This is a genomic window from Mesorhizobium sp. LEGMi-168a (assembly GCF_058312955.1).
In genome coordinates this window covers 1-107,319 of the sequence record NZ_JBZEGV010000021.1, presented here as the reverse complement: position 1 = coordinate 107,319, position 107,319 = coordinate 1, and the positions used below count along the sequence as shown (strand labels likewise).

Here is a 107,319-nt window from a genome sequence, read left to right as displayed (position 1 = left end):
AGAGCTGCAGCGGATGCTTGCCGACCGGCAATTCCTTCTCATGCGTCGGCCCGGCGACCGGGCGGTTGATCGAGGCGAAGGCGCCGCCATTCGGCTTGTTCCAGGTCCAGACTTTCGGGGGGGTATACTGGTTCATCTCGGGGGCCTTGTTCCTGCGGGGCGGATTCGGGTTAGTTGGCGATAGACTTAGGTACGGTTCCACGTCCGTCAAAGAAAAAAGTTCAACTTTCGTTGAACTAATGACTGGACCAGCGCGGCGCCTCTCCTTCTCCCATATGGGAGAAGGGAAGATGCCCTTGCACCGCGCCCCTTTGGCCATACCTATACAAAAAGACCCGCAATGCAGGATCGACCGATGACAATCGAAAAAATCTCGCGCTCCGTCGTGGGCGTGCGCGCCACGGTTCCGGACGACGCCTTCACCGCCAACGCGCTGGGCACACGCCGCGAAGGCAGCGGCGTGGTGATCCGCGACAACGGGCTGGTGCTCACCATCGGCTATCTCATCACCGAGGCCGAGGAAGTGTGGCTGACCGACCAGAACGGCCGCGTGGTGGCCGCGCATGCGCTGGCCTACGACCAGGAGACCGGCTTCGGCCTGGTGCAGGCGCTGTCGCCGCTCGGCCTGCCGGCGGTCAAGTTCGGCAATGCCAGGAAGGCCAATATCGGCGACGCCGTGACGCTCGCCGACGGCATCGGCCAGCAGGTCGACGCCCACATCGTCACCAAGCAGGAATTCGCCGGCTATTGGGAATATCTCATCGACGAGGCGATCTTCACCGCGCCGGCGCACCCGTCGTGGGGCGGCGCTGCGCTGTTCGACGGCGACGGCAAGCTGCTCGGCGTCGGCTCGCTGCGTCTGCAGATGAGTCGCGCCGGCGAGGTCGCCGACATCAACATGATCGTGCCGATCGACCTTCTGACGCCGATCCTCGACGACCTTGTGAAGCGCGGCCAGGTGGCCAAGCCCGCGCGTCCGTGGCTCGGCGCCTTTTCGGCCGAGTCTAACGGCATGGTGGTGGTGATGAGCGTCGCCGAGGGCGGCCCGGCCGCCAAGGCGGGTCTCCGCCAGGGTGACATCATCTCCGATGTGCGCGACGGCGAGGTCGACGGTCTCGCCGACTTCTATCGCAAGCTCTGGCAGAATCCGGCCGGCGCGGAGATCCCGCTACGCGTGGTGCGCGACGGCCGCGAGACCTGGCTCAGGGTAAAATCCGCCGACCGCAACTCCTTCCTCAAGAAGCCGCAGCTGCAGTAACGCCGCCCGATGCATCCAAGGCTGCTGAAGACGTTTCTCGCGGTGGCGCGCACGCGCAACGTCACGCGCGCGGCGACCGAAGTGCATCTCGCGCAGTCGAGCGTCAGCGACCAGATCCAGGCGCTGGAAGCCGAGTTTGGCGCCAGCCTCTTCACACGCTCGCGGCAGGGGCTGGAACTGACGCCGGCCGGCGAGGCGTTGAAACCCTATGCGGAGCAATTGCTGGCGCTCGCCGACGACGCGCGCGCTGCTGTCAACGCCATCGAGAACGAGACGGCCGGCCGGCTTGCGATCGGCGCGCTGGAGACGATCGCTTCCATAAAACTTCCCGGCTGGCTCGCCGATTTCCAAGCCGCCCACCCCGACATCGACATCAAGCTGAAGATCGCCGGCAGCGGCGAATTGCTGCGCAGGCTGGGCGACGGCGAGATCGACGTCGCCTTCTGCTTCGACAGGGTCGGCGACAGCGAGCGGGACGAACGCTTTGCCAGACGCGTCGTCGCGGCGGAGCCGCTGGTGCTGATTGCGCCGCCCGGCGAGAACCGGACGCAGATCGATCTGGCGGAGCTTGCCGAAAAACGCTTCGTCGCCACCGAAACCGGATGCGTCTACCGCGCCATGGTCGACAATGCTTTCGCCAAGGCCGGCCTCGGCGGGCCGAAGCTGGCAGCCGAAGCCGGCAGCATCGACGCCATCGCCGGCCTGGTGGCGGCCGGCGCCGGCCTCGGCATCGTGCCGCGCCTGGCGGTCGCGGCCGCGCTCGACCGCGGCGAGGTCGCCGAGATCGCATGGCCGGGGCCGGTCCGGTCAGCGGACTTGGTGATGATCTGGCGGCGCCGCCGCGTCCAGCCGTCGCTGAAGGCACTGCTCGCTGCTGCGGGCGAGGGCTTTTCATCGGTCATACCAGCCGATGCCCGCCCTCGACATGCAGTGTCGTTCCCGTCGTGAAGCCGTTGTCCATCAGGAAGCGGATTGCGTCGGCAATGTCTTCCGGCCGGCCGACCCGCCCCACAGGCAGCCGTTCGGCCATCGCGGCGAGCGTCTCATTCTTTGCATCGCCGGCGACGAACTGCCAGATCGGCGTGTCGACCCAGCCAGGCGAGACGGCATTGACGCGGATCGGCGCCAGCTCGACGGCCAGGGCGCGCACCAGCCCCTCGAGCGCGGCGTTGACGGCGGCGACGACCGAGCCGCGCGCCGCCGGCCGGTAGGCGGCGATGCCGGAGACGAAGGTGAGCGAGCCGTTGGGCGGAAGCTTCGGCGCGCCATGCTTGGCCAAGAGCAGCGGCCCGTAGAACTTGCACTCCACCACCTTTTGCGCGGCTGAAAGCTCGACCTCGGGCAGCAGCCGGTAGGCGCCTTCGATGTCGGCCGCGGTGCTGACGATATGGTCGAGCCGGCCGATGCGCTCGAAAAGTGCGGCGACCGCATCCTCGCGGCTGATGTCGACCACCGCTGTCTCGATCGCGTCCAGGCGGCCGAGTTCATCCCGCGCGGTGCCCAGCTTCGCTTCGCTGCGCCCGGCAATGACGACACGCGCGCCCTCGTCGAGGCAGCGCCTGGCGAGCGCCAACCCCATGCCCGAGCTGCCGCCGACGATAAGAATTCTTGTCTTGTCCATGTCCATGCCTTTCCTTTGCGTGGACAGTGATGTGGCAGGCGGATGTTCACAGCGGAAACGGAAGAATCCGATAGCATCATCGGAGAGTCCGATGACAGATGGGTGGTGTCGATGACGCAGCCAATCTCCCCCCTTGTGGGGGAGATGCCCGGCAGGGCAGAGGGGGGCGCGAAGGAACGCGGCCTTTCCGTCTGATCTCCATCAACTATAAGCAGAGGCTGCGTCGCTACCCCGACAGGCTGGCGGGACAGCGCCCCCCTCTGGCCTGCCGGCCATCTCCCCCACAAGGGGGGAGATCGGTAGCTTTGGCGCCGCGCTAGAAGGAACAACGATGCCCCCGATAAAAGTCGATCCGGACAAGGTTCGCGAATTCCCCAATGCCGAGAGCTTCTACGCCTGGCTGGGCGAAAACCACGCCGGCGAAAGCGAGGTCTGGATCAAGATCCACAAGGTCGGCTCGGGTCTCGCCTCGATCACCCCGAAGGAAGCGATCGACGCCGTGCTCTGCTTTGGCTGGATTGACGCCGTGCGCAAGTCGCTCGACGAGAAAAGCTTCCTGCAGCGCTATACGCGGCGCGGCAAAAAGAGCATCTGGAGCAGGATCAACATCGACAATGTCGCCCGCCTGATCGACGAGGGCCGCATGACCAAGCACGGCCTCAGGCAGGTCGAGGCGGCGAAGGCCGACGGCCGCTGGGACCGCGCCTATGGCGGGTCGAAGGAGATGACGATCCCGCCCGACCTGCAGGCGGCGATCGATGCCGAGCCGAAGGCGAGGGAGATGCTGGCAAAGCTTTCCGCCCAGAACCGCTTCGCGCTCGCCTTCCGCACCCACAACATGAAGACCGAGGCGGGGCGCAAGAAGAAGATCGAGAGCTTCGTCGAGATGCTGAAGCGCGGCGAGACCATCTACCCCCAGAAGAAGTGACCTGGTATCTCCCCCCTTGAGGGGGAGATGTCGCCGAAGACGACAGAGGAGGTCGCCGCGCGTGGAGCACTAGCCTCTTCTTCGCGTCCGCAGGGCGCCGACGCTCGATGTGAGACGACCCCCTCTGGCCTCCCGGCCATCTCCCCCTCAAGGGGGGAGATTCCCCGTCGCGCCGGCTTTCGTCATTCACCGGCGTGGCAGGAATGAGTGATGGGCTGGACCGCCAATCCCCGCATTACGGTCCCTTGCGGGGGAGAGGTCCGGTAAGACAGGAGGGGTAGGAGGAAACTCAGCTTTTCAGAACCGGGGAGCAAGTCATGAACACCAGAACAATTCACTCCGGCAAGGTCGCCCTCGTCACCGGCGGCAATCGCGGCATCGGCCTCGAGACCGGCCGCCAATTGGCGGCGCTTGGCTTCACCGTGCTGCTCGGCGTGCATGATCTTGCCAAAGGCGAGGCGGCTACGAGGCGACTGGATGGCGATGTGCACGCCATCGCCCTCGACGTCACGTCCGAGGACGCGGCAGCCCACGCCGCGGCCGAGATCGAGCGCCGCTTCGGCCGGCTGGACGTCTTGGTCAACAACGCCGCCATCCATTACGACCCGTCGGCGCGGGCGCTGCGGCCCGACTGGACAACGATCCGCGATGCTTTCGAGACCAACGTCTTCGGCGCCTGGCGCGTCGCGATTGCCTTCGCGCCGCTGCTCAGCGCCTCAGGTCACGGCCGACTGGTCAATGTCTCGTCCGAAGGCGGCTCGCTCGCTTCGATGGGCGCCGGCGCGCCGGCCTATTCGACCAGCAAGGCGACGCTCAACGCGCTGACCCGCATCCTGGCCGCCGAGCTCCGCGGCGCCGGCGTCCTGGTCAACTCGATCTGCCCCGGCTGGGTCGCGACCGACATGGGCGGTCCCGGCGGACGTCCCGTCGCGCAAGGCGCCGCCGGCATCGTCTGGGCCGCGACCTTGCCGGACGACGGCCCGACCGGCGGCTTTTTCCGCCATGGCAAGAAACTGCCGTGGTGAGGCGGCGCCGCGCTGGCGTGCCCCATCCTCCATGCTACGAAAATAGCATACTCGACCCGCGAAATGTGATGCTAGGCTCGCCTCCGTGCACCCAAGGCACGCGACACGATCTCGCAAGAGGAGGAGTTGCAGGCGGGATCGAGGCTCCAATCCAAAATCAGGACGAAACTGTTGAACCATTGCGAGGCCCGCCGCGTTTCGGGTGGTTGGCCACAAGGGAGGAACCACCAGTGAAAGCATCCTATCTCGTCTCGGCCGCGCTCATCGCGGCATCCGCAATGCCGGCGGCGGCTGGCGAAATTTCCGACGGCAAGGTCAAGATCGGCATCCTCAACGACCAGTCCGGCGTCTATGCCGATTTCGGCGGCAAGTGGTCGGTCGAGGCCGCTAAGATGGCGGTCGAGGATTTCGGCGGCAAGGTGCAGGGCGCGCCGATCGAGATCGTCAGCGCCGACCACCAGAACAAGCCGGACATCGCCTCCAACATCGCGCGCCAGTGGTACGACACCGAGCAGGTCGACGCGATCATGGAGCTCACGACGTCTTCGGTAGCACTCGCCGTCCAAGGGCTTTCCAAGGAAAAGAAGAAGATCGACATCGTCACCGGCGCGGCCTCCACCGACCTCACCGGCAAGCAGTGCTCGCCCTATGGTTTCCACTGGGCCTATGACACGCACTCCCAAGCGGTCGGCACCGGCGGCGAGCTCGTGAAGCAGGGCGGCGACAGCTGGTACTTCATCACCGTCGACTACGCCTTCGGCTATTCGCTGAAGGACCAGACCGCCAAGCTGGTCGAGGCCAGCGGCGGCAAGGTGGATGGCGAAGTGCGCTATCCGCTGGGCTCCACCGACTATTCCTCCTTCCTGCTTCAAGCACAGTCTTCCGGTGCCAAGATCGTCGGCCTTGCCAATGCCGGCCTCGACACGTCCAACTCGATCAAGCAGGCGGCCGAGTTCGGCATCGTCGCCGGCGGCCAGCGGCTGGCCGCACTTCTTTTCACGCTCGCCGAAGTGCACGGCCTCGGCCTGCAGGCGGCGCAGGGCGTGGTGCTGACCGAAGGCTATTACTGGGACCGCGACGACGAGAGCCGGAAATTCGCCGATCGCTTCTTCAAGCGCACCAACCGCATGCCGAACATGATTCAGGCCGGCACCTATTCGGCGGTGACGCAATATCTGAAGGCCATCGACAAGGCCGGCACCGACGAGACCGAGGCGGTGGCCAAGCAACTGCATGAGATGCCGGTCAACGACGTCTTCACCGCCAACGGCAAGGTGCAGGCCGACGGCTCGATGGTGCACGACATGTATCTCTACCAGGTCAAGAAGCCGGAAGAGAGCAAGAAGGACTGGGACTACTACACCTATCTGGCAACCATACCCGGCGACAAGGCCTTCATGAAGGCCGAGGACAGCGGCTGCCCGCTCGTCACCAAGTGACGGCCGACACCGCTACCGCCGTCCGACGGGACGGCAAGGAACAGACGCCGCGGGTGGTGCTTTCCGCCCGCGGCTTGCGGCGCGACTTCGCCGGTTTCGTCGCGGTGAAGGATGTTGATCTCGACGTCCATCACGCCAGGATCCATGCCTTGATCGGCCCGAACGGCGCCGGCAAGACCACCATTTTCAACCTGTTGACCAAATTCCTGCAGCCGAGCAGCGGCACGATCGAATTGCTCGGCACCGACATCACCAGCACGCCGCCGGCGAAAGTGGCGCGCATGGGCCTGGTCCGCTCCTTCCAGATCTCGGCGATCTTTCCCCATCTCAGCGTCCTCGACAATGTGCGCGTGGCGCTGCAGCGTCCCGGCGGGCTGGGCTACCAGTTCTGGCGCCCGGTCTCGGCGCTGGACCAGCTCACGCCAAGGGCGCGCGAGCTGCTCGCCGTCGTCGGCCTTGACGATGCGGCGCATCGGCTCGCCGGCGATCTCTCCTATGGCAGGAAGCGCGTGCTGGAGATCGCCACCACGCTGGCGCTGGACCCCAAGGTGCTTTTGCTCGACGAGCCGATGGCCGGCATGGGGCATGAGGATGTCGGCATGATCTCCGGCATCATCCGCTCGCTCGCCCGGGATCGCGCGGTGCTGATGGTCGAGCACAATCTCACCGTCGTTGCCGACCTCTGCGACTGGATCACCGTCATGCAGCGCGGCCAGGTGCTGGCGGCCGGCGACTATGCGACGGTCAGCCAGGACGAGCGCGTGCGCGTCGCTTACATGGGAACCGAGCATGAGTGAGCCGCTGCTGGCTGTCCGCGATCTTCACGCCTGGTACGGCGAGGGCCACGCGCTGCATGGCGTCAATCTCGAAGTCTCGCGCGGCGAGACGGTGACGCTGCTTGGCCGCAACGGCGTTGGCAAGACGACGACGCTGCGCGCCATCATGGGGCTGATCCGCAAGCGAACGGGCAGCGTCACCTTCAACGGCAAGGACCTGATCCGCCTGCCGCTGCACCGCGTCGCGCATCAGGGCATCGGCTTCGTGCCGGAGGAGCGCGGCATCTTCGCGACCCTCACCGTCGACGAGAACCTGATCCTGCCGCCGGTGGTGGCCAAGGGCGGCATGAGCGTGGAGGAGATTTTCGAGCTCTTCCCCAACCTCAAGGAGCGCCGCAACAGCCAGGGCACGAAACTTTCCGGCGGCGAGCAACAGATGCTGGCGATCGCCCGCATCCTGCGGACCGGCGTCGAGATGCTTTTGCTCGACGAGCCGACGGAAGGGTTGGCGCCCGTCATCGTCCAGCGCATCGGCGAATTGCTGGCGACGCTGAAGGAGCGCGGCATGACTATCCTGCTGGTCGAGCAGAATTTCCGCTTCGCCGCCCGCATCGCCGACCGCTTCTATTTGATGGATCACGGCAAGGTGGTGGAGGGTTTTGCCGTGGGGCAGCTTTCCGCGCATACCGAGAAGCTGCACGAGGTGCTGGGGGTATGATGGCCAAATGACCATGATCTTCGGCATCCCCATCCAGGCCTTGCTCGGGCAGCTTTTGGTCGGCCTCATCAACGGCTCCTTCTACGCGATGCTGAGCCTCGGGCTGGCCGTCATCTTCGGGCTGTTGCGCATCATCAATTTCGCCCATGGCGCGCTCTATATGCTCGGCGCCTTCATCGGTTATCTGCTGCTGGTCCATCTCGGCATCGGCTACTGGCCGGCGCTGGTCATCGTGCCTTTGGCCGTCGGCCTGTTCGGCATGGCGGTGGAGCGCGTGGCGCTGTCGCGTCTCTACCGCCTCGACCCGCTCTACGGTCTGCTCTTCACCTTCGGCCTGGCGCTCGTGATCGAAGGCGTCTTTCGCTTCTACTACGGCGTCTCCGGCGACCCATACGCCGTGCCGGCGCTGCTCGCCGGTGGCACCAATCTCGGCTTCATGTTCTTGCCCAACTATCGCGGCTGGGTGGTGGTGGCCTCGCTCATCGTCTGCATCGGCACCTGGCTGCTGATCGAAAAAACCAGGCTCGGCTCGTATCTCCGCGCCGCGACCGAGAACCCGGAGCTGGTCCAGGCCTTCGGCGTCAACGTGCCGTTGCTGTTGACACTCACCTATGGGCTGGGGGCGGCGCTTGCAGGACTCGCCGGCATCCTTGCCGCGCCCGTCTACCAGGTCAGCCCGCTGATGGGCTCGGACTTGATCATCGTCGTCTTCGCCGTCGTCGTGGTCGGCGGCATGGGGTCGATCCTCGGCGCTATCGTCACCGGCTACATGCTCGGCCTCGCCGAGGGCCTGACCAAGGTCTTTTATCCCGAGGCCTCGAACCTCGTCGTCTTCGTCATCATGGCGATCGTGCTTCTGCTGCGCCCGGCCGGCCTGTTCGGAAGGGATGCCTGAGATGAGCGAGGCGACCCTTCACGAAGAACGCGCTGCCGCCTCCGTTCGGCTGGAACGGGCGCTTGTGGCGCTGGGCATACTGGCTCTCGTCGCAGCACCTTTCATCATCTATCCGATCTTCGTGATGAAGATGCTGTGCTTCGCGCTCTTCGCCTGCGCCTTCAACCTGCTGCTCGGCTACACCGGCCTGCTCTCCTTCGGCCACGCCGCCTTCTTCGGCGGCGCCGCCTATTTCTGCGCCTATGCCGTGAAGGCCTGGGGCTGGCCACCCGAGGCCGGCATCCTGCTCGGCACCGTGGGCGCCGCGGCAATGGGCCTTGTGGTGGGCTTCCTCGCCATTCGCCGGCAAGGCATCTATTTCGCCATGATCACGCTGGCGATGGCGCAGATGTTCTATTTCTTCTGCGTGCAGGCGCCCTTCACCGAGGGCGAGGACGGCATCCAGGGCGTTGCGCGCGGGCATCTCTTCGGCATCCTCGACCTCAACGTGCCGATGAACATGTACTTCTTCGTGCTTGCCGTTTTCCTGATCGGCGTCTTCGCCATCTGGCGCATCGTCAACTCGCCCTTCGGCATGATCCTCCGCTCAATAAGGGAGAACGAGAACCGCGCCATTTCGCTCGGATACTCAGTTGGCCGCTACAAGCTCGCCGCCTTCGTCATGTCGGCCGCCCTTGCAGGTCTTGCCGGCGCGGTCAAGGCGATCGTCTTCCAGTTCGCGACGCTGACGGACGTTACCTGGCAGATGTCGGGCGAGGTGATCCTGATGACGCTCCTCGGCGGCATCGGCACCATGGTCGGCCCGGTGGTCGGCGCAGGGCTGGTCGTCGGGCTGGAGAATACGCTGGCGACCTCCGGCTTCCCGGTGACGATTGCCACCGGGCTGATCTTCATGGTCTGCGTGCTGATCTTCCGGCGTGGCATCGTCGGCGAGATTTATGCTCGGTGGTTCGGGCGGAAGGGCTGAGCGCAGCGCTCTTCTCCCCCTTGAGGGGGAGATGGCCGCGGAGCGGCCAGAGGGGGTCATCGCGCGTGGAGCGCCATCCTCAATCTGCTGAAGGAGGCCGAGTCCAGTCGAACCGACCCCCTCTGTCGCCTTCGGCGACATCTCCCCCTCAAGGGGGGAGATCGGCAGCTCACCCCACCGGCACCTCCAGCCCCACCTTCACCCGGTCCATGGCAACGAAAGTGCGAAATCTCTTTACGTTGTTGTTTTCGAAGAACAGCCGCCTAGTCAGCGCCTCGTAGTCGGCCATCGTAGCCACGGTGACGACGAGGATGAAGTCGGCTTCGCCAGTGACGTAATAGCATTGCTGCACTTCCGGTACCGCGGCGAAGCCGCGCTTGGCGGCGTCGATCAGCTCGGCCCGCTCGCTCTCTACTTCCACCTCGACGAAGATGGTGATCGGGTGGCCGACCTTGGCCGGGTCGACCAGCGCCACATTGGCGCGGATGACACCATGCTCCTCCATGCGCCTGATGCGCCGCTGAACGGCCGGTGCCGAGAGATTGACCGCTTCGCCGATCGCGCGCTGCGGCGTCGCGTTGTCCTTCTGCAGGATGGCGAGGATGGCGCGGTCGAAGGCGTCGAGATTAGGCAAAGCTGGCATTTGGCGGCATCCGGATGAAACAAACTTGCAATCAGATGGCTGAGACAGAGCGCAATTCTCGCTCGCTCCGCAATAGAGTTCAGCACCCCAGAGTTCAGTGCCTCGGAGAAAAAACGCCATGATGCTGCTCAACCAACGTCCTGAACACAACCAGCCGCTGGTGACTGCCGATGCCGTCGCCCTCGGCATAGCCGGCGCCGACCAGGCCGAGCATTATCTCGACGCCCGCGACAACCACGCCGAGACGCCGCTGCATGCCTTGCCGACACTGGCCGGCGAGCTCGGCATCGCCGCGCTGCACATCAAGGATGAGGGCAAGCGCCTCGGCCTCGGCAGCTTCAAGGCGCTGGGCGGCGCCTACGCCGTCATGCGGCTGGTGCTGGAAGAGGCCGGCAAGCGGCTCGGCCGCGCTGTCGATGTCGGTGAGATCAGCGATGCCAAGGTACGCGCGATCGCGGCGCAGATGACCTTCTGCTGCGCCACCGACGGCAATCACGGCCGCTCGGTGGCGCAGGGCGCCGGCCTCGTCGGCGCGCGCTCGGTGGTCTTCGTCCATGCCGGCGTAAGCCGCGAGCGCGTCGCGGCGATCGCCCGCTTCGGCGCCGAGATGGTGCGCGTCGAGGGTGGCTACGATCATTCGGTGCGCGAAGCCGCCCGTGTCGCCGCCGAGCGCGGCTGGACGGTCGTCTCCGACACCTCCTGGCCGGGCTATGAGCGCATCCCGGGCCTGGTCATGCAGGGCTACACAGTGATCGCGCGCGAGGCGTTGAAGCGCTTGCCCGAACAGCCCACCCATGTCTTCCTGCAGGCCGGCGTCGGCGGCTTCGCCGCAGCGATCGCCGGCCATCTGGCGATCCTGCTCGGCGAGCGCCGGCCGAAGGTCGTGGTGGTGGAGCCCGCCCGCGCGGCGTGTGTCTACGCCACCGCCGAGGCCGGGCGTCCGGTAAAAATCCCGCATGAGCAGCCGACCGTCATGGCCATGCTCGAATGCCACGAGCCGTCGCTGGTCGCCTGGCGCGTGCTGGCGCGCCTCGGCGATGCTTTCATGACCGTGGACGAGGAGGATGCGGTCGCGGTGATGAATCGGTTGGCGCGCCCTGCCGGCAACGATCCGGCGATCGTCTCCGGCGAGAGCGGCGGCGCAGGGCTTGCCGGCTTGATCCGCGCCGCCGGAGACAAGGACATGCGGGCAGCCCTCGGCCTTGATGCTCGCTCCCGCATACTCATCATCAACTCCGAAGGCGCCACTGACCCGGGCCGCTATGCCGAACTGGTCGGGGTGGCGCCGGAGGAAGTTGCGCTGGCGCGGCAGCCGGCATGAGCAATCTGACGATCAACGCCGACCGTCTCGCCGGCCGCATCGAGGAGCTCGGCCGCCTTGGCCGCGATGAGCAGGGCCGCCTGGTCCGTGTCGCGGCTTCGGACATGGATCGGCTCGGCCGCGACCGTCTCGTCGGCTGGCTGCGGGAAGCGGGGCTCGAGGTCGCCGTCGACCGCATCGGCAACATCTTCGGCATCTGGCAGGACGACGCCAATGCCGGCCAGGCGCCGGTCATGCTCGGCTCGCATATCGACACGGTGATCGATGCCGGCATCTATGACGGCTGCTATGGCGTGCTCGCAGGTCTCGAAGCGATCGAGAGCCTGAAAGAGGCCGGCTTCGTGCCGGCGCGTCCGATCGTGGTCGCGGCCTTCACCAATGAGGAGGGCGTGCGCTATGCGCCCGACATGATGGGCTCGCTGGTCTATGCCGGCGGGCTCAGCGTCGAGGAAGCGCTTGCCACGGTCGGTACCGATGGCTCGGTGCTGGGCAAGGAACTGGAGCGCATCGGCTATGCCGGTTCTCACGAGCCGGGCTTCATCGAGCCGCATGCCTATGTCGAATTGCATGTCGAGCAGGGGCCGGTGCTCGAACGCGAGGGCATCGCCATCGGTGCGGTCGAGAACCTGCAGGGCATTTCCTGGCAGCGCATAACGATCGACGGCGTCGCCAACCATGCCGGCACCACGCCGATGGCGATGCGCAGCGATGCCGGCGTCGCCGCCGCTCGCGCCATTGCCTTCGTCGCGGAGCGGGCCGCCGTCTCGCCGACGCCGACGGTCGCGACCGTGGGCACCATCGCCTTCGAGCCGAACGCCATCAATGTCATCCCGTCGCGGGCGACCTTCACCGTCGACCTGCGCGATCCCGACGAGGCGCGCTTGGGAGAAGAGGAGGCGGCGCTCGCTGCTTTCCTCGGCGGGCTCGCCACCAGCGCGAACGTCTCGATTCGGACCGAACGCCTGGTGCGCTTCGCGCCGGTGACCTTCGATGCCCGCATCGTTTCGCTGATCGAGGATTGCGCCCTGGCCAACGGCTTCTCCTGCCGGCGCATGACCTCGGGCGCCGGGCATGATGCGCAGATGATTGCGCGCATCGCGCCGTCCGCGATGATCTTCGTGCCGAGCCGGGGCGGCATCAGCCACAACCCGGCCGAGTTCACCGCCGCCGGCCACCTCGCCGCCGGCGCCAACATCCTGCTCGGCGTCGCCGCCAGGCTGGCGGCCGACTGATCGGAAAAGGGGGAATGCAGATGACCGACCTCGAGGAGCTTCACCGCGAGATGACGGCGTGGCGGCATGACCTCCACGCTCATCCCGAATTCGGCTTCGAGGAAAAGCGCACCGCCGCTTTCGTCGCGCAAAAACTGCGCGCGTTCGGGCTGGAGGTGGCGGAGGGCGTCGGCGGCACCGGCGTCGTCGGCACGCTGAAGAAAGGCAGCGGCAACCGCGCGGTCGCGCTGCGCGCCGACATGGATGCGCTGCGCATCGCCGAGCAGGGAACGGCCGCCTATCGCTCGCAAACGCCAGGCACCATGCATGCCTGCGGCCATGACGGCCACACCACCATGCTGCTTGGCGCGGCCAAGCTGCTTGCCGATGAGGGCGGCTTCGACGGCACGGTGCGCTTCATCTTCCAGCCGGCCGAGGAATGGGGCGGGGGCGCGCTGGCGATGCTGGAGGATGGCCTCATCGAGCGCTTTCCCTTCGAGGAAATTTTTGGGCTGCACAACATGCCGGGCCTGCCGATCGGCCATTTCGAGACCCGGAGCGGTCCGGTCATGTCGGCCGAGGACAATTTCGAGATCGTGCTGAAAGGCCTTGGCGGCCACGCGGCGCGGCCGCACGCCGGGCGGGAGACGCTGGTTGCCGCCTGCGCGCTGGTCCTCAACCTGCAGACCATCGTCTCGCGGCGCTTGAGCCCGGCCGATATCGGCGTCGTGTCGGTCACCGAGCTCATCACTGACGGCACCCGCAACGCGCTGCCCGGGCTCGCCCGTATCCTCGGCGACTGCCGCAGCTTCCGGCCTGAGGTGAGCGCGGCGATCGAGAAGGAGATGCGCCGCATCGCCGAGGGTACGGCGCAGGCCTATAACGTTGCGGCGCAAGTCACTTACACGCGCGAGTTCGTGCCCTTGATCAACGACGCTGCGCTTGTTGACGAAGCGCTTGCGGCGGCTAGGACGGTGCTGGCCGACGACGCCATTGGCGTCGCGGCTGAGCCGATGACGGCCTCGGAGGATTTCGCCCGCTTCCTGAACGAGGTGCCCGGCTGCTTCGTCTTCATGGGCAACGGCAACTCCGCGCCGCTGCACAACCCGTCCTATGACTTCAACGACGAAGGCCTGCTCCACGGCGCGCGCTTCCATGCGGCGGTGGTGAGACGGCGGCTGCCTGTTGTGTGAAGCGTCGGCGATTGGCGAAAACCGCGGAGCGCTAGTCTCCCCCCAAGTGGGGGAGATGCCCGGCAGGGCAGAGGGGGGCGCTGTCCCGCCAGCGTCTCGGCTCTTTGCAGCCATACCCAAGCCGGCTAGCGGCGTATCCGACATCGATCAGCGCCTCATTCCTTCGCGCCCCCCTCTGTCCTGCCGGACATCTCCCCCACAAGGGGGGAGATTAGCAGCTCCGCCCCGGTAACCCTTTCTTCTTTCGTTTCATGCAGTATTGCCCGGACGGGAGTGGGCAAACACAAGGCATGGCCGACGACAATAAACGCAACGGCGACTTCTGGGCGCTGGCGCTCGATCGCGCCCAACTCGGCCTTTGGGACTGGAACCTCGCGACCGGCGATTGCTATTACTCGCCGCCCTGGTCGAGGATGCTGGGCTATGCCGAGGGCGAGCTCGCCAACACCTCCGATCTCTGGCTGAAGCTCACCCATCCCGACGACCGCGAAAGGGCGCAGCAAAGCGGCGACCGCCACATCGCCGGCCTGACCCCATCCATCGAGACGGAGCTGCGCCTGAAGCACAAGGACGGCCACTGGGTCTGGGTGCTCGACCGCGGCGGCATCGTCGAGCGCGACGCCGAGGGCAGGCCGCTGCGCCTGATGGGCGTGCAGACCGACATCACCAAGCGGAAAGAGGCCGAGGCCGCGCTGGATGAGGTCAATGTCCGCTTCCGCCTCGCGCTCGCCGCCAGCGGCACCGGCATCTGGCACTACGACATAGCTACCAACAAAAGCTTTTGGGATGCGCGCACCCGGGAAATCTTCGGTCTGGTCAGCGACACCGACGAGGTGACAGCCGACCTCTGGCACACCTATCTCCACCCGGACGACAAGGAGGCCACAGAGAAGGCGCACCTGCCGCCGCCGGGCTCACAGGCGGTTACCGCATCGCAATACCGCATCGTCCGGCGCGACGGCGTGGTCCGCCATGTCGAGTCGCTGGTGCGCTTCATCGCCGCCGGCTCGGCCGGCCAGATCCTCGGTACCGTGCGCGACATCACCGACGAGAAGAAGCGCGCCGAGGAGCTCGCCCACGCCGCCCACCACGATGCCTTGACCAGACTGTTGAACCGCTCGGCCTTCGACCGGCTGCTGGCCGAAAACATCGGCGCGGCCGGGCGGCTGCCGCTTGCCGTGTTCTATGTCGACCTCGACTACTTCAAGGCGCTGAACGACTATGCCGGCCACGCCGCGGGCGACGTCGCGCTGAAGAGCGTCGCCGCGGGCATTCGCGCCAGCCTGCCGCCTTCGGCGCATGCGGCGCGCCTCGGCGGCGACGAGTTCGCGCTGCTGGTGCCCAATTGCGACGACGCCTGCGCCGAACGGCTCGCGCGCGCCGTGCTCGCCGCCGTGCGCGACGCCGATCTTGGTCCCGCCGTGACCACCCGCAGGTTGGCGGCCAGCATCGGCATCGCCTTCGTGCGCGATCCCGGGATGACTGTGGCCGACGCGCTGGCCTGCGCCGACGATGCCTGCTACGCGGCCAAGGCCGGCGGGCGCGACCGCTTCGCAGTGTTCTCGCCAGAGACGGCTTCCGGCTCCGGCGGCCTCAACGCCGCACGGCTCGCCGCCAAGCTGGTCGACGCGATGGAGGACAGCCGGCTGAAGCTGTTCGGCCAGGAGATCCATCGCCTGGGCAGGCCTTGGGAAGAGAGCCGCCATGTCGAGGTGCTGGCGAGGCTCGAAGGCCGCAACGGCAAGCTGATCCCCCCGGGTGAGTTCATGCCGGTGGCCGAACGTTTCGGCCTTGCCGCCCGGCTCGACCGCTGGATCATCCGCACGGCGCTCATCCGCCATGGCAAGGCGATGCGCTCCGGCGCCATCTCGCTCGACTTCAACCTGTCGGCGCAGACGCTCTCCGATCCGCAGCTCTGGGATTTCGTCGACGCGGCAATCGCCGAGAGCGGCGCGCCGCCCTCGGCAGTCGGCTTCGAGATCACCGAAACCGCCGCCGTCACCAATTTCGACGGGGCGGAAGAATTCGTGCGCAAGGCCAGGCTGCGCCATTGCCGCGTCAGCCTTGACGATTTCGGCGCCGGCATGAGCTCCTTCGAATATCTCAGGCGCTTCCCCATCGACGCCATCAAGATCGACGGCTCCTTCGTCGAGCACATCGCCGACAGCCGCTTCGACCGCGAGATCGTCTCGGCGATCGCCGGCATCGCCCGCTCGATGGGCTGCGCGGTCGTCGCCGAGAAGATCGAGGAAAAGAGCGCGCTGGAAATACTCATTGGCATGGGCGTCGCCTATGGCCAGGGTTATTTCCTGCACCGGCCCGAGCCACTCGAGGCGATCGTGGCGAGAGCGACCGGTCGGCCGGCGCCGCTTGACAGACCTGAGTTCCGGCTGAGCGGAACAAAATAAGCAACTGCTAAAATTGAGTCCGCTGATTTAAGGGCACCGTAATCCGGCAGGGCAATGATCGCCATCGACGACAAGATCGGAGCGACCATGAAGAAACTTCCTTTGCTGGCGGCAACGGCGATCGGCTTGCTCGGCATCCTCGCAACCGGGCAATCCTTCGCCGGCTCGGATCATGGCGGTCAGGTGACGGCGGCCCTGCCGGACGACAATGACGACCAGGGCGCCACCGCCGGCAATGACGGCGACCACGACGTCGCCGAGAATGACGAGGGCGATCACAAGGGCGACGGCGTCGAGTCCGGCTCGCATGATGGCGATCAGGGCGACGATGAGGGCGACGACGACTCGGATCACCAGGGCGCCGATCACGATGGCGATGGCGGCGGCCATGATGGTGGCGGCGACAGCGCTGGTCATGATGGCGGCGACGGCGGCAGCGGCGGCGACGGCGGCGACGACTGAATGGCGGCGCTGTAGCCGCCCGCCGGTCGCGCGCAGGTTGAGCAGCCTAGGGGATTCTTAAGATATAAGCGGCTATCACTTTGCCGAACCGATTTCGTTCTGCTCGAGACATGATGTCTTGGCTCGACTATCCGGCACCCGTTCCATGACGGACTGGTACCGTTGGGGCCGAGAATGTCTTCGATTTCCGCGCTGAACAACGCCGTCCTGATCCTGCTGCCGCAGCGCCCGACGTCGGCGGCCGTTGGAGACAGGCTTGTCGCGAGCATCAATGGCGCCTCCGCCGGTACCGGCGCGGGCTCGCCGCTGACGCAGGCGCAGGCCAGGATCACCGAGTCCATGTTCAGCGTGAACAACCTCGACGCCACGCAAATGAAGGCTCGGCTGTTCGAGCGCGTCGGCAAGGAATTCGGCATCGATCGGGACGATTACGATTCCCTGTTCTCCTACGGCTCGGCCATCAAGACCGCGCTCGACGACCTGAAGCAGAAATCTCCCTCCAGCATTGCCGAGATCGAAAAGAAGCTGGGGCTGGATGAGCTCGGCATTTCGCTCGATACGCTGGTCAATGCGATCGTCGATCCAAATGGCAGCGACGGCGACAGGCTGGATGCCGCGCTCGAGAAGAAAGCCGGCGACCACGGCAGGGGCGAGGGGAAAGCCGCTTCGCATACCCCGACGCAGCCGGGCGAGATCGGTCTTTACGGCGGCTGAGCGAGACCGGCGATGTCTTCACCTCCCGTGCTGAACAACACCGCTTTGCTGATCCTGCAGCAGCAGCGCCCGCCGGCGACGGCCAGATCGGTCGCGGACAGCCTCGCCGGATCCGGCGCCGGCTCGCCCCCGGTGCAGGCCGGGAATTCTCAATCCATCTTCAGCGTGAGCAACCTCAACGTCACGGCAACGAAAGTCCGGTTGATGGAGCGCGCGGGCAAGGAGTTCGGCATCGACCAGGCCGACTATGAATCCGTGTTTTCCTACGGTTCGGCGGTCAAGAACGCGGTCGAGGCGTTGAAACGGCAATCTCCGTCGGCGATTGCCGAGATCGAAAAGCAGCTCGGCTTGGACCAGCTCGGCATTTCGCTCGATACGCTGGTCAACGCGATCGTCGATCCGACTAGCGGCGATGGCGACAGGCTGGACGCCGCGCTGGAAAAGCACCTGGGCGAGATCGCTAGGGACGAGGCCGCCACGGTCCAGCCGGACGAGATTGGGCTTTACGGCGACTGAGCGGCTCGAGTGATCTCCCCCCTTGAGGGGGAGATGTCGCCGAAGGCGACAGAAGGGGTCGCCTCACGTAGAGCGCGACGCCTTGCTAAGCGAAAAGAGGTTGGCGCCCTGTGCGTGGCGACCCCCTCTGGCCTGCCGGCCATCTCCCCCGCAAGGGGGGAGATTAGCAACTTCGGCGCTTCGCTCTTCCTGCAACGCTGGCGATTGGCGCCTCTCCTTGGCGGTTGACGGCGGACGCGCCGCCGCGCTTTTCAGATGCGGCTATGCCGCCGGGGCCGCTCACCCTTCCGCCTTCATGGTTCGCGCGATCTTCATCAGCTTGTCGCGATCGTGCCCGTGCTCGCGGATCAGCTCGCGCGCCTGCTTCGGCGAGAGGTCGGTATTCTCCGCCAGGAAGCGTACGTCCGGATCCTCGCCGCCCCTGGTCGGCAAGGTGTCCGAAGGCGGTGCATGGGCGGCACCCGGGCGGTGCGGGATTTTGCTGTTCATCTCAGGTCTCCTTTGGTGAACCGCCGCTAGCCCGTCGTCTCCGACTGCCTGCGGCGTGCCGCCTTCTTGCGGCGCAGCACCTCATCGGTTCCGACGATGCTCTTCGAGCCACCGGTGATCGCGGTCGAAACGACCGCCGGCGGATCGCTCGCCGGGAAACTGTCTTCAAGGCCGGACCGCAACTGCTCTTCCAGCGTCTCCGGAATCTCCGAGCGCCCTGCCGTGCGGCGGTCGTCGATCTCTTCCAGGTCGTGCTTGGCATTGGGATGTTCGCGCACATTGCGCAGCGTCGATACGAAGAGCTCGACCGCGAACTCCTTCATCGCCTCGCCATCCGGCGCGGCGACGACGGTTTCCTCGACGAGGCGCAGGAGCGACGTCTCGAGCTTGTCCAACTCCCTAATGCCCTGGCAGCGCGCCAGCCTTTGGGCCAGCGAATGGATCAGCAGCGGAGCGAAGATCGAATAGGCATGCATGCGTACCTTATCGACGCGCTCGGGGGGAAGTGTGTGCACGGACATTGGCGCCTCCGTTGAAACGTCCTGGCGGCGGCGGCGAGCCCACCGCGTGTTTCTGAGGAACCGGGAGGAAGGGAAGAAGTTCCAATCGCTTTCGAGCGTCGGCCCGAACCGCTCCGGCGCTTCATGCGCGGGGGCCACGGTCCGAACGGCCCGTACGACTGAAGTCCGAGCGGCCCGCGCATTGGGCCGGCGGTGGCAACCAAAGCAGATGCTTCGAGTTGGTGGGCGGTCGCCGGTGGAACCCCCCTCTGTCGTCGACATTTTGGGTGCCCGCTATTTCCGCGCAAAAGGCGGGCACCCAATACCGTCGGAACCCAAAAACCATCCGAATAGGAAGCCGCGTTGCCGGTTTCGGAAGCGAGACGACGTTTTGACCTTTATTTCCGCCAAGTCCAAATCGCGAGAAACTGAAAGCCATCCCGCAAACGACAACCATCTCTCCGCTCTGGCCGATATCTCGATCCTCGAATTCATCATTGACGATGGCGACGTCGCCGACATTGCCAGGCGCGCCGAGCGCCTGGGCAATGTCGTGGTGATCGTGATGGCGCTCTGCCTGATCGTCGCGCCGGCGATCTATCTCACCCTGGCCTACGGGTTTTAGCGGCCGGTCGCCCGTTCAGGCACCGCAACTATTTCCCCTGGAAAAAAGCGCGCAGCGCCGCTGCCGTCTCGACGGGGAAGAAATGCCCGCCCGGCATCGCTCCGCCGCTGACGTTGTCGGCCCACTCCTGCCACGGCGCCAGCCCGAACGAGGCCAACCTTTTCCATCGGCATGCGTTGTCTCTCGAGAAGGAGATGACGATGCCGACCAGCACCCGATCGAAAACCGAGACCGCGAAGCCGGTGCGCAGGCAGCGCGGCGTGCAGCGCAAGGTCGATGCCAGCGATCGCCCGATGCAGGCCGGCGCCGGGGTTGTCGAACTCATGAGGAGGATCCCATGCAGAAAATTCTTCTCACAGCGGCCGTCGTCCTGATGTCGGCGCTGCCGGCGGTGGCACAGACGGCCGATCAGCCGATGGACCAGCAGCTCATCCCCGACCTGCAACAACCAGGGGACTGCCAGGCTAAGCCCGACACCAAGGACCCGCAGCTGAAGCAGCTGGCCGACGCGAACAATCTGTCGGAAACGCTGGGCAACTGCGGCGGCGTGCTGAAGCCGCCGCCCACCGGCGACAAGAACACCACCGTTCCGCCGTCCGGCATCAGCCAGATGCCGGTGATCAAGCCCGGCGAGTTGCCACCGCAGACGCCGAAATAGACGCTGCCGGCCGGATTTCGCCGGCAGCGGTTCGACAGGCGAGTTCACCCGGGAAGCCGATTATCCCTTCCGCTTCTCGCCGGACGGCTTTGCGCTTGCAGAGCCTTGCGCTTCGCGCATCAGCCGCAGCGCTTCTTCGGGGGTCAGGCCGCACTTGCGGGCAAAGTAGGCCGCCTCATAGGCTTCCGCGGGAGAGGTCGCCGTGACAACGGTCGGGACGGGTGCGTTCTTCTTCTTGGCCATCGGCTCACCGTGCCATGAATCACTTAGTCAGCTAATGTAGGAACTTTGTTTGACAATGCAAAATCCGACTATTGTGCCACGGCTCGTGCGACCGTTGGAAATCGTTCCGGGGATGATCGGGACATACACGGCCGTTGCCTTGATCCGTATCTGCGCTAACTAAGAACGCGGTGAAATGCGGGGGCAGGAAATCGGTGAAATCAGGGGGCAGGAAAGCAACAGATACCAATGCCGATGCGCGGCTGGCGGCCATCGTCGATTCTTCCTTCGACGCGATCATCGGCAAGGATTTGGACAGCAACATCACCGACTGGAACCACGCGGCCGAACGCATGTTCGGCTACAGTGCCGAGGAGGCCATCGGCCAGTCGATCCTGATGCTGGTGCCCGAGCACCTGCACGATGAGGAGAACGACATCATCGGCCGCATCCGCAGGGGCGAGGGCATTGCGAGCTTCGAGACGCTGCGCAGGCGCAAGGACAGCTCACTGATTGCTGTTTCGGTCACGGTCTCACCGATCAGGAGCCTTTCCGGCGAGATAGTCGGCGCGTCCACGATCTCCCGCGACATCACCGCCGCCAAGGAGAGCGAGCGCCGCATCCGGCTCCTGATGCGCGAGGTCAACCACCGCGTGAAGAACCAGTTCGCGGTGATCCTGTCGATGGTGAGGGAAACCAACAAGCGCTCCGCCAACCCTAGCGAGTTCGAGGACATGATCCGCGCGCGCATCATGGCGCTGTCGCGCTCGCACGATCTTCTGGTCACCTCGGAGTGGGCGGGGGCGAGCCTCTTCGACCTCATCCAGGAACATCTGAAACCGTTCGGCCATGAAGAGCGCATCTCGCTCTCGGGTCCCTTGCTGACGCTGCAGTCGAACGCCGTGCAGAATCTCGGCATGGCCTTCCACGAGCTCGGCACCAACTCGTCAAAATATGGCGCGCTGGCGGGCGAGGGCGGCCGCGTCGAGATCACCTGGACGGTCGAGACCGGTTCGCAGGCGCAGCGCCGGTTTCACCTGGTCTGGCAGGAGACGTCGAATGGCGATGCCGGCAATGGCGAGCCGGATGAGACCGCGCGCAAGGGCTTCGGCACGGTGGTGCTCGAGCGGGTGGCGCCGCAATCGCTCAGCGGCTCCTCCAGCCTCGAACGCTCGCCCGGTGCGTTGAAATGGTCGCTGACGGCGCCGCTCGAGGCCATCGTCATGCCGCAGCTCGGAGTGGACACCGAAAGCGATTTCAGCGTCTGAAGGCCATTTCAGCCCTCGCGGGATTTTCAGCCAGGGAATGGCGCCTAGCCGCCGCCTCCTTGCAGGTCCGTAAAAGAGTATTACATCAATTAATTAAGCGTGCGGTGTTCACGCTTGTACAGTTGCTTCGGTCAAGCTCCATGGAGGTTGTCATGCCAAGCAAACTGATGGAAGGAAGAAAGAGCCAGGACTGGGTCAATCTGGTCCTCGCGATCTGCCTGTTCATCTCACCCTGGGTCATCGGATTCACTGCGGCAATGGTGCCCGCGTGGAACGCCTGGATTGTCGGCGTTGCGCTCGGCGCGCTGGCGCTCGCGACGCTTTCGGTGTTCGCCGAATGGGAAGAATGGGTAAATGTGGTCCTCGGGCTCTGGCTGATCGCGTCGCCTTGGCTGCTGGGATTTGCAGCCGAGAGGAACGTGATGCTCACGCACGTCGTCCTCGGCGTGCTGGTGGTCGCGGCATCGGCCTGGGCCGTCTGGGACTTCCGTCACCCCCACGCGCATGCGTGAGCGGTGATTGAACGGGAGCCCGCCGCGCAAGCGGCGAGCTCCTGGAACTGAGCGAAGACATATCGGGGCATGGGGCTGAACGGCGGTTGCGGTTTCACGCAATTGCTGCAAGCGGACAGCTTTTCGTGCATTCTTGGGAATGGCCTCGATGCTTCACCCCGACACCCCCGCCAAATGCTGCTCCTATTGCGGCGGCCGCGACCATGATTTCGAGGAGTGCCCGAAGCGCAAGGCCGATGCCGAGAAGGAAGAGGCGGCGCAGGAGCCCAAGCCGGCTGCTCGTGTAGAGCCTGGCCTGAACTGACCTCCGAATACCGGCCGCAGCGTTCCTTAGCGCCTCCCTTCTGTTTTGGCCCGTCCTCCGCGACAGCTGCGGGAACCCAGGCATCTCCCTCACAGGCGCGGCGTCGAGCCCTGACTTTTTCTGGGATGGTCGAAGAACGGGCATTGAACCTGTCTATAGTCGGGACGGGGGTACGCGGGTGGCGGATATCGTCTCAGCCAGGATCAGTGCGGAGCCTGCCGGACGGGTGTCGGCGGGGCGCTTACGGTTTTTCGCATTCATGGCGATCGCCGCGTTCATGATCGCCGGTCCGGCCGCGGAGCAGGTCTTCGGGGTGCAAACGGCGCTGCTGCGCTCCTGGACCATGTTCAGCGCGATTGGGCTCAACGTGATCGACGCTTCGTTCGAAATCCGCCAGCCCGACGGCGCGCTTTTCCCGCTCGACCGGTTCGAGATGCTCGGCGCTCCTCGCGACGGCAGGCTGAAGCGGATCGAAAGCCGCGACGAGCTGGCTTCCGTCATCAAGCGCCTCTGCACGGTCGCCGGGCAGGGCGCCGACATCCGTGTCCGGGCGCGGCAGGCCACGCGCGATGGCTGGCAGACCGTCCATACCGATGCCGAAAATGCCTGTGCCGACTGACGCCATCGCTGACTGGCCCGGCTGGCGTCCGATGCGCGCCATGGCGGCACGGTTCGTCGACTGGGCGGTCGGCACGGAGGGCTCGTCGCGTTCGTCCGCGTTGGTCCGTATCGGCCTGGCAATGCTGTTCTGGTCGCGTTGGGCGGGCGAGTTGCTGCTCTATAGGGACCAATCGCCGGTCGGCCTGTTTCTGGCAGTCAACTTCTTCGTCGCCACAATGCTGCTCTTCGTCGGCTATCACAGCCGCTTCGCCGCCGTCTGGACTGGCGCGGTCGGGCTGGCGATGTACTACTATTTCGGCCACCAGCTCGGTCGCGAGCCCTGGACCCACCATCATACCTATTTGCTTGCCATCGCCGCGCTGCTGATCGCGCTCACCCCCTGCGGCCGCTCCTATTCGCTGGACCGCTATCTGGCGGTGACGCGCGCCGAGCGCACGGGCCTTCCGCCGCCGGCGGAGCGCGGCAATCTGTGGGGGCTGCGGCTGATCGTGGTGCAGCTCTCGGTGCTCTATTTCTTCGCCGCCTTCGACAAGACGAACTACGCCTTTCTGAGCGGCGCGCGGATCGAGCAGATATTCCTTTGGTACTACGCGGGTTCTGACTATCCGGCCGGCCTTGCCTGGCTTGCCACGATCGTATCCCTCGCTGTGGTCACGCTCGAATATTGCCTTGCCTTCGGCCTGCCGTTTCGTCGGACAAGGCGCTATCTGGTCCTGCCGGGCCTGGCCTTTCACGCCATCATCTATGTGACGCTGCCGGTCTATACGTTCAGCGCCACCATGGCGTTGCTCTATCTTGCCTATTTCGACGCGGATGCCGTCGACAAGGTCATCGCGCGACTCCACGGGATCGGATTCGCCCAGACTACCAAAGAGGGAATTTCGTGAAGCGCGGTTTGTTCTTTTCGGGCGCCCTCGTCGCCGCGCCGGCAATCGGTTTGGCCCTGTTCTGCGGCGCGGCGAGTGCCGGCAGTGCGAAGGACTATTATCCCAAGCGCGCATGGGGCTCCTTCAACGGCGGCCGGATGAACACCTCGATCCTCGTGTTCCGCGACCTCAACCGGAATGGGGTCTACGACCTCGGCGACCGGCCGATGCCGCATGTGGCGGTCGAACTCGCCAAGCCGAATGGCGACACCGTGATGCAGTGGACCAATTCCGGCGGCTTCGCCAATTTCCGGATGTCGATTACCGCGCGCGATCTCGAGGTTGTCGATCCCGGACATTACTCGTTCCGGGTCGTGCCTCCGCCAGGCTGGTCCATCACCACCGGGAACGCGTCGCAGGAAAGCGATTATGTCGTTTCACCTGGCTCGCCAGGCGACATGATCGCACAGCGTACGACGCACCCGGTCGGCCTTGCGGCGGATCTGACGATCAGCGGCGCGGTCGCCGCCGGGTCGCGCATTTCCCTCACCGGGCCGGACGGGATAACCGCCGCTGCCAAGGTCGAGCCGGATGGACGGTTCAGCGCACCCGCGACGCCAGGCGAATGGCTGGTCGAGGTTTCGGCCTACGGCGCGACGCAGCGGCGCAAAATTGTGGTCGGCGCGGCGCCGGTCGTGCTCTCCGCGTTTTCGGGCAAGGGCGGACCCGCCGAGGAGCCGCTGCCCGAACAGCATGTCGTCGGCTTCGACGACCTGCTGACGACGTCGGGCGTGTTCGAAATTCCATCCGGCTATGGCGGGCTCGACTGGTACAATCTCGTTGCCATGCACCAGCGCTTCACCGACGGTCCGGGCTACGTCAACACGACCATGTCGGGCGAATTCATCGCCTACAACAGCTCGGGACACCCTGCGCAGGCGTTCAGCGACAAGCCGTTCGATTTCGCGGGCGCCTATTTCGGCGCCGGCTGGAACGACGCGGAGGGCGAGACGCTTGTTCTCAAAGCCTGGCGGGGCGACCAGCCTGCGTATGAGGATCAGCTTGTGCTGTCGGCGAGCGGTCCGGTCTACTTCGCGGCCGACTACATGCGCATCACGCGGCTCGAGATCCGGACACAGCATTACTGGCAGGCCGCGATCGACGATTTCGCTTACCGCACCGGTCCGTAGCGCAGCCCACGCAGCAGGCCTTGGAGCGCGTCAGCTGAATTCGCTTCGGCGCGACGCGCTTAAGGTCAAGCCGCGTCAGCAAGACGATCTCGGGGAGGTTCCGCAGGAGCTGGGGCCGCCGTCCGAATGGCCGCCGGTGGTGTCGTGATGGCTCGGGCCGGCGCCATTGCCGCCGGAGCTGCCGTTCCCGCCTGAGCCTCCGTTCCCGCCGTCCCCGCCGTTGCCACCGGAGCCACCGTTCCCACCGGAGCCACCGTTCCCGCCATTTCCACCGGCACCGCCGTTGCCGCCATTGCCTCCGTTGCCGCCGCCGTTCCCGCCATTTCCACCGGCGCCGCCGTTGCCGCCGTTTCCACCGGCGCCACCATTGCCACCGTTGCCGCCAGCGTCGCCGCCATTGCCGCCGTTGCCGCCAGCGTCGCCGCCATTGCCCCCATTGCCGCCGTTCCCGCCGGCACCGCCGTTGCCGCCGTTCCCACCGGCACCGCCGTTGCCGCCGTTCCCACCGGCACCGCCATTACCGCCGTTTCCACCGGCGCCACCATTGCCGCCGTTGCCGCCAGCGTCGCCGCCATTTCCGCCGGCGCCACCATTGCCGCCATTGCCACCGTTGCCGCCGGCATCGCCACCATTGCCGCCGTTTCCACCATTGCCGCCGTTTCCACCGGCGCCGCCGTTCCCTCCGTTGCCGCCGCCTGCGGCCTGGACCAGAAGAACGCGCTTGCCCTTTTGCATTTGGGCTATGGGATCTATCGACCGGTCGAACCCGTCTCGCCGCTCCGGCAAGACCGACGCCGCGCGAGTTGCGGTGGCCGTCGGCACCAGCATGGTCGACGCGAGCAGCGCCGCCGCCAGAATACTGCCGAGCTGTGGCAGGGAACGGCGCGCGATAGTGGCATTCGCCATCAATGCGAAAAACCGCAGGTGTCCTGCCGACCCGGCAGGCTCCGCACTGATCCTGGTTGAGACGATATCTGCCACCCGCGTACCCCCGTCGCGAATATAACCCGTTTGACGCCCGTTCTTCGACCGTCCCAGAAAAAGTCAGGGCCCCGCGCCTGTGCGGCCGGCCTCCACGGTTAGATCGGGGGGAGATCGGGCCTCCTGCTGCTCCGCCAACGCCTAACATCGTTTGGGGTGTGCGCCTCATCCCCTCAACGCATGCGCCGCCGCCTCGGCAAACGAGATCTCGCCCTTGATCTCGCGCATCGCCATCGAGGTGACGGTGCGGCGCACGCCGGGCAGCCGGCTGAGCTCCTCGCGCAGCATCCTGTCCAGCGCCCGCATATCGACGGTGACGATCTGCAGCAGATAGTCGGCCTCGCCGGTCGTGGCGTAGCAGCGGCGGATCAGCGGGTGCTTCTTCACCGCCGCCTCGAAAGCGTCCGAAACCTCGAAGTCGATCGACACCTGGATGAAGGCCTCGATGCCGAAGCCGATCGCGGCAGGATCGATGCGAGTAGAATAGCCGCGGATGACGCCGGCGTCCTCCAGCGCCTTGACCCGTTTCCAGCACGGCGTCTTGCTCAGGCCCACCTCTTCGGCGAGCTCGCCGAAGGAGGTGCGCGCGTCGCGTTCGAGGGCGGCAACAATTCTGCGGTCAACGCCATCCAACATTTTCTGTTCTCCAAAATTCCTGGAAGGATGATAGTTTGTGCTCCAGTTTCGGCAAATTGGATAACAGAAAGGAACAATGTTCAAGCCGGAAGCGCTATCCTTAGCCAGATCGAACCATGCCCGTGCGAGGAGATGAGCCATGGACAAATCGGATTATCATGCCCGCATCGAGGCGCCCGAGATGCGCGACTATGGCGTTTACCTGAAGGTCGACCAGTTGCTTGCCTGCCAGAAGCCGCTCGCCGAGATGGTCAATGCCGACGAGCTGCAGTTCCAGATCGTGCATCAGGTCGAGGAGCTGTGGATGAAGCTCATCGCCTACACGCTGGTCGACGTGCTCGACTATCTGGAGAGAGAGGACACCCACCGCGTCGTCACCCTGGTGGGCCGGGTGCACCGGCTGGTGCGCATGATGACGGCGCAGCTCGACCTCTTGGAGACCATGTCGCCCAAGGAGTACCAGCAGATCCGCCTCGAGCTCGGCAACGGCAGCGGCCAGGAATCGCCTGGCTTCAAGTTTTTGCTGCGCCTGCCGCCGGACCTCTGGCGGGCCTTCAAGCACGCCTATCTCGACGGCCGCGGGCTGACAGTCGAGGACATCTACGATGCCCACTACGACCATGGCGACGCCTATGTCGTGGCCGAGGCGCTGATCGAGTTCGACGAGCTGTTCCAGAAATTCCGCGCCAACCACCTCTATCTCATCCATCGCTCGATCGGGCTCGGCGCGAAGTCGCTGAAGGGCCGGCCGGTGGAGATCCTCGAAGGCGGCGCCCGCCACCGCTTCTTCCCCGAGCTCTGGGACATACGCTGCGACATGACCGACCGCTGGGGCGCCGCCTACGGCACCGTGCGGGATTCGATCAGCCATCCGCCGCAGGCGAAGGCGGGGTAGGGGCAGGGTTAAACGCCAGGCAACCGCAAGGTCGAGTTCCTTCGCGCCCCCCTCTGGCCTGCCGGCCATCTCCCCCACTTGGGGGGAGATCAGATGTCACGCGACCTTTCGCCAATCTCCAACGTCGCAGGAAAAGCGCCTACGCCGGAACTGCCAATCTCCCCCCTTGTGGGGGAGATGTCCGGCAGGACAGAGGGGGGCGCTGTCCCGCCAGCATATGGTCCTTGTAAACTATTTTAGCGACCCTGTCGGAACCATCGCCCTTCGTCCGTCCTTGGAGCACATCAACCGCTTCAACCCGGAGGGACAAACGTGGAAACGCAATCGACCTGGCAGACCGCCGCCATTCTCATCGCTCGCCTGATCTTCGCTGCCGTCTTCGCGATGGCCGTGACCTTCAAGTTCATGGATATGGGCGCGACCGCCGGTTACATCGCCGCGGCCGGTTTCCCGTTCCCGCTGTTCCTCGCCTGGTGCGCGGCGGTTCTCGAAGCGTTGCTGGTCATCGCCTTCCTCACCGGCGCCTTGTTCACGCCGGCGGCGCTGATCGCCGCCCTCTATGTCATCTTCCTCGGCTTCTCATTCCACGGCCCCTCGCATTGGGCCGGCAACCAGGCCGAGTTCGGCTTCTTCGTCGACCATTTCACTTTCCTCGCCGGCCTGTTCTTCGCCGCCGTGCACGGACCGGGCAACGTGCTTGCCGTCCGGCCGGGCTGGCCGGACAAGGCGTGAGCTTTTCCTTCTCCCCGATCACGGGGAGAAGGGCGGATAAGGGGCAGTGCCGGGATCACGAGGTAAGACACCCCTCCCAACACGCCTCACATCTGATCGTTGTACGGCTCCTTCATCTGGCCGACCATGCGCGCCAGCTTGGAGAAGGACGGCATGTCCACCTCGGGCTGGCACTGGTTGGCGAGCTCGAGCAGCCGGATCGGGAAGTTGACGGCGTCGCGGCTCGACGCCGACATGCCCTCGGACCGGTCTTCCCCGGTCTCGACGGCCTCGGCCTTGCGCAGCGCGATGTCGATCTCCTCGACCGTCAGCACGCCCTTGCGCACCAGCACATGGTTGATTGCCGCGACGGCCATCAGCAGGCCCTCGAGTTGCAGATTGGCGACGTTCATGGCGCTTCCTCCCATCGACTAGATTTGAAAAACGCGCGAGCGGCGTTTCCGATCCGGGGAGCCGCTATTGCAGCCTTTCCAGCCTGAGGGCCGCTTGCGTGGCAAGGGCTTTGTCGATCAGCCACTCATCCGAGGGCGCGGTCCAACCGCGGGCCGACGACAGCCGTTGATGGATGCGATCACTGAGCAGCCATCGCCTAACCAGGTGAATCGTCGGTGTATCGACATAACTCCAATAGGCGCGCTCGATCGGGTCGGCCTCGAACAAGCAACTCCTCATTAGGAACGCTAGTTGCAGCGTTGCATTCATTGACGGCGCTGCAAGCCATGCATCGAGCATTGCCGACAAATGGAGATCGAGGATGGCGATGCCGCAAAGCCAGTCCTCTGCATCATCCCTGTCGTCGGGATGCCCCTCGATGGCTTGCGACAAGGCCCCGGCAAACAACGCTCGGATCGCTCCACGTTCGGAGGCCGGCCAATCCAGCCACTGGGCCATCTTCAGGCGGTCGGCAATAATCGGCGGATCGGTGCCCGTCCAAAGCGACTCGCGGACAGCCTGTTCCAGGATGCGCGGCAGGAAATGCTTGTAGTCAGCGACATCGCCGACCGTTGTCATTGCCCAACCGGCGTAAGGCCCAATCTGCTCTCCTGTCAGTTCGCGCAGCGGCGCCGAGGTCAGCGTCTCCAGGATCGCCACCGGATCGCGGAGCGGCGAGGCATGGAGGCTACGCGGCGGCGGGTAGGGCGCAAACGCATCGTAGCAATCGTCGATCAGGCGCTGGAGTTCCGGCTGCATGGCGGCCTTATACATGCGCCTACGGAAGTCGGATATGCCTGAAGCTTGCCCTACGCCTCCATCAGGCGCTCGCCATATTCAGTCCAGAGCTGCTTGGCCTCGCGGCTGCCGAGCGGCGGCGTCGAGCGGTCGCCGTAGGAGATGGCGACGGCGCTCAAGTCGTACTGGCCGTCGGCCTCGGCGATGAAGCGGATGGCTTCGCCGAGCGGCCTCGAGTGGAAAACTGGATCGGCCTGGCCCCGGCCCAGGCTGCGAACGCCCGAAATGCTTGCTGGCACATGCCGCATCCGAAAGACGGATGCCATGGCAGGTTTGTCCATGCCCGCTCTCCGCGATTTCCCCCATTCTGCGCGATTCCGACAACGAATGATTCCATAAGGTCCGGCTAATGACCAGCCTGTGCAAAAGGCCGGTGCGTGAGCCCGGCCTTTCATGTCGGCGACGAGACGGCAAAGCCGCTCGCGCGTCAGCGGTGGAACCAGTCGCGGTCCGGCTGCGAGCCTCTGCCGACGGCGAGGCCAATCAGCACGCCGAACAGCCCGCCGATCGCGACCGCGGTGGAAATGGTGCCGGGGTTCTCTTGCACCGTTTCGGAAACGCTATGCGCCTGGCTGCGCAACTGCCTGGCTGCGCGCGAGGCGCGGTCGGTCGCGCCGCTGTACAAGTCGGAGGCGCGGTCGGCCGCGCTTTGATACCAGCCATGAGCCGTTTCCTCGGCCTGGTCGGAAAGCATCCGGTTGAGCCGGCTCACCTCGCGCTTCAGCTCCGCTATCTGCCTCTTCATCGCCGCCTCGGAAGCGCCCGAAGATTGCGCGCTGCGGCGTGAAGCGCCTCTGTTGCGCGCAGCACTCATCGTGCCCTTGCCGTTGCCACTTACCGGAGTGGTGCCGGTGTTGTTGTCTGCCATCGGGTTTCTCCTTTTCTCTTTGCAACGGTCACGATGGGTCATGGTTCCCGCAAGTGCGCCGTGGCCGCGAAAGCAAGGGCCGTGGAGCGAACTCCACGACCCTTGCGACGAAACTCTCAACGATACCGCGCCTTACTTGCCGCAGTTCTTGTCGTTGACGGTCGGTGCGGTGGTTCCGGGCGACAGGTTGCTGGCATCGGGCTGAGCGCCCTGCGGACTCGGCGCGCAATTGCGGTCGGCATTCGAGTTCATGCCGTCGCCATAGGTCGGGCCGCCATAAATGCTGCCGGTCGTGCCCGGATCGACATTGTCGGCATTGGGGATGACCGTCTGGCCGCTGCCGCCGGTCGTGTCATTTGTCGTGCCCGAACCCATATGGCCGGATGTGTCGCCCGTGCCCATATGGCCGGCACTCTGGGCCATCGCCGCCGTGGCAAGACCGATCGTGAGCGCCGAGGCCGCAAGGATGGTTTTCAACATGATTTTCTCCTTTTCTTGGCGAAAGGTCGTCGCGTCGCGACTGGGGGCGGAACCACTCGGGCGGCGCATGGTTCCGACAAAAATGTCCATCTGCGGCGACCTGTCCCGGTTGGGCTGTTTTTCGGCGGCCAGCGTTTGGGGTGGGATTCAAAAAATAGGAAAATTTGCCTAGATGGCATTGCCTGGTGAAGGCAGCGGTGCTATGATTTTATCCATGGTGCTGATTTGCGCCAACGACCCGCCCTCCGGCGGGTTTTGTTTTTCTGGCGCCGCCTCTTCACATCTCCATACCGGCGTCGTCGGCGGGACAGCGCCCCCCTCTGCCCTGCCGGGCATCTCCCCCACTTGGGGGGAGATTGGCAGTTTCGCCGGCGGCGCCTTCTCCCTGCAGCGTTGGCGATTGACGAAGCCAGCGCGAAATCTGATCTCCCCCCAAGTTGGGGAGATGGCCGGCGGGCCAGAGGGGGGCGCGAAGGAACGCGGCGCTTCCGATTTGCCATCAGCTCCGAGGTCCCATGCCACGCTATGCCACCATCATCACCGCCGACGACGGTGCCGAGATCGTCAGCGCCATCGGCGAGTTCGAATCCTGCGGCCTGCCGCGCGACTCCGGCCGCGTCGAGGAAGTCGCGCCGGGCGTGCGCATCGGCATGGTGCGCGGCGGCCCGGTCGAGGCAGTCGCAGGCTTCGGCTTCCCGCGCCAGGGTTTTGGCCCGTCGGACGTCGGCGCCGCCACCGCGAAGCTGAAGGCGATTGCCGCGCCGGCCGCTGCCATCTCGCCGCAAAAGGCAGTCCGCGCCAAGCCGCGCAAGAAGCCGGCCCGCAAGGTCCGCAAGGCAAGGGCGGCAGGAAAAGCGGCGCCAACCGATGTGCCGGTTCATGGCTGACGAGAACAAGGCAGTACGCCGCAAAGCCGCCCGCGCGAAGCCGGCAAGATCACTCCGCAAGCGGGCAGCCGCTCAAGTCGGGACCACTGCTCCAGTCACCCGCCCGAAGCGCTCCAAAAAGACGCTGGGCGACGATTTCACCGCAGCACTGCGCGCCGACTTTCGCGCCCATGGCGCCGGCGTCATCGCCGCGGTGCGGGCCGAGAAGCCCGACCAGTATCTGAAGGTCGTGCTGACGGTGCTGCCCAGGGATTTTTCGCAAAACCTCGATGCCGACAAAAACAATCTCGACCGGATGAGCGATGAGGAGATCCGCAACCGCATCCGCAGCCTCGAAGCGAGCCTCCGGCCGTTCCTCGATGCAGACCTATCTGGCGCTGCTCGAGGAACTGGATCGCCGACATCGCCGTAGCCTATTGGCCCTCTACCGGCCCTACGACCGCCAAGCCGAATTCCACGCGGCAGGGGCGAAAAACCGCGAGCGCCTGTTCATGGCCGGCAACCAGCTCGGCAAGACCAGGGCAGGGGGCGCCGAATGGGCCATGCACCTCACCGGCCGCTATCCCGACTGGTGGGTGGGCAAGGTGTTCGACGCGCCGGTCCGGCTCTGGGCGGCCGGCGTCACCGGCGAAGGCACGCGCGACAACCCGCAGCGCGTGCTGGTCGGCCCGCCGCAACAGCAGGCCGAACGGGGCACCGGCATGATCCCGGCCGATGCGATCGCCGAGACGGTGATGGGCCGCAATGTTCCCGGTGCAATTGACAGCGTCATCGTGCGCTGGGGCGGTGGCGGCGACGTGCAGGCGGGCGAAAGCGTGCTCTCCTTCAAGAGCTACGAAAAAGGCCGTGAGAAATGGCAGGGCGAGACGCTGCACGGCGTCTGGTTCGACGAGGAGCCGCCGCTCGACATCTATTCGGAAGGGCTTACCCGCACCAACGCGACCGATGGCATTACGATCGTGACGTTCACGCCGCTGCTGGGGATGTCGGATGTGGTGCTGCGGTTTTTGAGCGCGGCGGAGGTGGAGAGGATGGGGAATCGCTGACTCCCCCTTCTCCCCTTGTGGGAGAAGGTGTCGCCGGAGGCGACGGATGAGGGGTGTTCCAGGGAACACCAGCGTCTCACTCCGCTGGAACACCCCTCATCCGTCTCGGCGCTGCGCGCCGATCCACCTTCTCCCACAAGGGGAGAAGGGGACGCGCATGCCGCGCCATCTATCGCCGCTCACGCGAGGGCGAGGAACCCGGAGCTAAAAAGACAGATAGAGCCGGATCAGGGGTATTTGCTGCCCGCAAGCTGCCTGGCGCGAGCTTTAGGATCGGTTGCTTTCCGGGTGAGCGGTTGGCACCATATTCTTTCGTCGCCTGTAATCTGATTGAACCAGACATTGCATACTTTGCTCGGTGTGTCCGGGGCGCAGACTTTGTGTTGGTGCCCATTAAGATCGTACATCCTGCAGGTCTGCTTACTCGTATCATAAGGCACGTTCGACTGGCATGCCGATGCACCGGCTGCTACGGCCACGACAATTGCTATGCGGATCATGTATTCCCCCCCAACCCGCCAGCAGATTTGCACTGATGAACAGTATTATCAATGGTATTAGATCGTTACGATAATTAATTACGGCAAGCTAATATGTCCCGACACGTCACCTTCATGACCATCGACGATGCCGGGCACTATTCGCCCGAGCAGCGCGCCGCGATCGTCGCCGCCTATCCCGAGCATGAGCGCGAAGCACGCGCGCGGGGCATTCCGGTGCTGGGCTCCGGCCGCATCTTCCCGGTGCCGGAGGAGATGATAGCCTGCGAGCCGTTCAAGCTGCCGCGCTGGTGGCCGCGTATCGGCGCGCTCGATTTCGGCTGGGACCATCCGTCGGCCGCGGTCGAGCTTGCCTGGGACACCGAAGCCGATGTCGTCTACGTGACGAACGCGAACCCGTGCGCCTGGCGACGATCGCGAACATCACCCTTTACGGCCTGCAGACCATCGACGGCGTGGCAGCTGCGGTCGGCGATCGCGTGCTGGTCAAGAACCAGGCCGATCCGACGCAAAACGGCATCTACACCGCGAGCGAAGGCCAGTGGTTCCGCGCCGCCGATGCCCGCACCGCGCGCACGATGCAGAAGGGCACGACCGCGCATGTGCAGGGGGGAGCCACCAACACCGGCAAGACATTCGTCTTCCAGAGCATCAACCCACGGATCGGCACCGACGGGATCGCGGTCGCCTTCTACCAGTCCGACGACACGATCAGCGAGGTGAACGCGGCTGTCGTGGCCGGCATCGCGTCCGTCGAAGCGGCTTCCGAAGACATAATCGCCGAGGCGAAAGCGGCCAGGGATGCAGCCATTGCCGCGGCGGCTGGTGTAAACCTGCCGCCGGTCACCGCGAATACCATGTTAGTCGACAATGCGGCCGGCACGGCGCGTGAGGCGAAGACATTCGCAGCTGTGCGCACGAAACTGCAGTCGATCCCTTATTCCGAACTGCCCTATGTCGAGGCATGGAACAACGGTGTTCCTGGCGACGGCTCCGACCAGACGGCGGCGCTCCAAGCTCTCATCAACGGGTTCTCGTCGGCTGGTGGCAACATCTTGCTGAAGGGCGAGGTGCGCTTTTCGACGCTGAACCTGCAGGCCAAGCGTCATATCCGCATTGCAGGCCTAGGCGGCCTGACTGCCGGTTCTACCCAGCAGACGTATTTGCGCGGGACAGCTGGTGCGGGAGCGGGTCGGCTGATTGATGCGAGAGACTCGTTTAGGGTGTCGTTCGAGCACCTGTTTATGGAGGCGACCAATACCGCCAACTTTGATGGCATCCTGCTTGACTATGGTCTTGTTTCGACTGGCTCGGCATACATGCAGCTTTCGGACTGCACCATTCGAGCAGACTGTACCCCGTCTCAGCATCGCGGTGTGAACCTCTACGGAGCGTTGGAAGGAAACTATCATTGCGTTTCTTTCCAGGGCCGAGCCATCAATGGGTTGGTCAGCATGCAGAAGGTCAACGGCGTCGGCTTCTGCAACGTTCACAATTTCCAGTCGTGCTTTTTTAAAAACCTTGTCAGCAACTATCCGGTGCAGGGTTCCGGTGAGGGTATCACGTTTCAGGGATGCAACACGCAAGCCTGCTCCGATGGTCTTGGTCGGTTTTGGCAAACCGGTCTTCATCAGGATTTTCGGGGTGCTAATATTCTTGGCTGCACCTTCTACGATGTGATGCTAAATGGCGGCGAGTGGATCGAGGCATACCGCGGCAACGCCCTAAATGTCATGGGCTGTCGCTTCGGTGGCAGGGCGGATTTGGGTTACAGCGCTGGCATCGTGCTTGGTGGTGCAGCCACTGGTGAGGGTAACACTGGCGTCCACGGCGTCACAATCTTCGGCAATAACTTCGAACAGTGTGCACCGGCCGTCGCCTTCGGCGGCGTCATCGCCGACAACACGCATGCCAAAGAAATTATCGTCGGTGGCAATCACTTTACAGCAGCGAATAACAGCTTCTTCGGGTCTCTGGTCCTCGCTGAGCGGGCCACAATCCTACCGAACAACATCAATGGGGCTACCGGTATCAATGCGAATGGTGGGCGCCTCGCATTTCCGGGCCTGCCCACAGCTGTAACCGGTCTCCCATCCGGAGCTCTGTGGAACAATACCGGCGTGCTGAACATCGCGCCGTAGCAGTCACCGAAACGAAGCGACATGCATCAGCCGTGGATGCTGCCCTTATTGCATAAGGCATATGCCCAATCTTGGAGCCGCCTAGCACTCCCGAAGGCTTCAATGATGTCCGCATACGAAGCGAAATTCGAGCGTCTAAATGGGGCACCGCCATTCATGCTGCCGGCAACGGGTACGTTACTTGCTGCGCTCGGCGTACTCCTTCAGCGTCTAAGCGTGACGCCTAGCGAGCCTTCGATCATAGCGTCGCGAGCCCCTGGCGCGGCTGCCCCACCCGTCCCCTCGCATTTCGCGCACCGCACGCTCACCCCAGGACACCTATGCTGGTGTGTCCCCGCCGGGCAGCAATGGCCGTTGGAACTGCGCCATCTCGGGCATTCGAACATCGTGCCGGTGCCGCCGCAGCCCTGGCACTCGCCTGTTTGCGATAACAACAAACTCATTTTGCCCAACCCTTCGGCGTCGTAACGCCGCTACCCCATACCGGCGGACCCCAACCGCCATCTCCTGACATTAGCATACGGCAATTAAGGTCTTTCTAAAACGCTAAATTCGCGCGAAAGCAATTCGCCGGCAAAACTTTTCCCCTGCAAGCCAACTCCAAGGAGTCTCCCATGGACCGCAATTTTGCGCGGGCGCTTGCGCTCGTGCTCGAATCCGAAGGCGGCTGGTCGGACAAGAAAGCCGATCCCGGCGGCGCCACCATGAAGGGCGTCACACTCGCCAATTTCCGCCGCTACGTGAAGGCAGACGCCGGCAAGGCCGACCTGAAGAAGATCACGGATAGCCAAGTCGCCACCGTCTACCGGCGTTTCTATTGGGACGCCGTGCTCGGCGCGGAACTCCCCGACGGCATCGACTACGCCGTCTTCGATTTCGCCGTGAACAGCGGGCCGGGCAGGGCGGCGAAATACCTGCAGGCGGCGCTCGGCGTGGCCCAAGACGGCCGCATTGGCCAGGCCACGCTTGCCGCGGCCCGGGCTAAGCCCCCCGGCGTCGTCATCGACAGGCTTTGCGATGCGCGGCTCGCCTTCCTCCAACGGCTGCCGACCTGGCCGACCTTCGGCAAGGGCTGGAGCGCGCGCGTCGCTTCGGTGCGTGCCGAGGCGCTGCTCATCTCGGCACCGTCTGAGCCGCTCCTGCAGCCTTCGCCGCGGCCACCCGAACCTGACACGGCGCAGCCAGCCGTCGGCGCTTCCGGTGATGATGCCGGCCAAGCGGCCGCCCTGCCGGCGCCGGCATCGCCCGGCAAGATGGCCGGCATCCTCGTCTTGATCGCGCTGGCGCTCGGCTCGGCCGCCGCCTGGATCGCGCATCTTCCCTGCAATCTCTTCGGAGTGTTTTGCCAATGATTGCCGTCATCATCCGCATCGCGCTGCGCTACGGCGCCGGCGTCCTCGTCGCGCGCGGCCTGCTTGGCGCGGGCGACGCCGCGGCGTTTTCGGCCGATCCCGACATCCAGATCGCGCTCGAAACCGGCATCGGCCTGGCGCTCAGCCTCGCCACCGAGGCCTGGTACGCGCTCGCCCGCAAATTCCACTGGTCGAAATGAGGTAGCAAAATGGTAGAGGTCTTCACCGAGCTCATCCGCCAGGCCTTGCCCTGGGTCATCGGCGCGCTGCTTCTCATCGCCGCGCTTGTCGTGTGGTGGCTGGCATGACGGCGCTCCTGTCCTTCCTCTCCGGCAATCCGGCGATCCTGGGCGTGCTGGCATCCTTCATTGCCGCGCTCGGCTGGGGTTTTCATCAAAGGCTCGCCGGCGCCAAGGCCGAGCGCGACCGGCAGACCAAAGCCGAGGCCGCGGCCCGCGACATCGCCGACCAGGTCGACAACGATATCGGCGCGCTGCCCGCCGATGCGGTCAAGAAGGAGCTGAAGTCATGGGCAAGGGACTGATCGCTGCCGTCCTCCTCGTTGCGCTCAGCAGCTGCACGACGGCCAAGGGCGGCTTCTGCGCGGTCTCCTCGCCGCTGCGCCTCTCCGCCAAGGCAGTCGAGACGCTGTCGGATGAGGAGGCAAAGGCGCTTCTTGCCCACAACCGCAAGGGCGAGAAACTCTGCGGCTGGAGGCCTTAATGCACGACATCTTCGATCTGCTCGGCATCAAGGGCCAGGTGGTGGCCGCCGGTCTCGCCGGCGGGGTGTTGAGAGCGCTGTCGCGCCATCGCTACAAGTTGCGCGAGATGGTGGCCTCGCCGATCTGTGGCGCTTTGGCCGCCGCCTATCTGACACTGCCAGTGGTCGCCTGGGTTCAGGCGAGTGGCCTGCAAGTGCCAGATGCTGCCGACGACACCACCACGCTCGCCGCCGCCTTCCTCATCGGCGTGTCGGCCATGTGGATCTCGGACATTGTGTTCGAGGTGGTGGTGAGGCGGTTCAAGCCCGATCCGGATGAATGAGGGCAGCCCGGCATGGGCGCCGCCGATTCCAGAGCCCAGTCGTGGGATATCGAACCGTCGGCAAGAGTTTCTGAAAACTTCATGAACCAATCGGCCCCGCCACGCGACGCATCGGTGCAAATGAACACCATGCACCATGGAGATTTTCCAATGACTGCAATCCTGCGCAATGCACTTCTTGCCGCCGTCGCCGTATCAGCTTTGGGCGGCTCCGCGATGGCTGGCCAGCAGATCTACGAATGCAACAACACTCTGACCAACAAGCTCTGGGCCGGCCGTTGCTGCGGCGTCGGTGACGCCAACTGCCTCGGTGGCGAAAGCCACCACCAGGGCAGGGGTGATCACGGCCGGGGCGACAAGGGCGGGAGCAACAACGGCCGAGGTGACAAGGGGCCCAAGTGAGGCTGACCAGGCAACCGATGCTCGCCGGTTTGCCCAACCGGCGAGCATCGGTGCAGACCAGGCGCCCCGCGCTCTGTAACCTCACCTTATCCGGCGCTTGAGCGGCTGGACGAAGCAAGCCACAATCCCCACCTATGGAGAAATCCAAAGGAGGTTTGACATGGCTTCTTCCGAACGCGCAGTCCTTGCCGGCGGCTGCTTCTGGGGCATGCAGGATCTGATCCGCCGTTTCCCCGGCGTGATCTCCACCCGCGTTGGCTACAGCGGCGGCGACGTGCCGAACGCGACCTATCGCAATCACGGCACCCATGCCGAGGCGATCGAGATCGTCTTCGATCCGACCAAAACCAGTTTCCGCACGCTGCTCGAATTCTTCTTCCAGATCCATGATCCGACGACCAGGAACCGCCAGGGCAACGATGTCGGCTTGAGCTACCGTTCGGCGATCTTCTACACCAGCGACGAGCAGAAGCGGGTGGCCGAGGATACCATCGCCGACGTCGACGCTTCGGGTCTGTGGCCCGGCAAGGTCGTCACCGAACTCGCTCCGGCCGGCCCCTTCTGGGAGGCCGAGCCCGAGCATCAGGATTATCTGGAGCACTATCCAAACGGCTATACCTGCCATTTCGTCCGGCCGGGCTGGAAGCTTCCCGTCCGCGAAAAGGCCGCCGCATCGTAAAAAATAGCGGCTATGCAGTAGCCTCTTGTCCATGATCATGCCCGCCGTGCCGAAAGGCATGGCGGGCTTTTTTGCGTTTCGGGCTCCTGGCCGCCATGCCGAAAGGCATTGTGGCCTTTTGTTTCGGATCGAAGCCTGCCGGCGATAACGCCGGCGGTCAGCCCTTGGCCCGGCGGTTCTCGTTCTCGTGGCTGCCGATCCAATGGGCGCGGATACGGTCGCTGGCCTCGAGATAGGCCATGTCGATGAGATAGGTCAGAAGCTTTTCGCCATCGGCCTCAGCTTTCTGGCGAAGCTCCCGCAAGATCCCCTGCGCAAATTGCAGGTTTTCCATTTTGCTAGGCTGGTCCATCGGTGCCCCCAATGTCTGCATGGGAAGTTTGGCTCACTATACTTGTACGAAGGTTGTGGTCTGACTCACGGCTAGGCTGTACCCGGTTGCACCCGCGCTCGATCAACGAAGCTGTTGGACATTGCGCGGAAATGTCGATATTTTACGCCCCCAATCGGACAGCGACCATGCACGAAGACGAGGGCAGCACTCCTGACAAGTTGCAAGCCATGCTTGACGTGATTGCCAGGAGCGAGCCCTCCAGCGGGAGCGGTGAGGCCGATGTCGGCAGGCTGAAGGCCGACGCCACCAAGGCGGCCAATGTGCTGATCGAATTCTACGGCGACGCCGCCCTCGAACGCGCCAGGCTTATCGAGCGCCGCTCGCCCCAGTCGCATTTCGCGCGCTTGGTGACGGCCGAAGTCGGCAAGCGCGGCAGGCTCCCGCCTAGAAGCTAGTCCGGAAACCGGCGAAAAAGCTGGTCCAGAGACTGGCCTAGAAACCGGCAAAGATCGCCTCAAGAGGATTTGCGCCTCCTCGATTTCTCGCCAAGCCTCTGCTGTATCTCTTCCTGGATATTGTCCAGGAGGTAGGACAGCATGTCGTGCCCGATCGACTGCGCGATTTCCTTGGCCTGCTCGACATGGTTGTGGATCTCGCGGAGCGAGTGCTCCTCGCATGCGGCATCCTGGGTCAGGTCGACGAACCAGCCGGGATAGAGCGCCGCCTCGCCCATGCCGTCGACATAGCATTGACCAACGGCCAGGATCTTGCGCAGCCCCATCTTTTCCGAACGGACCTTGTAGACTTCGCGGAAGCCTGACCTGCGCTCTATGGCCTTGCGGATCGCCAGCCGAACCCTCGGCTGGTCCTCCCGCTCGATGCTTTGCATCCACCTTTCCAGCGGCGCGCCATGCGAGAATTCCTCGAGCGTCAGATCGAAATAGGCGGACAGATTGGCGTCGCCATAGACGCGATCGCGCTTGATATCCCAGGTCCAAAACCCGTCGATCGGTGGATACCGCATATGCACGTTGCGGCTGTGTTCAGGCGCCGACGTCATGAAAACCGCCCCGTCCGGTTTCAAGATTCGCCAATACTATGTCGCAAAATTCCAAAGAAACAAAGGTGGCCTTTTGTACAAGGCTGGCAATCATAGGGCCTGCTGCTTGCTGAGATAGCTTGACGGCATAGTTGGTATACCAGAAATACGAATGATGAGAAAGTTTCTCTCGCCGAAACAATTTTCACTTCGCTGCCCCAAGGGAAGCCTGGTATTTCACGCGATAAGCAGAAATCTTTGAATTTGAAACAACCTCAAAGGTTGTATTCGCCTGGATGTGCCGCCAGGGCTGGACATTCTGTCGATTTTGCAAGGCCGGCGCGGCAATGCTGGTGTGTTGCCTGAGCCGCGCCGGCCGAAGCGGCCTCCAAAAGGTTTCGCCGCGCCGGGGATGCTAACGGCCGTTGCCGCGCCGGCAAACCGACCGCTGGTTGAAAATGGGCGAACTTCAAAGAAGAAGACAGGGCGTTGCGGCCTATGGCCCGGCGATTTGCGGGCATATCGCCGGCTCATTGGGACCGAAGCTTTTTTGGTCTAGGACTTAAGCCTTGCCGCCGCCAAGCACTTAGGCTGACTTCCGGTGCGGCTCCGGCCCTGCTTCCGGTTCGCCGTCATCGGTCGCCGAATCGTCGACGGCTCTGTCATGCTCGAACTGGCGCGCTTCGGGCAGCGGATGCAACCAATGCTCGCGTCGGCCGACCCACAGTTCGTAGCTGGGTTCCAGACCTTCGGTCGGCGCGACGTCCAGGCTGCCGATCATCACCTCGACCTCATCCTCGCCGACCGATGGCAAGCGGCTGCCGCAGGTCGGACAGAAGCTTCGCTCGGCATAGGTGCTGGTGATTCCCTCGCTTTCGAATCCCTGGCGCGGCCATATGGCAAAGGCCTGATAGGCCGATCCGCTGGTCTTGCGGCAGTCCTTGCAATGGCACAGGCCGACCCTCAGCGGCTCGCCGGTCACCCGGAACTGGACGCCGCCGCACAGGCAGCTGCCGCTGCGTATGATATCGTTGGACATGGCTGTTCCTCCTCGTCCGGCGACGCAGACCAAATCCCGCGCGATGCGAGCCGATATCGGGAAACGTCTTGATATCGGGAAACGTCTTGGCGTCGACCGGGCCGCTCCGGCTATAATCCGCGCGGAGCCGAGACGGTTCCCAATGCGCCTGCAAAGGCGAAGCGATTCTCAGTTTGGGAAACTGAAGACCGGCTCCTCGCAGCGATAGACGCGGCACGGGCCGTCGCGGGTCGGAACGGCGACTGACATCGGGACTTCGGGCCAGTCGCACTCATTGCCATACTGGCGCACGAAACGATCGTAGGTGTTGGGCCCGGTGGTCAACACCGCGGCATGCCGGTTCTGGATCAGCGCCTGCGTCTCGGCGCAGGTCATGGCCCGGGTGTCGGGCCGCGCATCGGCGGCGCCCATGGTGCACAATATCGCGCCGGCAAAAACGGCGATCGACAGGTTTTTCATGGGAACACCGGCTTCCAGTCATGGCTTTTGCGGTGACGAATAATGGATCCTGCTAGAAAACCGCAAGGTATCTGAGCAGCGAGATAATGCCGATGATGATGACGACAATCTGGGCGATCTGTCTCGTGCGGCCGTCAAGCGGCAGGCGCTGGATGAGATAAAGCACTAGGATCACCACCAGGAAGGTGATCAGGATACCGATGAGAACCGATGCAGCCATTTGCCTGTCTCCATGCCGCCTCGGGTAGGGCTGCCCCTAAGCGCGTCGCGATCTTTCAGATTCGCTCCGTGCGCTTTAGGTTTTTGATTTTACGCATATCTTTGTCCCGAAACCGGTCCCACTTTCGGGGAACATGCCTTAACGTTGCGGGCGCTGGAATGGTTCCAGATCGAAGGAGGCGCGTGCGACTGCGGCGAGGTGAGCGGCGGGCTCCTCGAAACGCGAGCCGTCAGGCGCTCTGGCTTCCGCGTCCGCCGCATTCCAGGCAGATCATGCTGTGTCCCGGGCAGCTCAGCCGGTGCGTCCCTTCCGGGCAGCAATGGCCGTTGGAGCTGACCCAGCGGGCGCAAACGAAGACTTTCCTGGCGCCATGGCAGCGCCGGCATTCCGTCGAGGGCATCAGATTCTCCTTAGGCGAGACGCGATGCCCCCCCTTCAACGACCGTGTTCATCCGTTTAGTCCCCACGACTGGGTTGTCGGCCCGGTTTTTCAGAGACATTACATTAGCTATCTGGAATATAAAGCCGCGCGGACCGATGACGAAAGTTTCAACGGTCCGCGCTTTCCCTTTGCCACGCCCTTGCTAAAGGTGGGGCGGGCAGATTCTGCAGGGCAGGGCGAACGGGAACCTCTGGCAATGACATGGACGGGCGCAGGCGCGCTTTTCATCCTCGTACTTACCTATGCGGGTGTCGCCGTCGGGCGCATTCCGGGCCTCAGGCTCGACCGCGCCGGCATTGCGCTGCTCGGGGGTGCTGCCATGATCGCCATCGGCGCGATCAGCATCGAGGACGCCTACCGCGCCATCAATTTCGACACCATCACGCTCTTGCTTGGCATGATGATCGTGGTGGCGCATCTGAAAGTATCCGGCGCCTTCCGGGCGCTTGGCGGCTTCGCCATCGAGCATGCGCATGCGCCCTTCATGCTCCTGATCATGGTAACGCTTTTGACTGGCGTGCTCTCGGCCTTCCTGGTCAATGACGCGATCTGCCTGGTGATGGCGCCGATCGTCGTCCACGTCACCCGCGTCATCAGGCGAAACCCGGTTCCCTATCTCATCGCCACCTGCACCGCCTCCAACTGCGGCAGTGTCGCCACCATCACCGGCAATCCACAGAACATGGTGATCGGCGCGCTGTCCGGCATTTCCTATCCGGCCTTCGCGGCGGCCTTGGCCCCGGTGGCGCTGTTTGGCCTCGTCGCCGTCATCGTCATCGTACGCATCGTCTATCGTGCCGAGTTTTCGCGCCCTGCCGAACTCAGCCCCGAGGTCTATCGCGGTCGCATGCTGCCCGGACAGGTGCTGAAGGCGACGATTGTCTGCGTGGCGTTGGCAATAGCCTTCTTCGCCGGCGTGCCCGTCGCCAAGGCGGCACTGATTGCCGGCGCTTTCCTGCTCGTCACCCGCGCGATCAAGCCGCACCGCATTTACCGCGAGGTCGACGGGCCGCTGCTGTTCATGTTCGCCGGCCTCTTCGTGGTGGTGGCGGGAGCCGAGCGCACGCTGCTCACACCTGACATGATCGCCTGGGCGAAGACTATCGGCCTCGACGATATCTGGCGGCTTTCCGGCTTTACCGCGGTGCTTTCCAACATCATGAGCAACGTGCCGGCGGTGCTGGCGCTCAGGCCCTTCATCCCTGGCCTGGAAAATCCCGAGCGCGCTTGGCTTGTCGTGGCGATGAGCTCGACGCTCGCCGGCAATTTCACGCTGCTCGGCTCCGTCGCCAACCTCATCGTCGCCGAGCAGGCGAAAGCGGCCGGCAAGGAGCTGTCCTTCATGGCTTTCTTCAAGGTCGGCCTGCCGCTGACCTTGCTGACGCTCCTCGCCGGCACGGCCTGGCTGGCTTTCACCTCCTGATTTCGCGCTTTTGCGGCCCTCGACAAAATTCTACCCGCGCATTCATCGAATCGATTGCGCAAACGTTTCGATGGCTCTATGGTTTTGCCAGATCCGCCGCAGAGCGGACGGGAAACGCAATCCAGGGGAGGAGCGCTTGCGGGCTCTCCGTTCGCATGCCGACAATGGCTGAGGTCGCGCGCCGCGCCGGCGTCTCGGTTTCGACCGTCTCGCATGTCGTCAACCGCACGCGTTTCGTCTCGCCCGAGAAGGCGCAGCTCATCAACGACGCCATTGCCGCCATGGGCTACCAGCCCAACGAGCTGGCGCGCTCGCTGAAAGTGGCCTCGACCAACAGCGTCGGGCTCGCAATCTCGGCGATCTCCAACCCTTATTTCACCGACATCATCTGCGCGGTCGAGGCCGAATGCGCGCGGCTCGGCCTGATGGTGTTCCTGTCGGACACACAGGAAGACCCCGACCGCGAGTTGTCTGTGGTGCGCGCCTTCCACCAGCGCCGCGTCGACGGCGTCATTCTGGCGCCGTCCGGCTCGCCCGAACGCGCGATCGCCTATCTCGCCGAAAAGAAGCTGCCTTGCGTGCTGATCGACCGTTTTGCCGACGACCGTTTCGACCAGATCGGCGTCGAGAACGAGACGGCGATGCGCTCGCTGATCGACCATGTCGCCTCCTTCGGCCATAGGCGCATCGGCTACATCGCCGGCCAGCCGGGGCTCACCACCACGCGCGAGCGCGTCGACGCGTTTCGCGCCTCGCTCGCGGCCAATGGACTTGAATGCCTGCCGCACTATGTCTCGCCGGAGAATGTCGACACGGCGAGCGCCACGGCATCGACGCATGCGATCCTGTCGCTGCCAGCGCCGCCTACCGCATTGGTCACCGGCAACAACATGACGACGATCGGGGCAGTCCGTGCCATCCGCGAGAAGGGTTTTTCGATCCCGCGCGACCTCTCGCTGGTCGGTTTCGACGATTTCGAGTGGGCCGATTGCTTCGAGCCCAGGCTGACGCTGGTCGAGCAGCCCTGCACCGAGATCGGCAGGCAGGCGGCGGCGTTGCTCAGCGAGCGCATCGCCTCCAGCGGCGCCGCGCCGCGCGCCGTGCGTCTGCCGGCAAAACTGCAGGCGCGAGAATCCTGCGCGAGGCCAGCATGAGCGCGCCGCTGCTTTCCGTCACCGGCGCCGTCAAACGCTTCGGCGGCGTACAGGCGCTGCGCGGCGTCGATTTCGATTTGAAGGCTGGCGAGATCCACGCGCTGCTCGGCGAGAACGGCGCCGGCAAGTCGACGCTGATGAACCTTCTGTCGGGCGTCTATACGCCGGACGAGGGCGAGATACGCATCGACGGCAAGCCGGTCACCTTCAGCAACCCGCGCGAGGCGCAAGCCGCCGGCATCGCCACCATCTTCCAGGAACTCGACCTCGTGCCTTCGCTCGATGTTGCGGCGAACCTCTTCCTCGGCCGCGAGCTGATGCGGTCGGGCGGCATGCTCGACGTGCCGGCGATGCGCCGCGAGGCGAAGCGGCGGCTGGAGGCGATCGAGCTCGCCATCGACCCGGCTCGGCTCGTCGCCGATCTTTCGATCGGCCAGCGCCAGGTGGTGGCGATCGTCAAGGCGCTGTCCTACGCCTCGCGCGTGCTGATCATGGACGAGCCCACGGCCGCGCTCACCGTCGGCGAGGTCGAGCGCCTGTTCGGCATCATGAGGAAGCTCGCCGCAACCGGCGTCGGCATCGTCTACATCTCGCACCGGCTGGAAGAAGTGCCCGATATCGCCGACCGTGTGACGGTGATGCGCGACGGCCGCGTCGCCGGCATCACCGAGCCGCACGCGCCGCAGGCCGAGCTGGTGCGCCTGCTGGTCGGGCGGCCACTGGATGAGCTTTACCCCGAGCGCGCGAAAGCCACAGGTAAGACGCTGCTGTGCCTCAAGGATGCCAGCTTCAGGCTCGCCCGGGACAGCGCCGGCTGGCAGCCGCCAAGCGGCATCTCGCTCGAGGTCAGGGAAGGCGAGATCGTAGGCCTTGCCGGCATCATGGGGGCAGGGCGCACCGAGTTGCTGTCTGCGCTCTATGGCACCGGCCTTGCCGGCCGCTGGCAAGGCGAGGTCGCGGTCGACGGCCGGCCGGTAAAACTCGAATCCATCAACGCTGCGCGCAAGGCCGGCATCGCCTTCGTCACCGACGACCGGCGCGGCGGCGGCCTGATGCTGAGGATGGCGGTCGGCCTCAATCTGGTGATGTCGGTCATTCGCCGCATCTCGCCGGCAGGCCTGATGTCGCCGCGCCGGCAGGCAGAGGCGGTGCGGCAGTCCTTCGGCCAGTTCGACATCCGCCCGAAGAACCCGGACATCGCCGTCGGCGCGCTTTCGGGCGGCAACCAGCAGAAGGTGGTTCTGGCCAAGGAAATCCTTGGCAATCCGCGCCTTCTCCTGCTCGACGAGCCGACGCGCGGTGTCGATGTCGGCGCCAAGGGCGAGATCTACGCGCGGCTGCGGGCGCTCGCGGCCCAGGGGCTGGGTATCCTCGTCGCCTCCAGCGAGATGCCGGAGCTGATCGGGCTCTGCGACCGGATCGTGGTGCTGCGCCAGGGGCGCAATGTGGCGGAATTCAACGGCGGCGTCGACGAGCACACCGTGCTTGCCGCGGCAAACGGCAGGGAGGCCTGATGTCGGGAGAGAAGATTTCGGTGGCGGCGAGCCCGCCCGTGGCTCCTGCGAAGCACCGCGTCGACCCGCTGGCCATCATCGTGCGCTTCCAGAGCCTGATCGGCCTGGTGCTGGTGGCGATCGGCGGCATCATCTTCTCGCCGCGGCGCCATGGCGAGATCCTGTTCCTCAACCCCGACAACATCGCCAACATCGTACGCGCCGTGTCGGAGACCGGCATCATCGCCATCGGCATGACCTTCGTCATCATCACCGCCGGCATCGATCTGTCGGTCGGCGCGGTGCTCGGCCTGTCCGCCGTCGTCACAGCCACCATGATGATCTCCGGCGGCTTCGGCCTCATCGCCACCATCCTGGCCGTGCTCGTCATGGGCACCGTCTTCGGTATCGTCCAGGGCACGATTTCCACCCGCTTCCGGCTGGAGCCCTTCATCGTCACGCTCGCCGGCCTGCAGGCGGCGCGCGGGCTGGCGCTGGTCGTTTCCGGCAACCAGTACATCAACATCTCCTATGGCGACGGGCCTGGCCTGGCGCCGCCTGTATTCGCGGTGCTGGGCGAGCGGCTGTTCGACAACACCGTGCCGGTGGCGACCATCGTCTTCATCATCTTCGCGGCCATCGCCACGCTGGTGCTCAACACCACGCGCTTCGGCCGCTACGTCTACGCCGTCGGCGGCAACGAGCGCGCCGCGCGCATTTCCGGCGTGCCGGTGTCGATGGTGAAGATCTCGGTCTACGCCATCACCGGCTTTGCCTCGGCGCTTGCCGGCATCGTCCATGCCGGCCAGTTCAACTTCGGCAGCGCCAATGACGGCATGGGCTATGAGCTCACCGCGATCGCCGCCGTCGTCATCGGCGGCACCAGCCTGTTCGGCGGCGCGGGCTCGATGGTCGGCACCGTGGCCGGCACCATCATGCTCGGCGCCTTGGCCAACATCCTTCAGCTCAACAACATCACCCCCGCCATGCAGCTACTCGCGACCGCTGCGATCATCGTCCTGGCGGCAGTGCTTCAATCCCTCGTTCGCCGCCGCGAGGGATTGGGACGATAGGAGGCCGGCGGCAGCATTCTGAAAGAGCAACCCCAAGAACTGCAACGAAGGTCTGGCACCCCGAGCCAGGCGAGGAGGAGACTGAGCATGAGAAGCATAGAGAGAGGATTGAGCCGCGCGCTGAAAGCCGCGCTTCTGGCAGGCGCCGGCCTGTGCATCGCGGGCGCCGCTGAAGCCGCCGACCCGATGGTGAAGGCCTGCGCCAAGGACGGCCAGTTCGTCATCGGTTTTTCGCAGGCCAACAACGCCGAGCCCTATCGCCAGCATGTCAATGACGAGCTGACGGCGGCGGCCAAGGAAGTGCCGGGCTTCACGCTGCAGATCGCCGACGGCGCCGGCAACGTCAACACGCAGACCTCGCAGGTCGACAACTTCATCACCCAGAAGGTCGATATCCTGTTGATCTCGCCCTTCGAGGCCGCGCCCCTGACGCCCGCCGTGAAGCGCGCCATGGATGCCGGCATTCCGGTGATCGAGCTCGATCGCAAGACGGTGGGCGACCCCGGCAAGGACTACACGGCCTTCATCGGCGGCGACAATTTCAAGATCGCCCAGGAAGCCGGCAAGTTCACGGCAACGAAACTGCTGCCCGATGGCGGCGAGGCGGCGGTGCTGGAAGGCCTGCCGAGCTCGACGCCGGCGGTGGAGCGGCTCAACGGCTTCAAGGAAGGCGTGAAGGCCAATGCCAAGATCCAGATCGTCGCCGAGCAGGCCGCCGACTGGGTTCCGGATAAAGCCCAAACCGCCTTTGCCGCCATGCTGCAGGCGCATCCGGACATCAAGGTGCTCTATGCCTCGAACGACATGATGGCGGCGGGCGCGCTGCTGGCCGCCAAGGGCGCCGGCAAGGACGTCAAGATCATCGGCACCGACGGCTTGCCGGGTCCGGCCGGCGGTATCGAGGCGGTGGCCAAGGGCGACTGGGCGGCGACCTTCACCTATCCGACCGGCGCCAAGGAAGCGATCGAGATGTCGAAGAAGATCCTGCTCGACTGCGCGACTTCCGTTGAGCCGACGGTGACGGTGGACACCACCGCAATCACGCCGGAAAACGCCAAGCAGCTGGCCGAAAAATAGGGCAGGGCTCTACAATCGAAGGCATTGCGACAAGGCCCCGGCGACGGGGCCTTGTTTTTGGGGCAGCGGACCCCGTATCTGGCAGGAATTGGAAGGAACAGTGCTCTTCTGGCCGAACGGATCGCCCGCCAGGGTGGTGACAAGGCGCGCGGCGCGTGCATTGTTGCGCTGGAACCTGCACCGATCGTGGGAGGAAACCTTGACCGAATTCGCAACCATCCTGTCCATCCTTGGCGTTTTCCTGCTCGGCGCGATGAGCCCCGGGCCGAGCTTCGTCGTCGTCTCGCGCATCGCCGTTGCCGGCGAGCGCACCGACGGCCTGGCAGCGGCGATCGGCATGGGCATCGGCGGCTTCATCTTCGCCACCATTGCGGTCGCGGGCCTGACGGCGCTGCTCGTCCAGGTCGCCTGGCTGGACATTTTCCTGCGTGTCGCCGGTGGCGCCTACCTGTTGTGGATCGGCATCAAGATCTGGCGCGGCGCTCATGAGCCGATCGAGATCGCCAGCGACGCATCGGCGCGCGCTGGCTCGTTCTGGCGGGCGCTGCGCCGCGCGCTTCTGGTGCAGCTCGCCAACCCGAAGACCGCGATCTTCTACGCCTCGATGTTCGCGGCCATGCTGCCGGCCTCGCCGCCGCTCTGGATGCTCTTCGTCCTGCCGCCGCTGCTCTTCCTGAACGAATTCGTCTGGTACGCGGTCGTCGCCTTCGCCTTTTCCGCCAGCCGCCCGCGCTCGGCCTATCTCAGCACCAAGCACTGGATCGACCGCGCCGCCGGCGCCGTCGTCGGCGCGCTCGGCCTGAAGCTGATGTGGGAAGGCATGGCCGCCGCGCGCCGCGGTTTCAGCGGATGAGGTGAGGTCGGGGACGGCAGGGAGCTGCAATCGCATAGGGCGCTCCCCCGCTCCGTCTCGGCGCTGCGCGCCGATCCACCTCTCCTCCGCGCGGTGCGGGTGAAACACTCAAGCTGCAGTATGCCGCGTTCCTTCGCGCCCCCCTCTGTCCTGCCGGACATCTCCCCCACAAGGGGGGAGATTGGCTGTTTCGGCGCCTCGCTCATTTCTGCAACGGTCGAGATTGGCGAAGGCCGGCGTGACATCCGATCTCCCCCCAAGTGGGGGAGATGGCCGGCAGGCCAGAGGGGGGCGCTGTCCCGCCGACCTATCCGCACGCAGGTTTCCTCGCGCCGTCAAAGCGGGGAAGAGGTGGCCGCACAGCGGCTGAAGAGGTACTTGGCGCCGCGCATGCGATTGCCCGACCGAGCGGATGTGCCGCCTGTGACCTAGGTCATCCTGGCGAACGCGGTGAAACCTTCTGATTTCCAGGCCGTTGTCGGCCTGATGTCTCAGGCTAAACGCAAACCGGAACCGCCCGGCGCCAAACCAAACGGAGCAGCGAAGGCGCGCCCAAAAAAGCCGCGCCCAGGAAAATCGCGCCCCGAGAAACGCGAAGAAGAGAGCCGCGAAGAGAAGCCGCGCCCGCAAAAATCACACGAAGAGAAATCGCACGAAGAGAAATCCGCCGAACAAAAGCCCGCCGAAGCCGCGCCGGAGGTCAACGGCCAGGCCGCGCCGCCGCCGCCGGAGTCGGTCGAGCCCAGTCCTAAGCTGACGCCTGAGCGGGCCGAGCAGGCGCGCAAGAAATACCTCTTGCGGCGCTTCTGGATCAGTGGGCGCGGCTATTGGGGCCGGCACGGCGACAAGCTCGCCTTGCCGTTCACGGTTCTGCTGTTCATCCTGATCTGCGTCAATGTCGGCTTCCAGTATGGCATCAATGTCTGGAACCGCGCGTTTTTCGATGCCATCGAGCAGCGCAGTGTCCACACCGTCTATGTGCTAAGCGCCGTCTTCGTGCCGTTGGTGGCCGGAAGCGCCAGCCTTGTCGTCGCGCAGGTCTACCTGCGCATGACGATCCAGCGCCGCTGGCGCTCATGGCTCACCACCGCCGTCATAGCGCGCTGGCTGGCCAGCGGCCGCTACTACCAGCTGAACCTCGTCGCCGGCGACCACACCAACCCTGAGGCCCGCCTCACCGAGGATTTGCGGATCGCCACCGACGCGCCGGTCGATTTCATCTCCGGTGTCCTCAACGCGTTCCTGTCGGCCTCGACCTTCATCGTCGTGCTGTGGACGATCGGCGGCGCGCTCACCTTGTCGATCGGCGGCGCGAGCCTGACCATTCCCGGCTTCCTCGTTGTCACCGCGGTCATCTATGCTGCCATCACTTCCACCTCGATGGTGGTCATCGGCCGCCATTTCGTGCAGCTCTCCGAGGTGAAGAACCAGGCGGAAGCCGAATTCCGCTATGTGCTGACGCGCGTGCGCGAAAACGGCGAAAGCATCGCGCTGCTCGGCGGCGAGGCGGAGGAGCGCAGCGGCATCGACAGGAATTTCGGCCATGTGCTGAGGCAATGGGCGCTGCTGACTGGACAGCACATGCGCACGGCGCTGGTGTCGCAGGGGGCGAGCCTGTTCGCGCCGGTCGTGCCGGTGCTGCTGTGCGCGCCGAAATTCCTCGAAGGCTCGATGTCGCTCGGCCAGGTGATGCAGGCGGCGTCGGCCTTCGCCATCGTGCAGGGCGCCTTCGGCTGGCTGGTCGACAACTATCCGCGCCTTGCCGACTGGAACGCGTCGGCCCGCCGCATCGCCTCGCTGATGATGTCGCTCGACGGGCTGGAGCGCGCGGAACGGAGCGAGGCCTTCGGCCGCATCCGGCACGGCAAGACTGAAGACGGCGCGATGCTCTCCCTCGACAATCTCTCCGTGACGCTCAACGACGGCACCGGCGTGGTCAAGGAGACCGAGGTCGAGATCGAACCGGGCGAGCGCGTGCTGGTGGCCGGCGAATCCGGTACCGGCAAGTCGACGCTGGTGCGGGCCATCGCCGGCCTATGGCCATGGGGCGGCGGCCGCGTCGATTTCCACGCCGACAGGCGGCTGTTCATGCTGCCGCAGCGTTCCTACATCCCCACCGGCACGCTGCGCCGCGCCGTCGCCTATCCCGCCGCCGCCGACAACTGGCCGGTCAAGAAGATCAGCGCCGCCCTCGACAAGGTCGGCCTCGATTATCTGAAAGACAGGCTCGAGGAAGAGGCGCCCTGGGACCAGACGCTGTCCGGCGGCGAAAAGCAGCGCCTCGCCTTCGCGCGTCTCTTGCTGCACTGCCCCGACATCGTCGTGCTGGACGAGGCGACCTCGGCGCTCGACGAGAAGAGCCAGGACAAGATGATGCAGACGGTGATCCGCGAGCTGCCCAAGGTCACCATCATCAGCGTCGCCCACCGCGCCGAGCTCGAAGCTTTCCACAGCCGCAAGATCACGCTGGAGCGCCGCGAGGGCGGGGCGAAGCTGGTGAGCGATGAGGCGCTGGTGCCGCGCAGGCGCAAGCGGAGCCTGATCAAGCGGGCGCTGTGGGGCAGCGGGACGCGGGGCGGACGGGCGTGAAGCGGGCGAACTCAATACCTGCCATCCAGATAACTACTACGTTGGAAGGAGACGGTCCCTAAGCCTTTTGCGGAGCTTGGCGCTGCCGAGAGTGCTTTTCTATCATGGCTCTTTGGCGCGGCATCCGGCCGCGCGGCACGGGTCACGGAGAGCAATAGCGGCGAGGGGCGCGCAGCCGGTGGGGTTCAGTGATGAACCATGTGCAGGGTACCCAATCAGCATGCTTCCATCGTGACTCCACCTTTATTCGACGACGGCTTTCGAGTTTACGTCCTGGAATGCGTGGCGGCGGGCGGAGCCCCGCGCTATGCCTCATTTCGCTATGCCTCGTTCTGCTGCTGGGACTTCCGGCGAGGAGCCAGTCGACGGCTGACGACAGACTAGGCCCGGGAGACAGCATCGAACTGCACGTTTGGCACTGGACTGTTCTGCGCGGCGGCATTTTGGAAGGGTTGCAACTCAACCGAAATTTCAGCATCGATCCGACCGGCAAGGTTGACCTTCCAAATATCGGGAGCGTTGACGCCGCGGGCCTGCGCCCGGACGAGTTGGCAAAGCTGATTGCCGATCGCCTGCAAGCCAGGAGTGGCCTGCCCGAGCGGCCGGAGACGACCGTCGAGCGCATCCTTAAGCCGGCCATGGAAACGACGGATTCCGTGGCATCCACGGGCGACCAGTCAGCACCCGAACCGTCAGCCGTTGCCGAGGCCAACGGCAATCCGTCACCCGTGCCCTCGCAGAGCCCCGACATCGCGACGGAGCCGGGCACCGCATCACCGGGCGGGTTCGAGCCGCCCGCGGAGCCGGCGCCCATGGTGCCAGAGGCGCCCAAGCCGCCAGAGCCGCCCAAGGAAGCTGCGCAAGCGTTGCCTGGCGAGCAGGAGCAGGCTTTGCGCCGCGAATTGGCGGCGGCACGTTCGGAGCTGGACGTCATGCAGCGCAACGCGCGCGATAGAAGTGCTGAGGCACATGCAGTGGCCGACAAGGCGGCCAAACAGGCACAAGACCTGGAAAAGCAGCGGCAGAAAGCCAAAACGCTCGCGCTCGATCTGGAGGCGGCGAGACGCGTCATCGAAGGCTTCAAGGCCAAGGCCATTGTCTGGGACAACGAAAAGGCCGCTATGCTTGAAGCGGATCGCTCAGCAGAAGCCTCTCAGGTTGCTGTTCAGCGGGCGCTTGATGAGGAGCGGCACAGGGTTGAGCTCCTGGAGCAGGAACTCGCCGCGTCCCGCCAGGCCATCGACGCGCTGAAGACGGGCGCGAATCTGGCTGCCGCCGGGCGGGCCAACGCCATAAAGGACCGGCAGGTGGCCGAAGCCGCATTGAAGCAAGCTGGCGAAGCGCTGGCGCTGGAACGCCAACGGGCGGATGCCGCCGCACGCGATCTCGACAGCGTGCGGATGGAACGCGACGCTTCAAGAGACACCGCGGCGGCGTTGAGCGCGGCGCTGGAACAAGAGCGTGAAAGATCGATCGGCCTGGCCCGCAGCCTCAGTGCAGCGCGGCAGGCAATGAGCATCGTCAAGCCTGATGCCGGGCGTCGCGTGGTGGGCGTCAAACGCAGGGCGAAAGCGCCTGTCCCCGCAAGTTCGCATGCAAGGATGTCGGAGCGCCCCCTCTCAGAGCACTCTGCGCCTGCGCGCAAACCGCCGGACAAGCAGAGGGTCAAGGTCCAAAAGCCACCGCAACCTGATCTGGAGGTGACCATAGCTCTTCCCGCACCGTTGCTCCCGACGCGGCCACTGGAGCCCGACCCTCGCTGGTGAAGAACAGTGAGCCGCAACTATGCCGCAGGAGAGTGTGACCATGAAAAAATACGTCGCAGCCGCGTTGGCGATCGGGATCACAATCGGGCCTGCCTCGGCTGTTGACGTCGGCGTAGGCGGCACGGTTGGCGGTATCGGGGTCGACGCTGGAGTGAGCGCCGGTTCGCAAGGCGTGTCGGCGGGCGTGGGCGCGAGCGCCGACGGCATGGGCGGAGCAAACGTTGGCGCATCGACCAGCAGCAGCGGATCGCTCGGCGCGGGAATTAGTGCCAGCGGCAGCCTGGGCAGCACAGGCACAGGCGTGTCGGTGGATGCGGGCGCGAGCGCCGATGGTGTCGGTGGAGCAAACGCTGGCGCATCGACCGGCGGCGGATCAGTCGGCGCTGGTGCCGGCGGCAACCAGGGCGGCATAGGCAAAGGCGTGTCGACGGGCGCCCGAGTGGGCGACCATCCTTCCGCCCAAAGAGGGCCGCCTGCCTCTGCCCGGCGCCGGGCCGCAGCAGCCCCCGCTTTGGCCAGGACCGCGGCACAACTCATCGATCTGCCGCCCGTGCTCAGACCTTCCGGATCGTCCAACGGCGAGCTCCGGCGGGTCGCCAAGGCGCATCCTTTTGGGTCTCTGCCACCTCTGAAAGCGAAACCCGGTACGCCGGATCACGTGGTGCGCGCCTGTCACGCCGCGATCATGACCGCCGCGAAGCCCCTTGGCGCCGTGCGTGTCTACGCGGCAAGCGCAGGTCCCGCGCGTCAAGGTCAAAGCGGAATTTCGGCGCCGATCGCGGTGCGCATAGACTACGCAAGGCAAGGCGGCATTGAAATCCGGCAGGCGCGAGTCGGCTGTCGCCTCAATGCGGCGGGGATGGTCACCGAAGTGATCTAGCGCAGGAAGCGGCCTCTGGCCGTTGCCGGTCTTCCCGACAGTTGCAGCCGCGTAAGCTGCGTTGGCCTTGGAACGCGGTATGGCAATCGCATATGGCAGCGCCAGCCCCCGCTCCGTCTCGGCTTCGCCGAGCCACCTCTCCCCCACTTTGTGGGGGAGAGGAACCCAAGCTTTCGAAGGCCGCGCCTTCTGCGATTGGCGTTTCCTCGCCCCCATGAAATGGGGGAGAGGTGGCTCGGCGCGCAGCGCCGAGACGGAGCGGGGGCTGGCGCTGCCATATCCGATTGCGATGCCCCGCCGGCTGCAGACAAGGCGCCCGCGCTTCGGCTAGAGTTCTACCGGGCGCAAAAATCATCAAAGGGGAGCATCGCGATGAACGAATCCACACCAAGACCGCTTGCGGAGATCGCCAGCTATCACGCCCATATCTACTATGACGGAGAGGCGCAGCGGCAGCATGCCGAATGGCTGCGCCTGCGCATCGGCGAGCGTTTCCGCGTGCGCCTCGGCAATTGGCGCGACGAGCCGGTCGGCCCGCATCAGCAGGCCATGTACCAGGTCTCCTTCGCCAACGAGATCTTCGCCACGCTCGTTCCGTGGCTGATGCTGAACCACGGCGGCCTGAGCATCCTCATTCACCCGAACACCACCAACCCCAAGCGCGACCATACGGTCGACCCGATCTGGATAGGCCGGCCGCTGGGGGTGCATGGCGAGGTTCTCGGCGAGGAGGATGAGGCGGAAGAGGCGCTGGAGGTGAATACGGAGCCGACGCTGGGGGTGTAGGGGTACTGGGCTCGACGAGAATGACCGCCATCTAGCGACAAGACGTTGTTCGGCGGATGAAAACAGCACTAGCCTTCGGCTCTCGATAATCTGTGATCGGTCGTGGTACTGCCTCTTGAACTTCTTTCCTTCCAAAACGTGGTGGAAAGTGTCGAGTGCGACTTTCGGAGGGGATCAGAACGCGCAAATCTGCAGTCATCTCAATTGGGTTGGAAATAATGCCCGCTGTATCACCTGTTGAATGGGACATCGTAGAAGCGCGTGTGCAGGCAGCGACTGTTAGGTACGGTTTGACGAATCCGTCTCGGGGCTTCTTGTACCTAGCGCTAGAGCAGTTCTTCCCAGATCGGTCGGCTGACTATCCTGAGACGATCGTTGATGGTGGAAATGACCTCGGTGTTGATGCGATCGAGATATTAGAGGGGGAAGACAGAGCGCAGATATTCCTTTTCCAGTCGAAACATCGAACCTCGTTGAAATCGACAGATCGGACGATTAACGACGGTGAGGTTTTGAGGATTGCATCCCTGCTGCATGCACTCTTTGAAAAAGAATCACGCCTTCTGGCCACCGGCAACCTTCCACTAACGGAGGCCGTGACTCGCGTCTGGGATCTTCACAGGCGAGGAGTTATTTGTCGCTATCGCGTCGTTTTCTGCAGCAATGGGAAAGGCCTTTCGGGATCGGCTCAATCGATTTTGGATAGTGCGCTGCAATCGATGGGCAATGTGGACTACGAAATATACGGCCCGTCCGAGATCATGCGCGATATTGGTGCAGCCGGGCGCGAAAGCGAAATCGGAAATCTTCAGGTTGTAGGCAAGGAGGCTTTTGAGAGGAGTGACGGTGACATTCGTGGCGTGATCGCCTCAGTTGACGCACGATCGTTTGTCGAGCTTATCCAAACAGCAGATAAAAAATCTATCAAAAGACATCTGTTCGACGAAAATTTGAGAATTTTTCTGGGAGCGAATGGAGGATACAATGGAAACATAATTCAGACGGCGACATCTGAAGATAGTCATCTATTTTGGTACTTAAACAACGGTATAACGATAACATGCAAGGATTATGCATATAACAAAGGTCATTCCAATCCCATAATCAGAATAGAGGATTTTCAAATTGTCAACGGCGCACAGACGTCGCATTCATTGATCGAGGCATACAGGCGATCGCCGGAAGCCTTCGACAATGTAGTGTTGATGGTTAGGATATACGCTACCAATCGGAGCGATATCGCTGAAAGGGTAGCAGTTGCCACCAATAGCCAAGCCAGGATCCAAGCGCGTGACCTGCGAGCGAACCATCCGGTGATGAAGAAATTGGAGATCGCGTTTCAGGATCACGGTTACTTTTTCGAGCGAAAAAGGAACATGCATGCAGATCGCGACCCTCGCAAAAGAATCGACGCGTTAAAGCTCGGGCAAATCCTGCTTTCGTACCAGATGGGTGAACCGGACCGGGCCAAAGCAGATTCGGATACAATCTTTGGAGATCGCTTTCATATGATCTTCCATGAACACTACGTTGTTGAAGAGCTTTGCCGGATAGTCGAGTTATACAGGCTGATTGAGGAGATGCGTGACAGCCTCGTAACGCAGCAGAGGGACGCTATAGAGCCGACAGGTGAGCGGCAATATCTCATATATGGTCACTGGTTCGTGCTCTATGCTGCTAGGCTAATTCTGTCGAACAAAGAGAGGAAAATACCGACCGGTGACGAAGCTGGCGATCTTGTCTTTGAGGCTCTGTCTTTAGTAGCGAGGGCCTGCGCGAGAGTGAGAAGCACTGCACAGTATCAACTTTTTCGAAGCTCGAAGACGAAGTATCGCATCATTGCAGAACTGGAAGGGCGTCAAATGAGCTTGTTCGATCTGTAATTGGCTGCATTTTTGTCACTGATAAGAACTAAACCCGATGGATATTAAATGCTTTGCACGCTCGCGAACAATTTTCCCGATTTCATCGCGGGGTTCTTAAATCAGGGGCTCGCGCTTCGTCGACGTTTTCGCGAGGAAACGGTAACTGACCTGCTCATGGGCAGTTTAATGACGGCCGCTCTTGGTCGAGTTATCGTTGAATTTCCAAATGAGCCACAAACCGGCGCGGACATGGAGTGGAACTTTGTGGATCCCCGAAAGAGAACTTTCTTCCGTCTAATAATTCAAGCTAAACAAGCTTATGGCGACGGTGAAGTATGGTCAAGGCATTGCTACCGGGAAATTTATCACTCGTCCAGACACGGATCTACGCTGCAAGCACAAACACTATGCGATACTGCTCGTAGGAGCATTGCTACCTATCCTATTTATCTATTATATCACACTCAATTCACCATAGACTTGGCAAGATCAACCGGTAATTTAAATATCCAGGGTGTCAACGTCGCTGACGGTTTCGAAATTGAACAACTAGTGAAGGCAGCTAAGGGACGGACACTGCGCACGCGGAACCGCAGTCTAAAGACTATTGCACCATTGCTGCTTCCGCTCTCCAGCCTTTTCTGCCCTGCGAGTTCGCAACCGCTGTCTCCCACCGCATTTGCAGGCGGCCGTTCAACTCTTCTTTTGCTACAAAGTTTTGGTGGACGTGCGTCCTTAGGAATCCCGATGCCGCCTGACCCTGAAACAATGCGCGGCCGGATAGTAAAAATTCGTGAAGCAACAAGAAGTCGCGCAGGCGAAGAGCTGAAGCAGGATACAGCATATGCCGAGTGGCCTGATGTCCCGCAAGTCTCCGATAGCATACCCGAGGATATCGAAGAAATCGTAGAGCGCAGGGAGGCATTACCCTCGACGTATCTTGATAGGTGGCGCCTTACGTTCGTTTCGACTACTGCTAACCCAGAGAGCGCATAGTGGCACGCTCATTGATCGCTAACCTATTTCCTCCTGTCACAATCAAAGATGTCATAGGGTGGGAAAATGGGCGCTAAAGATGACCAAATAGAAATTCTACGATATTTGCATAGACGCGTGACTACAGGAGATACACGATACTGCACAATTCCGACCATTATTAAAAATAGCGGACTTAACGCTTCCAACCAGTACATTCTGGCGCTCACGGATGATCTTGAAGCGGCTGGATTGGTTATTACTCGTCAGGCTTACCAGATGGCCGGTGGCCGATTGTTTCAGATTACTGCCGCTGGATTCGATGCCGTCCAGAATGGCGAAATGCCAATCACGGTAGATAGCGCGGCTTGGACCGGCCGCTTTAATCTGTCCGAATATCAGAAATCTGAAATCCGACGAATTCTGGGAGAAATGCGGGTAGTCATCACGTCTGCCAAGCTCTCAAACTCTAGAACGGCCAACGCAATGGCCTTGATCGAGTCTGCGGAGAAGTTAATCGAGACTCCGGACCCACTCTGGCCCGAGATCATGCGTCTTTTGCGGTCTCCGGCGCTTGCTGGGGTGGTAGGAATTGCCGGACTTGTAATGGCTGTGGTGCAAATCTTGATGGCAGCAGCAGGTTCATAGAGTCTGGCCATACCAATCCGCGAATTCCGCCGGGCTTGTGATCTAGGTTCAATCTCCCTCAGGTTCGGTCTTGTCCGGTTTTGCAGTCCAAACCAGGTGCGTCTTGTCGCCGATCTCCGCCAAAATCTTGCCAACGTCCACAGGGACGTAGTGGTTAGTAACTGAAGACATGGGGTGGAATTCAGGGGTGTAACTAGTAACTTGCCCACTATCGTCGCAGAACAAGTGGGCTGCTCCAGGAAGCATCTCCATCGGCAGGGGAATTTTCGCGTTGGGGTTGTGATAGACATTAATTCCTTCGATCCAGTCCTCCTCATAACCGGCGGCGTTGACGATAACTTTGAAGAATTTTGGGTATTGCGCATTCGGATCGTGATCGAGCATCATTCCCTCGCGGGTAACCAGAACACGCTTCGAGCCAAATTTGCCGAGAACCCCCATTCGGTTAAACTTCGCGATCGTTCCTGCGCTGCTTGATATAACCGCACTCACATTCTCGGCGTCCGGCAACCTGAAAAAGCCTGAGGGAATGGATTTGTTGCCCCACGTGTGTTGGTCGACACGCTGTGGCAAAATCTTAAGATTGCCGCTCTGGTCAGTTTTTGCGGTGTGGTCGTATCCGAACAGATATCGTTCAAGCGCTGACTGTGAACGGACCATGGACATCGGCGAAGAGAAGTCGGCCACCGCGAGAACAAATGGTGCGCCTTTGACGTGATCTTGCTCCCAGTATTTCTTTTTGAGTTTTGAGTAGAGCGGGCTGCCGAATTTGATCGGCATATATTCTTTCAAAAATTGCTCCATCTCCTCGCGCGTTTCGGTTGGCGGTGGAGGGACAATTTCGCCGTTCTTTACGGTTGGCCCGACGGTTACAGCTTCTATGAAAAGCGGTCCGAGAAGCCCAGAACAACAGAAATCGGGTGTGCTATGCTCACGGTTGAGGGCATATCCGGCCTCGATCAGCACAGCAAACAGATACAGTTCCCAAATTCGCTGGTCGAAGCCGGTCGTCTGAAATTGCTCAACGAAATTGCCGTCGACGTCGTCATACCATCGCATCATTGGGTCGATTATCTCAAGAGCCGGCGAATACCCTTCATTTGTTGTGAGTTGCAAGAATGACGGATGAAGCCGGTCCATGTCGTTTAGATGGCCAAAAAAGTCGACCGGCTGCCCTTCCTCATCACCCTGATAGTGCGACTCTAACTGAGCACCAGCGGCCTCGCGCATCCCGGCGAACAGCGTCGCCCTAGCTTCTTCGGGCGTCGGATGGAACCCCGTGACATTCACACCTCGAAAACGCAGTTTCTGGTCTCTTGCCAAGACGATGCCGCCGAAGTCCTGGTCAGCAATATCCTTTGTCGCGATGCCAATTACATCACCGCCGTCGACTTCGAAATAGGCCAGTTCGTCAAGTATAAGCAGTGATTGCGGCAAACGTGCATAGCCGCCAAGAGCATTGAAGCGCGTCAGTGAAATTTCATTTATTTGTAACTTATCCATATGCGCATCGTCGCATACAAATTATAGGCATGCCATCCTAATATTCTAAATCACTTTACAAGAGTGATCCCGAAGGCAATTGCTTAAGGCACCTCGCGCGATGCGTCGGACCTGAAGAGAGACCGGGTCTTCTCTCACACTCATCCCCCCGCCAACCGCGGCAGCAGAAACACCTCCGCCCCCGGCGGCAATTCCTTCGACCAGGTATCCCGATAGATCGTCCCGTCGATCGCGACAGCGATGCCACGATCGATCAGGGGTTCGAAGGCGGGGTACTGTTCCGAAAGTTTGCGGAACAGTTCCCTGATGTCCTTGGCCTCGATGTCGACCTTGCTCTTGCCTCCGGCGGCAGCGCCCAGCGAGCCCCAGAGCGTCACTTCGACCATTAGAGCAAGAACCTCATTTCGCTCTTACCCTTCCCGTTCGGCCTCGAGCGCGGCCAGGATGCGCGGCGGCGACATCGGGATGTGGGTCATGCGCACGCCCACCGCGTTCGACACCGCATTGGCGATCGCCGCCAGCGGCGGCACGATCGAGGTCTCGCCGACGCCGCGCACCCCGTAGGGGTGGTTGGGGTTGGGGATTTCCAGGATCTGCGTGTCGATCATCGGCAGGTCGGAGCAGACCGGGATGCGGTAGTCGAGGAAGCCAGGGTTCTGCAGCCGCCCGTCCTTGCCGTAGATATACTCCTCGTTGAGCGCCCAGCCGATGCCTTGCGCGGCGCCGCCCTGGTACTGGCCCTCGACATAGGTCGGGTGCACCGCCTTGCCGGCGTCCTGCACCACCGTGTAGCGCAGCACCCTGGTCGCGCCGGTCTCGGGGTCGACCTCGATGTCGCAGATATGGGTGGCGAAGGAGACGCCCGCGCCGTCGGCGACGAGCTCGCTGTGGCCGGCGATCGGCCCGCCGGTCTTGCCGGACTGCGCCGCGATCTCCTTCAGCGACAGTTTTCCGAGATTGCCGTGCTTCTCGCCCTTGGCGACCGCATGGCCCTTTTCCCAGGCGACGTCGTCAACCGAGATGTCCCACATCTGCGCCGCCCGCTCGCGCAGCACCTTGATCGCGTTGCGGGCGGCCGAGATCGTAGCCATCGAGGAGGAGAAGGTGCCGCGGCTGCCGTCGGTCATGTCGTTGTAGCCGAGGGAAGACGTGTCGGCGACGATCGCCTTGACCTGGGAATAGTCGATGCCGAGCTCCTCCGCCGCCACCAACGACAGCGACGCGCGCGAACCGCCGACGTCTACCGTGCCGACGGCGAGCGAGACCGAGCCGTCCATGCCGATGTTGAGATCCGTGCAGGTCTGGCCGCCGAAATTGAACCAGAAGCCGCAGGCCATGCCGCGCCCCTGGTTCGTGCCCAGCGGCGCCTTCATGTGCGGATGGTTCTTCACCGCTTCCAGCGTCGGGCCGATGCCGATCGGGCCGTAGACCGGGCCGTAGGAGGCGCGCGTGCCTTCCTGCGCGGCGTTCTTGATGCGGAAATCGACCGGGTCGATGCCGATTTCCTTGGCCAGCTCGTCGACAGCGCTTTCCACCGCGAAGGCCGCCATCGGCGCCGAGGGCGCGCGATAGGCCGCGGTCTTCGGCCGGTTGACCAGCACCTCGTAGCCGACGGTCTTGACGTTCTCGAGCTTGTAGCAGGCGAACGCCGTCATGGCGCCGATCTCGGCCCACATGCCGGCGTAAGGGCCGCAGCTATAGCGCAGCGTCGCTTCGGCGGCGGTGATCGTGCCGTCCTTTTTGGCGCCGATCTTGACGTCGATCGAGGTGGCGCTGGTCGGGCCCGACGCGCGAAAGACCTCGTCGCGGGTCATCACCAGCTTCACCGGGCGGCCGGCCTTGCGCGACAGAGCCAGCGCCACCGGCTCGGCCCAGACATGGGTCTTGCCGCCGAAACCGCCGCCGATCTCGGAGGAGGTGACGCGCAGCTTCGAGGCTTCCATGCCGAGCAGCTGGGCGCAGTGCTGGCGGTAGACGAAATGGCCTTGCGTGCACACCCACAGTTCCGCCGTGCCGTCGGCATTCACGCTCGCCACGCAGGCATGCGGCTCGATATAGCCCTGGTGCGTCTGCTCGGTCTTATAGGAGCGCTCTACGATCATGTCGGCCTTGGCGAAACCTTCATGGACATCGCCATGGCCGTACTGCGTGCGCTTGGTGACGTTGGAGGGTTTTACCGGCTTTTCCTCGAGGCCTTCGGTGAAGATGGCGTCGTTGATGAGCGGGGCGTGGTGCTTCATCGCCTCGTCGACATCGGTCACATGCGGCAGCACCTCATAATCGACCTCGATCAGCTTCAGCGCCTGCCTGGCGGTGCGGGCGTCGATGGCGGCGACCGCGGCCACCGCGTGGCCGTCATAGAGCGCCTTTGTGCGCGCCATCGAGTTGTCGAGAATGTCGTACATGGCGGCATCGCCATCGGTCAGGTCGGGCAGGTCGGCCGCGGTGATCACCGCCTTCACGCCGGCGAGCTTTTCTGCCTTCGAGGTGTCGATCTTCCTGATGACGGCGTGGGCATGCGGGCTGCGCAGGATCCGGCCGACCAGCTGCCCGGCCATGTTGAAGTCGGCGCCGTAGCGGGCGCGTCCCGTCACCTTGTCGACGCCGTCGGGGCGGATGGGGCGCGTGCCGACGGAAGAGAAACTGCGTCCCGAGTAGCGCGGATCGAAATTCATCTCAGGCTCCCTTCATCACGTTTGCTGCGTCCTGGACGGCGCGCACGATCTTGTCATAGCCGGTGCAGCGGCAGAGATTGCCGGCCAGCCCAAAGCGGATTTCCTCCTCGGTCGGGGAGGGGTTTTTCGCCAGAAGGTCCTTGGCCGCGATCAGGAAACCCGGCGTGCAGATGCCGCATTGCAATGCCGCATGCTCCAAAAATTTCTGCTGCAGTGGATGCAGCTGGTCGCCATGCGCCATGCCCTCGATGGTCTCGACCTGCCGCCCTTCGGCCTCGGCGCCCAGCACCAGGCAGGAGCACACCAGCCGGTTGTCGAGGATGATGCTGCAGGCGCCGCAGTCGCCGGTGCCGCAGCCTTCCTTGGCGCCGGTCAGGCCGAGCCGGTCGCGCAGCACGTCCAGCAGCGTCTCGTCCGGCTGGCAGAGATACTCGACGTGATCGCCGTTGATTGTCGTTGAAACCGCTACACCAGCCATGATTTGCCTCCTGCACGTTCATAAGCGATTGCTGCGACACGCCTCGCCAGCACACCCGCGACTTTCCGTCTGAATTCGATGGTGCCGCGCTTGTCGTCGATGGGACGGCAGGCGCCGGCGCAGATTTTTGCCAGCCGCTCGAGTGTGCCTTCATCCAGCTTCGAGCCGATGAGCACCTGCGCGGCCTCCTCGACCAGCAGCACCGTCGGCGCGGCGGCGCCCAGCGCCACGCGGGCGGCTTTGACGCGACCTTGGTCGTCGAGCGTCAGGTTCACGCCGGCGCTCACCACCGCGATGTCCATCTCGGTGCGCGGTATGAAGCGCTGATAGGCATCGCCCGAGTTCGGCGCGCGCTTGTCGAGCAGGATCGCCTCGATGATCTCGCCCTTGGCGAGCGACGTCCTGCCCGGCCCGGTCGGCACTGCCTCCACCGCGATGGTGCGCTTGCCGCTCGGCCCGGCAACCACGGCCTTGGCGCAGGCCGCGACCAGCGCCGGCACGCTGTCGGCGGCGGGCGAGGCGTTGCAGAGATTGCCTGTTATGGTGCAGCGTCCCTGCACCTGCTTCGAGCCGATCAGCTTGGCCGCCTCGACGACGCCCGGCCACGCCTTCTTCAGCGCCGCGTTCTCGCCCAGCACTGCGCAAGGCACCGCGGCGCCTATCCTGAAACCTTCGGCCGTTTCCGTGATCTCGCTCAAGCCGGCGATCGCCTTGATGTCGACGATCAACTCGGGCTCGACAAAGCCGCCCTTCATCCTCACCAGGAGGTCGCTGCCCCCGGCAAGGATTGCGGCCGGGCCGGCCGCGCCGGCCAGCAGGCCCACGGCATCTTCCATTGATTGCGGACGTATGTAGCGCATCGTCTCCCCTTGGCGGTCATGATCAGATCGACCGTTATAAAGACTCTCTTCATAATGGCCATCCGCTTCCTGCATTGCACCACTTAAGTCAGGCGCATTGCCCTAATTCCTACCCCTAAATTTTCTAAGCCTAGCCGCTAGAACTACTCGTTTGCGCCCGGCCGGCCAAGCCTCCACCATGCCTCCAATCAATCCGGACATTTGATCCGGCAATGTGGAGGCTGCAATGACCGCTCTTGCCCGCAGGTCCTGGGTTCCCGCCCATTGCGAGGATTTTATCCAGGCGCTGGCGAAGACCACAAGCGGGCAGGGGAGCGAGGCCGTGCTCGCGGCGATCGAAGGCGGCATCGCGCTCAACCGGCAAATCCACGAGGCCGACTGCGTCAACCTCAATCCGGCCACCAATGTGATGAACCCGAGAGCCGAAGCGGCGCTCGCTTCCGGGCTCGGCTCGCGCCCGTCGCTCGGCTATCCGGGCGACAAATACGAGATGGGGCTGGAGGGTGTCGAGCGCATCGAGGTCATCGCGGCCGAGCTCGCGGCGGAAGTCTTTGGCGCGAAATATGCCGAGATCCGCGTGCCTTCGGGCGCAATCGCCAATCTCTACGCCTTCATGGTCGCGGCGCGGCCGGGCGATAAAATCATCGCGCCGCCGCCGGCGATCGGCGGCCATGTCACGCACCATATGGCGGGCTGCGCCGGCCTCTACGGGCTGGAGATCCATCCCGCGCCCGTCGATGCAGACGGCTACACGGTCGATGTCGAGAAGCAGCGCGCGCTCGCCCGCGCGCTCAAGCCGAAGATGATCACCATCGGCAGCAGCCTCAACCTTCTGCCGCATCCTATCCGCGAGATCAGGGCGATCGCCGACGAGGTCGGCGCGCTGGTGCTTTTCGACGCCGCGCACCTTTGCGGCATGATCGCCGGCCATGCCTGGCAGCAGCCGCTGGAGGAGGGCGCCCATCTGATGACGATGAGCACCTACAAGAGTCTCGGCGGCCCGCCTTCGGGCCTGATCGTCACCAATGATGCGGCGATTGCCGAAAAGCTGGACCGCATCGCCTTTCCCGGCATGACCGCGAATTTCGACGCCGCGAAGTCCGCCGCTCTGGCCATCACCATGCTCGACTGGAAGGAGCACGGCCGCGCCTATGCCGCCGCCATGGCAGACACCGCCAAGGCGCTGGCGAGGGAACTCGCGGAACGCGGCCTGCCGGTGTTCTCGACCGCGAAAGGCCACACCACCTCGCACCAGTTCGCCATTGAGGCCGCCGAATTCGGCGGTGGGCAAGCGGCGGCGAAGCGGCTGCGGCGCGCCAACATCCTCGCCTGCGGCATCGGTCTGCCGGTCGAAGCGGTCGAAGGCGACATGAACGGCCTGCGCTTCGGCACGCCGGAGATCGTGCGCTGGGGCATGACCGAGAAGGACATGCCTGAGCTCGCCGCCCTCATCGCCAGGGCGCTGCGCGGCAACGACGCGGCGGAGGAGATCGCGAAGGATGTCAGCGAATTCCGGCGCCGGTTCACCAAGCTTCACTTCGTGAACTGAGGGCCTGAACCCGCGGGCAGGGAGCCCGCATCTCAACAAATAAGGGGCCGCGGGCGAGAAGCCCGCCTTCTTAAACAAAGGGGAAAGACCATGCGCATGATTCTGCGATTGATGACTGCTGCCCTGATGACAGCCGCCGCCTTCGGCGCCGCCAAGGCGGATATCGTGCTCGGCGTCGCCGGCCCGATGTCGGGGCCGAACGCCGCCTATGGCGAGCAATACCGCGTCGGCGTCGAGACGGCGGTGGCGCGCATCAACGCCAATGGCGGCGTGCTCGGCCAAAAACTTTCCGTCTCGGTCGGCGACGATGTCTCCGACCCTAAGCAGGGCGTGTCGGTCGCCAACAAATTCGTCGCCGACGGCGTGCACTATGTCGTCGGCCACTACAATTCCGGCGTCACCATTCCGGCCTCGGAAGTCTATGCCGAAAACGGCATCCTCTTCGTCACGCCCACGGCCACCAACCCGATGGTCACCGAGCGCGGCCTGTGGGACGCCTTCCGCGCCTGCGGTCGCGACGACCAGCAAGGCATCATCGCCGCGAAATTCGTGCTCGAGCAATTCAAGGACAAGAAAGTCGCGATCGTCGACGACAAGTCGACGGCGGGCAAGGGCCTCGCCGACGAGATGGCCAAGGCCTACAATTCCGGCGGCGGCAAGGAAGTGCTGCACGAGGAGATCAACCCCGGCGAGAAGGACTACGCAGCGCTCGTCGCCAAGATCAAGGAATCGGGCGCCGATCTTGTCTACTATGGCGGCCAGCACACCGAGGCGGGGTTGATCGTGCGCCAGATGCACGACCAGGGCGTCAGGACCATCCTGATGGGCGGCGACGGCATCTCGAACAGCGAGTTCGGCGCCATCGGCGGCGACGGCGCGGCCGGCACGCTGATGACGTCCTTTCCCGATCCCGCGACCTTTCCCGAGGCCAAGGACGCCGTCGCCGACCTGAAGGCGAAGAACGTGCCGACCGAAGCCGTCACGCTCTACGCCTATGCCGCCACCCAGGTCCTCGTCGAGGCGATCGCCAAGGCCGGGAACGACGATCCGAAAGCGGCATCCGACTTTCTCCATTCCGGCGCCGGCATTTCGACGGTGCTCGGCACCATCTCCTATGACGAGAAGGGGGATATCAAGCAGCCGGGCTTCGTCGTATTTGAGTGGCGGAAGGTCGACGGCAAGCTGACCCCGGTGGCCCTCAAATAGGAACTGCGCGCCGGCGGCTCCGGTCTCCCGCGCCTGATGGGAAGCCGCGATGGCCGTCAATCCGCCTCGACCCCGCATGCCGCCGCTCAACGCCTTGCGGGCCTTCGAGGCGGCGGCCCGGCAGGAAAGCTTCGCCAAGGCGGCGGACGAGCTAGGCGTCACGCCCGCCGCCGTCTCGCACCAGGTCAAGGCGCTGGAGGCCTGGCTCGGCTCGCCGCTCTTCGTGCGCCACGCGCAGGGCCTGCACCTCACCGAGGCTGGGCGCTCGGCGCTGCCGGCCTTTTCCACCGCCTTCGACGCTCTGGGGCTCGCCGTCCAGGAACTGCGCATCTCGGCGCCCCGGCCGCAGGTCAGCGTCGCGGCATTGCCTTCGATCGCGCAGCTGTGGCTCGCGCCGCGCCTGCCGGCGCTGCGCGCCGCGCATCCCGCGCTTCGCCCGTCCATCCATGCGCTGGAAGAGCCGCCGGATTTCCGCCGCGAGCCTTTTGATCTCGCCATCTTTCTGACCAGGCCGGTCCCCGCCGGCAGCCGCGCCTTCAAGCTTTCGGACGATTTCATCTTCCCGGTTTGCGCGCCGGCGCTGGCGCGGCAGTTGAAGACGCCGGCCGATCTTGCCGCGCAGCTTCTGCTCTGGGACACGACCTGGACCGGCGACTGGAGCCTTTGGTTCACGGCCGCCGGCGTGAAGGGCCCGTCGATCGAGGCGGGATCCGAGTTCTCGCTCTACAGCATGGCGCTGCAGGCGGCGGTCGACGGCGCCGGCGTGCTGATGGGGCACGAGGCGCTGGTGTCGCGCGCCTTGGCCGCCGGCTCGCTGGTGTCGCCGTTCCCCGAATTGCGCGTGCCGACCGGCCTCGCTCTCTCGATCCTGGCGCCGGACCGTCCACCCGCGCCCGCCGTAGCGATGAGAGACTGGCTTCTGGCGCAGGAAGGGGCGGCCCCGATTCCTGGCCCAGAAGAGGGAGCTTCAATTCGGTGATCAGCACCAGTCAAACCGGCAGCGACGATCTGATCCGCCGCGCGGTGGCCGCCTTCAATTCCGGCGATCACAGTCAGGCGATGGATCTGTGCGAGCATGGCCTGAGGCAGCACCCGGGCGATCCGGCGCTTTGCCATCTGCTGGCGGCTGTATTGTTCGCCAAGTCAGACTTGCCGGGGGCTCGGGCGCGCATCGAGGCGAGCCTCGCCGCCCGTCCGGACAATGTGCCAGCCTTGATCCTGGCATGCAGGATTGCGCGGGCCGAAGGGCGGTTCGAGGCAGCGTTGCAGTTCCTGGATCGCGCCGCAAGGCGATCGTCCCAAGCGGAAATCCTCGTCGAGCGGGCACGCACCCTCGATCAGGCAGGCGATGCCGCGGCAGCCGGCGTATCCTGGACACTTGTCCTGCAAAGGGATCCGGAATCCGTCGAGGCAATGGCACGCCTCGGACGCCTGGCGTGGCAACGCGGCGCGCCTGCCGAGGCGGAGGGCTTCCTCGAACGCGCCGTCGCCGGTGGCGGGCATCCGGCTCAATGGTTCGACCTCGGGCTGGTGCGTCAGGACATGCGCAAGTTCGACGCCGCCGCCGAGGCCTATCGACGTGTGCTGGAGATGAGCCCGGACGCTCCGGAGGCCGCGGTCAATCTCGGCGTCGTCCTGCAGGAAACCGGCGACCTCGATGGGGCGATGGCGGCCTATTCAAAAGCCTATTGTCTGAGCCCATCCACCTTCGGTGTCATCGCCATGGCGCTCACCTCGGCGCCAAGCGGCCGGCTCTGGCTCGACGAGGAAGCGCTGCGTCGCTCACTCGCCGGGGGAGCGCCCGCGCCTGGCGCGAAACCTCTTGCGGTAGACGCCTGGCGTTGACAGGACATCGGCGATCGTCTGCGCATAGGAGGCCTGCCGCTTTTCGTCGAGCACTTCGTATTCCAGCTGCGGCGCGGCCCGCGGAACCGCGAAACATTGCGCGACCGGAGTTCCTTTGCCGAGCACACCGGAGAATTCGGGGTCCTTCCAGACCGCCGGGAAATTGATGCCGCCATCGCTGAACCGGTCCGAATCCACCAGGCCCGTTACCAGCCTGAAGGGAAGATCCTCGCGATTGACCGGGTGCGTCGCAAACAGCGACCAGCCATCCTCGACCTCAATGGTCCAGAAGCTGTTGAATTTGAGCGCGGCCTGGCCAGGTTTGGCGAACGGGCTGCCGGCCAGCTGCCCCGGTGTGTGGAAGCTCAGCGGCGCCCGGGGGTGGTTCCCGGTGACGGGGTCGGGGATATTCCAGTCCCAGGAAAACCTTCCCTTGTCGACGAGGACGTCGCACGGCAGCAGGACCATGAAGCCATAGGTCATCGCGTCGACCACCGGCGGGCACTGCTTCAGGGTACGAATGTCTCGGCCGTGGATCGCCGAATAGGCGGTGGCGGGCATTGCGCGCAGCCAATCCGGCAGGGTGCCGCGCGCCAGGACCGGGCGCGGCAAATGCTCGACCAGCATCGGATCACATCGGAAAATGACACGCATCGCCGCCTCCCGGCTTTGCGATACCATGCCTGGCGTCAACGCTCCAAGTGGCGGCCAGTCAGTCTTTGTCGTCCCATCCGCGCTCGCACCAGCGTCGCGGCTGCGTGGCCGGCGGCTGTGATGTAGTCGGGATTGTGATGGATCAACATGCTGGAAAAGGCGCCGTCCATCAGAAGCACGATCTCGCGCGCCAGCATCTTCGGCTCGCGCACGCCATGGCTTGAAAGCTCGCCCGCCAGCCATTTCTCGAAGTTGCTCTTATGGCGCGAGCCTGCCTTCACTGCCGGATGTCCAGGCATCGCGGCGAGTTCGGCGGCCGTGCGCAGGAAGCCGCAGCCCTTCCATTTGACATGCCGCGCCACGCGCGCCAGGTGGGTGAAGATCGCTGTGACCTTCTTGTCCGCGCCGCCTTCCGCAGCCTCGAACCAGCCGGCCATCTGCTTGAGGTTCGGCTGGTCGCGGCTGTCGAGATAGGCCGTGATCAGCTCGTCCTTGCTCTTGAAGTGGTAGTAGAGCGTGCGCTTGGTCAGCCCCGCTTTCTCCGCCACCGCATCGACGCTGACGCGGCCGATGCCTTCGGCATAAAACAGCTTTGCCGCCGCGTCGACGAGGCGCTTTCTGGTGGGACTGGCCTTTGCGCTCATCCGCAAAGTATACCGACTAGTGAATATACAAACAAGCTGAAAGCTGATCCTTTGCGGCCGTCCCACGGAGCAATTCCAGGAAAAGTGTGTAGCGGTTTTCCGTCCGGAATTGCGCAAAAAACAAACAGTTAAAGGAATAGACGATGACCGAGCTTGTGCTTTGCGAAATCCGCGACCGTGTCGCGGTGCTGACGCTCAATCGCCCCGAAAAACTCAATGCCCTGAATTACGCTTTGATCGACCGCCTGCTCGCGATCCTCGACAACGCCGAGACCGACGATGCGGTCCGCGCCGTGATCCTCACCGGGGCAGGGGAGCGCGCCTTCTCGGCCGGCGGCGACATCCACGAATTCTCGGCGAGCGTCGCCGAAGGCGCGGATGCGGCGCTGCGCGACTTCGTCATGCGCGGCCAACATCTGACAGCGCGGCTGGAATCCTATCGCAAGCCGGTCGTCGCCGCCGTCAACGGACTTGCCTTCGGCGGCGGCTGCGAGATCACCGAGGCGGTGCCGCTGGCGATCGCCAGCGACCGGGCCCTGTTCGCCAAGCCGGAGATCAAGCTCGCCATGCCGCCGACCTTCGGCGGCACGCAGCGCCTGCCGCGGCTTGCCGGACGCAAGCGCGCGCTGGAACTGCTGTTGACGGGCGAGGCCTTTTCGCCCGCGCGGGCGCTGGAGCTCGGCCTCGTCAACCGGGTCGTGCCGCATGAAGAGCTGATGCCGGCGGCCTTCGATCTCGCAAGCCGCATCATCGGCCATTCGCAAGCGGCGGTGGCCAGCATCCTCACCGCCGTGGCACGCGGCATCAACTTGAGTATCGCCGAGGGCCTGCTGGTCGAGGCCGAGCAGTTCGCCCGCATGGCCCCGACCGCCGATCTCCGCGAGGGGCTCGGCGCCTGGATCGAGCGGCGCCAGCCCGTCTACAATGGCACATGGACGCACGTAACCCGGCCGAGCGAAGCAAGACACATATCGCTTCGGCTCGACCGGGCGGCGGGTCAGGGCGAAACCTCGAGATGACCCTTCATGTTGGGGTGGAAGCGGCAGAAATAGTCGACCGCTCCCGCTTCCTTGAGCGTGATCCTGCCCTTCGATTTCGGCAGGATCATCGCCTCCCAGCCGCCCTTCACCGTGGCGGTGTGGGCGAAGACGTCCTTGTTCACCCACTCGATCGTATCGCCGACCTTGGCCTGAACGCTCGCCGGCGAGAAGACCAGCTTGTCGATCGTCACCTCGATCGTGGCGGCGAGCGCCGGCCCGGCCGAGAACGCCAATGCCAGCGCGACCGGAAGCGAAAGCAGGCTCGCCCTCATTTCAACATGCCGGCGACATGCTCGGCATGCTGCTCGTGCCCCTGGAAGATCTTGAGCCCGGTCTCGAGCAGGCTCTTCAGCTCGGCATTGCTGGCCGAGGGGATGAGCAGAGTTTCGAGCGCGCTGTCGACCTGTTTGTGATAGGCCACCTCGTTCTCGATATAGGCCTTGTCGAAGGCCGCCCCTTTCAGCTTCTCCAGCTTGGCGCGCTCCTCCTTCGCCGCCTTGGTCAGCGCCTGGCTGGTGGCGTTGTCTTCTGGTTTCACTTTCAGCTTCTTCACCAGGTCGAGCGCTTGGCTGTTCACCGCCCCGTGGTCGCGCTCCATGTCCTTGGCGAAGTCGACGACTTCCTTGGTCTTGGACTTCTTGATCGCCAGCTTGGCCGCCTCGATGTCGAGCGTGCCGGCCGTATAGGCGATATGGGCGATCTGCGGGTCGGTGGGCTTCTCGGCCGCCTCGGCCAGCGGAGCGGCGCTTACAAGCAGGAATGCGGCGAGTGTGGCGGTCGGTCGGATAAACATGGCATCTCCTTCGCCCGGCGTGTGACGCCGGGCTCTCGTTTTCGGTTGACGCTGATTGGATGCGGAGAGGGGCGAAACGTTCCCGGCGTTTTTTGCTTCGTCATTCTGGGGCGAGGACACCTACGCCGAGTTCCGTCACACCCCCCTCTGTCCTGCCGGACATCTCCCCCGCAAGGGGGAGATTGGCAGCTTCGTCGGCGGCGCTCTTCCTTCAGCGTTGGTGATTGGCGAAAGCGGCGCTGACATCCAATCTCCCCCCTTGCGGGGGAGATGGCCGGCAGGCCAGAGGGGGGTGCTGTCCCGCGGCGTGTCGGGCGTTAAGGCCGGTGCGACCACCTCAAACGTCGAACCCCAGCCTCTTCATCACCGCCACTGTCAGCCTTTCGCAGCGCCGGCCGGCGAAAGGAAAGGCGTCGAGCAACACCGGGCCGATCTCGTGGTCCAGCGCCTTGCGCACCAGGCTGCGCGCCCGGTGCAGTCTCGTTTTGACCGTTTCCGGCCTGATGCCGAGCAGGTCGGCGGTCTCCTCTATGCTCAAGCCTTCGATGACGCGGGCGACGAACACGCTGCGATAGACATCGGGAAGGCTGTCGGTCGCCCGTTCGACGAGCCTGAGGATCTGCCGCTGCGCCATCGTCCGCTCCGGATCGTCGCCTGGATTCCAGTCGTTTGGGTTCAAAGGAAACCGGATGATCTGCGCCTCCGGGTTGTCGGGCATCGCCACGATGCGCTTTCGCTCTCGCAGCCGGCCGAGCGCCTCGTTGATGACGATGCGCGACAGCCAGGTGGCCAAGGAGGCGTCGCCGCGAAAGGCGTCGAGGCTGGCGAAGGCGCGCATATAGGCTTCCTGCACCACATCCTCGGCCTCGGCGTCGTTGCGCACCACGCCGCGCGCAATGCGGTAGAGCCGCTGGTTGTACGTTTTGATGATCAAGCGGAAGGCATCCGCTTCCCGTGCCAGCGCCCGGCGCACCAGCGCCATGTCGCCGGTCTCCGCCGCCGAAATTGCTGCGGCCTGCATTGCGGACTTTCTCATCGCGCCCCGATCTCCCGGACAGGCGTTGCATTCAGCAATTGGATGCGCCTGCCGGCAAAAGGTTCCCGAGCTTTTCGGGCGCTATGCTACAGCTTTCAGCGGCGGCCTGTCTGCAGTCTGCACGCGCGCCGCGGCGGCCAGCAGGTCGGTCTGGGTGATGAGGCCGAGAATATGCCGCCCCGCGTCGACGATCACGACGGCGTGGCTGCGTCCGTCGGTCAGCACCGGCAGCAGGCTCATCGCCGGCGTGTCGGGGGAGGCGGTGCCGGCCTTCGACATCACGCCCTTCACCGCGTCGGTCGCTCCCGTCAGCTCGCGCAGGCCGACAGCGCCGACCAGCCTTGCCTCGGCGTCGACCACCGGCAAGGTACGGATGTTGTGGTCGAGAAGCTGCTTTCGCGCCTCGTCGGCGCTGGCATTCTCCGGCGCCGAGATCACGTCGTGGGACATGATGTCCCGGCAGAGCAGCGTGCGCTGCGAGCGCACCATCGCCTGCAGCTCGACCTGACGCAGCAGCCTTTCGATGTCGTCGCGGTCGATGTCGAAAGTCTCGTCGAGCGCTGCAAGGGCCGCATCGACATCTTCGGGCCGGAAGCCGACGCGCGTCGTGGGCGGCCGGTCGGCCGTGCCGTGGTTGTTGGCCACGGGCACATGCACATGCGGGTAGTTGCGCCGCGACAGCTTGTGGAACAGGAAGCCGAGCGTCACCAGTATGATCGAGTTCAGCGCCACCGGCACGAAGGGGAACAGGAAGCCGGCAGCGGCCACGGCCGGCCCGCCGAGCACGCCTGTAAGCGCGGCAGCACCTCCCGGCGGATGCAGCGAGCGTGTGAACGACATGGCGGCAATGGCCAGCGCCACCGCGAGGCCCGACGCGATCACCGGGTTGTGCACGAAATGCGCCACGGTCACGCCGACCAGCGCCGAAATGGTATTGCCGCCGATGATCGACCAGGGCTGCGCCAGCGGGCTCGACGGCACGGCAAAGAGCAGCACCGCGGACGCGCCCATCGGCGCCACCAGCATCGCCACATGCGGTCCGCTACCCATGGCGAGCCCGCTGATCACGCCGGTCAGCGCGATGCCGATGGTCGCGCCGATGCAGGCAAGCAGTCGTTCGCGGAGCGTCGCGCCGGCAAGGATCGGAACGAAGAGGCGGAACGCCATGGCAGGCCCTTGGGATCAAATGGCTGGAATTTGCGCTGCTCGCAATGCCGCCGAAGCCACGGATTTGGAAGCTAAACCAATCCGCATATTCGCGGCCGGGAAGAATATTATTGCGCGAGGCGACGCGTGTGCCACACCGCCAGCGGCCTCGGCTTTCTCAATCGCGCCAAGGCGTTAGGAATGTTTGCGGAATCGGCTTGGCAGGCGGATCAGCCCGCTTCGGCCGCCGCGGCAAGCCCGCGCGAAATGTCGGCTTTGAGGTCATCGACGTCCTCGAGCCCGATCTGCAGACGGATGAGCGGGCCGGCATAGGAGCCCTTGGCGACGGTGCGGTCGCCGAGGAAGACCGGCACGGCGAGGCTCTCATAGCCGCCCCAGGAATAGCCGAGGCCGAAGATGGTCAGCGCATCGAGGAAGGCGTGCTGCTGTTTTTGCCCGCCGCCCTTGAGTACGATCGAGAAAATGCCGCTCGAGCCGCAGAAGTCGCGCTTCCACAGCGCGTGGTCCGGGTGGCTTTCCAGCGCCGGATGCAGCACTTGCGCCACGCCCGGCTGCTCCTCCAGCCAGCGCGCGATGTCGAGCGCGCTCTTCCGGTGATGTTCGAGCCTGACCCCCATCGTGCGCAGGCCGCGCAGCACCTGGTAGACGTCGTCCGGTCCGGAACAGCATCCCAGCGTGCAGAAGCCATCATAAAGCTGCTTCCAGCAGGCCTCGTTGGCCGACACCGTGCCGAGCAGCACGTCCGAGTGGCCGGCCGGGTATTTGGTTGCTGCATGGATCGAGATGTCGACGCCATGGTCGAGCGGCTTGAAATAGAGCGGCGTCGCCCAGGTGTTGTCCATCATGACGATGGCGCCTGCCGCATGCGCCGCCTTTACGATCGCCGGGATGTCCTGGATCTCATAGGTGTTCGATCCCGGCGATTCGCCGAACACCACCTTGGTGTTGGGCTTGATCAACTGGGCAATGCCGGCGCCGATGCGCGGATCGTAATATTCGATCTCGACGCCGAGGCGCTTCAGCATGGTGTCGGCGAAATTCCGCGTCGGGTGATAGATCGAATCGACGATCAGCAGATGGTCGCCGGCCGAAACGAAAGTGAGCAGGGGGATTGTCACCGCCGCGAGGCCGGATGGCACCGCGATCGTGCCGGCCGATCCCTCCAGCGCGTCGACGGCGAGCGTGAGCGCATCCATAGTCGGCGTGCCGCGCGTGCCATAGGTGTATTTCTGGTTGCGCGAGGCCATCGCGGCGGCGTCTGGATAAAGCACGGTCGAGGCATGCACGACCGGCGGATTGACGAAGCCGAAATAGTCGCGCGGGTTGTTGCCGGAATGGGCAAGCCGCGTGTTGATGCCGATCTTGCTGCCGTCTGTCGCCATAGTTCGTTGCCTGTCGCAGTGTGTCAGAAGCCCAGCCATAGAGCGGCGGAACTGGCCGCGCAACCACCCCGAGCCCGCCAAGCGACGATGTTTGGATGGGCCAAACAAAAGATCGTCGGCTCATCGTCTGCGCCCGCTGCGCGCTTCCGGCCGGGCATCTGCTGAAGGGGCAAGCGCGCCGTCCGCCGCCATGAATCATGCCAGTCCTTCCACCGCCTGCGACAGTAGTAACGGGCAGGAATTCTCGTAACGTTCAAAATTTCCCGGGGGCCTGATTTGCCGGTTCCGGATGCAACTCTTGACCAATTCGCGGGCGCTTTTGGCTGCAATTCGGGCATTTGCGGCAATCGGTTTTCAAACCCGTCGCAATTCGGTCATTTCCCTTGACCTCACAGGAATAATCGCCTTCGATGCGTTTCGTGAATGGGAGGCAGTGCATCGGCAATGATGCGGGTCCGGAGTGGGCCGAAGTGGGAGCTGCATTCACGTATGAAAAAAAGATCAGGGCTGCCTGGGAAGCATGGGCGCCTGTAGCAGAAAAGGGTCTGTGGGTCATGAAACACATTGCATTCGGCATTCTTGGCGCCGCCGCGCTCGGGTTTACGGCATCGGCAGCTTCGGCCGGCACGCTGGATACCGTGAAGCAGAAGGGCTTCATCCAGTGTGGCGTCTCAACCGGCCTCGCCGGCTTCTCGGCGCCGGACGACAAGGGGGAATGGCAGGGCATCGATGCCGACTTCTGCCGCGCCGTCGCGGCCGCCGTCTTCGGCGACGGCACCAAGGTCAAGTTCACCCCGCTCAGCGCCAAGGAACGCTTCACCGCGCTGCAGTCTGGCGAGGTCGACATCCTGTCGCGCAACACCACCTGGACGATCAACCGCGACACCGCGCTTGGCCTGAACTTCGTCGGCACCACCTACTATGACGGCCAGGGCTTTATGATCAACGCCAAGAAGCTGCCGGGCGTGAATTCGGCGCTGCAGCTTTCGGGTGCAGCCGTCTGCGTGCAGACCGGCACCACGACCGAGCTCAACCTTGCCGACTATTTCAAGTCGAACAAGATGGAGTACAATCCCGTCGTGTTCGAGAAGCTGGAAGAGGTCAACGCCGCCTATGACGCCGGCCGCTGCGACGTTTACACCACCGACCAGTCGGGCCTCTACGGCATCCGCCTGACGCTGGGCTCGCCGGCCGACCATGTCGTGCTGCCCGAGATCATCTCCAAGGAGCCGCTCGGACCGGCCGTGCGCCAGGGCGACGACCAGTGGTACCACATCGTCAAGTGGACCTATTTCGCGCTGCTCGACGCCGAGGAGCTCGGCATCACCAAGGCCAATGTCGATGAGATGAAGAACTCGGACAACCCCGAGATCAAGCGCGTGCTCGGCATGGAAGCCGACACCAAGATCGGCACCGATCTCGGCGTCTCCAACGACTGGGTCGTCAACATCGTCAAGGCCGTGGGCAACTACGGCGAAATGTTCGAGCGCAATGTCGGCTCCGGCAGCCCGCTCAAGATCGCGCGCGGCATCAACGCGCTGTGGACCAAGGGCGGCCTGCAATACGCTCCGCCGATCCGCTGATCGAAATGTGATCCGGGGGGCAGGTAGTCTGCCTCCCGGTTTCTCTTTTCAGGGGATGGTCGCATGGCTTCGCAGGAAATCCTTCGCGGGGAGCCGAGTCGCGGCTCCTTCATCAATGACCCGAAAATACGCAGTCTCTTCTTTCAGACGCTGGTCGTCGTCCTTCTGTTCGGCTCGATCTGGTGGATCGTCAACAACGTCATCGACAATCTGCAGCGCCTGCATATCGCTTCCGGCTTCCAGTTCCTGAGGGGCAGGGCGGGTTTCGACATCTCGGACACGCCGATCGCCTACACATCCGATTCGACCTACGGCCGCGCCCTGGTGGTCGGTCTGCTCAACACGTTGATCGTCGCCGTGGCCGGCATCATCACCGCGACCATCATCGGCTTCATCGTCGGCATCGGCCGCCTGTCGCAGAACTGGCTGATCCGCAAGATCTGCACCGTCTATGTCGAGATCTTCCGCAACATCCCGCCGCTGCTGGTCATCTTCTTCTGGTATTCCGGCGTGCTGGCCGTGCTGCCGGCGCCGCGTGAGAGCATCCATCTGCCCTTCGGCTCTTTCCTCAACCAGCGCGGCTTCTATTTCCCGCGCGCCCTCTGGGGCGAGGGCTCCTGGCTGATGATCGTCGCCTTCGTCGTGGCGCTCGCCATGGCCTGGTTCGTCGCCCACAGGGCGCGCCAGCGGCAGATGGCGACCGGCCAGCGGTTTCCGGTGTTCTGGACGTCGGTCGCGCTGATCGTCGGCCTGCCGGTGCTCGCCTTCCTGCTCAGCGGAATGCCGCTTACCTTCGATTTCCCGAAGCAGTCGACCTTCAACCTGACCGGCGGCTTCCAGGTCAAACCGGAATTCCTGTCGCTCTACATGGCGCTCTCCTGCTACACCGCCGCCTTCATCGCCGAGATCGTGCGCGCTGGCATCAGAGGTGTCAGCAAGGGCCAGACAGAAGCAGCTGGCGCCCTTGGTTTGCGCTCCGGGCCAATCCTGCGACTGGTCGTGGTGCCGCAGGCGCTGCGCATCGTCATCCCGCCGCTGACCAGCCAGTATCTCAACCTGACCAAGAACTCGTCTCTGGCGATCGCAATCGGTTATCCGGACCTCACAGCCACGGCCGGCACGGTGCTCAACCAGACAGGGCAGGCCGTCGAGGGCGTGCTGATCATGATGATTGCCTATCTGGTGCTGAGCCTCGTGACCTCGGCGGTCATGAACGTCGTCAACGCCAGAATGGCGCTGGTGGAGAGGTAGGGCCATGCAGGAACACGACATGTCCTGGGTGCGCACCGAGATGGCGCTGGCCGAGCCGGCGCCGCTCGGCGAGCGCGGCGCCATCGCCTGGGTGCGCAAGAATCTCGTCGGCTCGGTCGGCGACACCATCCTCACCATCATCGGCATCGCCATCGTCGCCTGGGTTCTGCCGCAGGTCATCAACTGGGCTTTCATCAACGCCCAGTGGATCGGGCCGAACCGCACCGTCTGCGCGACCGTCTCGCAAGGCGGCGTCCAGCCGGATGGCTGGAGCGGTGCCTGCTGGGCCTTCGTCAACGCCAAGCTCGGGCAGTTCATCTTCGGCATCTATCCGATCGAGGAGCGTTGGCGGCCGACCCTCGTCGCGGTGCTGCTGGTGGTGCTTTTGGTGCCCATGCTGATCCCGCGCGTGCCGCGCAAAGGGCTGAACGCCATCCTGCTCTTCCTGGTGCTGCCGGTCGTCTCCTTCTTTCTCCTGTCCGGCGGCGTGTTCGGGCTGCCTCTTGTCGAGACCTCGCGCTGGGGCGGCCTCCTGGTCACGCTCAGCCTTTCCTTCGTCGGCATTGTCGTGTCGCTGCCGCTCGGCACCGTGCTGGCGCTCGGCCGCCGATCGAAAATGCCCATCGTCAGGCTCTTGTGCGTCATCTTCATCGAGTTCGTGCGCGGCATTCCGCTGATCACGGTGCTGTTCTTCGCCAGCGTCATGCTGCCGCTGTTCCTCCCCGCGGGCGTCACCTTCGACAAGTTCCTGCGGGCGCTGATCGGCGTATCGCTGTTTGCCGCCGCCTATATGGCGGAAGTGGTGCGCGGCGGCCTGCAGGCGATCCCGAAAGGCCAGTATGAGGGCGCCGATTCGCTCGGTCTCGGCTATTGGCAGAAGATGGGCCTGATCGTGCTGCCGCAGGCGCTGAAGCTGGTCATCCCCGCCATCGTCAACACCTTCATCGGCATGTTCAAGGACACCAGCCTGGTGCTCATCATCTCGATCTTCGACCTGCTGGGCGTGGTCAAGCAGAACCTGTCCGACGCCAACTGGGCGACGTCGCAGACCGCCAAATCCGGTCTTGTCTTCGCCGCCTTCGTATTCTGGCTGTTCTGCTTCGGCATGTCGCGCTATTCAATGTACACCGAACGCCGGCTCGACACCGGTTACAAACGCTGATGCATGTCGCCCAAAAGTGTGTAGCGGTTTTGGGATAACGACATGCATCAAATGCAACGATAAAGGGGAATCGGCCATGGCCACCGAAAACGCCGTCAGCGCGGAAGACATCAAGGTTGATGCCAAGAAGATGCACATCTCGACCACCGATGTCGCCATCGACATCATCGGCATGCACAAATGGTATGGCGAGTTCCATGTGCTCAAGGACATCAACCTCAAGGTGATGCGCGGCGAGCGCATCGTCATCTGCGGTCCGTCCGGCTCCGGCAAGTCGACGATGATCCGCTGCATCAACCGGCTGGAAGAGCACCAGAAGGGCAAGATCATCGTCGACGGCAAGGAACTCACCAACGATCTTAAGAAGATCGACGAGGTGCGCCGCGAGGTCGGCATGGTGTTCCAGCACTTCAACCTCTTCCCGCACCTCACCATCCTGGAGAACTGCACGCTGGCGCCGATCTGGGTGCGCAAGACGCCGAAGAAGCAGGCCGAGGAAATCGCCATGCATTTCCTGAAGCGCGTCAAGATCCCCGAGCAGGCCAACAAATATCCGGGCCAGCTCTCCGGCGGCCAGCAGCAGCGCGTGGCGATCGCCCGCTCGCTCTGCATGAACCCGCGCATCATGCTGTTCGACGAGCCGACCTCGGCGCTCGACCCGGAAATGATCAAGGAAGTGCTGGAAACCATGGTGGGCCTGGCCGAGGAGGGCATGACCATGCTCTGCGTCACCCACGAGATGGGTTTTGCCCGCAAGGTCGCCAACCGGGTGATCTTCATGGATCAGGGCCAGATCGTCGAGCAGAACACGCCGGCCGAGTTCTTCGACCATCCGCGCCATGAGCGCACGAAACTGTTCCTGTCGCAGATCCTGCACTGAGCGATCCGGCAGCGATTTCGGAAAAGCCCGGCCGCTAGGGTCGGGCCTTTTTGTGTCGGTAGAATTGGCAGCGCCTCATTCCTTCGCGCCCCCCTCTGGCCTGCCGGCCATCTCCCCCACGAGGGGGAGATTGGCAGTTGCGTCGCCTCGCTTCGCCTTGCAGCGCTGGTGATTGGCGAAAGCCGGCGTGACGTCTGATCTCCCCCCTTGTGGGGGAGATGGCCGGCAGGCCAGAGGGGGGCGCTGTCCCGCCAGCATATCTAGTTTCTGGTTGGCTTTTAAAAGCTTCTCAGCGCCTCACCACCTTCCACGGCTCCCAACCGTAAAGCCAGTCCAGATCCGCCGCGAGCTTATCCGCCGGCCGGGTCGCGAGCACCAGGTTGCGGGCGATCGCGACCGGTCCCCAGGCGTGCCAGGCAAGGCGGTTGAGCGCGCCGCGCCTGAGCACCTTCTCGATGCGCGGCCGTCTAAGATTCTCCCAGATGGCGAGGCTCTGCCATGGATCAGCCGGGAAATCTCCAACCAGGTCGGCGAGCATCGCTGCATCTTCGATCGCCATCGCCGCGCCCTGCGCCGCGAATGGCGTCATGGCATGCGCCGCGTCGCCGATCAGCGCGACACCTTCCGGCATCGTCCAACGCCTTTGCTCGACGGTGTGGATCGGAAACGCCGTCCATGGCCCGGCGAGCGCGGCAAGTCTTGCCAGCGCCGCCGACGTGCCGCGCATGGCGTTGGCAAGAATGGCAGGGTCGGCGTGGCCCGACCAGCCTTCCGCGATGCGCTCGCCCCTGGTGAAGGCCGCCAGGTTGAAGGCGCTGCCCTTGCTCACTGGATAGGCGACCATGTGGAAGCCCGGATGCAGAAAGGTGGTGACGCAGTCGGTCGCGCCGATCGCCGCGAAGGCCTGGCCGGCGGCGCTGTCTGCCGCCACCGTGGCGCGCCAGGCGAGCTCGCCGGAAAAGCGGCTTTTCCTGAAGGCGGGCTCCTTGCCGGCAAGTCGCGATCGAACCGACGACCAGACGCCGTCGGCGCCCACCAAAAGGCCGCCGGCCGCCTCCATGCTGCCGCCATCCCTTTGCGCCCTGACGACGATATTTTGCGGCGCGACGGCGATGTCCGTCACCCGCGCTCCGGTGATGAGTCGGATCTCGGGCCGCTCCGCAACTTTGGCCGTCAGCGCCGCCTGCAAATCGGCGCGGTGCGCCACGAGATAGGGCGCCCCCCATCGCTCTTCGCCCGCCTGGCCCAGCGGCACCCGCGCCAGCTCGCGCAAGCTGGCGGCGTCCTTCAGCACCACTGCTTCGGGCCTGATCGCGCTTAGCCGCAAGCTGTCGAGCACGCCGAGTTGGCGCAGGACGCGGGTCGCGTTGGGGGAAAGCTGGATGCCGGCGCCTGCCGCTTCGAGCTGGCCGGCCTGCTCCAGCATCGTGACGGCATAACCGCGCCCGGCAAAGGCAAGCGCTGCCGTCAACCCGGCGATGCCGGCCCCGGCGATGACGGCCTGCCGGGACCGTGCGTCAGTCATGATCTAGCAGTCATCCACGACCGGGAAGAATCAGGCGGCCTGGTCGATATAGAGGCAGCCAGCAGGTTCCGTTTCTGTCGCCTTCAGCTTCGGCGAATAGCGATAGAGGGTCGAGCAATAGGGGCAGACCTTCTCATTGTCGTCACCCATGTCGAGGAAGACATGCGGATGGTCGAAAGGCGGGTTGGCGCCGGTGCACATGAATTCCTTGACGCCGATGTCGATTGCCGGATGGCCCGCATCGTTCTGGAAATGGGGAATGGAACCGCCTGCCATCGTCGTCTCCTTCAGTTCGGCCCGTTTGCATCTGGATCATAACCGGTCAGTTTGCAAGATCGATGAAATGAAACTGTCGCAAAAGACTGGCAGAGGATAAGTTGAGCCGGTTAAGCGCATGACCCTGGGGATCGGAGCGATTCCGTGACCGATCATGCGTCACAGAAGCGTGTTAGAGCGTCGATCACGCGTCCGGCGGTGTATGGCGCTAAAAAGGGCGATTGCGGGCAAGAGCAGGAAACATGACCGAACTGAAGCCGGTGCAGAGCGAGTTCATCAGCGTCGAGGCGGCGAGCCCCGACGGCGGCAATCCCGACCGTTTCGTCAACCGCGAGTTCTCCTGGCTGCAGTTCAACCGCCGTGTGCTTGAGGAATCGCTGAACGGGCACCATCCGCTGCTCGAGCGCGTCCGCTTCCTGTCGATCTCGGCCGCCAATCTCGACGAGTTCTTCATGGTCCGCGTCGCCGGCCTTGCCGGCCAGGTGCGCGAGGGTATCGCGCTGAAGAGCCCGGACGGCCGCACGCCCGAGCAGCAGCTCGAGCAATTGCTGCGCGAGGTCGAGCGCCTGCAGGAAGACCAGCAGAAGAGCCTGTCGACCCTGATGGAGCTGCTCAACAAGGAAGGCATCGAGAGCATTACCCGCGACGCGCTGACGAAGGATGAGAGGGCTTGGCTGGAAGAGCATTTCCAGGACCAGGTGTTTCCGGTGCTGACGCCACTCTCGATCGACCCGGCGCACCCGTTTCCGTTCATCCCCAATCTCGGCTTCTCGATGGCGCTGCAACTGCGCCATCGCAAGAATGGCGAGGAGATGAGCGCGCTGCTGCGCCTGCCGGTGGCGCTGCGGCGGTTCATCCGTCTGCCCGACCGCAAGCACCATGTGCGCTTCATCCCGCTGGAGGAGGCGGTCGGCCTCTATATCGGCAAGCTTTTCCCTGGCTATGAGGTCAAGGGTTCGGGCACGTTCCGCATCATCCGCGACAGCGATATCGAGGTCGAGGAAGAGTCGGAAGATCTCGTGCGACTGTTCGAGACGGCGCTGAAGCGCCGCCGCCGCGGGTCGGTGATCCGTATCGAATTCGACACACTGATGCCGGCCGAGTTGCGCGACTTCGTCGCCGGCGAACTCGGCGTCACGTCAAGCCGCATCAGCGTCTTGACCGGCCCGCTGGCGCTCAACCAGATCTCCGAGATCGTCGCCATCCCGCGCGACGACCTCAAATTCACGCCCTACAATCCGCGTTTCCCCGAGCGCATCCGCGAGCATGGCGGCGACTGCCTGGCCGCCATCCGCGAGAAGGACATCATCGTCCACCACCCCTATGAATCCTTCGACGTGGTGGTGCAGTTCCTGCGCCAGGCGGCGGCCGATCCGGAAGTCGTCGCCATCAAGCAGACGCTCTACCGCACCTCGAACGACAGCCCGATCGTGCGTGCATTGATCGACGCGGCCGAAGCCGGCAAGTCGGTCACCGCACTTGTCGAGCTCAAGGCGCGCTTCGACGAAGAGGCCAACATCCGCTGGGCGCGCGACCTCGAGCGCGCCGGCGTCCAGGTCGTGTTCGGCTTCCTGGAATTGAAGACGCACGCCAAGATGTCGCTCATCGTGCGCCGCGAGGATGGCAGGCTGCGCAACTACGTCCATCTCGGCACCGGCAACTACCATCCCGTCACCGCGCGCATCTACACCGACCTGTCCTTCTTCACCACCGACCCGACGATCGCCCGCGACGTCGCGCAGATCTTCAACTTCATCACCGGCTATGCCGAGCCTGCCGAGGAAATGCGCCTTGCCGTGTCGCCCTTCACGCTGCGCAACCGCATCCTGAGACACATCTCCGATGAGATCGCCCATGCGCGCGAGGGCCGGCCGGCCCGCATCTGGATGAAGATGAACGCGCTGGTCGACCCGATCGTCATCGACGCGCTCTATGACGCCAGCCGCGCCGGCGTCGAGGTCGACCTCGTCGTGCGCGGCATCTGCTGCCTGAGACCCCAGGTGCCTGGCCTTTCCGAGAATATCAGGGTGAAGTCGATCGTCGGCCGCTTCCTCGAGCACAGCCGCATCTTCTGCTTCGGCAACGGCCACGGCCTGCCGTCCGACGAGGCGATCGTCTACATCTCCTCGGCCGACATGATGCCGCGCAATCTCGACCGCCGCGTCGAGACCCTGGTGCCGATCACCAATCCAACTGTGCATGAACAGGTGCTTGGCCAGATCATGCTGGGCAACGTCATGGACAACCAGCAAAGTTTCGACGTATTGGCTGATGGCACCTCCCGGCGGGTCGTGCTGGAGGAGGGCGAGGAACCGTTCAACGCGCAGGAATATTTCATGACCAATCCGAGCCTTTCCGGACGGGGTGACGCGCTGAAATCGCATGCGCCCAGGCGTATCGCCCAGTTCAAGCGCCGCAAGAAGAACGGCGCCGCGTGATTTCAATTTCCCAGGGCCGGCTCCAGGACCGGCGGCCGCTGTCGATCATTGACATCGGATCGAACTCGATCCGTCTCGTCGTCTATGAAGGGCTGGCGCGCTCGCCGACGCTTTTGTTCAACGAAAAGATGCTGGCCGGCCTCGGCCGCGGCATCGTTTCGACGGGCAAGCTCGATCCCGAGGCGGTGACGCGCTCGATGGAGGAGTTCCGCCGTTTCCGCGCGCTTTCGGACCAGGCCGGCGCCGAGCACATGTATGTGCTGGCGACCGCGGCGGCGCGCGAGGCGGTCAATGGCCCGGATTTCATCCACCGCGCCGAGGATGTGCTGAAGACCGAGATCCGCGTGCTCTCCGGCCGGCAGGAGGCGCATTATTCCGCGCTCGGCGTCATCTCCGGCTTCTATCCGGCCAACGGCATCGCCGGTGACCTTGGCGGCGGCAGCCTGGAGCTCGTCGACATCAATGGCGAGTCGATCGGCGACGGCATCACGCTGCCGCTCGGCGGCCTGCGCCTGCAGGATATGGCGAAGAACTCGCTGGTCCAGGCACAGAAGATCGCCCGCCAGGAATTGGCGCGGGCGAAGCTTTTGAAGGGCGGGCAGGGCAGGGTCTTCTACGCTGTCGGCGGCACCTGGCGAAACCTTGCCCGGCTGCACATGGAGATGAACAACTACCCACTCGGCGTCATGCATCATTACGAGATCGGCGCCGACAGCGCCCAGAGTTTCCTCAGGCAGGTGGCCAAGGGCGAGGTCGAGAAGGTCCGGGGCATCGAGGGCGTCTCCAAGAACCGCCGTTCGCTGCTGCCCTACGGCGCCGTCGTGCTGCAGGAGATCATGGCGGCCATGCAGCCCTCGAAGATCGTCGTCTCGGCGCAGGGCGTGCGCGAAGGCTTCCTCTATTCGCTGCTCGACGCGGCCGAGCAGAAAGCCGATCCGCTGATCTCGGCCGCCGAAGAGCTGGCGCTTTTGCGCTCGCGCTCGGTCCACCACGCGCACGACCTCGTCGAATGGACCGGCAAGGCCTTCCAGGCCTTCGGCATCGACGAGACGGCGGACGAAGCACGCTACCGCCACGCTGCCTGCCTGCTCGCCGATATCGGCTGGCGCGCGCACCCCGAATATCGCGGCAGGCAGTCGCTCAACATCATCGCGCATGCCTCCTTCATCGGCGTCGACCATCCCGGTCGCGCCTATCTGGCCTTGGCCAGCGCCTACCGGCATGACGGTATCTTCAACGATGGCATCGCGCCTGAGATCAAGACGCTGGCGCCGCCGCGCGTGCTCGAGCGTGCGCGTGCGCTCGCGGCGATGATGCGGGTCGTCTATCTGCTGACGGCGGCGATGCCGGGCGTGATGCCGCGGCTCAAATGGGAAAGCCGCGGCAATGGCGCGCTGGCGCTGGTGCTGCCGGCGTCGCTCGCCGACCTCTATGGCGAACGCCCCGCCGGGCGGCTGGCGCAATTGGCGCGCATCACCAACCGCCGCCTGGTGCTGGCGGTCGAGGGCGGGCCGAGTGTGTCGGTAAAATAGGGCGTCTCTGTCAAATAAGGTTCGGTGAAACAGGTGGCTCAGGTCACCTCGGCGCCGATGCCGATGCTCCGCCCGTCCGCCGACCATGTGCCTGCGCCGGCCATGGCAAGCGCCAGGAAGCCGCCGGCAATGGCGATGTCCTTCATCAGCATCTGCTGGTGCATGAAGGCTAAAGTCGCATCGTCAGCGCCCTGGCCGTAATGGCCGATGAAGCCGGCGGCGATCGAGAAGGCGGCAAGCAGCAGCGCTGCGATCCGTGTCTGGAAGCCGACGAGGATCAGCAATCCGGCGATCAGCTCGAACAGGCCGGTGCCCCAGGCTGCAAGAGTCGGCAGCGGCAGGCCGAGGCCGGCGAAATAGCTGGTCGTGCCGGCGATGTTGGTGAGCGCCTGGAACCCGGAGGGCACGAACAACGCGGCGAGCAGCAGCCGCGAGACGAGAAGCAATGCGTTGCGGGGCATTGGTCACCTCCCTTGCCGGCATCATGCCGGCTGCCGGCGCAGTCTACGCCTACAACCGGAAAACGAAAAAGCGGCGCGGAAAATTCCGCGCCGCTTCGGTTCGGTTGGGAGGAACGTTTCAGTCTGGGCGGAAAAGATCAGCCGCGCTTGGCGTCGATCGAATAGACGCCGGCGCCCGAGGAAGCGAGCAGGATGAAGCCGCCGGTGATGGCGAGGTTCTTGAGGAACTGGATCATCTGCATCTGGTCGGCCCAGCCGGTGTGAGCGACCAGCCCGGTGGCGATCGTGAAGATCGCGAGCACCCAGGCGGCGATCCGCGTCTGGAAGCCGACGAGAATGGCAAGGCCGCCGAGCAGCTCGATCAGGCCGACGACAACGGCCGTTACGGTCGGCAGCGGCAGGCCGAGCGCGCCGAAGTATCCAGCGGTGCCGGAAATGGCGGTGAGCTTGCCGAAACCGGAAAGCAGGAAGATGACGGAAAGCAGGATGCGGCCGAGCAGGATAGTAGTGGAGCTGTTGGACGCAGTGCCGGCGGCAGCGGCGGAAGTGTTGATGGACATGGCGAGTCTCCGAATGGGGTTTGAATGCCCAGTCAGATAGAGGACGAAGACTGTTCACCAAAGCCGCTTATGCGACGACACATTGTTCACAGATTATATGTTTCCGTGATCGGGCGGCCGGCGCGAATTCGTTTCGCCTGACTTGGCTGCGGGAGCAAATTCTCCCACTGCCAAAATGCCACCCAACACTTCATCCCGGATGCGTCATGTCCTCCGGCCGCACCAGCCGGTCGTAATCGGCCTCGCTGACCAGACCGGTGGCCAAGGCTTCCTCGCGCAGCGTGGTGCCGTTCTTGTGCGCGGTCTTGGCGATCTTGGCGGCATTGTCATAGCCGATGGTGGGGGCCAGCGCCGTCACCAGCATCAGCGAACGCTCGAGCGCCGCCTTGATGTTGTCTTCCCGCGCCTCGATGCCGACCACGCAATTGTCGGTGAAGGAGACCGAGGCGTCGGCGAGCAATTGCACCGACTGCAGGAAGTTGTAGGCCATCAGCGGGTTGTAGACATTGAGCTCGAAATGGCCCTGGCTGCCGGCGAAGGTGAGCGCGGCATTGTTGCCGAACACCTGCACGCAGACCTGCGTCAGCGCCTCGCACTGGGTCGGGTTGACCTTGCCGGGCATGATCGACGAGCCCGGCTCGTTTTCCGGCAGCGACAGCTCGCCGAGGCCGGAGCGCGGGCCGGAGCCGAGGAAGCGGATATCGTTGGCGATCTTGAACAGCGCGGCGGCCGCCGCGTTGATCGCGCCATGCGAGAAGACCATGGAGTCATGCGCGGCCAGCGCTTCGAACTTGTTCGGCGCGGTGACGAAAGAAATGCCGGTGATGGAAGCGATGCGGTCCGCCACCTTCTCGGCAAAGCCGACCGGCGCATTGAGGCCAGTACCGACAGCGGTGCCGCCTTGCGCCAGTTCTTGCAGGCCGGGCAGCGTCTGCTCGATGCGCTTGATCGACGAGGCGACCTGTGCGGCATAGCCGGAAAATTCCTGGCCGAGGGTCAGCGGCGTGGCGTCCTGCGTATGGGTGCGGCCGATCTTGATGATGTGGTTGAAGGCGCGGGCTTTGGCGCCGAGCGCCTTATGCAGATGATGCAGCGCCGGAATGAGGTCGTGCACGATGCGCTCGGCGCAGGCGATGTGCATGGCCGTCGGATAGGTGTCGTTCGACGACTGGCTCATATTGACGTGGTCGTTCGGGTGCACCGGCGTCTTCGAGCCCATGACGCCACCAAGCATCTCGATCGCCCGGTTGGAGATCACCTCGTTGGCGTTCATGTTGGACTGCGTGCCGGAGCCCGTCTGCCAGACCACCAGCGGGAAATGGTCGTTGAGCCTGCCGTCGATGACTTCCTGCGCGGCTTCCACGATCGCCTTGCCGACGGCCGGATCCAGCCGCTTCATCTCCATGTTCACTTCGGCCGCCGCGCGCTTGATGACGCCGAGTGCCCGCACGATCGAGGCCGGCTGCTTTTCCCAACCGATCTTGAAATTGCCCAGCGAACGCTGCGCCTGCGCGCCCCAATAGCGGTCGGCCGCAACCTCTATGGGACCGAACGTATCGGTTTCGGTTCTGGTCTTTTGAGCGCTCACGGGAAATCTCCGGTCTGTCAGTTTGGGCAACGGCGTATCGCGTTGCACAAACGGCAGCAAGCGGAGATTGCGAGGGAGAGGGATGCAAATCGGTTTGAAATGGCGCCTCTTCCTTCTCCCCTTGTGGCGGGGCGGTGGTGACGGCCAATCTCCCCCCTTGTGGGGGAGATGCCCGGCAGGGCAGAGGGGGGCGCGAAGGAACGCAACCTTTCAGTAGAGCCTGTTCACAACCAAGGCCATAAGTACGCAGTAGAAATACGGATAAGCCGGCGGGACAGCGCCCCCCTCTGTCCTGCCGGACATCTCCCCCACAAGTGGGGAGATTAGCTACCCATCGGCGGCCCCAGAATATCGATCCCATTCTCCGCGCACATCCTCGTCAGCGCCGCGATCATCTCGGGCGTCGGCTCCGCCGGCGGCGGCAGGTCCAGCCGCTCTGCCGGCCGGCTTGCCTGGCGAACCATCGTCTCGAAATCCGAGCCGCGCGTGACGGTAAGCGTATGCGCGCCTTCCGGGGATTCGACCTTGAACGTGTGCGGCAGGCCTTTCGGCGCAATGACGGTCTCGCCGGAGCCGACGATCCGCTCATGGCCGTTGATCTGGAACCGCATCCGTCCCTCGATGACGTGAAAAATCTCATCCTCGTTCCGGTGCACATGCAGCGGCGGAGAATCGCCATAAGGCAGGCGGTGCTCGATGACGCAGATGCCGTCCTCGCCGTCGGCCGAGGAGACCTGGATGGCGACGAGCGTGTTGTTGAACCAAAGGAGTTCCTTGCCTGCGATGGCGCTGTTGATCATTGTCATGGCTGCTCTTTCCTTTGTCGGGCCGGCGAAGCGGCGTCGACGCGACCTAACCAAGGACGGGCGGGCGATGGAAATCGAATGATCGTATGGGGCGAATTGATGCGATGAATTTGAACGCGCTGGATCTCAACCTGGTGAGAGTCCTCGACGCGCTGTTGCGCGAGAAGAGCGTGACGCGCGCCGGCGAGCAGATCGGCCTCAGCCAGCCAGCCGTGAGCGCGGCGCTCAACCGCCTGCGTCATGCGCTCAACGACCAGCTTTTTGTCCGGCGCGGCAACGACATGGTGCCGACGCCGCGCGCCGAAAGCCTGGCGGAGCCGGTGCGCGCGGCGCTGCGCGAGATCGAGCGCGCCTTCCAGCCCACGACGGACTTCGATCCGGCGACACTCGAACGGACCTTCACCTTCATGGGCGCGGATTTCTTCTCCCTGCTCCTGATGCCGCCCTTTGCCGCACGCATCGCGGCGATGGCGCCCCGCGTCTCGTTCCGCTTCCTCGATAGCGCCATCGGCGATGTCTCCAGGCTGCTGCAGGAAGATCAGATCGATGTGGCGCTGGAGCGTCCGCTGGAGGTCGCTGAATGGGTCTCCAGCGTGCCGCTGTTCGGCTCGCCCTTCGCCATCATCGCGGCGAAAGACAATCTCGCGCTACGCCAGGCGGGCATCGGCGAGGGCGAGCAGGTGCCCCTCGATCTCTTCTGCGAACTGCCGCATGCGCTGCGCTCCATCGATGGCTCGATGTCGGGCTTCACCGACGACGCGCTGGGCAGGATGGGCCGGGCGCGCCGGGTCACGCTCGCCCTGCCGCATTTCCAGGCCGTCGCGCTGGCGGTGGCGAGCGGACCTTATCTGGCCGCCGTCCCAAGGCAGTTCGCGACGGCAGCCGCAAAATCCTTGCCGATCGGCATTTATCAAGCGCCGATCTCGATTCCTTCGCCCGCGGTCAGGATGTACTGGCACGCCCGCCGCGACGACGAGCCGCCGCATCGCTGGGTCCGTGAGCAGATCCTCGCCGAGGTCGAGGCGCTTGGGTTCAAGGAGTGGGCCGACGTCGAAAGCGTCGATTGAGGACTGAGCCCGGTATGAAACTTATCCGGCCGAGGCCAGGCCGACAGCTGATTGCTGGCGCATGGCGAGGCGGCCGGTGACATAGTCCTTGACCTGGCGGACCGCCTGATCGCGCGTGACACTGCCCGGCTGCAGGCCGAGCCGCAGCCACAGCCCGTCGATCAGCGCGGTGACGCCGAGTACGATCTCGTCGGCCACTTCCGGTGTTGCGACGCCGCGCAGGCCGGACAACAGGTTGGAGCGCATGCGCGCGTGGATGACCTTCTGGATGCGCGCCAGCTTCTCGTCGCGTGGCACCTCGGCGCAGAGCGAAAGCCAGGCATGGCAGAGCGGCGGCCGGAACAGATGTTTCTCGAAATTGCCCTCGATCACGGCGTCCAGCCGCTCCATCGGCGTTCGCGTTCGCCGAAGCCGGGCAATCACCGCGTGGCAGAGCACGGCGTTCGCCTCGCGCATCGCGTGCTCGAACAGCTCCTGCTTGTTGCGGAAGTAATGCAGCACGATGCCTTTCGACGCGCCGGCCTGCGCTGCCACCTTTTCCAGCGTCGCGCCGGCAATGCCTTCGCGCTCCAGCACCGCGAAGGCCGCCTGCCGCAACTCCTTGCGGCGTATGTCGCTGAGACGCGTGAGCTTCACCGGATCGATCCATGCATCGCGAATCCATGTTGACATTTTCGTCCGCTCAGATCAACAATTGACCAATGGGACAATAACATAACCAAATGGTCAATATGAGGAGGACTGGAATGTTGCGTATGCTTGCGAAAGGCGTTTGTCTCGCTGCCCTGATGCTGACCGCTCAAACGGCTTATGCGGCCGAGGCGGGTCAGTGTAGGGCGGTCCGCATGGCGGAGCCCGGCTGGAACGATCTCGCCTTCACCACGGGCGTGGCCAAGGTGCTACTCCAAGCGCTGGGCTACGAGCCGCAGAGCGAGGTGCTCGGCATCAACGTCATCTACGAAGGCATGAAGAACAAGGATCTTGACCTGTTCCTCGGCTACTGGGACCCGGCGATGGTCACCTACTATGAGCCCTACAAGAAGGACGGCTCGATCGAGAATGTGCGTGTCAATCTGGTCGGCGCCAAATACACCTTCGCCGTGCCGACCTATGTTTGGGAGGTCGGTGTCAAGGACCTCTCCGACCTGCATAAGTTCGCCGACAGGTTCGGCAAGAAGATGTACGGCATCGAGCCCGGATCCAACCAGCTGATGATGGACGCCATCGCCGATCCCAAGTTCGGCCTCGACGGCTGGCAAGTGGTCGAGTCGAGCGAAGCCGGCATGCTTTCGGAGGTCGGCTACGAGATCAAGGAGAAGCAGTTCATCGTCTTCCAGGGCTGGGCGCCGCATCCCATGAACACGATGTACGAGTTCAAGTACCTGACCGGCGGCGACAAGTTCTTCGGCCCGAATTTCGGCGCCGCCACAGTGACGACGCAGGTGCGCAAAGGTTTTCTGCAGGAATGCCCCAACGTCGCGCAGTTCCTCAAGAACCTCGCCTTCGACATCGACATGGAGAATGTCGGCATGGGCTACCTCATCAATGACGGCATGAAGCCGGAGGAAGGCGCCCTGAAGTCGATCACGCTGAATAAGGACCGGCTCGACGCCTGGCTTGCCGGCGTCACCACCTTTGACGGCAAGCCCGGCCTTGCCGCGGTCAAGGAGAAGCTCGGGCTGTGACGTCGGCGGCTTTGGACCTGGCGGAGCAGGATGCTCAGGCGGCCGAACAGGACGCGTGGGCTGGCCGCAAGCGGTTCGCCGATGTCGGCGGTCTTGACCTCGCCTATATCGAGGTCGCCGGGTCGGAACCGCCGCTCGTCATGGTGCACGGATTCACCGACACCAGCCGTAGCTTTTCGCTGCTGGCGCCGCGTCTCGCCGGTCCGCGGCTGATCATGCCGGACCTGCGCGGCCATGGCGCATCGCCGGCGGGTGAGGGCTGCACTGTCGCCGATTTCGCCGGGGACATTGCCGGATTGATCCGCGGCCTGCGGCTGGATCGGCCGGTTGTCGTCGGCCATTCGCTTGGCGCCATGGTGTCGATCGCACTGGCCGCGCGTCATCCGGAATTGATCGGCGGGCTGGTTGTCGTCGCCGGCACGCTGAAACCCGATTTTCCGCCGGACCATCCGCTGGTGGCCGGCGTGGTGGCGCTGCGCGACCCGATTTCACCCGCCGATCCCTTCTACAACTGGTGGCATGCCTGCGGACCGGGCGTGCCGCTGGCTTTTCTTTCCGGCCTGGCGGACGACGCTTCGGCGATACCGGCGGTGCGCTGGCGCGCCATTCTCGAAGAAATCCGGCGGACTGATCTGACCGCCGCGGCCAAGGCCGTACGGGCCAAGACGCTGATCATTGCCGGCGGGCGCGATCCGCTTTTCGGCGCGGCGCACCAGCAGGCCCTGGCTCAGGCGCTGGCCGGCTCACGTCTGGCGTGGGCGCAGGACTGCGGTCACAACCCGCACTGGGAGGATCCGGTTTTTGTCGCCGAGGCGATCGCCAGGACGTTTCAGAGCGCGGAACCGTGATTATTCAACCGCGATCGGACCGTAGGCGTCAGGCGCAATGTCGCGGCCGGCTTTGTGCGATCGGCCTGCGTGGTTTCGCGCCAAGCAGCGAGGGCGGCGCTGTAATGGGCATGGGCGGTTTCGTCGTGGAAGCCGGTGACGGCGATGAAGACGTTCTCGCCGGCGCGCACAGGCAACCGCAGAAAGGTGTTTTCGGCATGCTCGCTGACGAAGGCGCCGAGCAGGCGTGCGTCGTTTGCCGCGAGCTGCGGAACCGCCTCGGCCCGGAAGCGCTCGGCAAAGCCAGCCTCCGTTCCTGGTCGCAAATGGTGAATCGCTATCTCAACAATACCGCCTAGGCGGCTGTCCTGAATTGGCTTTTCGGCTTCGGCCACAGTCGGCCGATGCGGCCCCGACAGGTCGAAGCCCGCGCTCGGCCAGGCGGGCTTCAGAAGCAGCACGTCGTCGGAATCGATCATCGTCGCATTGGCGGCGTCGCGATGCTTGGCCCAGACCGGCCCGTCATAGAAGGCGGTCAGCGCGTCCTTTCTGGATTCCATGTCCGCGAAGCCACGCAGCCAGACGAACATGTCGGGGCGGTCGAGGTCGCGAAACTGGCCGATGACGGTCATGCCGGTCGCCTCCTGCGTCTCGACGAACTCCCGGTCGAACAGCGCGATCAGCGTTTCGCGCTGGCCGGGCTTCAGCGTGTATTGCCGGAGTTCCACGACAGGCGAGGCAAGGCGGAGGGAGGTTTCGTTTCGAGCAAGTTGCATCATTGGCTCCAAAACAGGGTAAGTGTCCTGTTTGTAAAAACAAACCGGTTGTCCTGTTTTGTCAATCTGATATCGTCACGGAATGTCAGGAGAGATTGCAGCGCCGCCGCGATCGCGGCGCAAAAAGCGCACCAACGATCCGGAAGGCATGCGCCGCCGTGTGCTCGACGTGGCGGAGGACTCCTTCCAGTCGCGCGGCTATCACGCTTCGAGCCTCGGCGATTTGATGGCGGCCGCCGGCGTCACCGGCGGCGCGCTGCATCACCATTTCCCGACCAAGAAGGCGCTGGCGCTGGCGGTGATCGAGGAGCGCGTGGCGGCAGCTGTAGAGGAAACCTGGATAACCCCGGTGCGGGCGGCGCCTTCGGCGCGCGAGGGCGTTCGCGCCGTGTTCGAGGCGGTGGCGGTGGAACTGGAGCAGCAGGGCTATGTGCGCGGCTGCCCCCTCAACAATTTAGCGCATGAGTTGTCGTTGGCAGACGACGAATTCCGTGCGGCGCTGGCCAGCATCTTCGCCGGCTGGCGGCAGGCAATCGCCGACAAGGTGCGGGACGATCAGGAAGCCGGCGGGGAGGGCGGCACAGATCCCGACCGCTTCGCGGCGCTCGCGGTGGCGGCCTATTCCGGCGCTATGTCGATGGCCAAGACGGCCCAGGATGCTGGCGTGTTGCGGGAGTGCTTGAAGGGGTTGGAGAGGCTCTAGCAAACGCCTCATTCCTTCGCGCCCCCCTCTGTCCTGCCGGACATCTCCCCCACAAGGGGGGAGATCAGATGTCGCGCTGGCTTTCGCCAATCACCAACGTTGCGGGATCGTCGCCTTCGGCGAAGCTGCCAATCTCCCCCAAGTGGGGGAGATGTCCGGCAGGACAGAGGGGGGCGCTGTCCCGCCAGCGTCTCCGTCTTCGCTCACAGCAGCCTCACTCCCTCAACGGCTTGATCGTCTCGAACCCCACCTCGCTCTGCGCGCTCGTCCCCTCATCATACCGCCGTGCCAGCACCGCCTGTAGATCCGGCGAATACAGCGCGATGAAAGTGTCGATCACCGCGCCGGACTCGCCGGTAAGCGTCTCGCTCACCGCCAGCACGTTGTATTTGCAGTCGCCGAGCTTGTAGGTCTCCTTGCCTTTGACGGCGAGCGCCAGCGTTTCGGTGCCCTTCGGCGCTTTCTTGGTCGACAGCCGCACGAATTCGGTCTTGCTCTTGGCGCCGGCCTTCAGCGGGAACAGCTTCTTGATGTCACCGAGCGGGATCATCGACAGCCGGCCGGTATCGCTGTCGCGAAAGACCTCGATCAGCCCGGCGTATAGATACTGCGTCTGCGGTGTTTGCGACTGGTAGTTGTTGGCGACCGCGACCATGCCGCCGGGCGCCGGCCGGAACTCGCTGCGGATACCGGGCTTCTCCAGCACGAAACCGGCCTTGGCGGACTTGGCGTCGACACAGTCTGCGGCGTGCGCCGGGCCGGCAAGTGCCAGCGTGGCGAGCGTCATGCTGATCGTCGTGGCTTTCATCGCGTCCTCCCCGGATGCATCTGCAAGCAATGCCAGACCGGGGCAGCGCTGTCGACCTGGAGCGGTTCAGTTTTGATTTCTCCGGAAAGGCTCTCTGAACTCAAAAAAGCGCAAAAAGCAGCATAAATCGATGAAGAAAATCCAATCGTCCATGGTAGGACGTTTCATCGCCCCATGCTAATTCGTTCAGATGATTTTTCTGACCTTATCCTTTGCAGCAGTCGCCATCCCGTATGGTCTTGAGCGACTATTTTGTGCGAGAAAGTTTGGATTCTTTGCAGCTCTATTCTGGCTGTTTGTCTTTCAAACTGGCGTTTTGTACGGCGGTGGGATCATCCTCGAAAATAACATAGGCCAATCATTACCCAACTGGGTGAAATCCATCAGCTCTACGATTGGCGCATTCGCCTACCTGACGATCGGCATGACGCCACTCGCAGCCGTCATAGCCGCAGTGGGGTTCGGGACAGTGATCGCAACCAGGTGGTTCTTGAGAAAGCTCGAGGAAAATTCAGACTGACGGAATTTTTCCGGCGGGGCGACAAACTGGACGAAGCCTAATCGGCGATGTTCAATCGCGCGACGATGAATCGCCGATCGCCAGCATCTGTTTCTCGCCGCGCTTTCCTCAAGCGGATGGGAGGCCTCGCCGCGGCCTGCACTTTGCCGCGCGCCGCTTTCGCCCAGACCGGCCGGCGTATCCAGCCGATCGACGCCACCTTCCTGTTCATCGCTGACATCCATGCCTGCCGCATGGCACGCAAGCTGAGCCCCCATTGCGAACAGGAAGGCAAGACCGATGCAGCCTTGCTGCGCAATGTGGCGGCCTTGAACGGGATTTCGGACAAGGAATGGCCGGTCGAGATCAACGGTGTCGCCACCGGCCTGCATTCGGCCGGCACGCGCATCGACACGCCGCTTGGCCTCGTCACCGGCGGCGATATCACCGACGATGGTGGCGGCCAGGTCACAGAGCCCAGCGAAGGCACGCAGCTTCTGCAATTCAGCCAGCGTTATCAGCAGGGCGTCGGGCCGGACCGCATTCACATTCCCGTCTATGTCGGGCTCGGCAATCACGATCTCGACCAGAACGGCTCGCCGCCGCATGTCGACTGGTATCGCCGCGAACTGCGCGACTATGTCGAGGTCAATCATCGCCCCGGCGTGTTCTTCAAGCCGCCGGTGCCGGCGACCGACTACGATGTCGATACCGACTGCTATTCCTGGGACTGGGGCGGCCTGCATCTTGTCCAGACGCACCGCTTCGCCGGCGACACCGGCCATGGCGCGATAAGCGGCCTGCCTTGGCTGAAGCAGGACCTGGCCACTTATGCCGCCGACGGCCGCCCGGTGATCCTGTTCCAGCATTATGGCTGGGATACCTTCTCGATCGAGCGCTGGGACCCGGCAAAACGCGCCTATGACGACGAAGGCGCCGGCCGGCCGCATTGGTGGAGCGAAGCCGACCGCCAGGCGCTGGTCGCCGCGCTGAAGGGCTACAATGTGATCGCGATCTTCCATGGCCACCAGCACGAAGTGCCGATGATCTACCAACGCGACGGGCTCGACCTCATCAAGCCGAAGGCCGCCTATATCGGCGGCTTCGCGCTGGCGCGGGTGACCGATGACAACCTCGATGTCGTGCTGGGCGAGGCGACCGGCGACCATGGCGAGGTCGTCTTCACCAACGCTTTCACCAAGGCTTTTGAGACATGACCGCGAAGGTCTGATTCACATAACCTTTTTGATGGTGGCCTTCATGTCGCCACAGGCCTTCTGCACCTTGCCCGCGGCCTTCTCCGCCATGCCGCTGATTTGCATCCGGCGGTTTCCCGTGGCCTTGCCCACGGCTTGCAGGACCGAGCCCTTGATCTGCCTGGCCAGGCCAGCAATCTGGTCAATGTTCACCATCTCCGCATCTCCCGGAGATTCAATCGCCAGAGAAACGGGCAGGTGGGCTTCCGGGTTCCGTGCGGCCATGGCGATGCGGTGCTGGCGACCCCGGCGATGCGGCACTGGTACGCCGAAGCCGCCAAGGAACCATGGCCGCACGAACAGGATTGAAGCAATTCCGGGAAAAGTGTGAGGCGGTCCGGAATTGCGCCAACTGCTCTGATGGCGGGGCTTCCAGAATGCCTCGCGCGGCCTATGTGAGGCTGCGGGCCGGGTTCCTGGAGATTTCCTCATGACATCGGCTAATTCCCTACTCGCCGGCAAGGTCGCGCTCGTCACCGGCGCCTCGTCCGGCATCGGCGAGGCGACCGCGGCCGCGCTTGCCGCCGCCGGAGCTAAGGTGGCCGTCGCCGCCCGCCGCATCGATCGCCTCGCGACGCTCGCCAGCCGCATCGAAAAAGCCGGCGGCACATCACTCGCCATCGAAGCCGACATCGCCAAGGGCAGCGACATCACCGCCATGGTCGACAAGGTCGTTTCCGAATGGGACCGGCTCGACATCCTCGTCAACAATGCCGGCGTCATGCTGCTTGCGCCCGCGGCCGAAGCCGACCTCGACGACTGGCGGCGCATGATCGAGCTCAACCTGGTTGGCCTGATGGGAACCACCAAGGCGGCGCTGCCGCATCTCAAGGCTTCCCAGGGCCACATCGTCAACGTCTCCTCGGTGGCCGGCCGCGTCGCCAATCCCGGCGCCAGCGGCTACGCGGCGACCAAGTTCGGCGTCGTCGCCTTCTCGGAGTCGCTGCGCCGCGAGGTCTATGCTGACAAGGTGCGCGTCACCGTCATCGAGCCCGGCCTGGTGCGGACCGAACTCGGCGACCACATCACCAACCAGGAATTCAAGGCCGGGCTCGAACACCGCCTCGCCACCATGGAAGCGCTGACCGCCGAGGATATCGCCAACGCCATCCTCTACGCCGTCAGCCAGCCGCCGCGCGTCAACATCAACGAGATCCTCATCCGCCCGACCGACCAGGAGCGCTGAGCCACACCAGCGAACCCGGTCGATGAGAATTGACCGGTACCGCATTTCGGCATAATACGTAACCAGATGGATACATATTATGCCGCAGGCTGATCCCGACTGTTCCGTCTTTCGCGCCATCGCCGATCCGACGCGGCGCGCCATCCTCGACCGGCTGCGGCAAGGGCCGGCGCCGGTCAACGAGCTGGCCTCGGCCTTCTCGCAGAGCCGTCCGGCGATTTCCAAGCATCTGAGGATCCTTCGCGAGCTCAATGTCGTCTCCGAGCAGCGCCAGGGCCGCGAGCGCGTCTACCGGCTGGAGCCGGCCGAATTGAAGGGCGTCGCGGACTGGATCCTGCCTTACCGCGACTTCTGGCAGCAAAGCCTCGGTAATCTGAAATCCTATCTGGAGAACGCCAATCCGGAGGATAACTAATGGCCAGCAATGACAAACCGCGTGCCATCGCCGACGTTTCGGCCGGCACCATCCTTGCCACGGTGACGATCGCCGTGCCGCCGCAGCGCGTCTTCCACGCCATCACCGCCGGGGACCAGATCCCGCTCTGGTGGGGCGCGGACAACATGTACCGGACGACAAGGCACACGGCCGATGTCCGGCCTGGCGGCGCCTGCCGCCCGGAAGGCAAGGGCGCCGACGGCAGCGACTTCCATGTCGGCGGCGAGTATCTCGAGGTCGAGCCGCCGCATCGCCTGGTGATGACCTGGATAGCGCCGTGGGACGGCGATCATGTCACCACGGTTACCTATACGCTGGAAGCGGTGGAGAACGGCACGCGGCTGACGCTGCGCCATGACGGCTTCGGCGCGCGCAGCGACTCCTGCCGCGACCATGTTTCCGGCTGGGAGCGCGTGCTTGGCTGGCTCGACGACTTCCTCGCCAAGGAGGCCGGCAGCAAGGCGCCGACCGTTTTCCATTGCCGGTTGATCCCGCCGCGGCCGGATTTCGCCTTCACCCTGACGGAAGAGGAGCGGGCGCTGATGAATGCGCATGCCGACTATCTGCGTGGCCTGCTTCACGATGGCACGATGATGCTGGCGGGTCCCGTCGCCGATCCCGCCGGGCCTTGGGGGCTTCTGATCCTGCGCGTTGGTAGCGAGGCCGAGGCCAGGGCCGTGACCGACGGCGATCCGGTGGCGCGTTCGGGCCGCGGCTTCCGCTATGAAATCCTGCCGATGTTGAGCACGATCATGTGAGGCCCAATGAAAAACGCCTCTCGCGCTTTTTACGGCGCGGGAGGCGCTTTTGCCGTCAACCTTTCTCGATTGCTCTTGAACTGCTGACGACAAGAAGAAACCCGTAGCCAGCGAAAAGGTTCCCGGCAAAATAAAAAAATCTTGTTCGGCCGGGACGGGCGCTTTCGCCGGCTCTGTGCTAGAGCCGCTGCCAGCATGAGGACCGCCTTGCCGCACGACCGATCCTTCCTGATCCTGACCGACGCATTGGCCGCCTTCGACTGCCAGAGCTGCGGCGCCTGCTGCGCCTATTCGGCGGACTGGCCGCGCTTCTCGACCGAGGAGGATGCGGAGCTCGACCGCATCCCGGAAGAACTCGTCGCCGCCGATCAGTCCGGCATGCGCTGCGAGGGCGGCCGTTGCTCGGCACTTCGCGGCGAGGTGGGCAAGGGGACGGCCTGCGCAATCTACGATATCCGCCCGCATGTCTGCCGCGCCTGCATGCCCGGCGGCGACGACTGCCTGATGGCAAGGGAGATGTATGGGCTGGCAGTGGAGAGCGTAATCTCCCCCCTTGTGGGGGAGATGCCCGGCAGGGCAGAGGGGGGCGCTGTCCCGCCGGCGTCTCTGTCGATTTTCACTTCGGGACGCTATCTCGTTTCTAAAGATCGGACAGACTGAGAGGCCGCATTCCTTCGCGCCCCCCTCTGGCCTGCCGGCCATCTCCCCCACAAGGGGGGAGATCACTTTCTCCACCGCTTGCCCACTCTCACACCTCCCGGTACGTTGCCGCGCGGGCAGGGCCGTGGAGGAAACCGTGAGCATCGAATTCCTGTTGACGTCGCTGATTATCGTCGCTTCGCCGGGCACCGGCGTTCTCTACACGCTGAGCGCCGGCCTCTCGCGCGGCGCGCGCGCCTCGATCATCGCCGCTTTCGCCTGCACGCTGGGCATCATCCCGCACATGGCCGCCGCCATCACAGGCCTTGCCGCCATCCTGCACACCAGCGCGGTTGCCTTCGAGACGCTGAAGTATCTCGGCGTCGCCTATCTGCTCTACATGGCCTGGAACACGTTGAAGGAGAAGGGCGGGTTGAGTGTCGATGAAAATGCCGCGCCGCGCTCGGCCGCCAGGATCATCACCTCCGGCATCCTGATCAACATCCTCAACCCAAAACTGTCGATCTTCTTCTTTGCCTTCCTGCCGCAATTCGTCAGCACCGGCGAGCCGCACGCGTTTGGCAAGATGCTGGAGCTCTCCGGCGTCTTCATGCTGATGACCTTCGTCGTCTTCGCGGTCTACGGCGTGTTCGCGGCCTCGGTGCGCAGCCACATCGTGTCGCGGCCGATGGTGTTGACCTGGATGCGCCGCACCTTCGCCGGCGCCTTCGTCATGCTCGGCGCTAAGCTGGCGCTGGCGGATCGCTAGCTCGCCGCAACCTCGATCGGTTCGTTAGGCCGGCCCGCCTTCGGTTTCGGAAGCCTCGCTTCCGGAACCGGATGCAGCCCGAATGCCAAGACGCCAGGCCGAAGGCGGCACGCCGATCATCTTCTTGAAGGCACGGCTGAATGCCGCTTCGGATTCGTAGCCGATTTCCGCCGCGATGTTCGCAACGTTGCTGTTGCCGGCGCTGAGCAACTCCGAAGCAATCTGCATCCGCCATTTGGCGAGATAGTGCATCGGCGGCATGCCGACGAGCCTGGTGAAGCGCTCGGCAAGCACGGTGCGCGACAGCGCGGATTCTTTCGCCAGCGCTTCCAGGGTCCAACCGTGAGCCGGCCGATCGTGGATCAGCGCCAGCGCCTTGCTCAGATGCGGATCGCGCAGGCCCGCTAGCCAGCCGGTCTGTTGCGGCGGCAGCGATTCCACATAGCGGCGCAGGACGTCGACGAACATCAATTCGCTGAGTTTGGTGAGCACCGTCTCGCTACCCGCCCGCTTCTCCGCCACCTCCGACACGGCCAGCTTGATGAACTGGCCGAGCCAGCCGCCGTCGCCTTTCACGTCTCCGGCCTTGATGACCGGCGGCAGCGCTTCGAGCAGCGGATTGAAGGGCAGGGCATCGCAGGCGAGATAGCCGCATACCAGCCGGGCCGACATCGCTCCGTCCTTGACGTAGTTGATGGGGAACGGGATTTGACTGGCGGCCGCGATCTCCAGGACATCCGCGGTCGGCGGATCGGCCCCCAGGTCGGGCGTGCTCGACATGATATGCGGATCGCTCTTGGTGAAGACCACGACCTCGCCGGCCTCCATGACGATCGCGTCTTGGCCGATGATGCGGGCGAAGCAGCGGCCGGCCGTGAGCACGTGGTAGGAAATCAGGTGATCCGCGCCCGGCAGTATCCTTGGCAGTATCGAAGCGGGGGCGGGCGAGCAGACCGCCCAGGGATCCTGGGCAGCGATGTCGAAGAACGTCGCGCCGGTAAGGCGCACCGTTTTCAACAGGTCAGACAGAGCGTCCCCGGCCATTATACCCAAGCCCCGTGAGTTGCGCGGCAACCCGGCGCGCCATCCCTTCCGAGTTCCGGACGCGCTGTCAAGTAAGGCGGACGCGCCGTCATTCCGTTCATGGCCGGAAGCTTTAAACCCCCACCGGTGCTGATCTTCGTCCCAAATCGGACGCTCAAGCGCAGTCGAACTCAACGAAGATAAGGATGTAAGTCATGACGGTACATAAGGGCGGGTGTTTTTGCGGCGCCGTGGAAATCGAAGTGCACGGAACCGCCGAGGCAATGGGCTATTGCCACTGCGGTTCCTGTCGTTCGTGGTCGGCGTCTCCCGTGAACGCCTTCACGCTGTGGAAGCCCGAAAACGTCAAGGTCACCAAGGGCGCGGAATTCCTGTCCGGCTTCAGGAAGTCGAAGATGAGCGACCGCCAGTACTGCACCAAATGCGGCGGTCACCTGATGACGGATCATCCGCCGCTTGGCCTGGTCGACGTCTATGCGGCCACCATACCGACGGTGGAATTCACGCCGAGGGTCCATGTCAACTACGCCGAGACGGTCCTGCCGATGAAGGACGGCTTGCCGAAGCTGAAGGATTTTCCGGCCGAGCTCGGCGGCTCCGGTGTGAGCCTGCCGGAGTAGTCCCCGGCGATGACAAACAACTTCCAGGAATCACATTACACGACAGGAGAATACGCATGGACATCGCGACATTTCGCGCCACGCAGGAGCCGATCAAGGATCTTTATCGCAAGGATGCGCGGGCGGCACTTCTTACGCTGAAGGCCAAGGGCAGCGCCGACGACTCCAGGGTGACCTGCAAGGTCGAGACCGGACGAGGCCTTGCGCTGGCCGGCATCCATCCGAAGGCCGGCGGCAGCGGGCAAGAGCTTTGTTCCGGCGACATGCTGCTGGAGGCGCTGATCGCCTGCGCCGGCGTCTCGATGCGGGCGGCTGCCGCCGTCCTCGAGATCCCGATCAAGTCGGCGGAAATCTCCGCCGAAGGCGATGTCGACCTTCGCGGCACGCTGGGCGTCACCGAAGGCGTGCCGGTCGGCTTCAAGGAGATCCGCTTACGCTTCGATATCGAGACGGACGCTCCGCAAAAACGACTGACGGAACTGCTGGAGCTCACCGATCGCTACTGCGTGATCTTCCAGACCATCCAGCGCAGTCCCAAGACCTTCGTGAAGCTCAACAGGGTCGCGCGCTAACCCCCGTTGTGAGACACGCTTGCTTCGTCATTGTCGTCGTATCGCGCTCAGCTGAGTTCTTGGGCGAGTCCGATGAGAAGCCCTTCAGGCCCGCGGATGTAGCAGAGCCGATACACGTCTTTATACTGGACCACTTCGCCTACGAGCTGAGCGCCGCGATTGCGGAGCCTTTCAAGCGTGTCGTCGATATCGTCGACGGCGAACATGACGCGGAGGTAGCCCAGAGCATTCACTGGAGCGTTGCGGTGATCCGCGACGGTAGGCGGCCTGAGGAAGCGGGAGAGCTCGAGCCGGCCGTGGCCGTCTGGCGTGCGCATCATGGCAATCTCGACGTGCTGATCGCCCAGTCCAGTGACACGTCCGGCCCATTCTCCTTCGATGGTGGCCTGCCCTTCGAGCTCAAGGCCGAGCTCAAGAAAGAAATCAATCGTCGCTCCGAGGTCGTCGACGACGATTCCTACGTTGTCCATCCGTTTGAGCGCCATGTGTCCAACCTCCAGGGTGTCGCCTAAAGCGCGTCGCTTTGAAACGGCTTCAGGCGACGCGCTTTAAGTCTTTGTTTCGATGCATGTCGTTGCCCCAGAACCGCTGCGCACTTCCGGGCGACGTGCATTCGTCTGACAATGGACGACTTTTGTCCGGGAGCCAAACCTTGGCGGGGGATTCCGGGTTGAGCGCGGCTTTCCGGCCAGGCCCTATCCCTTCACATAGCCCATCGCCTCGACGATCCGCCCGTCCGCGACGCGCATCAGGTTGACGCCGCGCAAAGAATTGCCGCCGGACATCCAGAAGCGCCAGCGGATCGTCGCCCGGTCACCGGCCACGAACGTCTCCTCGATATCGAAGCGCGTGCCGGGTGCGGTGGCGATCGCCGACCACAGCTCGACGCAGGCGGCCTTGCCGGCGCGGCGAGCGCCGTCCGGCGCCGGCGTCGTGTTCTCGATCACGCAGTCATCCGCCACCAGCTCGTCCAGCGCCGACGGGTCGTGACGCTGGAAGACGTCATTGTAGCGCCGCATGATCTCGGCCGTTTCGGCTGAGCGTTTGGCCGTGGCGATTTCGATGATCAATTCCTGGGTCATTGGTTTTCTCCTTCCGCTTCAGTGGTCAAATGAGGCTCGCCTTGAGCGTGATCGCGGCGACGCCGGTGAGCGCCCGCGAGACGAGGCATGTCGCCTTGGCGGCTTGTGCCAGCCGTTCGAAATCGTCCACGGCCAGCCCGGCGACGCTCGCTTCCGTCTCCAGTTCGATGCGGGTGATGGTCGGCCCGGCCGTGGTGGCGCCGAGATGCACTTTCGCGACGGTGCCGATGCGGGCGGGAGTAAAACCTTCGCGGCCGAGAATGGCGCTCAGCGCCATCGAGAAGCAGCCGGCGTGCGCCGCCGCGATCAGTTCCTCCGGATTGGTGCCCGGGCCGTTCTCGAAGCGGGACGGAAAGGAATAGGCGCCCTCGAACACGCCGCTGCCCAACCGCAGCCGGCCGGATCCTTCCTTGAGCGTGCCCTGCCATTCGGCTGAAGCGTCGCGGATTATCATTGCAGTCTCTCCCCGTTTGTTGAGTGAGTGATCAGGCGCCGTCGATGACGACCTTGCCGAAGACGTTGCCCCGCTGGAAATGACGGTAGGCGTCGCGCACCTCGGCAAAGGGGAAGACCCGGTCGATCACCGGCTTCAGCCGATGCGTGGCGACGGCGGTGAGCATCGCCTCCAGCCCCGTGCGGCTGCCGACGAAGACACGGCTGATGGTGGCGAGACTGCGCTGATAGACGGAGCCCGGGATCTCGACCGATTGGCCCTTCTGGTCCTGCACGGTGAGCAGCACGATGCGGCCGTAAAGCGAGCTGGCGATCAGCGATTGCGCGAAGGTCGCCGGGCCGCCGGTCTCGACGACGAGGTCGATGCCGCCGGTCGCCTCGCGCAGCCTCATGCCCCATTCCGGTGTCTCGGCGGTGGCGATGACGAGGTCGGCGCCGAGCGCCCGCAGCCGGTCGGCCTTCTCGGCGCGAGACGTGACGGCCGCGACGCGGCAACCGAGCATCTTGGCGAATTGCAGCGCAAACAATGCAACGCCGCCTGAGCCGATGACCAGAACCCATTGCCCGGGCTTCGGAATCTCCGCGCCCGTCAACGCGCTCCAGGCGGTGAGCCCGGCGCAGGTGAAGGTCGCCGCCTCCTGCCATGAAAGATGATCGGGCAGCCGCACCGCCCATTGCTCGTCGAGCAAGGCGTATTCCGACAGCATGCCGTCGAGCGTGCAGCCGAGCTGGTCGACCAGGCCGGGATGAATGCGGCCGTCGACCCAGCGCGCGAAATAGCTGCCGGTGACGCGGTCGCCGGCGGCAAAGCGGGTGACGCCGTCACCGATGGCCACCACTTCGCCGGCGCCGTCGCTCAGCGGAACGATTCCCGGGCGCGGCGTCAGCGGATAGGTGCCGTTCAGGATCATCGTGTCGCGGCGGTTGAGCGAGGCGGCGCGCACCCGCACCACGATCTGATGCGGGCCGGGCTGCGGCACGTCCTCCTCCCGCAACACCAGCTTCTCGATGCCGCCTTGCTCCTCGAGTCGATAGGTTTGCATTTGTTGCCTCCCAAATATGTAGACCGATTTACATATTATGTAGACCGATTGTCATATTATTGGCAAGGCCTATAATGCGCGCTCCTGACAGAGGTTGACATGGTGAGAGGTTGACGTGGCGACGGACACACGCACCCGCATGATTGAAGCGACGGCGCTGCTCATCAGGCAGCGCGGCTATCACGGCACCTCGCTCAACGACATTTTGAGCGCCAGCGGCGCGCCCCGCGGCTCGCTCTATTTCCATTTTCCTGGTGGCAAGGACCAGCTGGTCGTCGAGGTGACGCGAGACAGCGTGGCGAAGGTCACCGAGCGGCTCGGCGCCGATCTTGCCGCGGAAAACGACCCGGCCGTCGCCGTCCGCCGCATCTACCAGTCGGTGGCGCGCATGCTGGAGGAGAATGAATTCTCGCTCGGCTGCCCGATCGCGCCGGTCGTGCTGGACGGACCGAACGACGTGCCGGATCTGGCCGAAATCTGCCGCGTGGCCTTCGAGCAGTGGATCGGCCTGCTGCGCCAGGCCTTCGTCAGGGCAGGGGTGCCGGAAAAGCGCGCGCAGGCGCTGGCGCTGCTCGTCGAATCCTCGCTCGAAGGCCTGATGGTGATCGCCCGCGCCACCCGAGACCGCACGCCACTCGCTGCCGTGGCCGACGAAGTGGTGGCGCTGGTCGAGGCGGCGGTGAGTTCCGGCAAGACAGCGCAGCCGGCGCGCGAACTGCCAATCTCCCCCCAAGCGGGCAGGGGAATCGCACATGAGTAGAATTGGACTCTTGCGGCGGTTATCGAAATGGATTCTGAGGGACCTCTGGATGATCGGAGGTCGGCATGGTGTTTCTGGATGTATTTGGCGAGGTTCCGGACC

121 protein-coding genes and 3 pseudogenes (1 of these 124 only partly in view) are annotated in these 107,319 nt (G+C 64.1%); 78 read left to right on the top strand and 46 right to left on the bottom strand.

Annotation, left to right across the window (positions count from 1 at the left end):
* Positions 1-136 carry the start of a glutathione-dependent disulfide-bond oxidoreductase gene (gene yghU / locus AC4FWB_RS24195; RefSeq protein ID WP_491028748.1) on the bottom strand. It extends 734 nt beyond the left edge of the window, so only the first 136 of its 870 coding nucleotides appear in the window; its start codon is at positions 134-136; the stop codon falls past the left edge of the window.
* A gap of 219 nt (positions 137-355) precedes the next feature.
* Between yghU and AC4FWB_RS24190 the strand changes: the two genes are divergently transcribed.
* Both AC4FWB_RS24190 and AC4FWB_RS24185 read left to right on the top strand, forming a co-directional pair.
* On the top strand, positions 356-1,258 hold the full coding sequence (locus AC4FWB_RS24190) for a S1C family serine protease (protein ID WP_491028747.1): 903 nt from the start codon (positions 356-358) through the stop codon (positions 1,256-1,258).
* A 9-nt stretch (positions 1,259-1,267) separates the two neighbouring features.
* Entirely contained in the window at positions 1,268-2,206 is a 939-nt protein-coding gene (locus AC4FWB_RS24185; RefSeq protein WP_491028746.1) for a LysR family transcriptional regulator, read from the top strand.
* On the opposite strand, the gene AC4FWB_RS24180 is transcribed toward AC4FWB_RS24185, so the two are convergent.
* Positions 2,157-2,885, bottom strand: coding sequence for an SDR family oxidoreductase (locus AC4FWB_RS24180; protein ID WP_491028745.1), 729 nt, complete (start codon positions 2,883-2,885; stop codon positions 2,157-2,159). The two genes, AC4FWB_RS24185 and AC4FWB_RS24180, sit on opposite strands and share 50 nt — an antisense overlap.
* Positions 2,886-3,210: 325 nt before the next feature.
* On the opposite strand from AC4FWB_RS24180, the gene AC4FWB_RS24175 reads away from it, so the two are divergent.
* From AC4FWB_RS24175 to AC4FWB_RS24145, 7 genes are all read left to right on the top strand, one after another.
* Entirely contained in the window at positions 3,211-3,807 is a 597-nt protein-coding gene (locus AC4FWB_RS24175; RefSeq protein WP_491028744.1) for a YdeI/OmpD-associated family protein, read from the top strand.
* A gap of 317 nt (positions 3,808-4,124) precedes the next feature.
* Entirely contained in the window at positions 4,125-4,832 is a 708-nt protein-coding gene (locus tag AC4FWB_RS24170; protein ID WP_491028743.1) for an SDR family NAD(P)-dependent oxidoreductase, read from the top strand.
* A gap of 230 nt (positions 4,833-5,062) precedes the next feature.
* On the top strand, positions 5,063-6,271 hold the full coding sequence (locus AC4FWB_RS24165) for an ABC transporter substrate-binding protein (protein ID WP_491028742.1): 1,209 nt from the start codon (positions 5,063-5,065) through the stop codon (positions 6,269-6,271).
* Positions 6,268-7,068 (top strand): ABC transporter ATP-binding protein, encoded by an 801-nt coding sequence (locus tag AC4FWB_RS24160; protein ID WP_491028741.1) that lies wholly within the window; start codon positions 6,268-6,270, stop codon positions 7,066-7,068. Before AC4FWB_RS24165 ends, AC4FWB_RS24160 begins: the two co-directional genes overlap by 4 nt.
* A complete protein-coding gene (locus tag AC4FWB_RS24155) occupies positions 7,061-7,765 on the top strand; it encodes an ABC transporter ATP-binding protein (protein WP_491028740.1) in 705 nt (234 codons plus the stop codon). The genes AC4FWB_RS24160 and AC4FWB_RS24155 overlap by 8 nt, the downstream gene beginning before the upstream one ends.
* Positions 7,766-7,772: 7 nt before the next feature.
* The gene (locus AC4FWB_RS24150; RefSeq protein WP_491028739.1) at positions 7,773-8,660 is read left to right on the top strand and encodes a branched-chain amino acid ABC transporter permease; all 888 of its coding nucleotides are present in this window, start codon (positions 7,773-7,775) and stop codon (positions 8,658-8,660) included.
* A gap of 1 nt (position 8,661) precedes the next feature.
* Positions 8,662-9,627, top strand: coding sequence for a branched-chain amino acid ABC transporter permease (locus tag AC4FWB_RS24145; protein ID WP_491028738.1), 966 nt, complete (start codon positions 8,662-8,664; stop codon positions 9,625-9,627).
* A gap of 169 nt (positions 9,628-9,796) precedes the next feature.
* Here the strand turns inward: AC4FWB_RS24145 and AC4FWB_RS24140 are convergent, their stop codons facing one another.
* Positions 9,797-10,270: an Lrp/AsnC family transcriptional regulator gene (locus tag AC4FWB_RS24140; RefSeq protein WP_491028737.1), complete on the bottom strand. Its 474-nt coding sequence runs from the start codon at positions 10,268-10,270 to the stop codon at positions 9,797-9,799.
* A gap of 118 nt (positions 10,271-10,388) precedes the next feature.
* Here AC4FWB_RS24140 and AC4FWB_RS24135 point away from each other — a divergent pair, with 118 nt between their 5' ends.
* From AC4FWB_RS24135 to AC4FWB_RS24105, 7 genes are all read left to right on the top strand, one after another.
* A complete protein-coding gene (locus AC4FWB_RS24135) occupies positions 10,389-11,591 on the top strand; it encodes a diaminopropionate ammonia-lyase (protein ID WP_491028736.1) in 1,203 nt (400 codons plus the stop codon).
* Positions 11,588-12,823, top strand: coding sequence for a Zn-dependent hydrolase (locus tag AC4FWB_RS24130; protein ID WP_491028735.1), 1,236 nt, complete (start codon positions 11,588-11,590; stop codon positions 12,821-12,823). Before AC4FWB_RS24135 ends, AC4FWB_RS24130 begins: the two co-directional genes overlap by 4 nt.
* A gap of 20 nt (positions 12,824-12,843) precedes the next feature.
* A complete protein-coding gene (locus tag AC4FWB_RS24125; protein WP_491028760.1) occupies positions 12,844-13,995 on the top strand; it encodes a M20 aminoacylase family protein in 1,152 nt (383 codons plus the stop codon).
* 290 nt (positions 13,996-14,285) lie between these two features.
* Positions 14,286-16,403: an EAL domain-containing protein gene (locus tag AC4FWB_RS24120; RefSeq protein WP_491028734.1), complete on the top strand. Its 2,118-nt coding sequence runs from the start codon at positions 14,286-14,288 to the stop codon at positions 16,401-16,403.
* 54 nt (positions 16,404-16,457) lie between these two features.
* Positions 16,458-16,865, top strand: coding sequence for a hypothetical protein (locus tag AC4FWB_RS24115; protein ID WP_491028733.1), 408 nt, complete (start codon positions 16,458-16,460; stop codon positions 16,863-16,865).
* 174 nt (positions 16,866-17,039) lie between these two features.
* Complete coding sequence (locus AC4FWB_RS24110; protein WP_491028732.1) at positions 17,040-17,579, top strand: hypothetical protein; 540 nt, start codon at positions 17,040-17,042, stop codon at positions 17,577-17,579.
* A 12-nt stretch (positions 17,580-17,591) separates the two neighbouring features.
* Complete coding sequence (locus tag AC4FWB_RS24105; protein WP_491028731.1) at positions 17,592-18,095, top strand: hypothetical protein; 504 nt, start codon at positions 17,592-17,594, stop codon at positions 18,093-18,095.
* A 279-nt stretch (positions 18,096-18,374) separates the two neighbouring features.
* Here AC4FWB_RS24105 and AC4FWB_RS24100 read toward each other — a convergent pair whose 3' ends face one another.
* Together AC4FWB_RS24100 and AC4FWB_RS24095 are read right to left on the bottom strand one after the other, a co-directional pair.
* Entirely contained in the window at positions 18,375-18,584 is a 210-nt protein-coding gene (locus AC4FWB_RS24100; protein ID WP_491028730.1) for a hypothetical protein, read from the bottom strand.
* Positions 18,585-18,610: 26 nt separating this feature from the next.
* Positions 18,611-19,105 carry a hypothetical protein gene (locus AC4FWB_RS24095; protein ID WP_491028729.1) on the bottom strand — a complete coding sequence of 165 codons (495 nt, stop codon included), beginning with the start codon at positions 19,103-19,105 and terminating at the stop codon, positions 18,611-18,613.
* A gap of 370 nt (positions 19,106-19,475) precedes the next feature.
* Between AC4FWB_RS24095 and AC4FWB_RS24090 the strand changes: the two genes are divergently transcribed.
* Positions 19,476-19,709, top strand: a complete 234-nt coding sequence (locus AC4FWB_RS24090; RefSeq protein WP_491028728.1) for a hypothetical protein — start codon at positions 19,476-19,478, stop codon at positions 19,707-19,709.
* Between the two features lie 28 nt (positions 19,710-19,737).
* Here AC4FWB_RS24090 and AC4FWB_RS24085 read toward each other — a convergent pair whose 3' ends face one another.
* Complete coding sequence (locus AC4FWB_RS24085) at positions 19,738-20,034, bottom strand: hypothetical protein (protein WP_491028727.1); 297 nt, start codon at positions 20,032-20,034, stop codon at positions 19,738-19,740.
* A 12-nt stretch (positions 20,035-20,046) separates the two neighbouring features.
* Between AC4FWB_RS24085 and AC4FWB_RS24080 the strand changes: the two genes are divergently transcribed.
* Positions 20,047-20,367 carry a hypothetical protein gene (locus AC4FWB_RS24080; protein ID WP_491028726.1) on the top strand — a complete coding sequence of 107 codons (321 nt, stop codon included), beginning with the start codon at positions 20,047-20,049 and terminating at the stop codon, positions 20,365-20,367.
* Between the two features lie 60 nt (positions 20,368-20,427).
* Here the strand turns inward: AC4FWB_RS24080 and AC4FWB_RS24075 are convergent, their stop codons facing one another.
* The gene (locus AC4FWB_RS24075; RefSeq protein ID WP_491028725.1) at positions 20,428-20,610 is read right to left on the bottom strand and encodes a hypothetical protein; all 183 of its coding nucleotides are present in this window, start codon (positions 20,608-20,610) and stop codon (positions 20,428-20,430) included.
* 194 nt (positions 20,611-20,804) lie between these two features.
* Here AC4FWB_RS24075 and AC4FWB_RS24070 point away from each other — a divergent pair, with 194 nt between their 5' ends.
* The 6 genes from AC4FWB_RS24070 (at position 20,805) to AC4FWB_RS24045 (ending at position 25,350) form a co-directional block, all read left to right on the top strand.
* On the top strand, positions 20,805-21,857 hold the full coding sequence (locus AC4FWB_RS24070) for a sensor histidine kinase (protein ID WP_491028724.1): 1,053 nt from the start codon (positions 20,805-20,807) through the stop codon (positions 21,855-21,857).
* A gap of 152 nt (positions 21,858-22,009) precedes the next feature.
* Positions 22,010-22,369, top strand: coding sequence for an SPW repeat protein (locus AC4FWB_RS24065; protein ID WP_491028723.1), 360 nt, complete (start codon positions 22,010-22,012; stop codon positions 22,367-22,369).
* 148 nt (positions 22,370-22,517) lie between these two features.
* Positions 22,518-22,673: a hypothetical protein gene (locus AC4FWB_RS24060; RefSeq protein WP_491028722.1), complete on the top strand. Its 156-nt coding sequence runs from the start codon at positions 22,518-22,520 to the stop codon at positions 22,671-22,673.
* 178 nt (positions 22,674-22,851) lie between these two features.
* A complete protein-coding gene (locus tag AC4FWB_RS24055; RefSeq protein ID WP_491028721.1) occupies positions 22,852-23,292 on the top strand; it encodes a hypothetical protein in 441 nt (146 codons plus the stop codon).
* A complete protein-coding gene (locus AC4FWB_RS24050) occupies positions 23,276-24,181 on the top strand; it encodes an HTTM domain-containing protein (RefSeq protein WP_491028720.1) in 906 nt (301 codons plus the stop codon). The genes AC4FWB_RS24055 and AC4FWB_RS24050 overlap by 17 nt, the downstream gene beginning before the upstream one ends.
* Positions 24,178-25,350 carry an SdrD B-like domain-containing protein gene (locus tag AC4FWB_RS24045; protein WP_491028719.1) on the top strand — a complete coding sequence of 391 codons (1,173 nt, stop codon included), beginning with the start codon at positions 24,178-24,180 and terminating at the stop codon, positions 25,348-25,350. The genes AC4FWB_RS24050 and AC4FWB_RS24045 overlap by 4 nt, the downstream gene beginning before the upstream one ends.
* Positions 25,351-25,415: 65 nt before the next feature.
* Here AC4FWB_RS24045 and AC4FWB_RS24040 read toward each other — a convergent pair whose 3' ends face one another.
* Positions 25,416-26,015 carry a hypothetical protein gene (locus AC4FWB_RS24040; protein ID WP_491028718.1) on the bottom strand — a complete coding sequence of 200 codons (600 nt, stop codon included), beginning with the start codon at positions 26,013-26,015 and terminating at the stop codon, positions 25,416-25,418.
* 481 nt (positions 26,016-26,496) lie between these two features.
* Entirely contained in the window at positions 26,497-26,967 is a 471-nt protein-coding gene (locus AC4FWB_RS24035) for an Lrp/AsnC family transcriptional regulator (protein ID WP_491028717.1), read from the bottom strand.
* A 139-nt stretch (positions 26,968-27,106) separates the two neighbouring features.
* Here AC4FWB_RS24035 and AC4FWB_RS24030 point away from each other — a divergent pair, with 139 nt between their 5' ends.
* A complete protein-coding gene (locus AC4FWB_RS24030) occupies positions 27,107-27,862 on the top strand; it encodes a tryptophan 2,3-dioxygenase family protein (RefSeq protein WP_491028716.1) in 756 nt (251 codons plus the stop codon).
* Positions 27,863-28,174: 312 nt separating this feature from the next.
* The gene (locus AC4FWB_RS24025) at positions 28,175-28,594 is read left to right on the top strand and encodes a DoxX family protein (protein WP_491028715.1); all 420 of its coding nucleotides are present in this window, start codon (positions 28,175-28,177) and stop codon (positions 28,592-28,594) included.
* 86 nt (positions 28,595-28,680) lie between these two features.
* On the opposite strand, the gene AC4FWB_RS24020 is transcribed toward AC4FWB_RS24025, so the two are convergent.
* The 5 genes from AC4FWB_RS24020 to AC4FWB_RS24000 form a co-directional block, all read right to left on the bottom strand.
* Positions 28,681-28,986 carry a hypothetical protein gene (locus tag AC4FWB_RS24020; RefSeq protein ID WP_126100728.1) on the bottom strand — a complete coding sequence of 102 codons (306 nt, stop codon included), beginning with the start codon at positions 28,984-28,986 and terminating at the stop codon, positions 28,681-28,683.
* A 64-nt stretch (positions 28,987-29,050) separates the two neighbouring features.
* Positions 29,051-29,785, bottom strand: a complete 735-nt coding sequence (locus tag AC4FWB_RS24015; RefSeq protein WP_491028714.1) for a hypothetical protein — start codon at positions 29,783-29,785, stop codon at positions 29,051-29,053.
* 50 nt (positions 29,786-29,835) lie between these two features.
* Positions 29,836-30,105 carry a hypothetical protein gene (locus AC4FWB_RS24010; RefSeq protein WP_491028713.1) on the bottom strand — a complete coding sequence of 90 codons (270 nt, stop codon included), beginning with the start codon at positions 30,103-30,105 and terminating at the stop codon, positions 29,836-29,838.
* Between the two features lie 146 nt (positions 30,106-30,251).
* On the bottom strand, positions 30,252-30,692 hold the full coding sequence (locus AC4FWB_RS24005) for a hypothetical protein (protein WP_491028712.1): 441 nt from the start codon (positions 30,690-30,692) through the stop codon (positions 30,252-30,254).
* Between the two features lie 132 nt (positions 30,693-30,824).
* Positions 30,825-31,172: a hypothetical protein gene (locus tag AC4FWB_RS24000; RefSeq protein ID WP_491028711.1), complete on the bottom strand. Its 348-nt coding sequence runs from the start codon at positions 31,170-31,172 to the stop codon at positions 30,825-30,827.
* A gap of 515 nt (positions 31,173-31,687) precedes the next feature.
* Here AC4FWB_RS24000 and AC4FWB_RS23995 point away from each other — a divergent pair.
* From AC4FWB_RS23995 to msrA, 12 genes and pseudogenes are all read left to right on the top strand, one after another.
* Positions 31,688-32,059, top strand: coding sequence for a hypothetical protein (locus AC4FWB_RS23995; RefSeq protein WP_491028710.1), 372 nt, complete (start codon positions 31,688-31,690; stop codon positions 32,057-32,059).
* On the top strand, positions 32,052-32,471 hold the full coding sequence (locus tag AC4FWB_RS23990) for a hypothetical protein (RefSeq protein WP_491028709.1): 420 nt from the start codon (positions 32,052-32,054) through the stop codon (positions 32,469-32,471). The genes AC4FWB_RS23995 and AC4FWB_RS23990 overlap by 8 nt, the downstream gene beginning before the upstream one ends.
* Positions 32,419-33,105, top strand: a complete 687-nt coding sequence (locus AC4FWB_RS23985; protein WP_491028708.1) for a terminase large subunit domain-containing protein — start codon at positions 32,419-32,421, stop codon at positions 33,103-33,105. Before AC4FWB_RS23990 ends, AC4FWB_RS23985 begins: the two co-directional genes overlap by 53 nt.
* 593 nt (positions 33,106-33,698) lie before the next feature.
* A pseudogene (locus AC4FWB_RS23980) lies at positions 33,699-33,800 on the top strand (phage terminase large subunit family protein); the annotation flags it as partial.
* 203 nt (positions 33,801-34,003) lie between these two features.
* Positions 34,004-35,746, top strand: coding sequence for a hypothetical protein (locus AC4FWB_RS23975; RefSeq protein ID WP_491028764.1), 1,743 nt, complete (start codon positions 34,004-34,006; stop codon positions 35,744-35,746).
* Between the two features lie 614 nt (positions 35,747-36,360).
* Entirely contained in the window at positions 36,361-37,098 is a 738-nt protein-coding gene (locus tag AC4FWB_RS23970) for a glycoside hydrolase family 108 protein (RefSeq protein ID WP_491028707.1), read from the top strand.
* A complete protein-coding gene (locus AC4FWB_RS23965) occupies positions 37,095-37,298 on the top strand; it encodes a Pam3-gp28 family putative phage holin (protein ID WP_491028706.1) in 204 nt (67 codons plus the stop codon). Before AC4FWB_RS23970 ends, AC4FWB_RS23965 begins: the two co-directional genes overlap by 4 nt.
* 104 nt (positions 37,299-37,402) lie before the next feature.
* Positions 37,403-37,642, top strand: a complete 240-nt coding sequence (locus AC4FWB_RS23960) for an ABC transporter permease (protein WP_491028705.1) — start codon at positions 37,403-37,405, stop codon at positions 37,640-37,642.
* Positions 37,627-37,821, top strand: coding sequence for a hypothetical protein (locus AC4FWB_RS23955; RefSeq protein ID WP_491028704.1), 195 nt, complete (start codon positions 37,627-37,629; stop codon positions 37,819-37,821). The genes AC4FWB_RS23960 and AC4FWB_RS23955 overlap by 16 nt, the downstream gene beginning before the upstream one ends.
* Positions 37,821-38,144, top strand: coding sequence for a hypothetical protein (locus AC4FWB_RS23950; protein ID WP_491028703.1), 324 nt, complete (start codon positions 37,821-37,823; stop codon positions 38,142-38,144). Before AC4FWB_RS23955 ends, AC4FWB_RS23950 begins: the two co-directional genes overlap by 1 nt.
* A 12-nt stretch (positions 38,145-38,156) precedes the next feature.
* Positions 38,157-38,546, top strand: a complete 390-nt coding sequence (locus AC4FWB_RS23945) for a hypothetical protein (protein ID WP_491028702.1) — start codon at positions 38,157-38,159, stop codon at positions 38,544-38,546.
* Positions 38,547-38,706: 160 nt separating this feature from the next.
* A complete protein-coding gene (msrA, locus tag AC4FWB_RS23940) occupies positions 38,707-39,225 on the top strand; it encodes a peptide-methionine (S)-S-oxide reductase MsrA (RefSeq protein ID WP_491028701.1) in 519 nt (172 codons plus the stop codon).
* Between the two features lie 157 nt (positions 39,226-39,382).
* Here msrA and AC4FWB_RS23935 read toward each other — a convergent pair whose 3' ends face one another.
* The gene (locus tag AC4FWB_RS23935; RefSeq protein WP_095778310.1) at positions 39,383-39,577 is read right to left on the bottom strand and encodes a hypothetical protein; all 195 of its coding nucleotides are present in this window, start codon (positions 39,575-39,577) and stop codon (positions 39,383-39,385) included.
* A gap of 167 nt (positions 39,578-39,744) precedes the next feature.
* On the opposite strand from AC4FWB_RS23935, the gene AC4FWB_RS23930 reads away from it, so the two are divergent.
* Positions 39,745-40,014, top strand: coding sequence for a hypothetical protein (locus tag AC4FWB_RS23930; protein WP_491028700.1), 270 nt, complete (start codon positions 39,745-39,747; stop codon positions 40,012-40,014).
* Positions 40,015-40,073: 59 nt separating this feature from the next.
* On the opposite strand, the gene AC4FWB_RS23925 is transcribed toward AC4FWB_RS23930, so the two are convergent.
* The 4 genes from AC4FWB_RS23925 to AC4FWB_RS23910 form a co-directional block, all read right to left on the bottom strand.
* Positions 40,074-40,619, bottom strand: coding sequence for a PAS domain-containing protein (locus AC4FWB_RS23925; RefSeq protein ID WP_491028699.1), 546 nt, complete (start codon positions 40,617-40,619; stop codon positions 40,074-40,076).
* Between the two features lie 565 nt (positions 40,620-41,184).
* Positions 41,185-41,637, bottom strand: a complete 453-nt coding sequence (locus AC4FWB_RS23920; protein WP_491028698.1) for a GFA family protein — start codon at positions 41,635-41,637, stop codon at positions 41,185-41,187.
* A 168-nt stretch (positions 41,638-41,805) separates the two neighbouring features.
* Positions 41,806-42,096, bottom strand: coding sequence for a hypothetical protein (locus AC4FWB_RS23915; RefSeq protein WP_491028697.1), 291 nt, complete (start codon positions 42,094-42,096; stop codon positions 41,806-41,808).
* A gap of 52 nt (positions 42,097-42,148) precedes the next feature.
* Positions 42,149-42,316, bottom strand: a complete 168-nt coding sequence (locus AC4FWB_RS23910) for a Thivi_2564 family membrane protein (protein ID WP_491028696.1) — start codon at positions 42,314-42,316, stop codon at positions 42,149-42,151.
* 638 nt (positions 42,317-42,954) lie between these two features.
* Between AC4FWB_RS23910 and AC4FWB_RS23905 the strand changes: the two genes are divergently transcribed.
* From AC4FWB_RS23905 to AC4FWB_RS23845, 13 genes are all read left to right on the top strand, one after another.
* Positions 42,955-44,181 carry an anion transporter gene (locus tag AC4FWB_RS23905; protein ID WP_491028695.1) on the top strand — a complete coding sequence of 409 codons (1,227 nt, stop codon included), beginning with the start codon at positions 42,955-42,957 and terminating at the stop codon, positions 44,179-44,181.
* A 155-nt stretch (positions 44,182-44,336) separates the two neighbouring features.
* A complete protein-coding gene (locus AC4FWB_RS23900; RefSeq protein ID WP_491028694.1) occupies positions 44,337-45,335 on the top strand; it encodes a LacI family DNA-binding transcriptional regulator in 999 nt (332 codons plus the stop codon).
* Positions 45,332-46,849: a sugar ABC transporter ATP-binding protein gene (locus tag AC4FWB_RS23895; RefSeq protein ID WP_491028693.1), complete on the top strand. Its 1,518-nt coding sequence runs from the start codon at positions 45,332-45,334 to the stop codon at positions 46,847-46,849. The genes AC4FWB_RS23900 and AC4FWB_RS23895 overlap by 4 nt, the downstream gene beginning before the upstream one ends.
* On the top strand, positions 46,849-47,901 hold the full coding sequence (locus tag AC4FWB_RS23890; RefSeq protein WP_491028692.1) for an ABC transporter permease: 1,053 nt from the start codon (positions 46,849-46,851) through the stop codon (positions 47,899-47,901). The genes AC4FWB_RS23895 and AC4FWB_RS23890 overlap by 1 nt, the downstream gene beginning before the upstream one ends.
* Before the next feature lie 87 nt (positions 47,902-47,988).
* Positions 47,989-48,978, top strand: a complete 990-nt coding sequence (locus AC4FWB_RS23885; RefSeq protein ID WP_491028691.1) for a substrate-binding domain-containing protein — start codon at positions 47,989-47,991, stop codon at positions 48,976-48,978.
* Between the two features lie 199 nt (positions 48,979-49,177).
* On the top strand, positions 49,178-49,831 hold the full coding sequence (locus AC4FWB_RS23880) for a LysE family translocator (RefSeq protein WP_491028690.1): 654 nt from the start codon (positions 49,178-49,180) through the stop codon (positions 49,829-49,831).
* A gap of 486 nt (positions 49,832-50,317) precedes the next feature.
* Positions 50,318-52,420, top strand: coding sequence for an ABC transporter ATP-binding protein/permease (locus AC4FWB_RS23875; protein ID WP_491028759.1), 2,103 nt, complete (start codon positions 50,318-50,320; stop codon positions 52,418-52,420).
* Between the two features lie 191 nt (positions 52,421-52,611).
* Entirely contained in the window at positions 52,612-54,186 is a 1,575-nt protein-coding gene (locus AC4FWB_RS23870; protein ID WP_491028689.1) for a polysaccharide biosynthesis/export family protein, read from the top strand.
* A 40-nt stretch (positions 54,187-54,226) separates the two neighbouring features.
* A complete protein-coding gene (locus AC4FWB_RS23865) occupies positions 54,227-55,066 on the top strand; it encodes a hypothetical protein (protein WP_491028688.1) in 840 nt (279 codons plus the stop codon).
* Between the two features lie 372 nt (positions 55,067-55,438).
* Positions 55,439-55,852 carry a DOPA 4,5-dioxygenase family protein gene (locus AC4FWB_RS23860; RefSeq protein WP_491028687.1) on the top strand — a complete coding sequence of 138 codons (414 nt, stop codon included), beginning with the start codon at positions 55,439-55,441 and terminating at the stop codon, positions 55,850-55,852.
* 218 nt (positions 55,853-56,070) lie between these two features.
* On the top strand, positions 56,071-57,735 hold the full coding sequence (locus tag AC4FWB_RS23855; protein WP_491028686.1) for an AIPR family protein: 1,665 nt from the start codon (positions 56,071-56,073) through the stop codon (positions 57,733-57,735).
* 48 nt (positions 57,736-57,783) lie between these two features.
* Positions 57,784-58,713: a DUF6615 family protein gene (locus tag AC4FWB_RS23850; RefSeq protein WP_491028685.1), complete on the top strand. Its 930-nt coding sequence runs from the start codon at positions 57,784-57,786 to the stop codon at positions 58,711-58,713.
* Positions 58,714-58,779: 66 nt separating this feature from the next.
* A complete protein-coding gene (locus tag AC4FWB_RS23845) occupies positions 58,780-59,340 on the top strand; it encodes a hypothetical protein (RefSeq protein ID WP_491028684.1) in 561 nt (186 codons plus the stop codon).
* A gap of 48 nt (positions 59,341-59,388) precedes the next feature.
* Here the strand turns inward: AC4FWB_RS23845 and AC4FWB_RS23840 are convergent, their stop codons facing one another.
* From AC4FWB_RS23840 to AC4FWB_RS23820, 5 genes are all read right to left on the bottom strand, one after another.
* Entirely contained in the window at positions 59,389-60,843 is a 1,455-nt protein-coding gene (locus AC4FWB_RS23840) for a hypothetical protein (protein ID WP_491028683.1), read from the bottom strand.
* Positions 60,844-60,983: 140 nt separating this feature from the next.
* Positions 60,984-61,229, bottom strand: a complete 246-nt coding sequence (locus tag AC4FWB_RS23835; protein ID WP_491028682.1) for a MoaD/ThiS family protein — start codon at positions 61,227-61,229, stop codon at positions 60,984-60,986.
* Positions 61,230-61,253: 24 nt separating this feature from the next.
* Entirely contained in the window at positions 61,254-63,518 is a 2,265-nt protein-coding gene (locus AC4FWB_RS23830) for a xanthine dehydrogenase family protein molybdopterin-binding subunit (RefSeq protein WP_491028681.1), read from the bottom strand.
* 1 nt (position 63,519) lies between these two features.
* Positions 63,520-63,996: a (2Fe-2S)-binding protein gene (locus AC4FWB_RS23825; protein ID WP_491028680.1), complete on the bottom strand. Its 477-nt coding sequence runs from the start codon at positions 63,994-63,996 to the stop codon at positions 63,520-63,522.
* Entirely contained in the window at positions 63,984-64,856 is an 873-nt protein-coding gene (locus AC4FWB_RS23820; protein WP_491028679.1) for an FAD binding domain-containing protein, read from the bottom strand. Before AC4FWB_RS23820 ends, AC4FWB_RS23825 begins: the two co-directional genes overlap by 13 nt.
* 226 nt (positions 64,857-65,082) lie before the next feature.
* Between AC4FWB_RS23820 and glyA the strand changes: the two genes are divergently transcribed.
* From glyA to AC4FWB_RS23800, 4 genes are all read left to right on the top strand, one after another.
* Positions 65,083-66,405, top strand: a complete 1,323-nt coding sequence (gene glyA / locus AC4FWB_RS23815) for a serine hydroxymethyltransferase (protein ID WP_491028678.1) — start codon at positions 65,083-65,085, stop codon at positions 66,403-66,405.
* Between the two features lie 90 nt (positions 66,406-66,495).
* Positions 66,496-67,611: a branched-chain amino acid ABC transporter substrate-binding protein gene (locus tag AC4FWB_RS23810; RefSeq protein WP_491028677.1), complete on the top strand. Its 1,116-nt coding sequence runs from the start codon at positions 66,496-66,498 to the stop codon at positions 67,609-67,611.
* A 49-nt stretch (positions 67,612-67,660) separates the two neighbouring features.
* Positions 67,661-68,590: a LysR substrate-binding domain-containing protein gene (locus tag AC4FWB_RS23805; protein ID WP_491028676.1), complete on the top strand. Its 930-nt coding sequence runs from the start codon at positions 67,661-67,663 to the stop codon at positions 68,588-68,590.
* Positions 68,587-69,456, top strand: coding sequence for a tetratricopeptide repeat protein (locus tag AC4FWB_RS23800; protein WP_491028675.1), 870 nt, complete (start codon positions 68,587-68,589; stop codon positions 69,454-69,456). Before AC4FWB_RS23805 ends, AC4FWB_RS23800 begins: the two co-directional genes overlap by 4 nt.
* On the opposite strand, the gene AC4FWB_RS23795 is transcribed toward AC4FWB_RS23800, so the two are convergent.
* Both AC4FWB_RS23795 and AC4FWB_RS23790 read right to left on the bottom strand, forming a co-directional pair.
* On the bottom strand, positions 69,394-70,083 hold the full coding sequence (locus AC4FWB_RS23795; protein ID WP_491028674.1) for a hypothetical protein: 690 nt from the start codon (positions 70,081-70,083) through the stop codon (positions 69,394-69,396). The two genes, AC4FWB_RS23800 and AC4FWB_RS23795, sit on opposite strands and share 63 nt — an antisense overlap.
* Positions 70,084-70,145: 62 nt before the next feature.
* Positions 70,146-70,754 (bottom strand): TetR/AcrR family transcriptional regulator, encoded by a 609-nt coding sequence (locus AC4FWB_RS23790; protein WP_491028673.1) that lies wholly within the window; start codon positions 70,752-70,754, stop codon positions 70,146-70,148.
* Between the two features lie 143 nt (positions 70,755-70,897).
* Here AC4FWB_RS23790 and AC4FWB_RS23785 point away from each other — a divergent pair, with 143 nt between their 5' ends.
* Complete coding sequence (locus AC4FWB_RS23785) at positions 70,898-71,773, top strand: crotonase/enoyl-CoA hydratase family protein (RefSeq protein WP_491028672.1); 876 nt, start codon at positions 70,898-70,900, stop codon at positions 71,771-71,773.
* Here AC4FWB_RS23785 and AC4FWB_RS23780 read toward each other — a convergent pair.
* The 5 genes from AC4FWB_RS23780 to AC4FWB_RS23760 form a co-directional block, all read right to left on the bottom strand.
* Positions 71,752-72,066 (bottom strand): cupredoxin domain-containing protein, encoded by a 315-nt coding sequence (locus AC4FWB_RS23780; protein ID WP_491028671.1) that lies wholly within the window; start codon positions 72,064-72,066, stop codon positions 71,752-71,754. The genes AC4FWB_RS23785 and AC4FWB_RS23780 overlap by 22 nt on opposite strands.
* A complete protein-coding gene (locus tag AC4FWB_RS23775; protein ID WP_491028670.1) occupies positions 72,063-72,587 on the bottom strand; it encodes a DUF4142 domain-containing protein in 525 nt (174 codons plus the stop codon). The genes AC4FWB_RS23780 and AC4FWB_RS23775 overlap by 4 nt, the downstream gene beginning before the upstream one ends.
* Positions 72,588-72,924: 337 nt before the next feature.
* Positions 72,925-73,623, bottom strand: a complete 699-nt coding sequence (locus tag AC4FWB_RS23770; RefSeq protein WP_491028669.1) for an RNA polymerase sigma factor — start codon at positions 73,621-73,623, stop codon at positions 72,925-72,927.
* 81 nt (positions 73,624-73,704) lie between these two features.
* Positions 73,705-74,790 carry an HPP family protein gene (locus AC4FWB_RS23765; RefSeq protein WP_491028668.1) on the bottom strand — a complete coding sequence of 362 codons (1,086 nt, stop codon included), beginning with the start codon at positions 74,788-74,790 and terminating at the stop codon, positions 73,705-73,707.
* 209 nt (positions 74,791-74,999) lie between these two features.
* Complete coding sequence (locus AC4FWB_RS23760) at positions 75,000-76,172, bottom strand: cystathionine beta-lyase (protein WP_491028667.1); 1,173 nt, start codon at positions 76,170-76,172, stop codon at positions 75,000-75,002.
* A 554-nt stretch (positions 76,173-76,726) separates the two neighbouring features.
* Between AC4FWB_RS23760 and AC4FWB_RS23755 the strand changes: the two genes are divergently transcribed.
* The 4 genes from AC4FWB_RS23755 to AC4FWB_RS23740 all read left to right on the top strand — a co-directional run bounded on the left by AC4FWB_RS23755 (position 76,727) and on the right by AC4FWB_RS23740 (position 81,048).
* Positions 76,727-77,755, top strand: coding sequence for an amino acid ABC transporter substrate-binding protein (locus AC4FWB_RS23755; RefSeq protein WP_491028666.1), 1,029 nt, complete (start codon positions 76,727-76,729; stop codon positions 77,753-77,755).
* A 63-nt stretch (positions 77,756-77,818) separates the two neighbouring features.
* Positions 77,819-79,006: an amino acid ABC transporter permease gene (locus AC4FWB_RS23750; RefSeq protein ID WP_491028665.1), complete on the top strand. Its 1,188-nt coding sequence runs from the start codon at positions 77,819-77,821 to the stop codon at positions 79,004-79,006.
* A 4-nt stretch (positions 79,007-79,010) separates the two neighbouring features.
* On the top strand, positions 79,011-80,168 hold the full coding sequence (locus AC4FWB_RS23745) for an amino acid ABC transporter permease (protein WP_491028664.1): 1,158 nt from the start codon (positions 79,011-79,013) through the stop codon (positions 80,166-80,168).
* A 76-nt stretch (positions 80,169-80,244) separates the two neighbouring features.
* Positions 80,245-81,048 (top strand): amino acid ABC transporter ATP-binding protein, encoded by an 804-nt coding sequence (locus AC4FWB_RS23740; protein ID WP_059186423.1) that lies wholly within the window; start codon positions 80,245-80,247, stop codon positions 81,046-81,048.
* Between the two features lie 289 nt (positions 81,049-81,337).
* Here the strand turns inward: AC4FWB_RS23740 and AC4FWB_RS23735 are convergent, their stop codons facing one another.
* Both AC4FWB_RS23735 and AC4FWB_RS23730 read right to left on the bottom strand, forming a co-directional pair.
* Positions 81,338-82,573 carry an FAD-dependent monooxygenase gene (locus AC4FWB_RS23735; protein ID WP_491028663.1) on the bottom strand — a complete coding sequence of 412 codons (1,236 nt, stop codon included), beginning with the start codon at positions 82,571-82,573 and terminating at the stop codon, positions 81,338-81,340.
* 30 nt (positions 82,574-82,603) lie between these two features.
* Complete coding sequence (locus tag AC4FWB_RS23730; protein ID WP_292431577.1) at positions 82,604-82,849, bottom strand: zinc-finger domain-containing protein; 246 nt, start codon at positions 82,847-82,849, stop codon at positions 82,604-82,606.
* 242 nt (positions 82,850-83,091) lie between these two features.
* Here AC4FWB_RS23730 and AC4FWB_RS23725 point away from each other — a divergent pair, with 242 nt between their 5' ends.
* Both AC4FWB_RS23725 and ppx read left to right on the top strand, forming a co-directional pair.
* Complete coding sequence (locus AC4FWB_RS23725; protein WP_491028662.1) at positions 83,092-85,287, top strand: RNA degradosome polyphosphate kinase; 2,196 nt, start codon at positions 83,092-83,094, stop codon at positions 85,285-85,287.
* On the top strand, positions 85,284-86,819 hold the full coding sequence (gene ppx / locus AC4FWB_RS23720) for an exopolyphosphatase (protein WP_491028661.1): 1,536 nt from the start codon (positions 85,284-85,286) through the stop codon (positions 86,817-86,819). Before AC4FWB_RS23725 ends, ppx begins: the two co-directional genes overlap by 4 nt.
* Positions 86,820-86,857: 38 nt before the next feature.
* Here the strand turns inward: ppx and AC4FWB_RS23715 are convergent, their stop codons facing one another.
* The 4 genes from AC4FWB_RS23715 to AC4FWB_RS23700 all read right to left on the bottom strand — a co-directional run bounded on the left by AC4FWB_RS23715 (position 86,858) and on the right by AC4FWB_RS23700 (position 90,234).
* Complete coding sequence (locus AC4FWB_RS23715) at positions 86,858-87,280, bottom strand: DoxX family protein (RefSeq protein ID WP_491028660.1); 423 nt, start codon at positions 87,278-87,280, stop codon at positions 86,858-86,860.
* Positions 87,281-87,417: 137 nt separating this feature from the next.
* Positions 87,418-87,840 (bottom strand): DoxX family protein, encoded by a 423-nt coding sequence (locus tag AC4FWB_RS23710; protein ID WP_491028659.1) that lies wholly within the window; start codon positions 87,838-87,840, stop codon positions 87,418-87,420.
* 190 nt (positions 87,841-88,030) lie between these two features.
* Positions 88,031-89,428, bottom strand: coding sequence for a class II fumarate hydratase (fumC, locus tag AC4FWB_RS23705; RefSeq protein WP_491028658.1), 1,398 nt, complete (start codon positions 89,426-89,428; stop codon positions 88,031-88,033).
* A 323-nt stretch (positions 89,429-89,751) separates the two neighbouring features.
* Positions 89,752-90,234: a cupin domain-containing protein gene (locus tag AC4FWB_RS23700; protein ID WP_491028657.1), complete on the bottom strand. Its 483-nt coding sequence runs from the start codon at positions 90,232-90,234 to the stop codon at positions 89,752-89,754.
* Between the two features lie 104 nt (positions 90,235-90,338).
* Here AC4FWB_RS23700 and AC4FWB_RS23695 point away from each other — a divergent pair, with 104 nt between their 5' ends.
* A complete protein-coding gene (locus AC4FWB_RS23695) occupies positions 90,339-91,301 on the top strand; it encodes a LysR family transcriptional regulator (protein ID WP_491028656.1) in 963 nt (320 codons plus the stop codon).
* A gap of 21 nt (positions 91,302-91,322) precedes the next feature.
* Here AC4FWB_RS23695 and betI read toward each other — a convergent pair whose 3' ends face one another.
* A complete protein-coding gene (gene betI / locus AC4FWB_RS23690; protein WP_491028655.1) occupies positions 91,323-91,973 on the bottom strand; it encodes a choline-binding transcriptional repressor BetI in 651 nt (216 codons plus the stop codon).
* 74 nt (positions 91,974-92,047) lie between these two features.
* Here betI and choX point away from each other — a divergent pair, with 74 nt between their 5' ends.
* Positions 92,048-92,986 carry a choline ABC transporter substrate-binding protein gene (choX, locus tag AC4FWB_RS23685; RefSeq protein ID WP_491028654.1) on the top strand — a complete coding sequence of 313 codons (939 nt, stop codon included), beginning with the start codon at positions 92,048-92,050 and terminating at the stop codon, positions 92,984-92,986.
* The gene (locus AC4FWB_RS23680) at positions 92,983-93,834 is read left to right on the top strand and encodes an alpha/beta fold hydrolase (RefSeq protein ID WP_491028653.1); all 852 of its coding nucleotides are present in this window, start codon (positions 92,983-92,985) and stop codon (positions 93,832-93,834) included. The genes choX and AC4FWB_RS23680 overlap by 4 nt, the downstream gene beginning before the upstream one ends.
* On the opposite strand, the gene AC4FWB_RS23675 is transcribed toward AC4FWB_RS23680, so the two are convergent.
* Positions 93,816-94,589, bottom strand: a complete 774-nt coding sequence (locus AC4FWB_RS23675) for an NIPSNAP family protein (protein ID WP_491028652.1) — start codon at positions 94,587-94,589, stop codon at positions 93,816-93,818. The two genes, AC4FWB_RS23680 and AC4FWB_RS23675, sit on opposite strands and share 19 nt — an antisense overlap.
* A 148-nt stretch (positions 94,590-94,737) precedes the next feature.
* On the opposite strand from AC4FWB_RS23675, the gene AC4FWB_RS23670 reads away from it, so the two are divergent.
* Positions 94,738-95,292: an LmrA/YxaF family transcription factor gene (locus AC4FWB_RS23670; protein ID WP_491028758.1), complete on the top strand. Its 555-nt coding sequence runs from the start codon at positions 94,738-94,740 to the stop codon at positions 95,290-95,292.
* Positions 95,293-95,506: 214 nt separating this feature from the next.
* On the opposite strand, the gene AC4FWB_RS23665 is transcribed toward AC4FWB_RS23670, so the two are convergent.
* Positions 95,507-96,100, bottom strand: a complete 594-nt coding sequence (locus AC4FWB_RS23665) for a hypothetical protein (RefSeq protein WP_491028651.1) — start codon at positions 96,098-96,100, stop codon at positions 95,507-95,509.
* A gap of 190 nt (positions 96,101-96,290) precedes the next feature.
* On the opposite strand from AC4FWB_RS23665, the gene AC4FWB_RS23660 reads away from it, so the two are divergent.
* Positions 96,291-96,620 carry a hypothetical protein gene (locus tag AC4FWB_RS23660; RefSeq protein WP_491028650.1) on the top strand — a complete coding sequence of 110 codons (330 nt, stop codon included), beginning with the start codon at positions 96,291-96,293 and terminating at the stop codon, positions 96,618-96,620.
* Between the two features lie 47 nt (positions 96,621-96,667).
* Complete coding sequence (locus AC4FWB_RS23655) at positions 96,668-97,816, top strand: metallophosphoesterase (RefSeq protein ID WP_491028649.1); 1,149 nt, start codon at positions 96,668-96,670, stop codon at positions 97,814-97,816.
* A gap of 15 nt (positions 97,817-97,831) precedes the next feature.
* Here AC4FWB_RS23655 and AC4FWB_RS23650 read toward each other — a convergent pair whose 3' ends face one another.
* The gene (locus tag AC4FWB_RS23650; RefSeq protein ID WP_491028648.1) at positions 97,832-98,011 is read right to left on the bottom strand and encodes a CsbD family protein; all 180 of its coding nucleotides are present in this window, start codon (positions 98,009-98,011) and stop codon (positions 97,832-97,834) included.
* Positions 98,012-98,083: 72 nt separating this feature from the next.
* Here AC4FWB_RS23650 and AC4FWB_RS23645 point away from each other — a divergent pair.
* From AC4FWB_RS23645 to AC4FWB_RS23620, 6 genes and pseudogenes are all read left to right on the top strand, one after another.
* A pseudogene (locus tag AC4FWB_RS23645) lies at positions 98,084-98,164 on the top strand (glutathione S-transferase); the annotation flags it as partial.
* Between the two features lie 121 nt (positions 98,165-98,285).
* A complete protein-coding gene (locus AC4FWB_RS23640) occupies positions 98,286-99,041 on the top strand; it encodes an SDR family NAD(P)-dependent oxidoreductase (protein ID WP_491028647.1) in 756 nt (251 codons plus the stop codon).
* Positions 99,042-99,120: 79 nt separating this feature from the next.
* Positions 99,121-99,456 (top strand): ArsR/SmtB family transcription factor, encoded by a 336-nt coding sequence (locus tag AC4FWB_RS23635; RefSeq protein ID WP_491028646.1) that lies wholly within the window; start codon positions 99,121-99,123, stop codon positions 99,454-99,456.
* The gene (locus tag AC4FWB_RS23630) at positions 99,456-100,235 is read left to right on the top strand and encodes an SRPBCC domain-containing protein (RefSeq protein ID WP_491028645.1); all 780 of its coding nucleotides are present in this window, start codon (positions 99,456-99,458) and stop codon (positions 100,233-100,235) included. The genes AC4FWB_RS23635 and AC4FWB_RS23630 overlap by 1 nt, the downstream gene beginning before the upstream one ends.
* 195 nt (positions 100,236-100,430) lie before the next feature.
* Positions 100,431-100,766: pseudogene (locus AC4FWB_RS23625) on the top strand (YkgJ family cysteine cluster protein); the annotation flags it as partial.
* Between the two features lie 265 nt (positions 100,767-101,031).
* The gene (locus AC4FWB_RS23620; RefSeq protein WP_491028644.1) at positions 101,032-101,643 is read left to right on the top strand and encodes a LysE family translocator; all 612 of its coding nucleotides are present in this window, start codon (positions 101,032-101,034) and stop codon (positions 101,641-101,643) included.
* A gap of 24 nt (positions 101,644-101,667) precedes the next feature.
* On the opposite strand, the gene AC4FWB_RS23615 is transcribed toward AC4FWB_RS23620, so the two are convergent.
* Positions 101,668-102,861, bottom strand: coding sequence for an AraC family transcriptional regulator (locus AC4FWB_RS23615; RefSeq protein ID WP_491028643.1), 1,194 nt, complete (start codon positions 102,859-102,861; stop codon positions 101,668-101,670).
* Between the two features lie 20 nt (positions 102,862-102,881).
* Here AC4FWB_RS23615 and AC4FWB_RS23610 point away from each other — a divergent pair, with 20 nt between their 5' ends.
* On the top strand, positions 102,882-103,307 hold the full coding sequence (locus AC4FWB_RS23610) for a GFA family protein (protein WP_491028642.1): 426 nt from the start codon (positions 102,882-102,884) through the stop codon (positions 103,305-103,307).
* 56 nt (positions 103,308-103,363) lie between these two features.
* Positions 103,364-103,879 carry an OsmC family protein gene (locus AC4FWB_RS23605; protein ID WP_491028641.1) on the top strand — a complete coding sequence of 172 codons (516 nt, stop codon included), beginning with the start codon at positions 103,364-103,366 and terminating at the stop codon, positions 103,877-103,879.
* Between the two features lie 47 nt (positions 103,880-103,926).
* Here AC4FWB_RS23605 and AC4FWB_RS23600 read toward each other — a convergent pair whose 3' ends face one another.
* The 4 genes from AC4FWB_RS23600 to AC4FWB_RS23585 all read right to left on the bottom strand — a co-directional run bounded on the left by AC4FWB_RS23600 (position 103,927) and on the right by AC4FWB_RS23585 (position 106,457).
* Positions 103,927-104,364 (bottom strand): VOC family protein, encoded by a 438-nt coding sequence (locus tag AC4FWB_RS23600; RefSeq protein WP_491028640.1) that lies wholly within the window; start codon positions 104,362-104,364, stop codon positions 103,927-103,929.
* A gap of 210 nt (positions 104,365-104,574) precedes the next feature.
* Positions 104,575-104,961, bottom strand: a complete 387-nt coding sequence (locus AC4FWB_RS23595; RefSeq protein WP_491028639.1) for a nuclear transport factor 2 family protein — start codon at positions 104,959-104,961, stop codon at positions 104,575-104,577.
* 25 nt (positions 104,962-104,986) lie between these two features.
* Positions 104,987-105,415: an OsmC family protein gene (locus tag AC4FWB_RS23590; protein ID WP_491028638.1), complete on the bottom strand. Its 429-nt coding sequence runs from the start codon at positions 105,413-105,415 to the stop codon at positions 104,987-104,989.
* Between the two features lie 31 nt (positions 105,416-105,446).
* The gene (locus AC4FWB_RS23585) at positions 105,447-106,457 is read right to left on the bottom strand and encodes a zinc-dependent alcohol dehydrogenase family protein (protein ID WP_491028637.1); all 1,011 of its coding nucleotides are present in this window, start codon (positions 106,455-106,457) and stop codon (positions 105,447-105,449) included.
* 115 nt (positions 106,458-106,572) lie between these two features.
* Between AC4FWB_RS23585 and AC4FWB_RS23580 the strand changes: the two genes are divergently transcribed.
* On the top strand, positions 106,573-107,217 hold the full coding sequence (locus AC4FWB_RS23580; RefSeq protein WP_491028636.1) for a TetR/AcrR family transcriptional regulator: 645 nt from the start codon (positions 106,573-106,575) through the stop codon (positions 107,215-107,217).
* Positions 107,218-107,319 lie beyond the last annotated feature (102 nt).

Coding starts and splice junctions, on each gene's coding strand:
- AC4FWB_RS24190 (WP_491028747.1), top strand. CDS start 356: ATGACAATCGAAAAAATCTCGCGCTCCGTCGTGGGCGTGCGCGCCACG.
- AC4FWB_RS24185 (WP_491028746.1), top strand. CDS start 1,268: ATGCATCCAAGGCTGCTGAAGACGTTTCTCGCGGTGGCGCGCACGCGC.
- AC4FWB_RS24180 (WP_491028745.1), bottom strand. CDS start 2,885: ATGGACATGGACAAGACAAGAATTCTTATCGTCGGCGGCAGCTCGGGC.
- AC4FWB_RS24175 (WP_491028744.1), top strand. CDS start 3,211: ATGCCCCCGATAAAAGTCGATCCGGACAAGGTTCGCGAATTCCCCAAT.
- AC4FWB_RS24170 (WP_491028743.1), top strand. CDS start 4,125: ATGAACACCAGAACAATTCACTCCGGCAAGGTCGCCCTCGTCACCGGC.
- AC4FWB_RS24155 (WP_491028740.1), top strand. CDS start 7,061: ATGAGTGAGCCGCTGCTGGCTGTCCGCGATCTTCACGCCTGGTACGGC.
- AC4FWB_RS24150 (WP_491028739.1), top strand. CDS start 7,773: ATGACCATGATCTTCGGCATCCCCATCCAGGCCTTGCTCGGGCAGCTT.
- AC4FWB_RS24145 (WP_491028738.1), top strand. CDS start 8,662: ATGAGCGAGGCGACCCTTCACGAAGAACGCGCTGCCGCCTCCGTTCGG.
- AC4FWB_RS24140 (WP_491028737.1), bottom strand. CDS start 10,270: ATGCCAGCTTTGCCTAATCTCGACGCCTTCGACCGCGCCATCCTCGCC.
- AC4FWB_RS24135 (WP_491028736.1), top strand. CDS start 10,389: ATGATGCTGCTCAACCAACGTCCTGAACACAACCAGCCGCTGGTGACT.
- AC4FWB_RS24130 (WP_491028735.1), top strand. CDS start 11,588: ATGAGCAATCTGACGATCAACGCCGACCGTCTCGCCGGCCGCATCGAG.
- AC4FWB_RS24125 (WP_491028760.1), top strand. CDS start 12,844: ATGACCGACCTCGAGGAGCTTCACCGCGAGATGACGGCGTGGCGGCAT.
- AC4FWB_RS24120 (WP_491028734.1), top strand. CDS start 14,286: ATGGCCGACGACAATAAACGCAACGGCGACTTCTGGGCGCTGGCGCTC.
- AC4FWB_RS24115 (WP_491028733.1), top strand. CDS start 16,458: ATGATCGCCATCGACGACAAGATCGGAGCGACCATGAAGAAACTTCCT.
- AC4FWB_RS24110 (WP_491028732.1), top strand. CDS start 17,040: ATGTCTTCGATTTCCGCGCTGAACAACGCCGTCCTGATCCTGCTGCCG.
- AC4FWB_RS24105 (WP_491028731.1), top strand. CDS start 17,592: ATGTCTTCACCTCCCGTGCTGAACAACACCGCTTTGCTGATCCTGCAG.
- AC4FWB_RS24100 (WP_491028730.1), bottom strand. CDS start 18,584: ATGAACAGCAAAATCCCGCACCGCCCGGGTGCCGCCCATGCACCGCCT.
- AC4FWB_RS24095 (WP_491028729.1), bottom strand. CDS start 19,105: ATGTCCGTGCACACACTTCCCCCCGAGCGCGTCGATAAGGTACGCATG.
- AC4FWB_RS24085 (WP_491028727.1), bottom strand. CDS start 20,034: ATGAGTTCGACAACCCCGGCGCCGGCCTGCATCGGGCGATCGCTGGCA.
- AC4FWB_RS24080 (WP_491028726.1), top strand. CDS start 20,047: ATGCAGAAAATTCTTCTCACAGCGGCCGTCGTCCTGATGTCGGCGCTG.
- AC4FWB_RS24075 (WP_491028725.1), bottom strand. CDS start 20,610: ATGGCCAAGAAGAAGAACGCACCCGTCCCGACCGTTGTCACGGCGACC.
- AC4FWB_RS24065 (WP_491028723.1), top strand. CDS start 22,010: ATGCCAAGCAAACTGATGGAAGGAAGAAAGAGCCAGGACTGGGTCAAT.
- AC4FWB_RS24060 (WP_491028722.1), top strand. CDS start 22,518: ATGCTTCACCCCGACACCCCCGCCAAATGCTGCTCCTATTGCGGCGGC.
- AC4FWB_RS24050 (WP_491028720.1), top strand. CDS start 23,276: ATGCCTGTGCCGACTGACGCCATCGCTGACTGGCCCGGCTGGCGTCCG.
- AC4FWB_RS24035 (WP_491028717.1), bottom strand. CDS start 26,967: ATGTTGGATGGCGTTGACCGCAGAATTGTTGCCGCCCTCGAACGCGAC.
- AC4FWB_RS24030 (WP_491028716.1), top strand. CDS start 27,107: ATGGACAAATCGGATTATCATGCCCGCATCGAGGCGCCCGAGATGCGC.
- AC4FWB_RS24020 (WP_126100728.1), bottom strand. CDS start 28,986: ATGAACGTCGCCAATCTGCAACTCGAGGGCCTGCTGATGGCCGTCGCG.
- AC4FWB_RS24015 (WP_491028714.1), bottom strand. CDS start 29,785: ATGCAGCCGGAACTCCAGCGCCTGATCGACGATTGCTACGATGCGTTT.
- AC4FWB_RS24010 (WP_491028713.1), bottom strand. CDS start 30,105: ATGGACAAACCTGCCATGGCATCCGTCTTTCGGATGCGGCATGTGCCA.
- AC4FWB_RS24005 (WP_491028712.1), bottom strand. CDS start 30,692: ATGGCAGACAACAACACCGGCACCACTCCGGTAAGTGGCAACGGCAAG.
- AC4FWB_RS24000 (WP_491028711.1), bottom strand. CDS start 31,172: ATGTTGAAAACCATCCTTGCGGCCTCGGCGCTCACGATCGGTCTTGCC.
- AC4FWB_RS23995 (WP_491028710.1), top strand. CDS start 31,688: ATGCCACGCTATGCCACCATCATCACCGCCGACGACGGTGCCGAGATC.
- AC4FWB_RS23990 (WP_491028709.1), top strand. CDS start 32,052: ATGGCTGACGAGAACAAGGCAGTACGCCGCAAAGCCGCCCGCGCGAAG.
- AC4FWB_RS23985 (WP_491028708.1), top strand. CDS start 32,419: ATGCAGACCTATCTGGCGCTGCTCGAGGAACTGGATCGCCGACATCGC.
- AC4FWB_RS23970 (WP_491028707.1), top strand. CDS start 36,361: ATGGACCGCAATTTTGCGCGGGCGCTTGCGCTCGTGCTCGAATCCGAA.
- AC4FWB_RS23965 (WP_491028706.1), top strand. CDS start 37,095: ATGATTGCCGTCATCATCCGCATCGCGCTGCGCTACGGCGCCGGCGTC.
- AC4FWB_RS23960 (WP_491028705.1), top strand. CDS start 37,403: ATGACGGCGCTCCTGTCCTTCCTCTCCGGCAATCCGGCGATCCTGGGC.
- AC4FWB_RS23955 (WP_491028704.1), top strand. CDS start 37,627: ATGGGCAAGGGACTGATCGCTGCCGTCCTCCTCGTTGCGCTCAGCAGC.
- AC4FWB_RS23950 (WP_491028703.1), top strand. CDS start 37,821: ATGCACGACATCTTCGATCTGCTCGGCATCAAGGGCCAGGTGGTGGCC.
- AC4FWB_RS23945 (WP_491028702.1), top strand. CDS start 38,157: ATGGGCGCCGCCGATTCCAGAGCCCAGTCGTGGGATATCGAACCGTCG.
- msrA (WP_491028701.1), top strand. CDS start 38,707: ATGGCTTCTTCCGAACGCGCAGTCCTTGCCGGCGGCTGCTTCTGGGGC.
- AC4FWB_RS23935 (WP_095778310.1), bottom strand. CDS start 39,577: ATGGACCAGCCTAGCAAAATGGAAAACCTGCAATTTGCGCAGGGGATC.
- AC4FWB_RS23930 (WP_491028700.1), top strand. CDS start 39,745: ATGCACGAAGACGAGGGCAGCACTCCTGACAAGTTGCAAGCCATGCTT.
- AC4FWB_RS23925 (WP_491028699.1), bottom strand. CDS start 40,619: ATGACGTCGGCGCCTGAACACAGCCGCAACGTGCATATGCGGTATCCA.
- AC4FWB_RS23920 (WP_491028698.1), bottom strand. CDS start 41,637: ATGTCCAACGATATCATACGCAGCGGCAGCTGCCTGTGCGGCGGCGTC.
- AC4FWB_RS23915 (WP_491028697.1), bottom strand. CDS start 42,096: ATGAAAAACCTGTCGATCGCCGTTTTTGCCGGCGCGATATTGTGCACC.
- AC4FWB_RS23910 (WP_491028696.1), bottom strand. CDS start 42,316: ATGGCTGCATCGGTTCTCATCGGTATCCTGATCACCTTCCTGGTGGTG.
- AC4FWB_RS23905 (WP_491028695.1), top strand. CDS start 42,955: ATGACATGGACGGGCGCAGGCGCGCTTTTCATCCTCGTACTTACCTAT.
- AC4FWB_RS23900 (WP_491028694.1), top strand. CDS start 44,337: ATGCCGACAATGGCTGAGGTCGCGCGCCGCGCCGGCGTCTCGGTTTCG.
- AC4FWB_RS23895 (WP_491028693.1), top strand. CDS start 45,332: ATGAGCGCGCCGCTGCTTTCCGTCACCGGCGCCGTCAAACGCTTCGGC.
- AC4FWB_RS23890 (WP_491028692.1), top strand. CDS start 46,849: ATGTCGGGAGAGAAGATTTCGGTGGCGGCGAGCCCGCCCGTGGCTCCT.
- AC4FWB_RS23885 (WP_491028691.1), top strand. CDS start 47,989: ATGAGAAGCATAGAGAGAGGATTGAGCCGCGCGCTGAAAGCCGCGCTT.
- AC4FWB_RS23875 (WP_491028759.1), top strand. CDS start 50,318: ATGTCTCAGGCTAAACGCAAACCGGAACCGCCCGGCGCCAAACCAAAC.
- AC4FWB_RS23870 (WP_491028689.1), top strand. CDS start 52,612: ATGAACCATGTGCAGGGTACCCAATCAGCATGCTTCCATCGTGACTCC.
- AC4FWB_RS23865 (WP_491028688.1), top strand. CDS start 54,227: ATGAAAAAATACGTCGCAGCCGCGTTGGCGATCGGGATCACAATCGGG.
- AC4FWB_RS23860 (WP_491028687.1), top strand. CDS start 55,439: ATGAACGAATCCACACCAAGACCGCTTGCGGAGATCGCCAGCTATCAC.
- AC4FWB_RS23855 (WP_491028686.1), top strand. CDS start 56,071: ATGCCCGCTGTATCACCTGTTGAATGGGACATCGTAGAAGCGCGTGTG.
- AC4FWB_RS23850 (WP_491028685.1), top strand. CDS start 57,784: ATGCTTTGCACGCTCGCGAACAATTTTCCCGATTTCATCGCGGGGTTC.
- AC4FWB_RS23845 (WP_491028684.1), top strand. CDS start 58,780: ATGGGCGCTAAAGATGACCAAATAGAAATTCTACGATATTTGCATAGA.
- AC4FWB_RS23840 (WP_491028683.1), bottom strand. CDS start 60,843: ATGGATAAGTTACAAATAAATGAAATTTCACTGACGCGCTTCAATGCT.
- AC4FWB_RS23835 (WP_491028682.1), bottom strand. CDS start 61,229: ATGGTCGAAGTGACGCTCTGGGGCTCGCTGGGCGCTGCCGCCGGAGGC.
- AC4FWB_RS23830 (WP_491028681.1), bottom strand. CDS start 63,518: ATGAATTTCGATCCGCGCTACTCGGGACGCAGTTTCTCTTCCGTCGGC.
- AC4FWB_RS23825 (WP_491028680.1), bottom strand. CDS start 63,996: ATGGCTGGTGTAGCGGTTTCAACGACAATCAACGGCGATCACGTCGAG.
- AC4FWB_RS23820 (WP_491028679.1), bottom strand. CDS start 64,856: ATGCGCTACATACGTCCGCAATCAATGGAAGATGCCGTGGGCCTGCTG.
- glyA (WP_491028678.1), top strand. CDS start 65,083: ATGACCGCTCTTGCCCGCAGGTCCTGGGTTCCCGCCCATTGCGAGGAT.
- AC4FWB_RS23810 (WP_491028677.1), top strand. CDS start 66,496: ATGCGCATGATTCTGCGATTGATGACTGCTGCCCTGATGACAGCCGCC.
- AC4FWB_RS23805 (WP_491028676.1), top strand. CDS start 67,661: ATGGCCGTCAATCCGCCTCGACCCCGCATGCCGCCGCTCAACGCCTTG.
- AC4FWB_RS23795 (WP_491028674.1), bottom strand. CDS start 70,083: ATGCTGGTCGAGCATTTGCCGCGCCCGGTCCTGGCGCGCGGCACCCTG.
- AC4FWB_RS23790 (WP_491028673.1), bottom strand. CDS start 70,754: ATGAGCGCAAAGGCCAGTCCCACCAGAAAGCGCCTCGTCGACGCGGCG.
- AC4FWB_RS23785 (WP_491028672.1), top strand. CDS start 70,898: ATGACCGAGCTTGTGCTTTGCGAAATCCGCGACCGTGTCGCGGTGCTG.
- AC4FWB_RS23780 (WP_491028671.1), bottom strand. CDS start 72,066: ATGAGGGCGAGCCTGCTTTCGCTTCCGGTCGCGCTGGCATTGGCGTTC.
- AC4FWB_RS23775 (WP_491028670.1), bottom strand. CDS start 72,587: ATGTTTATCCGACCGACCGCCACACTCGCCGCATTCCTGCTTGTAAGC.
- AC4FWB_RS23770 (WP_491028669.1), bottom strand. CDS start 73,623: ATGAGAAAGTCCGCAATGCAGGCCGCAGCAATTTCGGCGGCGGAGACC.
- AC4FWB_RS23765 (WP_491028668.1), bottom strand. CDS start 74,790: ATGGCGTTCCGCCTCTTCGTTCCGATCCTTGCCGGCGCGACGCTCCGC.
- AC4FWB_RS23760 (WP_491028667.1), bottom strand. CDS start 76,172: ATGGCGACAGACGGCAGCAAGATCGGCATCAACACGCGGCTTGCCCAT.
- AC4FWB_RS23755 (WP_491028666.1), top strand. CDS start 76,727: ATGAAACACATTGCATTCGGCATTCTTGGCGCCGCCGCGCTCGGGTTT.
- AC4FWB_RS23750 (WP_491028665.1), top strand. CDS start 77,819: ATGGCTTCGCAGGAAATCCTTCGCGGGGAGCCGAGTCGCGGCTCCTTC.
- AC4FWB_RS23745 (WP_491028664.1), top strand. CDS start 79,011: ATGCAGGAACACGACATGTCCTGGGTGCGCACCGAGATGGCGCTGGCC.
- AC4FWB_RS23740 (WP_059186423.1), top strand. CDS start 80,245: ATGGCCACCGAAAACGCCGTCAGCGCGGAAGACATCAAGGTTGATGCC.
- AC4FWB_RS23735 (WP_491028663.1), bottom strand. CDS start 82,573: ATGACTGACGCACGGTCCCGGCAGGCCGTCATCGCCGGGGCCGGCATC.
- AC4FWB_RS23730 (WP_292431577.1), bottom strand. CDS start 82,849: ATGGCAGGCGGTTCCATTCCCCATTTCCAGAACGATGCGGGCCATCCG.
- AC4FWB_RS23725 (WP_491028662.1), top strand. CDS start 83,092: ATGACCGAACTGAAGCCGGTGCAGAGCGAGTTCATCAGCGTCGAGGCG.
- AC4FWB_RS23715 (WP_491028660.1), bottom strand. CDS start 87,280: ATGCCCCGCAACGCATTGCTTCTCGTCTCGCGGCTGCTGCTCGCCGCG.
- AC4FWB_RS23710 (WP_491028659.1), bottom strand. CDS start 87,840: ATGTCCATCAACACTTCCGCCGCTGCCGCCGGCACTGCGTCCAACAGC.
- AC4FWB_RS23700 (WP_491028657.1), bottom strand. CDS start 90,234: ATGACAATGATCAACAGCGCCATCGCAGGCAAGGAACTCCTTTGGTTC.
- AC4FWB_RS23695 (WP_491028656.1), top strand. CDS start 90,339: ATGAATTTGAACGCGCTGGATCTCAACCTGGTGAGAGTCCTCGACGCG.
- betI (WP_491028655.1), bottom strand. CDS start 91,973: ATGTCAACATGGATTCGCGATGCATGGATCGATCCGGTGAAGCTCACG.
- choX (WP_491028654.1), top strand. CDS start 92,048: ATGTTGCGTATGCTTGCGAAAGGCGTTTGTCTCGCTGCCCTGATGCTG.
- AC4FWB_RS23675 (WP_491028652.1), bottom strand. CDS start 94,589: ATGCAACTTGCTCGAAACGAAACCTCCCTCCGCCTTGCCTCGCCTGTC.
- AC4FWB_RS23670 (WP_491028758.1), top strand. CDS start 94,738: ATGCGCCGCCGTGTGCTCGACGTGGCGGAGGACTCCTTCCAGTCGCGC.
- AC4FWB_RS23665 (WP_491028651.1), bottom strand. CDS start 96,100: ATGAAAGCCACGACGATCAGCATGACGCTCGCCACGCTGGCACTTGCC.
- AC4FWB_RS23660 (WP_491028650.1), top strand. CDS start 96,291: ATGATTTTTCTGACCTTATCCTTTGCAGCAGTCGCCATCCCGTATGGT.
- AC4FWB_RS23655 (WP_491028649.1), top strand. CDS start 96,668: ATGTTCAATCGCGCGACGATGAATCGCCGATCGCCAGCATCTGTTTCT.
- AC4FWB_RS23650 (WP_491028648.1), bottom strand. CDS start 98,011: ATGGTGAACATTGACCAGATTGCTGGCCTGGCCAGGCAGATCAAGGGC.
- AC4FWB_RS23640 (WP_491028647.1), top strand. CDS start 98,286: ATGACATCGGCTAATTCCCTACTCGCCGGCAAGGTCGCGCTCGTCACC.
- AC4FWB_RS23635 (WP_491028646.1), top strand. CDS start 99,121: ATGCCGCAGGCTGATCCCGACTGTTCCGTCTTTCGCGCCATCGCCGAT.
- AC4FWB_RS23630 (WP_491028645.1), top strand. CDS start 99,456: ATGGCCAGCAATGACAAACCGCGTGCCATCGCCGACGTTTCGGCCGGC.
- AC4FWB_RS23610 (WP_491028642.1), top strand. CDS start 102,882: ATGACGGTACATAAGGGCGGGTGTTTTTGCGGCGCCGTGGAAATCGAA.
- AC4FWB_RS23605 (WP_491028641.1), top strand. CDS start 103,364: ATGGACATCGCGACATTTCGCGCCACGCAGGAGCCGATCAAGGATCTT.
- AC4FWB_RS23600 (WP_491028640.1), bottom strand. CDS start 104,364: ATGGCGCTCAAACGGATGGACAACGTAGGAATCGTCGTCGACGACCTC.
- AC4FWB_RS23595 (WP_491028639.1), bottom strand. CDS start 104,961: ATGACCCAGGAATTGATCATCGAAATCGCCACGGCCAAACGCTCAGCC.
- AC4FWB_RS23590 (WP_491028638.1), bottom strand. CDS start 105,415: ATGATAATCCGCGACGCTTCAGCCGAATGGCAGGGCACGCTCAAGGAA.
- AC4FWB_RS23585 (WP_491028637.1), bottom strand. CDS start 106,457: ATGCAAACCTATCGACTCGAGGAGCAAGGCGGCATCGAGAAGCTGGTG.